Genomic DNA, 115,343 nt, shown 5'->3' with positions numbered 1-115,343 from the left:
CGAGCTGCGCTCGCCGCTGACCAACATCATCGGCTTCACCGATCTTCTGAAGACACCGGGCGTCGGCCCATTGAGCGAGCGTCAGGCCGAATATATCGATCATATCTCGACTTCCTCGTCCGTGCTGCTGACCATCGTCAACGACATTCTGGATCTGGCCACGCTCGATGCCGGGATCATGGAGCTGAACTATTCGGAACTGGCGATCGAGGATTTGCTGGACGACGTCGCGATGCAGGTGGCCGACCGGCTGCAGGAAAACAACATGACGCTGGAGATCGTCGCGCCGACCGGCATGGGCACGATCACCGCCGACCAGCAGCGCCTGAAGCAGATCCTGCTCAAGCTCCTGACCAATGCGACGAATTTCGCGCCGGAAAACTCGACAATCACGCTGAACTGCTGGCGCGATCCGGGCAACGTCTTCTTCTCGGTGCGCGATCGCGGCCCGGGCATTCCGCCCGACATGCTGCGCACCGTCTTCGACCGGTTCAAGGCGCAGGCCAAGGACGGCAAGCGCAGCGGCGCGGGCCTCGGCCTTTCCATCGTCGAGAGCTTCGTTCACCTGCATCACGGCGATGTCAGCATCGACAGCCGCGCCGGTGAAGGCACCACCGTCACCTGCCGCATCCCGGCCCGTTCACCGGCCCATTCGGTCGCGGCCGAATGAGCGATGGCGGCGCGGTCACGCAGACGCTTTCGGGCGAGCGCGACACGATCCTGTTCGGCGAAGACCTTGCACTGGCGCTGAAGCCCGGCGATTGTCTGGCGCTGTCCGGCGATCTCGGCGCCGGCAAATCGACGCTCGCCCGCGCCTTTTTGCGGGCGATTGCGGACGATGACGAGCTGGAGGTCCCGAGCCCGACCTTCACGCTGGTACAGGCCTATGACCTGCGCATCCCCGTAGCGCATTTCGATCTCTACCGGCTGGGCGATGCGTCGGAACTGGACGAGCTCGGCTTCGACGAGGCGCTGGCCTCCGGCATCTGCCTGGTGGAATGGCCGGAAATGGCAGAGGATCTGCTGCCGGCCGATCGCATTCGCCTGACGCTGGAGCATGATGGCCAGGGCCGCAAGGCGACGATCACGGGCCCTGAGGACACGCTTGCCCGCATCCGCCGCGTCATCTCCATTCGCGAATTTCTGCAAAAACACGGCCATGCCGATGCCCGTCGCCGTTTTCTGACGGGTGACGCTTCGATGCGCGCTTACGAGAGCATCACGACGGAAGCCGGCGAAACACTGATCCTGATGGACTGGCCGAAGCGGCCGGGCGGGCCGCCGGTTCTCGACGGCAAGCCTTATCCCAAAGTCGCCCATCTGGCCGAAGATGCCTATCCCTTCGTGGCGATCTCCGACTACCTGCGCGAGATCGGGCTGGTGGCACCGGACGTGTTGGCGGTCGATTACGACCAAGGCATCCTGCTGATCGAAAATCTCGGCACTGACGGCGTACTGACCGAGGACGGACAGCCGATCGAGGATCGCTACCGGGAAAGCGTCGCCTGCCTTGCCGCCCTGCACGCCCATCCCGCCCGGCAGGATCTCGCCATGGCGGAAGGCCATGTGCATCACATCCCGGATTTCGATCCGACCGCGATGAAGATGGAAGCCCGGCTGATTCTCGACTGGTACCTGCCGTGGAAGCGGGGCGAGCAGCCGAGCGACGCGGAGCGGCAGGACTATCTGGCAATCTGGGACGGGCTGATCGGCCAACTGGGCGATGCCGAGAAGAACCTTCTGCTGCGCGACATGCACTCGCCCAATATCATCTGGCGTCCGGAAGAGATCGGTGTCCGTCGCGTCGGCCTGATCGATTTCCAGGATGCGATGATCGGGCCGACAGCCTATGACGTCGCCTCGCTGGTACAGGATGCCCGCGTCGATATTCCGAAGCCGCTCGCTGACCGGATGATGACCGACTATCTGGCGCTTCGCCATGCGCAGGGACATTTCGACGAAGCCGGCTTCCTGAAAGCCTGGGCGATCATGGCAGCGCAGCGCAATTGCAAGCTCGCCGGCCTCTGGGTGCGGCTGAAAGAGCGCGACGGCAAGCCGCAATACATGAAGCACATGCCGCGTACGCTGAGGCATCTCTCGACGGCACTTGCCCATGAGGCGCTCGCCCCCTTGCGCGATTGGTGCCGACGGGCTGGAATAGAACTTCCCGAATCATAAATTAGGCCTGACATGACGACGAAAGCTCCCATCACCCAGGCGATGGTGCTTGCCGCGGGGCTTGGTACCCGTCTCAGGCCCATCACCGACACGATGCCGAAGCCGCTGGTGCCGGTCGCCGGCAAGCCGATGATCGACTATGGGCTGGACGCGCTCGCCGATGCCGGTGTTACTCGCGCGGCCGTCAATGTGCATCATTTTGCCGACCGGATGGAGGCTCATCTTAACGCCTATCCGCGTCTCGACATCATCGTCTCCGACGAGCGCGATCAGCTGATGAATTCCGGCGGTGGGCTGAAGAAAGGCCTCGCCCTGCTTTCTCCCGGCATCGTTTTCGTCATGAATGCCGATCTCTTCTGGATCGGCGAGACATACGGCAAGCCGACCAATCTCGAACGGTTAGCCGGATTCTTCGATCCGGCGACGATGGACATGGCACTGCTCTGCGTGCCGCTGGAGCGCACGACCGGGCATAATGGCAAGAAGGATTTTCAGCTGGATCCGGATGGGCGGCTGTCGCGCTATGTCGATGGCGACAATCCGGTCGTTTATGCCGGCGCGATCGTGATGCAGTCCTCGCTGCTCGACGATGCCCCTGATGACGCGTTCAACCTCAACATCTATTTCGACAAGGCGATCGAGAAAGGCCGGCTCTACGGACTGGTCATGGACGGCGAGTGGATCACCGTCGGCACGCCCGATGCTCTTCCTGCGGCCGAGGCGGTGATCGCCCGCCATAGCGAGAAGGCCTGACCCATGCCGGCCGACCGTTCGAGCCGCCTGTTCACCATCCCGCCCGCAGCGCCATTTCTGAGGACGCTGGCAGCGGCGCTGTGTGACGGCCGGCTGAACGAGACGTTCCAGTATGATCCCAACGATCCGCTTTCCCTTGCCGATGTGACGATCTACGTGCCGACGCGGCGTTCGGCCCGTGTGCTGCGCTCCGAGTTCGTCGACCTGCTCGGCGGACGCGCCGCCATTCTCCCGGTCATCCGGCCGCTCGGCGAGACAGACGACGATAGCGGCTTCTTCGATCTCGTCGCACCCGAGGAGATGGATCTCGCGCTGCCGATCGGCGGCACGGCACGGCTGCTCGAACTCGGCCGGCTGATCCTTGCCTGGCGAAACCAGTTGCCGAAGATCGTGCTCGACCTGCATTCGGAATCGCCGCTCGTCGCACCGGCGAGCCCGGCGGACGCGATCTGGCTTGCCCGGGCGCTTGCCGAGCTGATCGACGCGATCGAGACAGAGGAGCGCGACTGGAGCGACCTGAAGAACCTCCAGACCGGCGAGCATGCGCTCTGGTGGCAGCTGACCGCCGAATTTCTGTCGATTGCCAGCGCCTTCTGGCCGGCGCGGCTGGAGGAACTGAAACGCTCTTCGCCGGCAAAGCATCGCGCCGCCATTCTGCGCGGCGAGGCCGAGCGGATCGGGGAGCGGGAGCATAAAGGGCCTGTCATCGTCGCCGGCTCCACCGGTTCGGTGCCGGCAGCGGCCGAACTCATCGCTGCAATCTCGCGCCTGCCGAACGGCACCGTCGTCCTGCCCGGCCTCGACATGACCATGCCGGACGACCAGTGGGCGATCGTCGGCGAAGATCAGATTGACGGACGCCCGGAGCCGGCAAGCCGCAGCCATCCGCAATTCGGACTATCCCGGCTGTTGAAGAAGATCGGCGCCACGCGACGGGATGTCGAGACGCTGGGCACGATCGGGCCGGATCTGGCATTTCGGGCCGAGGCGATCTCGCAGGCTCTGGTGCCAGCCAAGGCAACCGATCACTGGAGCCGCTGGCGCAACGAGGCGGCACCGGACGAGCTGGCAGCAGCCTTCAAGGACGTGACGCTGGTCGAGGCCGGCAATGAGCGTGAGGAAGCGGTGGCGATCGCCATCGCACTCCGGCTGGCGCTGGAAAAACCCGGCCGCAACGGCGGGCAGGCCGTCGCGGCGCTGATCACCCCCGACCGTGCGCTTGGCCGGCGCGTGACCGCGGAACTTGCCCGGTTCGGCATTCTCGCCGATGATTCCGCCGGTTCGGCGCTGTCCGGCACGCCGCAGGGGACGCTGACGCAATTGCTGCTGGAGGCGACGCTGCGGCCGGGCGATCCGGTGGCGATCGTCGGGCTTATCAAGCATCCGCTGGTCAGGCTCGGCCTGCCGGCTATCGAACTGCGAGCGGCGGTCGATGCGCTGGAGGTGCTCGCCTTGCGAGGTGGTGTCGGCGAGATGGATATTTCGACGCTCGAACCGCTCTTGGAAACGCAGCTTGCGGCGATCATGGACGATCCGCATATGCCGCAATGGCGCGCCTCGCTGCCGGAAGGCGCGGTCGAGCAAGCCCGCGAGATTGCGAAGAAAATCACCATCGCGGTCGAGCCGCTGGTCGGCGCCTTTCTGCGCCGCCGGCCGGATGGGCGGGGACTGACGGCAAAGCTCCTGCTGTCGGACTGGGCGGCCCGCACCGGCCGGGCGCTGGAAGCACTGTGCATCGACGAGCGTGGTGATCTTGCCGCGCTCTGGTCAGGCGAAGCCGGCGAGCAGCTGGCCGACCTTTTGGCCGAAGTAATCGAGACCGATGGGCAGATGGAGGCGGACGGTCCGCAATGGATCGACATCGTCATGGCGCTGACGACCGGCGGCGCGGTGAAGCCGCGCTCGCTCGCCAATCCGCGGGTCTTCATCTTCGGCACGCTGGAAGCGCGGCTGCAGACGGTCGATACGATGATCCTCGGCGGGCTGAACGAAGGCTCGTGGCCCGGCCAGACGGTCAACAACCCGTTCCTTTCCCGCACGATGAAGACCGATATGGGGCTGGAGCCACCGGAACGGCGGATCGGCCAGCTGGCGCATGATTTCCAGATGGCCTGCGGCACGCGCAACCTGATCCTCACCCGCTCGATGCGGCAGGGCTCGACGCCGACGGTCGCCTCGCGCTGGCTGCAACGCCTGCTGGCGCTGGGCGGCAAGGCCTTTGCCGAGGAGCTAAAGGCCCGCGGCGAGGATTTTCGCCACTGGGCAGCGAAGATCGATGAGGGCGAGAACCAGCAGCCGGCCAGGCGCCCTGCCCCGAAACCGCCGGCAGATCTGCAGCCGACGCGTTATTCCTTCAGCGAGGTCGGCCGCCTGCGCCGCGACCCCTATTCCGTCTATGCCCGCCGGGTGCTCAAGCTCGATCCGCTCGATCCATTCAACCAGGATCCCGGCGCTTCCGAGCGGGGCACGCTCTATCACGCGATCATCGACCGCTATACGCGGGAGAGCATCAGGCAGGGCTTCAAGCCGGGAACGCCCGATTCACGTGAAACGATGCGGCAGATCACGGAAGAGCTTTTCGATGCCGAACAGTTGCCGCCGCATATCGACCGGGTCTGGCGGCCGCGCTTCGTCGAGGTCTCCCGCGCCTTCCTCGACTGGGAGGCGGATCGCGCCCATGATCTGCGGTCCACGTTCACCGAAGTGCGGGGCGGCTGGGAGGTCGTCAGCGCCGGCATCCGCGTGACCGGGATCGCCGACCGGATCGACCTCAAAGGCAATGGCCGGATCGACATCGTCGACTACAAGACCGGCCTGTCGCCCTCCACCAAGCAGGCGCGAACTCTGCTCGATCCGCAATTGTCGCTGGAGGCGGCGGCGCTGATCCATGGCGGGTTCAAGGAGATCAGCGGCCAGCCGGACGATCTTCTCTATGTGCGGCTGCGTCCCGGCGACCGGTTCAAGGCCGAGCGGGTGAACAACGAGGCGGGTGGCAAGCCGGATTCCAAATCGGCGATCGATCTTGCCGAGGAATCGCTGGAGCAGCTGACCCGTTTCGTGCTGACGCTGCGCAAGGGCGAAGCCGGGTTTGCGTCGCGGCTGGTGCCGTTCGCCCAGGGTGACTTCGGCGGTGAGTACGACCACCTTGCTCGCGTTGCCGAGTGGTCGACGGCCGATGACGATGGGGAGGCGGAAGCCGATGAGTGACCATCTCGACCTGCCGGAAGGCGACGACCCGATCACATGGATCGACTGGACGACGGTTCAGCAGTCTCGCGCGTCCGATCCGGCAAGTTCCGCCTGGGTCTCGGCCAATGCCGGTTCCGGCAAGACCCATGTGCTGACGCAGCGGGTGATCCGGCTCCTGCTCGCCGGTTGCCGCCCATCGGCCATTCTCTGCCTCACCTATACGAAGGCTGCAGCATCCGAAATGTCGAACCGCGTCTTCCAGCGGCTGGCCGAATGGACGGTGCTTTCCGATGAAGAACTGTCGAAGCGGATCGCCGGGATCGAAGGTTCTGAGCCGGATTCCAACAAGCTGGCCGAAGCGCGACGGCTGTTCGCCAAGGCGCTGGAAACGCCGGGCGGGCTGAAGATCCAGACGATTCACGCCTTCTGCGAGGCGCTGCTGCACCAGTTTCCGCTGGAAGCCAATGTCGCCGGGCATTTTTCCGTGCTCGACGATCGCGCCGCTACCGCGCTACTGGCGGAAGCTCGTCGGTCGCTTTTGACTGCTACGTCAGCCGAGGACGATCCGGATCTCGCCGAGGCTTTTGCGCATGTATTGGATCTCGGTGACGAGTTCGGTCTCGAAGCGCTGCTGTCCGACATCATCGCCAACCGCACGGCGATCCGCCGGTTCACGGCTCACGCGGAGCGGCATGGCGGCATCGGGCCGGCGCTGAAGAAGGCGTTGGGGCTCGATCCGGCCGATACCGAGGCAAGCATAGCAGCCGGCTATTGGCCGCTGCCGGGGCTTTCCGGTATCACGCTCGATCTCTATCTGTCGCTTGCCGACCTAGCTGGTGGCGCCAAGGTGACCGAGGTCGCCTATGGGCTGAGGCTGGCGATGAAGGAGACGGATGTCTTCAAGCGCGCCGAGCTGCTCGACCAGATCTTCATGACCGGCACCGGCAAGCCGAAGGCGGATTCCTCGCTCGTGGCCAAGGCGATGCTGAAGCCGGCGCCGGAACTGGCGGATGCCGTCAACGCCGCCCGCGAGCATGTTGCGACATCCCGCGACCGGTTGCGGCTGATCAGCATGTTTACCGCCACCAGGGCGGCGCTGACGCTGGCGGCGCGGCTGAACGACGATTACGAGGACCTGAAGAAGAAGCGCAGCCTGCTCGACTTCGAGGATCTGATCGCCCGCACGGCAGACCTTCTGACCCGCGACGGCGTCGGCGCCTGGGTGCATTACAAGCTCGATCAAGGTATCGACCACATTCTCGTCGACGAGGCGCAGGATACCAGCCCGATCCAGTGGACGGTGATCAAGTCGCTGGCGGAAGACTTTTATTCCGGTGCGAGTGCTCGTGACACGCTCCGGACGATGTTTGCGGTCGGCGACGAGAAGCAGTCGATCTATTCCTTCCAGGGCGCGCGGCCGGAGCGGTTTGCCGAAGAACGGCTGGCGACGCAGCGCCAGGTGGCCGGCAGCGGCCAGCCGTTCCACGCCATCCGACTGCCGCTGTCCTTCCGCTCCACCGCCGATGTGCTTTCGGCCGTCGACCAGGTGTTTGCGCTGGAAGACAATGCGCGGGGGCTGTCAGCCACCGGCGATCCGGTGCAGCACCGCTCCAACCGCATGGGCCATGCTGGCGAAGTCGATCTCTGGGATGTCGTGGTGCCGGATGTCGCGGTGCAGGAAGAGGACTGGACCGCGCCCTTCGATGCGACGCCGGACAAGGCGCCCTCGGCGATCCTCGCGTCGCGCATAGCCAACCGCATCGGCGAGATGATCGGGCGGGAGACGGTGATCGAGAAGGGACCGAATGGACCTGAAGAACGGCTCATCGAGCCGGGCGACATTCTGGTTCTGGTGCGCAAGCGCGATGCCTTTGTCAACGCGCTGACGAGGGCGCTGAAGCGCCGCGACAATATTCCCGTTGCCGGCGCCGACCGGTTGCGGCTGACGAGCCATATCGCCGTACAGGATCTTCTGGCACTCGGGCGTTTCCTGCTTTTGCCGCAGGACGACCTGTCGCTGGCGGCGCTGTTGAAGAGCCCGCTTTTCGACCTGTCGGAAGAAGACGTGTTCGAGGTGGCGGCGCTGCGGGGCGACAATGAGAGCGCCTGGAGCCAGCTGAAACGGCTTTCGGACGACCAGCCGCTGCGCTTCCGCGACGCGGCCGATCGGCTGGAGCATCTGCTGACGCTGTCGCGGCTGCTCAGCCCGCATGATCTCTTTGCCCGCATTCTCGGCCAGTATGGCGGGCGCAAAAATTTCTCGGGCGGCTGGGCAGCGAGGCGGGCGATATTCTCGACGAGTTTTTGACCTTCGCGCTGGACCACGAAACTTCGGGTCTTCCGGGGCTGCAGGCCTTCGTCTCGACGCTGGAGATCGAAAGCCCCGAGGTGAAGCGCGAGCAGGATGGCGGGCGCAACGAGGTGCGGATCATGACCGTGCATGCCTCCAAGGGTCTGGAAGCGCCGGTCGTGTTTCTCGTCGACAGCAATTCCAAGGCCTTCATTTCCTCCCATGTGCCGAAATTCCGGTTGCTGCAGGTGGGCGCGGAGAGCGTTCCGGTCTGGGTTCCGGGCAAGGGTCTGTCCAATGCCCTGACCACGGCCGACGATGCACGGCTGAAGATGGGTGCGGAAGAAGAGTATCGCCGGCTGCTCTATGTCGGCATGACGCGGGCCGCCGACCGGCTGGTGATCTGCGGCTATCGCGGTGCCCGCGACAATCCCGAAAGCTGGCAAGCGATGATCGGCCGTGCGCTTTCGACCGATGAGGCGCATTGCAGGCCGGCAACGTTCCACGGGCCGGACGGCGAATGGAACGGGCTTTCCTGGCGCCTGCCGCAGGCTGCGGGCAAGCCGGTGCAGAAGGCCGAGCATATGGCGGCGGTTTCTGCCGACAAGGCGCCGTTGCCGGCTTCTCTGCCGCCTGCCCTCTTCCGCCCGCTGCCGCCGCAGAAGGTTCTGCCGCGACCCTTGAGCCCTTCCGGTGCCGGCACGATGATCGATGACGATGCGGACAACCTGATCGTCACATCTCCCCTGTTCGGCGAGAAGGCATCCAGCAGCCTGGCGCTGCAGAAGGGCAAGCTCGTTCACCGCATGCTGCAGATGCTGACGGAGTTTCCAGACAGCGAGCGGGAAGCTGCCGCCCATCGCTATGCCGGGCGTGCTGCCCGCTTCTGGCCCCAAGGCGAGCGCGAAAAGCTGGTTGCGAGCGTGATGTCGGTTCTGGCCCATCGGGATCTGGCGCCGGTGTTTTCCGCCCGCAGCCAGTCGGAAGTGTCGATCATGGGGACGCTGTCGCTGGAGGGGCAGGACTTTGCGATCTCGGGCCGCATCGACCGGCTGGTCGAGACGGAGGATCGCGTCATCATTCTCGACTACAAGACCAATCGCATTCCCCCGGCCGCAGCCGAGGATGTGCCCCTGCCCCATCGGGCGCAGCTTGCCATCTACCGTCAGATCCTCGCGCCGCTTTATCCCGGCAAGCAAGTCGATTGCGTGCTTGCCTATACCGAGACGGCCAAGGTGATTGCGCTTTCCCCGAACTGATGGCCCGTTCGCTTGCGGAGCTCCAGACAAAGTGACATGACGGGTGCTTGAAAAGTGCTGACAACGATCTCACATTTGCAGCAACACGAATCGTGAAGGAGAGCCTCATGGCTACCGTGAAAGTCGACAACAATAATTTCCAGGCCGAAGTGCTGAACTCCGCCGAGCCGGTCGTCGTGGATTTCTGGGCCGAATGGTGCGGTCCCTGCAAGATGATCGCTCCGAGCCTCGAGGAAATCGCCACCGAACTCGCCGGCAAGGTGAAGGTCGCAAAGCTCAACATCGACGAGAATCCGGAACTGGCCGCCCAGTTCGGCGTCCGCTCTATCCCGACACTCGCCATGTTCAAGGGCGGCGAAGTGGCCGATATCAAGGTCGGTGCCGCGCCGAAGACCGCGCTGTCCGCCTGGATTTCCAGCGCCGCCTGATTGATTGTTTCACGTGAATCCAAAAGTCCGGTTGAGCGATCAGCCGGGTTTTTGTTTGTGTGGTGTTGGCGATTTTCGGCGTATCCTGATTGCAAGGCGGAGTCCTCCCTTGGCGATCTTTGGCATTTTCATTTCGGACTTGATCCGAAGTCGGCCGGGGCGCTGAAAGCTGCCTCGCAAGTTTAGTTTAAAGTGACACCTCTCAGCGCCCCGTTCGGCAGTTTTTATCCGTGAACTCCGGTTGCTCTGCGGTGAGCGGGACAGTGGGCACGGGGGCGTGTCTCATTTGCGAGTGTCATGCACGCCCTTTTACGGAACCCGACCCGGGCCATGACGACCTTGGGCCACGTCATCCACCTGCGCCATGGTTTCCGGAGATCCGAAGACATCCGCGAACGCCCCATGGCGCCATCCCGCCATCCTGTAATGCCTCACAGGCACGCCCGACGCGCCATCAGGGAAGTGATGCGGGATGTCGGTCCGACTTTCATCCCGCGCCTCCCGGTCGTCGGAGGGCAACCATTTTCTCACGGACCCCGATGAGGAAGGTTCACGTCGTCCCTTCACCACCAGTGCCGGCCCCGCCTCGCCGGAACGCCTTCCGGTGTATCCGCGACGGGACGGGGGATTGTAGGCAGAGTTCGAAAAGACGGGGATGAAGTTTGTTGTAAGGGATTGAAATTGCTCAAAAGGGGTGCCGGAACGTCCCCGGCCTTTCGCTTGGGCTCAAGGCGTTCGTCCTTCGAAACGATTCACTGGATCGTTTCGTCGGCTTCGCCGACCAGTCCTCACCCCGATGCGGGAGAGGAAGAAAAATCAGCATCTTAGCTGACAAGCTAAGTGCTAGATTTTTCAGGAGAGGGGTGAGGTCACCACCGGCATTTGAAGCGGAATTAAACTATCCGACGTGCCGCATCCGCCAAGCAATCACGTCGGCGGGGTGCCGTTGTCGGAGAGCACGTTGCCGGCGAAATAGAGGGAGCCGCCGATGAGGATGCGGGGGGCGGGCTGCCGGGGACCTGGCGGGCGGCGATTTCTTTCAGCGCTTCCTCGGTCGAGCCCGCCGGTTCGGCCACGAGGCCGGCATCATAGGCGGCGTTGGCGAGGACGACCGGATCGAGCCCCGCCTCGCTGTCGCGGATGCGGACGGTGAAGACGTGTTCGGCGAGATCGGCAAAGGCGCGGAAATAACCTACCGGGTCCTTGGTGTTGATCATGCCGGTGACGAGATAGAGCGGCCGGGGCTGGCGTTCCTCGAAGGCGGCCATGGCCTCGGCTATGACTTCTCCGCCGGCCGGGTTGTGGCCGCCATCGAGCCAGATTTCGGCACCGGCCGGGGCGATATCGACGAGCGCACCCTCGGTCAGCCGCTGCAGGCGCGCCGGCCATTCGACCGTCGCCATCGCGCGCTCCATCATCTGGTCGGTGACGGCAAAACCGGCGGACTTGACGGCGCGGATCGCAGCGGCGGCATTCGCATATTGGTGGCGACCGGGAAGACGCGGAAGCGTCAGATCATGCAGGCCTTCCTCGTCCTGATAGATCAGCCGGCCGAATTCCTCATGGGCGGAGAAATCCTGTCCGTAAACGATATGAGGGCAACCGAGCCGTTCGGCGGTGGAGACGAGCACCTCGCGGGCCGCATCGAATTCCTGCTGGCCGATCACAACCGGGCAGCCGCGTTTCATGATGCCGGCCTTTTCGGCCGCGATCAGTTCCACCTTGTCGCCGAGATAGGCCTGATGGTCGAGCGCGATCGGCATGATGACCGAGACCGCCGGTTTGGCAATGACATTGGTCGCGTCGAAACGCCCACCGAGCCCGACTTCGAGGATCACGGCATCCGCCGGCTGTTCGGCGAAGAGGAGGAAGGTGGCGGCCGTCAGGATCTCGAAGACGGTGATCATCTGGCCGCCATTGGCAGCAGCGACGCGGCGGAGCGCGTCGGCCAGAAGCGCGTCTTCCACAAGCCTGCCACGACCGCCCTTCACGCCGATGCGGAAGCGCTCATGCCACTGGACGAGATGCGGAGACGTGTGAACATGAACCGCATGGCCGCCCGCTTCCATAAGCGCGCGACAGAAGGCGGTGCAGGAGCCCTTGCCGTTGGTGCCGGCCACATGGATGACCGGCGGCAGATTGAGATGCGGATTACCGAGCGTTTCGAGCAGGCGCGAGATGCGATCGAGCGAGAGGTCGAAACCCTTCGGATGAAGGGTCATCAGCTTCTCGATCTCCTGTTCGGCCTCGCTTGCGACGGGCTGGTTTTTCGTGTTCATCCCGCAGCTCCGATCTCTGGCAGTCTGATCAGGCGCTGGCGGCGACCGGTACCGGCGCTGGCGCCGGAAGCGCTTCCTGAACCGACTGCTTCGTCAGGATCTTCAGGATGCGGGCGAGCGTGGCCGGCAAATCATGGCGCTTGACGACCATGTCGACCATGCCGTGTTCCAGGAGGTATTCGGCCGTCTGGAAACCTTCCGGCAGCTTTTCGCGCAGGGTCTGCTCGATAACGCGCTTGCCGGCAAAACCGATTTCAGCGCCCGGCTCGGCGATATGGACGTCGCCCAACATCGCGTAGGAGGCGGTGACACCTCCTGTCGTCGGATTGGTGAGGACGACGATGTAGGGAAGGCCGGCTTCCTTGAGCATGTCTACGGCGACCGTGGCGCGCGGCAGCTGCATCAGGGACAGGATGCCTTCCTGCATGCGGGCGCCACCCGAGGCCGGGAAGATAACCAGCGGGCACTTTTCCTTCAGCGCGCGCTCGCAGGCCTTCACGATCGCCTCGCCGGCGGCCATGCCGAGCGAACCGCCGATGAAGTTGAATTCATGCACGACGGCGACGAGCTTGACACCCTGGACCTTGCCGAGGCCGGCGAGGATCGTGTCCTCCTGCTCGGTCTTCAGACGGCTATCCTTGAGACGGTCAGCATATTTCTTGGAATCGCGGAATTTCAGCGGGTCCTGGGCGACCTTCGGCTGCGGCAGGGATTCAAACTCGCCACCGTCGAACAGGTCCTTCAGGCGGGCCTTGGCCGGCATCTTCATGTGGAAGCCGGAGGCGGGAATGACCCACTTGTTCTCTTCCAGATCCTTGTGGAAGACCATTTCCCCGGTTTCCGGGCACTTGATCCAGAGGTTTTCAGGAACGTCCCTGTCGGGACGGCCGAGCATGGAGTTGATGCGCGGCCGGACGTAGTTGGTGATCCAGTTCACTTTGGCGTACTCCGAGTTTAGCGTTCGGCCCTATCTGGGCTCTTTATTCAGCGGCGACAAGGCGCGCGGCACGCACGCCGGTAGCGAGACCCTTCACGAGCGTCGCAACGGACGCGATCGTATCGGGGCCGGCTGCGCCGTCCTTGGTGAGACTTCCGGCAATCTGGGCGACGATCGCGGTGCCGACGACGACACCATCTGCTGCCGCACCGATTGCCTTGGCGTGATCGGCCGTCTTGACGCCGAAGCCGACGCAGACGGGAAGATCGGTATGGCCCTTGATGCGCGAGACCGCGCCAGAGATCCGCGACGGATCCGGCAGGGCCGAACCGGTGATGCCGTTCATCGAGACGTAGTAGACGAAGCCGGACGTGTTCTTCAAGACGGCAGGCAGGCGCTTGTCGTCAGTGGTCGGCGTCGCCAGGCGGATGAAGTTGATGCCCTTTTCGAGCGCCGGGATGCAGAGTTCGTCATCCATTTCCGGCGGCAGGTCGACGACAATAAGGCCATCGATGCCGCAGGCGATCGCATCGTCGAGGAACCTGTCGACGCCGTAGATGTAGATCGGATTGTAATAGCCCATCATGACGATCGGCGTGTGGGCATCCGTCTCGCGGAATTTCCTTGCCAGTTCCAGCGTCTTTGCCAGCGTCTGGCCGCCCTTCAGGGCGCGCTGACCGGCAAGCTGGATCGTCGGGCCGTCAGCCATCGGATCGGAAAACGGCATGCCGAGCTCGATGATGTCCGCACCGGCATCCGGCAGAGCCTTCATGATGCCGAGCGAGGTGTCGAAATCCGGATCGCCGCCCATGAAATAGGTGACGAGAACCGGACGGCCCTCGGCCTTCACCTTGGCGAAACGTGCATCCATACGCGCAGTCATGTCTTACAGCCCCATTCCGAGAATCTTGCCGACGGTGAAGATGTCCTTGTCGCCGCGGCCGGACAGGTTCATCAGGATGATCTGGTCCTTGCCCATTTTCGGCGCGCGCTTGATCACCTCGGCAATCGCGTGGCTGGGCTCGAGCGCCGGAATGATGCCTTCGAGCTTCGTCAGAAGCTGGAAGGCTTCGAGCGCCTCATTATCCATGATCGGCACGTATTCGGCGCGGCCGATATCGTTCAGCCAGGAATGTTCGGGACCGATGCCCGGATAGTCGAGGCCGGCGGAAATGGAATGGCCTTCGAGGATCTGGCCGTCATTGTCCTGCAGGAGATAGGTGCGGTTGCCATGCAGCACGCCGGGCGAACCGGCGGTGATGGAGGCGCAGTGCTCGACGCCATCGAGGCCGCGGCCGCCGGCTTCGACGCCGACGATCTGGACGCCCTCGTCATCGAGGAAGGGATGGAAGATGCCGATGGCGTTCGAACCACCGCCGACCGCCGCGATGACGACGTCCGGCAGCTTGCCTTCGGCTTCGAGGATCTGTTCGCGGGCTTCCTTGCCGATGACGGCCTGGAAATCACGGACCATTTCCGGATAGGGATGCGGACCGGCGGCCGTGCCGATCAGGTAATAGGTGTCGTCGACATTGGTCACCCAGTCGCGCAGCGCTTCGTTCATCGCGTCCTTCAGCGTGCCCTGCCCGGCCGTTACCGGGATGACCTCGGCGCCGAGGAGCTTCATGCGGAAGACGTTGGGCGCCTGGCGCTCGACATCGGTCGCGCCCATATAGACGACGCAGGGAAGGCCGAAGCGTGCGGCGACGGTGGCGGAAGCCACGCCGTGCTGGCCGGCGCCGGTCTCGGCGATGATGCGGGTCTTGCCCATGCGCTTGGCGAGCAGGATCTGGCCGATGCAATTGTTGATCTTATGCGAGCCGGTATGGTTCAGCTCTTCGCGCTTGAAGTAGATCTTGGCGCCGCCGAGATGCTCGGTCAGGCGCTCGGCGAAATAGAGCGGGCTCGGGCGGCCGATATAGTGGGTGCCGAGATCGGTCAGCTGCTTCTGGAAGTCCGGATCGTCCTTCGCCTTTTCCCATTCGCCCTGAAGATCCAGGATCAGCGGCATCAGGGTTTCCGCGACGAAACGGCCGCCGAAAATACCGAAACGGCCATCCTCATCGGGGCCGGACCGGAACGAATTGGGTTTTGGCGTCTCGTTCACTTTCAAACTCCTTCAGCGTTTCGCGGCCGACTTTATGGCATCGAAGAACGCGTCGATCATGCCAAGGTCCTTGACGCCCGGCTCGCTTTCCACGCCGGACGAGACATCTACGCCCGTGGCCCGCGTCGAGGAAAGCGCGATAGCGACATTCTCCTTGTTCAGGCCTCCGGAAAGCATGTAATCGACGCTTCCGTCAAGCGAGCCCATCAGGTTCCAGTCGAAGGATACCCCGTTGCCGCCGGGCAGTTCCGAACCCTTCGGCGCCTTGGCATCGAAGAGGAAGCGATCGGCAACGCCGATATAGGGATCGACGCGGTCCAGATCGGCCGCCTCGCGCACCGAGAAGACCTTCATGACGGGAAGACCGTAAAGCGCTTTTATGTGCAGAATGCGTTCCGGGCTCTCGTGACCATGCAATTGCAGGATATCCGGCCGCAACAGCGAGACGATGTCGTCGAGATCCTCGTCGTTGGCGTCAACCGTGACCGCGACGATCTTGACCTTGCCGCGCACCGCATCCGCGAGCTCACCGGCCAATGCCGGATCGATATTGCGAGGGCTCTTTTCGAAGAAGATGAAGCCGATATGGGTGGCGCCGCGGGCCACCGCACGTTCGATGGCGTCCGCAGTCTTCAATCCGCAAATCTTGACGTCGGTTTTCATGACGGCGCAGTGACACGAAATGCCTTGTGAGTCGAGGCTCTTTATATAAGTGGATGGAATGGCACCGCAAATATGGCGCTTCGGATCGAATGCTACGACGCGAATCGCGGTCGCTTCACGGTATGTAAATAGCGGATATATGAGAATTTACTCATGAAATATTTTATTGCCCAAAATGAGAAAAGGAATGGAATTTCCATAACTTGAACGCTTGTGAAAGATAATTGATCATATGTGCAAAGTGAGGTAGGTTATTTCCCGCCGAGACGATTTTTGAAATTTTTTGGCGGGGATACAATGGCGACGATCACTGGGGCTGCTTTGCGCGCAGCACTTTGTCTAGCTGCAGGAGGACTGCTCTCCGCATGCACGAGCACGCAGACGACGGCTTCCGTCGATGCGAAGACGAAGCCCACGAAGCTGGCTGCCGCGGAAGCGGCGCCCTCCAAGACAGTCTACAGCTACACGAACAAGGATCGCGAGTGCCTGAAGCGCGCGATGTATTTCGAATCCAGGCGCACGAGCGAGAATGGCTTCCTTGCGGTCGGTAGCGTGGTGATGAACCGCCTGACCTCCGGCATCTACCCGCCCACGATCTGCGGCGTCGTTACCCAGAAGAACCAGTTCGCGCCGGGCGTGATGACCCGCAAGATGGACGAGGACACGGCGCCCGACCTCAACAAGGCTGCCGACGCGGTTCTCAAGGGTGCCCGGCATCCTGACGTGAAGAGCGCCATGTTCTTCCACACCAAGGGACTGACATTCCCCTACAAGAACATGCATTACGTGGCGTCTCGCCGGCGGCAACGTGTTCTACGAGAAGCGCGGCCGCGACGGCGAATTGCAGACGGCGGAACCGCAATCGGCGGATTCCTACGTACTGGCCTTCAACTCGGCCGGTACGGCGCAGAACGCGATCGCTGCCGTTGCACCTTCAACGGCGCCTGCAAGCAATCCGACACAGGCCGTGGCACTGGAATCCGCACCGGTTCCGGTAACGATGCCGGCTTCTGTTGCCGCCACCAAGGGCGCGCGCGACGCGTCGCAGCAGCTGGCCGCCGCCTCCAAGCCTTCCGTCGAACCGATCATTGCGGCCGCCATCAAGCGCGCCAGCATGGAGCAGGCTTTCGATACCGCCTATTCGGTGCCGCAGAACTCGTCGGTCACGCCGGCGCGCGTCTATCCGGCAAGCCTTGCGAGCGACGACAACATCCCGGTTCCGACCATGCGTCCGCAGGTACAGAAGCGTCCGGGCGCCGGCATGGCCATGGCCGACCAGCCCACCGGTCTTTCCCAGCAGGACTGGATGATGCGCACCAGCGACTGGCAGTAAGCCCGGTCGCCGCTTCATAGTTCTGATCAGCTGAAATCGATTGCGTGGAGCTGCGAACCGTGCAGCTTCAGCCAGCGGCGGGCCTCTTCCATCCGCGGGCAGAGTTGTTTGCACAGCGCCCAGAATTTCGGGCCGTGGTTCATTTCCTTCAGATGCGCCACTTCATGTGCCGCCAGATAGTCGATCACGAGCGGCGGCGCCATGACGATGCGCCAGGAAAAACTCAGGTTTCCATCCCAGGAGCATGACCCCCAGCGGCTGCGGGTATCCTTCATCGACACCGAGGTGATCGGCTTGCGGATCGAGGCTGCATGCCGGCGGGCCAAGGCCTCCAGATCGCGGCGGGCCTCCTTCTTGAGGAAGGTAGAGATGCGGCGGCCTATATGGTCTTCAAGCCCGCTGACCTTCAGCACCGGTTCGCCGTCCACGACGATGGCTTCGGTGACGCCGCGCAGCGTTCCGGTGTGATCGATCCGGTGGATGACGCCGCGGATGGAAATCTGGCCGCCCGGCCGGATCGGATTGTCGGTCGAGAATTTCGACAGCTTGGTCCGAAGCCAGCCATCGTGGCGGGCGAGGAAATCGTCGATCTCGTATTTCTTGAGGCCCACCGGAACGGTCAGGTTCAGCGCGCGACCGCCCGGCTCTATCCTAAGCGTGATGCGGGTGGCGCGGCTGTTTTCCTTGATCGTCAGCGGCAAGGCCCGATCGCCGACATTAAGGGTGCGCTTCACCGTTTCGAGCGGTCTCGACGGGCGGCGGACAGGCTTTTTCAGAAGCGCGAACATGGACTATCCTTAGCCGATTCACTCAAAATCTTCCCATGAAAAAGCCGGCGCCCCTTGAGCGCCGGCCTTAACAGCCGAGTTCCTTGCAGCGATGCTACAGGTCGACGACCTGCTGGTCGCCGTTCGGCCGGTTTTTGCGGTCGCGCATGAAGCGGTCGAACTCTTCCTGGTCCTTGGCGCGGCGAAGCTCGCGCGCGTAAGTGTCGAACTCTTCGCGCATTTCGTCGAGCTTGCGGCGTTCTTCTTCCAGACGGTCGAGTTCGGCCTTCCGCCAGTCGTCGAAGGCGACGTTGCCGGTGGAGAAATGCGTGTTGTTGTAGCGACGGCTCGCGCGGCGGCAGCCGGCGAACCACTTGTCGGCGCGATCATTGGCGTCGCGCTTGAAGCCGCGCAGCCGATCCCCGAAAATGATGTAGGCGAGCATGGCAAGGCCAAGCGGCCAGAACACTATGAAACCGAGCACCATGAGAGCAATGGTGGCCGGCGTCCACTCCGGACGGATCAATGCAGACTGGTTCATGGGTCACACCCTTGAGGTTGCAGCGGGTGGCCGCATGCCAGCCCGACGGAATCGATTTGGTGAGCCGCATATCGCCCTTCAAGAAGAGCGAAGATTAAATTGTAGAAGTCTCTGAAATAACGCCGGAAAATCGATCTAGCTTGGCTTCTTGCCGCCTTTGACACCGGAGCGCTTTGGTGCCGCGGAAGGCTTTTCGGCGGCAGCAGCCTTGGCGTGAAGTCGAGTGAAGTCGAGGATGCGCGGCACGATCTCGCGTCTGAAGCGCGAGCCGTTGAAGACGCCATAGTGGCCGACATCCGGCTGCATGTAGTGCAGCCGCATCTCGTCAGGGATATTGGGGCAGATCGTGTGGGCCGCCTGGGTTTGCCCGACGCCGGAAATGTCGTCGTTCTCGCCTTCCACCGTCATCAGCGCGACATGGCGGATCGCCTTGGTATCGACGAGGACGTCGCGATGTTTCATCTCGCCCTTGGGCAGCGAATGGCGGATGAAGACCGTGTCGACGGTCTGGAGATAGAATTCCTCGGTCAGATCCATGACGGCCAGATATTCATCATAGAAGTCGCGGTGCTTCTCCGCCGATTCCCCGTCGTTCTTGACGAGATGCTCGAAGAATTCCCGATGCGCCATGACGTGGCGGTCGAGGTTCATCGACATAAAACCCGAGAGCTGCAGGAAGCCGGGATAGACGGGTCGCATGAAACCGGGCTGTGGGAACGGCACCGTCATGATGACATTGTCGCGGAACCACTCGAGCGGATGTTCCTTGGCGAGATTGTTGACGGCCGTCGGATGAATGCGCGTGTCGATCGGCCCACCCATCAGGATCATCGAGGCCGGAAGCATCGGGTCCTGCCTCGCTTCCATGACGGCGACGGCGGCGAGAACCGGTACGGACGGCTGGCAGACGCCGACGACATGGGCGCCGGCGCCGAGGGCGTGCAGCATCTCGATCACGTAGTCGATATAGTCATCGAGGTCGAAACTGCCTTCGGTGACGGGGACCATGCGGGCGTCCACCCAGTCGGTAATGTAGACCTCGGCATAGGGCAGAAGCGATTCCACTGTGCCGCGAAGCAGCGTCGCGTAATGGCCGGACATCGGTGCGACGAGGAGTATCTTCTGGTCCGGCGCCCGGGACTGGGGAATATCGCGCTTGAAATGCAGAAGATTGCAGAAGGGCTTTGACCAGACCACCTCTTCGGTGACGGCGACCTTCTCCCCTTCCACCGTGGTTTCCGCGATGCCGAATTCAGGTTTGGCGTAACGCCGCGTCGCCCGCTCGAACACTTCGAGGCTGGCGGTGAGCGTGCGGCCCAGCACCGTCTGCGACAGCGGGTTCATCGGATTGGTGGAGACGAAGCGAAGCGCTTCCGCGCCTGCGCGAAACGGCGCAAGGGCAGCGTGGTTCAACTCATACAGTTGGTAGAACATGAATGCGCTGCTTTTCATCGCGGTGCCTCCTCCCCTTATCGAACCTCAATGCGCCCGATAGTCAGGCGTTCCTCTCCCGTCATCATCTATGACCGAAGTGTATCGGCTTGTCACGCAAGCTTCAAACTTCCCGCCGATTGCAATCGGCTGCACTTCCCTTATTTCCATGAAGAGAAACAAGGAGATCATCCATGACCAGCAGCAATACCCGCACGTCCGAATTTCCCATCGACGTCTTCTTTCTCGATCGCTGGTCACCGCGCGCATTCACGGACGAGACGATGGATCGGGAGACGATGCTGACGATCCTGGATGCCGCGCACTGGGCACCCTCCTCCGGCAACAACCAGCCGTGGCGCTTCATCTATGGCCTGCGCGGCACGCCTGCCTTTTCGGCCATCCTCGATCTTCTCGTGCCTGGCAATCAGCGCTGGGCGCAGAACGCGGCGGCATTGATGATCATCGTGTCGAAGACCTACCGCGTCTCCAGCAGTGGTGAGCGCAAGGAGGCCTATACCCATTCCTATGACACCGGCGCCGCATGGTTCTCGGTGATCTGCCAGGCGATGAAGCTCGGCTATCATGCCCATGGCATGGAAGGTTTCGACAAGGAAAAAGCCATCGGCGTGCTCGACCTGCCGGACGGCTTTCGCGTCGAGGCAGCAGCGGCGATCGGCCGAATTGCCGACAAGAGCACGCTGCCGGAGGATCTTCAGGAGCGGGAAGTTCCGAGCAAGCGCAAGCAGGTGTCGGATTTCGCGTTCGAGGGCAAGTTCACCGGCGAGCCGTGAGCTGACCAAAGCTTAAGGAAATGTTTCACGTGAATCCAAAGCCTGTGCAGAAGCGCCGGCCGGATAACAAAACGGGGCCTGATGGGCCCCGCTTCTAATCGATGATCTGCCTCGACCTTAGATGTCGAGGTTGGCGACGCTCAGGGCATTGTCCTGAATGAATTCGCGGCGCGGCTCGACCTCGTCACCCATGAGGCGCGAGAAGAGGCCGTCGGCGTCGGTCGCATCGTTGACCTTGACCTGCAAAAGCGAGCGGACATTCGGATCGAGCGTCGTTTCCCAGAGCTGCTCGGCATTCATTTCACCAAGACCCTTGTAGCGCTGCATCGACAGGCCCTTGCGGCCGGCGGCGAAGATGGCGTCCAGAAGAGCGCGAGGACCGGGAATTTCCTGCTCGCCATCCTTGCGACCAAGGTTCGGCAGCGTGCCGTAGATCTCATGCAGGCGTGTCGACATCTGATCGATATGACGTGCGTCGGCCGAGCCGATCAGGGCAGTGTCGATGAAGGCGACTTCGCGGACGCCACGGACCATGCGCTCGAAGCGAAGGCCGCCCTCGTCCGTTACATGGCCAGTCCAGCCGCGTTCGGTCTCCTCGGCAATGGTATCCAGACGACGCGCGACGTCATTAGCCGTTTGCTGTGCGCGCTCGCGATTGTCCGTCAGTTCCGGGTTAAGAGCGCCGGCGATGGCGGCCTGCTCGACGATGGCGCGATCATAGCGGGAATGCAGACCGTCGATCAGCGAACGGATGCGAAGCGCATCCTGGATGACTTCGCGCAGATCCTGGCCGACGCGGACCTCGCCCGAAGAGAGCGACAGCCTTGCATCCTCGATGCCCATGCCGATCAGGTATTCTTCCAGCGCCTTCTCGTCCTTCAGGTACTGGACCGACTTGCCGCGCGTGACCTTATAGAGCGGCGGCTGGGCGATATAGATATGGCCGCGTTCGATCAGCTCCGGCATTTGACGGAAGAAGAAGGTCAGCAACAGTGTTCTGATGTGGGCGCCGTCGACGTCAGCGTCCGTCATGATGATGATCTTGTGGTAACGCAGCTTGTCGGCATTGAATTCGTCCTTGCCGATCGATGTGCCGAGCGCGGTGATAAGCGTGCCGATTTCCTGGCTGGAGAGCATCTTGTCGAAGCGCGCACGCTCGACGTTGAGGATCTTGCCGCGCAACGGGAGGATCGCCTGGTTTTCACGCGAACGGCCCTGCTTGGCGGAACCACCTGCCGAGTCACCCTCGACGAGGAAGACTTCGGACTTGGACGGATCGCGCTCCGAGCAGTCGGCGAGCTTGCCCGGAAGAGACGCGATGTCGAGTACGCCCTTGCGGCGGGTCAGTTCGCGCGCCTTGCGGGCAGCTTCGCGGGCAACGGCGGCCTCGACGACTTTGCCGACGAGAACCCTTGCTTCCGTCGGATGTTCCTCGAGCCAGGTGCTGAGCGCCTCGTTGACGAGGTTCTCGACGACCGGGCGAACTTCCGATGAAACGAGCTTGTCCTTGGTCTGGGACGAGAATTTCGGATCCGGCACCTTGACCGAAAGAACCGCGGTCAGGCCTTCGCGGCAGTCATCGCCGGTCAGCGAGACCTTTTCCTTCTTCATGATGCCGGACGTATCGGCATAGGAGGTGATCTGCCGGGTCAGCGCGCCGCGGAAACCGGCCATATGCGTGCCGCCATCGCGCTGGGGGATGTTGTTGGTGAAGCAGAGCACGTTTTCGTGGTAGCTGTCGTTCCACCACATCGCCACTTCGACGGTGATGCCGTCCTTCTCGCCCTTGATGGCGACGGGTTTTTCGACAAGCGGCTTCTTGGCGCGATCGAGATAGGCGACGAAGGCTTCGAGGCCGCCGTCATAGACCATCTCCTCTTCCCGGACATCCGGCTTGCGGCGGTCCGTGAGCCGGATTCGAACGCCGGAATTCAGGAAGGCGAGTTCGCGCAGGCGATGTTCGAGCGTGTTGTAATCGAACTCCGTCATGGTGAAGGTTTGCGGGCTGGCGAGGAAGGTGACTTCCGTGCCCGAACGACCTTCGTATTCGCCAATGACCTTGAGCGGTGCGTCGGCAACGCCGTGGGTGAAGCCGATCTCATGGACCTTGCCGTTGCGGCGGATCTTCAGCTTCAGCCAGACGGAGAGCGCGTTGACGACCGAGACGCCGACGCCGTGCAGGCCGCCGGAGACCTTGTAGGAATTCTGGTCGAACTTACCGCCGGCGTGCAGCTGGGTCATGATGACCTCGGCAGCAGAGACACCCTCTTCCTTGTGGATGTCGGTCGGGATGCCGCGGCCGTTATCGGTGACCGAAACGGAACCGTCGGGGTTCAACGTTACGGTGACGATATCGGCATGGCCGGCAAGCGCCTCGTCGATGGCGTTGTCGACGACTTCGTAGACCATGTGGTGAAGACCGGAACCGTCATCGGTATCGCCGATATACATGCCCGGGCGCTTGCGAACCGCATCGAGACCCTTGAGGACCTTGATGGAATCAGCACCATATTCTGCACTCGCACCATTTTCGCTGGCGGGTATATCGGTCATTCAATTTCTTCCAGTTGGTTCGGGACCGGTGATGCGCGAGATCACCGCTGGTTTTAGTGTGAATATAGGAAATCCCGGGCGGCTTCTAAAGGTTGCGCCAAGCCGATGCGGCAGGAAAGCCGTGGATGTTCCCGAGAAAAGCGACCAAAGCGTGTCGCGGCCCTCGCCCTAGGGCTGACGCCTCAGGATTTTGTCTATTTCTTCTACCATATCCGGCGTCAAAGTGCCAATCCGTTTGGCCAGCCGATTGGCCAGCATCGTATAGCTCGCAGGCAATCCGGACGTGTCGACGACGACCTTCGGATCGGACATGTTCGCCAGACCGAACAGGTCCTCCGCCTCATCCCAGATGATGTTGAAGTAGCCGGCAATGCGCTGGAGCAGCTCGAAGGTCGGCTTTCCGCGTCGGCCATGTTCCAGCGCCGACAGATAAGCCGGGGTGACACCGATGGCTCGCGCCAGGTCGCGCTGTGTGACGCCCTTCTTCTGGCGCAGCTTTCGCATCGCTTCGCCGAAGGGCGTCATGGCGCGTGCCGATCGATGCGGGCAAGGCGAACGTAAAGAGCGCCCTCGCCGCCATGATGGCGTGCCGCCCATTCATAGGAAGAAATCAGGAAGCGGAATTCCGGCTTGGAGAACCACATGGGCACGGCACGCCGCAGCGCGCCTTCGCTGCCCATGGAGCTGCCCTTGCCGGTGATCACCAGGACATGGCGAAGACCGCGATCGTGAGCCCGGTAAATGAAATCCAGAAGAAGGTCGTGGGCTTCTGCCTGAAACAAGCCGTGCAGATCGAGCCGCGCTTCGATGGCGAGTTTGCCCTTGGCGAGCTTCTGCTTGGTCGGCTTTTCCAGCGGGTGATGGAAGCCGCTCGGCTTGCGGGCTGTGGCGACGGATTTCGCCGGCCTGTCGGTCACCTCGCTCGGTAATGCGGGCGCCTGCTTTTCGGCTTCTGCGACGCGCTCAGCTTCCTCCGTCACGAAAGCCAGAAGGTCCTGCTCGCGCTCCTTGAAGGCACGGGTGGACTTGGCGACCTTGCCCCATAGGATCCGTTCTTCAGGATCGAGTTTGCGTCCGCCCTTCATGCGCCATACCTGACTGCCGCTGCCTTGGGGATCAGGATATAGAAATCCGCGTCATTCTTCACCGTCCCTGCGATTTCGCCAGCCTCATAGCCGGAACCGGTGAAGATATCACCCCGCGCCGGACCGACGATTGCCGATCCCGTGTCAAGCGCCAGCATGAGGCGGGCGAAGGAATGGCCCTCGTCCAGATGCTTCAATGTCGGTGCGTGGATGAAGAACGGGTAGCCGAAGGTGTGGATCTGGCGATCGACAGCGAGTGAGCGGCCGGCGACCAGCGGCACCTTTGCAGCGGCCACCGGCCCCAGCACATCGTCCGAGACATCGGCATCACGGAAGAAGATGTAGGAGCGATTGTGCCAGAGCACGTCGTCAACCTTAGCCGGATTCCTCGCCAGCCATGCGCGGATGCTCTGCATGGAGATCTGTTCACGCTCGATTTCGCCGCGATCGATTAGGAGCTTGCCGATCGGTGAAAACGGATGCCCGGCCTTTGCCGCATAGGTGATCCGGCGGATGGTGCCATCCGGGAATTTCAGCCGGGCAGCGCCCTGGACATGCGCGAAGAAAACATCGACTTTCGAGCGGGCCCAGGCAATTTCCAGGCCCCTGCCCTCCAGATACCCCTGATCGATCGCCTTGCGGTCAGGATATTCATTGATGCCGCTCGGCGTCATGCGGCCGAACATGTAGCCGGATTCCAGATCTGCCGGCCGGTTGGTGTCATCGAGATCAATCAGATCATTCGGGCGATAGTAGAATGGATAGGCCCAAGTTTCGTCGCGATGCGCAGAGACTTCAACCTCCGGCTCGTAGAAGGCCGTCACCAGACCGGACTGGTCATCGTCTCTAATGATGCGGAAGGGGATGCAGGTCTGTTCGAAGAACCGGCGGGCGTCGTCAGCGGTCCCGGCCACTGCGCCGCCTGCAGCTTCCAACAAGGGCTGAAGATCGTCGGAGGATAGGCCGAGAGAGCCGGTGCGGTAAGGCTTGATGTCGCGGATATGAAAAAGACACCTCGCCATCGCTTCGAAAAGCGGGCGAGGGTCATCCTTGTCCCAATCGGGCAGATCGCCGAAGGATACGGCAGACAGGCGGTATCCCGGCGACGCGTCGGTCATTGTTCGGATTCGGTCGCGATCAGCTTCCAGTTCGGATCGCGGGAACGGATGTCGCGGGCGAAGGTCCAGATATCGGTGACTTCGGCCACGGCTTCCTGATCGCCATCGATCAGCTTGCCATCCTTGTCGAAGGTGGCGGAAATCAGCTGGCTGACGATGCGGATCGTGACCTGGGCTTCGGACTGCTTGAGCGAAGCATTGGTGATGGCAGCCTTGTCGATGCCGACGAAGGTGGACTTGACCACTTCGCCACGGGCTTCGCGATCGCGTATCGCCGCATCGAAGCCGTCGAAGACTTCCTTCGAGAGGAGGCCTTTGAGCGTCTTGCGATCGCCATCGGCAAAGGCCATCACGATCATTTCATAGGCCATCTTGGCACCGTCGAGGAATTCCTTCGGACGGAAGGCCGGATCAGCCTTGATGATGTCCTTCAACGCCCCGTTCAGATCGCTGCCCGGCTGGGCGAGCGCATCCGCATCGGCCACGCGCTGATCGTCGTCGCCCGCTTCCTTGCGGGGCAAGGTCACGACCTTGCCGTCATCCGCCGCGCCCGGGTTCTTCATCACATCACGCGGGCTGTAGGGATCGAATGGCGGCTTCTCGTTTCCTGTCCGCCGGCCCAGAACACTGCGCAATTGCAGAAAAATCAGCACAGCGGCCACAAGGAAAAAGAGTGTTATGAAGTCGTTTGAGCCCATCTTAACCCGCGATGCCGTTTAAAAGTTGAATTCATAGTCTCATATAGTCTGCATCATGCCATCTTCAAATAGCGAAGGCGTGAGACTAAAGCGTGTCGCGATCCTGTGGGTTCGCTCCGTCACGCTTTAGATCTTTTTGTCGCATGTCGTTTACGCAAGACCGCTGCACACTTTTGCGCGACATGCTCTGGTAACCCCTGTCTTTAATCGTTAACTGGATCATGCGCCCACATTACGCTCTTCTTCTCGTTATCGCCTGGCCCCTGGCCGAAATCGCCGGCTTCGTCGTGGTCGGGCGGGCAATCGGACTATGGTGGACCCTAGGTCTCGTCATCGGGACGGGATTGCTCGGTGCCTTCCTTTTGAGGCAGCAGGGACTGCATCTGTTGAGGAAGTTATCGCAGGAAAGCCAGCAGGGCCATATCCCCGCCAGTTCCGTCGTGAACGGCGCGATGATCGTCGTCGCCGGCATTCTGCTGCTGCTGCCGGGCTTTTTGACGGATATCATCGGTATCGCCCTGTTCATTCCGATCGTGCGGCAGTTTCTGTGGTCGCTGGTCGGAAAGCGCGTGGTCGTCGTCAACAGACAGGGTCGTACCGGCGGTAGCACCGGTTTCGGAAGCGGCCCTTCGCAGCCGACGAACAGCTCGTCGCCGGATCGCTCCAAAAGTGTCGGCAAGGTCGTGGACCTCGACGAAGACGAGTTTCGTCGAGACGGCAATCCCAACCCGTCTTCTCCCTGGGCCAAGGACAAGGATCAGGAGCCATAAGGCGGGTTGCAGGCTCTGCCGGGTTGTAAGCGTATTATCTAGATGTTAGACGGCCTCAACGCATCAGTCCTGAGGATATGCCATGGCAGACGAAAACACGCAGTCGGCGAGCCCGTCGATCAACATTCTCGCCCAGTACACGAAGGATCTTTCCTTCGAAAACCCGGGCGCGCCTCGTTCGCTGCAGGCTCGTGACAAGGCTCCGAGCATCAACATCAACGTGAACGTCAACGCCAACCCGTTGTCGGAAAGCGATTTCGATGTCGTGCTGACGCTGAATGCAGAAGCCAAGGACGACGACAAGGTCGTCTTCGCTGCCGAGCTCGTCTATGGCGGCGTCTTCCGCATCACCGGTTTCCCGCAGGAGCACATGCTGCCGGTTCTCTTCATCGAGTGCCCGCGCCTACTCTTCCCGTTCGCGCGCCAGATCATCGCCGATGTAACCCGCAACGGTGGCTTCCCGCCGCTGATGATCGACCCGATCGATTTTGCGCAGATGTTTTCGCAGCGCATGGCCGAGGAACAGGCCCGCGCCAAGGTTCAGCCGCTCAACAGCTGATAGACATGAAAAAGCCCGGGTCTCCCGGGCTTCTTTTTATCCTCAGTTATCTCGATATTTCTGCCAGATCGCCTTGGCTTTCATCGATGCAATCATCGACGCATGCGTTTCCATGTCTTCGGCACTAAGTCGGTTCGGCAGGGCTCTCGGACGAACGCGATCCGTGACGACCACGATCTCGTCCGTCTCGACAACGGATGTCGCCTGTTCGACACTGCCGAGACCAAGCGCGGCCTGACGGCCGCCATTCATCTCGATATAGACTTCCGCCAAGAGTTCGGAGTCGAGCAATGCGCCGTGCTTGGTACGGTGGGCATTGTCGATGCCATAACGACGGCAAAGCGCATCGAGCGAATTTGGGCCCATCGGATGCTTGCGGCGCGCCATGGACAGGGTGTCGATGACCTGGTCGTTCGAAACCGGGGGAATGCCCAGGCGTTCGAACTCGGCGTTGATGAAGCCCATGTCGAAGGTCGCGTTATGGGCGACCCATTTGGCGCCGTCGAAGAAGTCGATGATCTCCTGCACCACGTCGGCGAAAACCGGCTTATCCTTCAGGAATTCATCGGTGATGCCGTGGATCGCCAGGGCGTCCGGATGAACCTTGCGGTCACCCGGGTTTATGAAGATGTGAAGGGTCTTTCCCGTCGGGAAGTGATTGAAGAGCTCGACGCCGCCGATTTCGATGATGCGGTCCTGCTTCGATTCAAGGCCCGTCGTTTCCGTATCGAAGATGATTTCACGCATTGCGTTCGCTCCTCACTCCCGATCTTAGGAGTTCGATGATCTGTCTGACCCGTGTTCTCGCCGCATCCATCCCATCGCTCGTATCGATGATGAAATCGGCGCAGGCTCGCTTTTCCTGATCCGGCACCTGACGATCGAGGATCAGCTTGAATTTTTCCTCCGTCATGCCCGGCCTGGCAAGGACTCGCTGCCTCTGTATCTGTGGATCGCAGGTGATGACCACAACGGAATCGACGCGATTTTCGCCGCCGGTCTCAAAAAGCAGCGGGATATCGAGAAGAACGAGATCCGCACCGGCTGCCTTCTGCATTTCCAGAAACTGCTTCTCCCGTGCCCGCACCAGCGGATGGACGATCGCTTCAAGCCGACGAAAGCCATCGGGTTGCTGCGACAATTGCCGTCCCAGTTCCGCCCGGTCGACAACGCCATCTCTCACAACACCGGGAAAGGCTGTGCCTACAGGTTTGACTGCGTCCGAGCGATAGAGGTCATGCACGACCGCATCGGGATCGTTGACCGGAATTCCTTCCGCCGCGAACATGGCCGCGGTGGTCGATTTTCCCATGCCGATCGATCCGGTGAGGCCGATGACGATCATGGCGCGGCCTGAATATCTTTGACGATCATCGCCCGGAGCGTCTCATCTACGGCTGGACGAATGCCGAACCATTTTTCGAAGCCGGGAGCGGCCTGGTGCAGAAGCATGCCAAGCCCGTCCGCCGTGGCAAATCCCTGCTCGCGCGCCTGTTTCAGGATCGGGGTTTCCAGCGGAACGTAGACGATGTCGGTCACCAGGGCACCTGACCGCAGCGGCGAGAAATCGAAGTCGGCGGATTCCTCACCGTCCATGCCAAGCGAGGTTGTATTGATGAAGAGGCCAGCGCCGGTCATGACCTCCGACAAGGCCGGCAGGGCATGGGCGTGAACCTTCGGACCGAAGCGGTCGGCCAGTTCCTGTGCGCGTGAAGGCGTGCGGTTGACGACATGGATTTCGCCGATGCCGCGATCGCGGACCGCCTGGACGACGGCGCGGCTGGCGCCACCGGCACCGAGAATGACCGCGCGCTCGGTCCTGTCCCAGCCGGCATTAATATCGTCGAGATTGGTCGCGAAGCCATAGCCATCGGTATTCGTCGCATACACCCGGCCTTCTTCCACCCACAAAGTGTTGGCGGCGCCCAGTTCTTTCGCCAGTTCGTCGGGACAGTCGGAGAGGCGGAAGGCGGTTTCCTTGTGGGGGATCGTGACATTGCCGCCACGAAAACCGCTCGTTCCGTCCTTCAGGGACGTGATGAAGGTGGCGAAATCTTTTTCAGCAACAGCCACGGCATCATATGTCCCGGCCAGAGAATGCTGCTTCAGCCAGTAGCGATGGATGATCGGGGAGCGGGAATGCTTGATCGGCCAGCCGGTGACGAAAGCCTTCGGTAGAACCGTTTCACGTGAATCAGCCATCGATTGCTCCCAGCTGGCGAAGTTGTTGCAGAAGCGGGAGCATGGGCAGGCCGAGAATGGTGAAGTAGTCGCCATCGATCTGCGAGAAAAGATGAATGCCCTCCCCTTCAAGCTGATAGGCGCCGACACTGCTCAACGCCTTGTCGCCGACCTTGTCGAGATATCGATCGATGAAACCTTCGCTGAGCTCCCGGACCGTCAGCCGTGCGTGGGAAACGTGATCCCATACGATCTTGCCATCGAGCGAAAGCGCGATGGCGCTGTTCAGCTGATGGGTCTTTCCGGAGAGGGACAGAAGCGTCTGCTTCGCCTCATCCCGGTTCTTCGCCTTGTGATAAACGCGCTCGCCTAAAGACATGGTCTGGTCGGAGCCGATGATCAGTGCTCCCAGGAAATGCGCCGAAACATCCAGCGCCTTTGCCTTTGCCAGCACTCTGGCAACCTCGTCCGGCTCGCCGTGGTCAGCGGAAGCTTCGATCGCGCGCTCATCGATATCTGCCGCACGAGCTTCAAATGCGAGACCTGCATTATCGAGGAGCATTTTTCGGAACGGGCTGGATGACGCAAGAACTAGACGCATGTCGGTATCACCTCCGGGGCAAGCCGGTTCGGCCTTATCTGAGCCGGGGGCGCAGTGCAAGAATCGCGGCCGCCGTCTCCTCGATGGAACGCCGCGTGACGTCTATGATCGGCCAGTTGTTTCGCGCGCAGAGCGCGCGCGCATATTTCAGCTCTTCGTTGATGCTGGCCCGGTCGATGTAGGTATGCCGATCGAAACCGTTGGAACTGCCGAGCTCACGATTTTCGCGGACCTGGGAAATCCTGTCCGTGGTGGCGATGAGGCCGACGATCAGCGGATGGTTCGCGCGGTAGAGTGCATCCGGAAGATCGACGCCGGGCACGATCGGGATGTTGGCCGTCTTGATGCCGCGATTGGCCAGATAGATGCTGGTCGGTGTCTTCGACGTCCGGCTGATGCCGATCAGGATGACATCCGCCTCGTCATAGGTCTCCGGCATCTGGCCATCGTCATGGTCCATGGCGAAGTTGAGTGCTTCTATCCTGGCGAAGTAATCGGCATTCAACGCGTGCTGCGCACCGACACGGCGGCGGGACGGAGCACCGAGATAGGCCTGGAACACATCGATGACCGGTTCCAGAACGTTGACGCAGGGCACCGCCATTTCCCGGCAACGCAGATCGATGACCGAGGCGAGATCCTGGTCGACGATCGTATAGAGGACGATGCCCGGTTCCTTGTCGACTGCTTCCAGCACCGTTGAAAGCTGCTTGCGGTTCCGGATCAGGGGATAGACATGCTCAAGGGCGTAGCTGCCCTGGAATTGCGCGGCTGCAGCCCGCCCCGCCGAGATCAGAGTCTCTCCTGTTGAGTCAGAAACCAGGTGCAGGTGGAAGAAGTTTTTCGGTTCTCCACGTTAGACTTTACCGTTTGTTGATAACCTGGGACAGACGACGGGTGCCGGGTTTCAGGGGATCCGCCCTTGGGAAAACCTGCGAGTTCTCCACAGACAGCGATCGCTTTGACAGCTTCACGGCAGCTCTGTGGGTTGCGTGGATAATTGTCGCATCCCCACTCAATGTCCACAAGCCATCCCCAAGCAGGATGCCGATCAGGTGGTTTCTAGGTCATTGAATCTTATTCGATATTTTTGCCTGTCCACAGAGGCGCTGAAATCAGGCCAGGATTATTCCGAGCGGAACCGGGGCAGGCTCGTTGCAGGGTTAACCTGTGGTTTGACTTTAATCCTTGATACCCACCGACTCTAAGAAATAGAAACCCTTTAGAAATTAGATTTTTTATATGAGGAAAAGAGATTGGCTGCTGCGAAGCGAAAGATCGTCGAGGTGCTGGAAGGCAAGACGATAACGCCACCACCGCTATGGCTTATGAGACAGGCAGGTCGCTATCTGCCCGAGTACCGTGCAACGCGCACGAAGGCCGGTGGGTTCCTTGATCTCTGTTATACGCCTGATCTGGCCGTCGAAGTGACGCTTCAGCCGATCAGGCGATATGGTTTCGATGCAGCCATTCTGTTTTCCGACATTCTGGTCATTCCCGATGCGCTTCACCGGAACGTGCGCTTCACGCCGGGCGAAGGTCCGCAGATGGACCCGATCGACGAGAGCGGCATCTATGCTCTGAAGGCAGAGGGTGCTCTTGGCCACTTGGGCCCGGTCCTGGAGACGGTTCGACGGTTGAGACAGGAACTGCCTGCCGAGACCACCCTGCTCGGCTTCTGCGGCGCTCCCTGGACCGTAGCGACCTATATGATCGCCGGGCACGGGACGCCCGATCAGGCCCCTGCCCGTCTCTTCGGTTACAGAAACCGCAAGGCGCTGGAACATCTCCTGGCATTTCTGGCGGAGATGTCGGCCGAGTATCTGATTTCCCAGATCGATGCCGGCGCCGATGCCGTGCAGATATTCGATTCCTGGGCAGGTGTTCTGGGAGAGACCGAGTTCGAGGATTTTGCCATCAAGCCCGTCGCGCGGATGATCGAGATCATTCGTGCCAAGAGGCCGCAGGCGAAAATCATCGCATTTGCCAAGGGCGCGGGGATGAACCTTCGTCACTACCGCCAAAAGACGGGCGCCGATGCTATCGGTCTCGACTGGAGCGTGCCGCTGTCATTCGCGGCCGAGCTGCAGAAGGAAGGGCCGGTGCAGGGCAATCTCGATCCCATGCGCGTAGTCGCCGGCGGAAGCGCGCTGACGGACGGTATCGACGCCATTCTGCAGACCCTGGGCAACGGTCCGCTGATCTTCAATCTCGGACACGGGATCACGCCGGAAGCGGACCCGGAAAACGTCACGAAGCTGGTCAAGCGCGTGCGGGGACAGGCCTGATGACGCCGGTGAATGGGCCCGGCGGCGAGAATGCCGGCAACAAGGCGAAAGCGCGCGCCTTCATCGCACTCGCCATCTTTCTCCTGATCCTGGCGACGACCTATCTGTTGAAGCCGGACGACCTCTATCTCTACATCAAGGCCTTCCATGTGATTGCGGTGATGTCGTGGATGGCGGGCCTGCTCTATCTGCCGCGACTGTTCATCTACCATTCGGACGCGCCGATCGGTTCGGAACAGTCGGAAACGTTCAAGATGATGGAGCGCCGGCTGCTCAAGGTCATCATGAACCCGGCAATGATGATCACTTGGTTGCTCGGCCTCTATCTGGCCTGGGATATCTTCCAGTTTCAGGGCGGGTGGCTGCATGCCAAGATCGCCATGGTCGTGGCCCTGACCGGCGTTCACATGTTCTTCAGCCGGGCGGTTCGGGATTTCGCGGCCGACAAGCCGCGGCGGTCGACAACATACTGGCGGATCTGGAACGAAGTGCCGACGGTGCTCATGATCGCGATCGTGATTCTCGTGATTATCAAGCCGTTTTAGGGGCGCCAAGCTTTTTCCGCCCAGCCCTCTTGCGGGTTGGGCGGGGAGTCGCTATTTTCCTGACACCTCCATCTCGTGGCATGCGTGTAACCTGACGTTTTCCCCGGATTGTCTTCCGCGGTAGCGAAATTCACCGACACGCCCAATCCCCCAATTATTTCTCAAGTGGTTTCCTCTTCATGGCTGAAATGAAGCTCCAAGAACTCAAAAGCAAATCTCCGACCGATTTGCTGACTTTTGCAGAGTCGCTCGAGGTCGAGAATGCCAGCACCATGCGCAAGCAGGAGTTGATGTTCGCGATCCTGAAGGTTCTTGCCAGCCAGGACGTCGAAATCATCGGTGAAGGCGTGGTCGAAGTGCTGCAGGACGGTTTCGGCTTCCTGCGCTCCGCCAATGCGAATTATCTGCCTGGTCCGGACGATATCTACATTTCGCCCTCGCAGATCCGCCGCTTCTCACTGAAGACCGGCGATACGGTCGAAGGCCCGATCCGTGGCCCGAAGGAAGGCGAGCGTTATTTCGCCCTTCTCAAGGTCAATACGATCAATTTCGACGATCCGGAAAAGATCAGGCACAAGGTTCACTTCGACAACCTGACCCCGCTCTATCCGAACGAGCGGTTCAAGATGGAACTCGACATCCCGACGTCGAAGGACAATTCGGCCCGCGTGATCGATCTCGTCGCGCCGCTCGGCAAGGGCCAGCGCGGTCTGATCGTGGCGCCGCCACGGACCGGTAAGACGGTTCTTTTGCAGAACATCGCTCACTCGATCACTGCCAACCATCCGGAATGCTACCTGATCGTTCTTCTGATCGACGAACGTCCGGAAGAAGTGACGGATATGCAGCGCTCGGTTAAGGGTGAAGTTGTTTCCTCCACCTTCGACGAGCCGGCGATCCGCCACGTTCAGGTGGCCGAAATGGTCATCGAAAAGGCGAAGCGTCTTGTCGAGCATGGTCGTGATGTCGTCATTCTGCTCGATTCCATCACCCGCCTCGGTCGTGCGTACAACACAGTCGTGCCGTCTTCCGGCAAGGTTCTGACCGGTGGTGTGGATGCCAATGCATTGCAGCGCCCGAAGCGCTTCTTCGGTGCCGCCCGTAACATCGAGGAAGGCGGTTCGCTGACGATCATCGCAACGGCGCTGATCGATACCGGCAGCCGTATGGACGAAGTCATCTTCGAAGAATTCAAGGGTACCGGCAACTCGGAAATCGTGCTCGACCGCAAGGTTGCCGACAAGCGCATCTTCCCGGCGATGGACATCCTCAAGTCCGGTACGCGTAAGGAAGACCTGCTGGTACAGCGCCAGGATCTACAGAAGATCTTCGTTCTTCGCCGTATCCTCGCGCCGATGGGAACCACGGACGCGATCGAATTCCTCATCGACAAGCTCAAGCAGACGAAGAACAACGGCGACTTCTTCGACTCGATGAACACATAATCCTTAGCCGGATTCTTGATTGACTTGAGGGCGTCCGATCTTTCGGGCGCCTTTGCCGTTTCAGCACATGGGTGAAGACATGACGCAGGCCACCATCTTCGCGCTCTCGAGCGGTCAGCTTCCGGCAGGTGTGGCCGTTATTCGCATCAGTGGTCCGGCAACGCGCGAGGTGCTGACCGTGATGCTGGGTTCGCTCCCTCGCTACGTCAAGCAAGTCTTAGAACGATCTCGCCGGCGTAACGGTGATGTGCTGGATCAGGGCCTCGTTCTCTTCTTCGCTGGCCCTCAATCCTTCACAGGGGAAGACTGCGCGGAACTGCAGGTCCATGGCAGCCGAGCTGTCGTCAATGCAATCGGTGCTGAACTGACGGAGTTGGGGCTCCGCCAGGCCGAAGCGGGTGAATTTGCGCGACGCGCCTTTGAACATGGCAGGCTGGATCTCGTCGAGGTCGAGGGTCTGTCGGATCTCGTTTCCGCCGAGACCGAAATGCAGCGCAAACTGGCGCTGGAGACTGGTATGGGGGCGCTTTCGGCGACTTATCACGCCTGGGCCGAACGCCTGACCTATGCGCGTGCGATGATCGAGGCGGAGCTGGACTTTGCCGACGAAGAAGATGCGCCGGCTTCTGCTACGTTGCTGATCGAAAAGGATATCGAGAAGCTTCTGGCGGAAATGGCCAATGCTGTGAACTCCGGCAAATCGGCAGAGATCGTTCGCGATGGATTTAAGGTTGCGATTATCGGCGCGCCTAATGCCGGCAAGTCCAGCTTGCTGAATGCAATGGCAAAGCGAGAGGTCGCGATCGTGACCGACATAGCGGGCACCACGCGCGATGTCCTGACCGTCGATCTGGATCTAGATGGATATCTCGTCAAGCTCTATGACACGGCCGGCCTGCGAGATGCGACCGATCTCGTTGAACAGGAAGGCATTCGTCGGGCAAGACAGGCTGCCGGATCTGCAGATCTCGTGCTTCAGCTCACGGATATCGATTCGCATCCGGAACAATATGATTTACCGGGAGCAGCGCTGCAGATAGGGACAAAAGCCGATCTTCGCGGCGTGCGCGATGGTTTCGACATTTGTATTTCCGCCGCGACCGGGCTTGGCCTGGATCAGCTACATCGCGCTATTGTCGAAAGGGCCAAAAGCAGTTGGCAGACGGGCGCTTTCGCGGGCAAGCCTCGGCATATGGAGTTTATCCAAGCATCTTCCAAATTGATCGAGAATGCGATACAGGAACCGCGGCTCGAATTGAAGGCGGATAGCCTGCGAGCGGCCGGCGATATGCTGGGCAGGATCACGGGACGTGTAGACGTCGAGGATCTTCTGGACGTGATCTTCTCGAAATTCTGCATTGGCAAGTGATTCACGTGAAACACATGAGGTTTCCATGGACGAAATGACCTTCGATGTGGTGGTCGTCGGCGGCGGGCATGCCGGTTGCGAAGCCGCGAGTGCGGCTGCGCGTGTTGGCGCCAAGGTCGCTCTCGTCACCCATCGCCGCGACACGATCGGCGTCATGTCCTGCAATCCTGCGATCGGCGGGCTTGGCAAAGGGCATCTGGTTCGCGAGATCGACGCGCTTGATGGATTGATGGGGCGGGTTGCCGATGCGGCCGGTATCCAGTTTCGTCTCCTCAATCGCAAGAAGGGTCCAGCCGTTCGCGGACCGAGAACGCAGGCCGATCGACGCCTCTATCGCGAAGCAATGCAGCGCGAGATCAGCGAGCATCCTAATCTGTCCGTTATCGAAGGCGATGCCTTCGATATAGAACTGGACGATAACTCCTCCGTCGTTGCCCTCCTTCTCGCGGATGGCCGCCGCATCAGCTGCGGCTCCGTGGTGCTGGCGACGGGAACCTTTCTTCGCGGTCTTATCCATATCGGACAGCAGAAGATTCCGGCCGGCCGTACCGGCGAGGCGCCCTCGCTCGGTCTGTCCGAGACGCTGAAGCGCCACGGCCTCGCGCTCGGCCGTCTCAAGACAGGAACGCCGGCACGGCTGGATGGCCGGACGATTGATTGGGCTTCCATCGACAAGCAGGAGGCAGACGACGTCCTGACACCGTTCTCATTCATGACGGATAAGATCAGCAATCCGCAGGTTGCCTGTGGTGTGACGAGGACGACGGCTGAGACGCATAAGATTATTGCTGACAACATCCATCTGTCCGCGATGTATTCCGGCCAGATCGAAGGCGTCGGTCCCCGCTACTGCCCTTCCATCGAGGATAAAATCACACGCTTTGGCGAGCGCGATGGCCATCAAATCTTTCTCGAGCCGGAAGGTCTCGATGACCCGACGGTTTATCCAAACGGCATATCGACTTCGCTGCCCGCCGAAGTCCAGGACACATTTATCCGCACTATCCCTGGTTTGGAGAAGGTGCAGATCCTTCACCCCGGCTATGCGATCGAATACGACCATGTCGATCCGCGAGAGCTCGAGTTGTCGCTGGAGACGAAGGCTATCGGCGGTCTTTTTCTCGTTGGCCAGATCAACGGGACAACGGGTTATGAAGAAGCGGGCGCGCAGGGCCTTGTCGGCGGCTTGAATGCCGCACGCCGGGTTCAGGGGTTGGATGCGCACGTCTTTAGCCGGACCGATTCCTACATCGGTGTGATGGTGGATGACCTGACCAGCCGGGGCGTGACGGAACCCTATCGCATGTTCACGTCGAGGGCGGAATTCCGCCTATCGCTGCGTGCGGACAATGCCGATATGCGACTTACGCAGCTGGGTATCGAATTGGGTCTGGTCGGATCGGCAAGAGCTGAGAAGTTCACTTCTTATCTTGGCGAATTGGATATGGGCCGCAAACAGCTCAAGGCTCTTTCGACGACTCCGAATGAAGCGGCACGCCACGGGCTTCATCTGAACAAGGATGGTCAGCGGCGCAGCGCTTACGAGATCTTGTCCTATCCTGACAGCTCGATCGAGTCACTGCGTTCTATCTGGCCCGATCTTGGCGCCATCTCTCCGCGCATTGCCGAGGCGCTCGAGATCGAGGCAGGTTATGCGGTTTACATGGAGCGCCAGGCGAACGATATTCGCTCTGCCCGGAGGGACGAGGCTCTGGAGATACCAGAGGCTTTCGATTTCCAATCGATTTCAGGCCTCTCAAACGAACTGAAGCAGAAGCTCATCAAGCTGAAGCCGCGGACGATTGCTCAGGCGGCGAAGATCGAAGGAATGACGCCCGCCGCAGTCACGCTGCTTCTCGCGCTTGTCAGAAAATTCGACCTACAGGTAAGGAAAGCTTCGTGAGTGCCAATCTGATTCCCGGTGTTTCACGTGAAACGCGCAGCAAGTTGGACACATTCGCGGAGCTGTTTCTGAAATGGGCCAAGACGATCAACCTCGTTGCGCCTTCCACAAAGGATGATGTCTGGAGCCGACATATCGGTGACAGTGCCCAGATCTTTAATCTGGCTCCAAGGCCCGGCACCTGGGTCGATCTTGGATCGGGAGGTGGATTTCCCGGGATCATCACCGCTATCTTGCTCTCGGAGCATGAAGCCGGCTGGGTCCACTTGGTGGAAAGTAATCAAAAGAAGGCCGCTTTTCTGCGTGTTGCCTTGGCTTCCACGGGCGCGCGCGGCCAGGTTCATGCGGTTCGCATCGAAGAAGCGGCCAAGATAATTCCCGAATGCGATTTTATTTCCGCGCGTGCTTTGGCTGACCTTGACCTGCTGCTCAGCTACGCCTCACCATGGATGCTGGACCGCGAGTCAACCGCTTTCTTTCATAAAGGCCGGGATTATCAGGCCGAAGTGGATAAAGCGCATGGCGGCTGGCAATTTGATTTGGTAAAACACCAGAGTTCAATTCAAGCGGATTCGGTGATCCTGGAGATCAATCATCTTCAGCGAAAGATGCCGTAGAATCGGGTGCAGGATGTTTGACAGACGTCGGATCATCACCATTGCCAATCAAAAGGGCGGCGTTGGCAAGACAACGACCGCCATCAATCTGGCAACAGCATTGGCAGCCATCGGCGAAAGCGTGCTGATTGTGGATCTCGATCCGCAGGGGAACGCGAGCACGGGCCTTGGCATCGACCGCAAGGATCGCAAGGTTTCTTCCTACGATATCCTCGTCGCCGATGTGTCCGTGGCGGACGCAGCGGTTGAGACGGCTGTGCCTAACCTCTCCATCGTGCCATCGACGATGGACCTGCTCGGCTTCGAGATGGAAATCTCGCAAGCGCAGGACAGGGCTTATCGGCTGCGAACGGCTCTTGTGACCGAGGGAGCGGAGAAGTTTTCCTATATTCTTCTGGATTGCCCGCCGTCCTTCAATCTTCTCACGATGAATGCGATGGCTGCAGCGGATCTCGGTGCTTGTCCCGTTGCAATGTGAATTCTTTGCGCTGGAAGGTCTTAGCCAGCTGCTTGAAACGGTTGATCAGGTTCGCCGTACCGTGAATCCTCGGTTGGATATCCAGGGCATTGTGCTGACCATGTTCGATGCCCGCAATAATCTCGCGCAGCAGGTTGTGAGCGACGTCAGGACCTACCTCGGTGAAAAAGTTTATCAAACCCTGATCCCGAGGAATGTTCGCGTTTCGGAAGCGCCGTCATATGGTAAGCCGGCTATCCTTTATGATCTGAAATGCGCTGGCAGCCAGGCCTATCTGCAATTGGCATCCGAAGTCATCCAGCGCGAAAGAATGCGCAAAGTCGCCGCCTAAGAACGTCAGGTAAGTAAAATGAGTGATGATGTATCGAAACGGCGCCTCGGGCGCGGACTGGCTGCGCTGATCGGCGAGATGGATCAGCCGATGCCGAGCGGCGCTGCCCCGGCCAATGTCAGCGCCGATCGCTTGGTGCCGATCGAGAACATCACGCGCAACCCGCGCAACCCGCGCCGCCACTTTGATGATGCCGAGTTGCAGGATCTGGCGAGCTCCATCAGGCAGCATGGGATCGTGCAGCCGATCGTGACCAGAACGCTGGCCGAGGGTCAGTATGAGATCATCGCCGGCGAGCGTCGCTGGCGCGCCTCGCAGCTTGCGGGGTTGATCGAAGTTCCTGTTATCGTCCGCAATGTGGACGACAGGACGGCGCTCGAGATCGCGATCGTGGAAAACGTTCAGCGCTCGGACCTTAATCCTCTCGAAGAGGCGCTCGGCTACGAACAGCTGATCGCCGAACATGGCTATACGCAGAACGATCTGGGCGACATCATCGGTAAGAGCCGAAGCCATGTGGCCAACAGCCTGCGTCTTCTCAAACTCCCTCGCCTGTCCGCGACATGCTTTCTTCCGGGACGCTGTCTGCCGGCCACGCACGTGCGTTGATCCCGACATCCGATCCCACGGCGCTGGCAAAGGCGGTCGTCGCCAAAGGCATGTCTGTGCGCGACGCCGAACGGCTGGCGCAGAACGATATCAAGACGCAGGGCATGCCGCCGCTCGAAACGAAGTCGGCAAACAAGGATTCCGATACGCTGGCGCTGGAGCGCACACTGACGGATTCCTCGGCCTCGACGTGAAGATCAACCACAAGGGCGGTCCCGGTCAGATCAGGATTTCCTACAAGAGCCTTGAGCAGTTGGAAGAGATCTGCCGCCTGCTGGAACGGCGGTAATTACTGCCGTTTGGCCTGCAGGGCTGCGCCGAGCAGTGCATGGAATACGATGCTCGGCTCCAGGCTCTGCCGTTGACGCGACATCAGCACGGCATTCTGGATCCGCTCCGCTTCACGCGTGACCGCCTCAGGGCGCCATGACTTCAGGGCCCGTTCGAATATGGGCTTTCGCTTGAAATGGATATGGCGGCCGAGCGTCATCATGACCTGGCCCGATTGCGCGCGCTTTTCCTCCATCTCGATCTTCATCGAGTCGAGCAGCTGAAACTGTTTCAGGCAGGATTGCAGGATCAGGAAGAGCGGCGTCTTGGAGCTCAGGATCTTCTGGAATGCGCGATGAAAGGCCGGCAGGTCGCCGGTCAGGATCGCATCGACCGCGTCGTCGGCCGAGATGCTGCTCGCATCGCCGATGATCTCATCGACGTGATGTTCCTCGATCTTGCCCATGCCCCGGCAATAGAGCGCGAGCTTGCGGATCTCGTTGCGGGACGCGACGCGGTCTCCCCAAGCTGGTCTATCAGATGGCGTCTAGCCTCGGGTGTGATGGCGAGCCCTTCGGTTGAGAGTTCGGTATCAATGAGAACGTTCAGTGCGCGTGCGTCATCGGCATAGCAAGGCACGACGGCGACGTCCCTGGAAGGCTCGACGATCTTCCTGAGCCCGCTGCCCTTCTTGAGGTCGCCGGCTTCGATGATCAACCTGTTGGCGGGTGCACCCTGCTCCAGGATCGCCTGCACGGCGTCCAGAACGGGTTTCTCATTGTTGACCCCACGCAGCCAGACGAGCTTCTCGCCGCCGAACAGGCCGAGTGCATTCACTTCGTCGATAAGACGGCCGGGATCGCCCTGCAGGTCGGAGACATCGAGCTTCAAAAGCGCGAACGGATCATCGAGCGCGACACCGCTGCGCTTGGCGAGCTGGCCGGCACGTTCCGACACCAGCCCGCGGTCCGGGCCGTAAATCACGTAGAACCGGTAGAGCTCGGCGCCCTTTTCAAGGAAGCGCTCGAACTCATGCGATTTTATTTCTGCCATGTCGGCTGCTGGGGAGGCTCTTTGGCCAGTACGATGGCGATGTCAGCGCGGATGAATTCTGCGAGTTCGCGGGCGGCACGGTTCTCGGCATCGCGGATGGCGCGAACCTTGGCAAAGCTCTGGCGCGAGACGTCGATCAGCGACACGCTAGAATGTTCTCCGCGCTTCAGCACCTGACCGTCACTTGTCCGCGTAACGGTGTAGGCACCGGTAACCTGCACGCGGCCCGGGACCGGGATTCCGGCTTCGGCGAGACCGTCATCATCCAGCACGTTGGAAGACGTGCTGGAGACGTTGAGCGTGACATCGTAGGCCGGGTTCAGCGGTTCCCCTGCCCCGCCGCTGGCGAGGAAAATCAGCTCATTGCGGACGACTTGCTCCACGCGGTTCTTTGCATCGGCGAAGCCCACCGAGGTCAGCTTGGCGCGGGTGCCGCCAGCCTCGGAATAAAGCGGGCGAACCTGGCAGCCGGCAAGGCCTGCGCAGACAACCAGGCCGAGGACGAGAAGACTACGGCGCGGGGAAATGGACGAGCGGTCAGGCAACAATGTTCACGATCCTCTGTGGGACGACGATGATCTTTTTCGGCGCACGGCCTTCAAGCGCTGCCTGCACCACATCCAGTGCCAGAACTGCTTTCTCGACGGCAGTTTGATCCGCGTCGCGCGCGATTGTCAATTCGGCGCGCTTCTTGCCGTTGATCTGCACCGGCAATGTGACATCGTTTTCAACGACAAGCGCCTGATCGAATGCCGGCCAGGCGGTCTCAGAGACCATTCCCTCATTGCCAAGCACGGTCCAGCATTCCTCGGCCAGATGCGGCGTCATCGGCGCAACGATCTGGATCAGGATCTCGGCGGCATCGCGAACGGCTGCGCGGTAGGCTGCATCGCCCCTGCCGGCAGCAACATCCGTCAGCGGGCTCGCAAGCGCGTTGACGAGCTCATAGATGCGCGCCACGGCCTTGTTGAAGGATAGCTTGTCCAGATCGCCCTGCACGGCCTGCAGCGTCTTGTGCGCGAGCTGCGAGATGGCGAGCGCTTCGCCGTCCTTGGCAGGCGCCGGCTGGACGCCGGACAGGTTTTCCGCGGCTTCCGAGATCAGGCGCCACAGGCGCTGGGTGAAGCGGTGGGCGCCTTCGACGCCGGCTTCCGACCAGATCACATCGCGATCGGGCGGGCTGTCGGACAGGACGAAGAAGCGGGCGGTATCGGCGCCGTAGGAGGCGATGATATCGTCCGGGTCAACGACGTTCTTCTTCGACTTCGACATTTTCTCAATCGAGCCGATTGTTACCTCTTCGCCGCTCTTGATGAGGGTCGCCTGGCGCTTGCCATCGATTTCCTCGATCCTGATATCGGCCGGGGAAACCCATTCGCCGTTCTGGCCGGACGAGCCGAGGCGATAGGTCTCGTGTACGACCATGCCCTGGGTGAAGAGGCCCTTGAAGGGCTCCTTGACCGCCACATGGCCGGTTTCGCGCATGGCGCGGGTGAAGAAGCGGGAATAGAGCAGGTGCAGGATCGCGTGCTCGATGCCGCCGATATACTGATCGACCGGCAGCCAGTGGTTGGCGACCTTCGGATCGGTCGGCTGGTTCAGCCACGGTGCAGTGAAGCGGGTGAAATACCAGCTGGAATCGACGAACGTATCCATCGTGTCCGTCTCGCGACGTGCATCGTGGCCGCATTGCGGGCAGGAGACGTGGCGCCAGGTCGGGTGACGGTCGAGGGGTTGCCCGGGAGGTCGAAGGTGACGTCGTCCGGCAGTTGCACCGGCAGGTCCTTCTTCGGCACCGGCACGACGCCGCAGACTTCACAATGGATGACCGGGATCGGGCAACCCCAATAGCGCTGGCGGGAAATGCCCCAGTCGCGCAGGCGGAAATTGACCTTGCGCTCGCCCTGAGGCTCGTTGCCGAGCGTCTGGCCAGACAGCCTTTCGGCAACCATATGGAAGGCTTCGTCGGTGGTCTTGCCATCGAGGAAGCGGGAATTGATCATCACGCCGTCATCGACATAGGCCGTTTCGCCCACCTCGAAGGTTGCTGCATCGCCATCCTTCGGCATGACGACCGGGACGACCGGCAGGTCATACTTGCGGGCGAAATCCAGGTCGCGCTGGTCTCCGGACGGGCAGCCGAAAATGGCGCCCGTGCCGTATTCCATCAGCACGAAGTTCGCGACATAGACCGGCAGTTCCCAGGAAGGATCGAGCGGATGTTTCACGCGGATGCCGGTATCGATGCCCTTTTTCTCGGCCGTTTCCAGCGCCGCCAGCGAAGTACCCTGACGGCGGCATTCCTCGGCGAAAGATCTCGATAGCCGGATTCTTGGCGGCCGCAGCCTTGGCCAGCGGGTGGTCGGCGGCGATTGCCAGGAAGGAGGCGCCGAACAGCGTATCCGGACGGGTCGTGTAGACCGTGACCTCGCGCTCGCCGGCCGGTGCCGTCGAAGCGACGATTTCCCAGCGGACGGCCATGCCCTCGGAGCGGCCGATCCAGTTCTTCTGCATCAGGCGGACCTTTTCCGGCCACTGATCCAGATTATCCAGCTCGTCCAGCAGATCCTGGCTGAAATCGGTGATCTTGAAGAACCACTGAACCAACTCGCGCTGCTCGACCAATGCGCCGGAGCGCCAGCCGCGGCCGTCGATCACCTGCTCGTTGGCCAGAACCGTCTGGTCGACCGGGTCCCAGTTAACCTTGGACTGCTTGCGGTAGACCAGGCCCTTTTCCATCATGTCGAGGAAGAGATGCTGCTGCTGCTGGTAATACTCGACGTCGCAGGTGGCGAATTCACGAGACCAATCCAGCGACAGGCCCATGGCCTTCAGCTGCTTCTTCATGGATTCGATGTTCTGGTAGGTCCAGGACTTCGGATGGGTCTTGTTGTCGCGCGCGGCGTTTTCAGCCGGCATGCCGAAAGCGTCCCAGCCCATCGGGTGCAGGACGTTGAAACCGCGGGCGCGCTTGTAGCGGGCAACCACGTCACCCATCGCATAGTTGCGCACATGGCCCATGTGAATGCGGCCGGACGGATAGGGGAACATCTCTAGGACGTAGTACTTTTCCCGCGGGTCGGCATTGTCGGTTTCGAAAACCTTTGCCTCGTTCCATTTCTGCTGCCAACGGGGCTCGGCATCGCGCGGGTTGTAACGTTCAGTCGCCATTTGGATGATATTCCGGGAAATCAGGATAAAGAGTCGGGCAGACCTTCACCATGAATGGCTGCAAGCGTCAAGTTTTTGAGGCTCGGCGCGTACCAAACTTTGATGCGGAATGCCCTTGGCAGAGGCTCATATGGGCTTTAATCGCTGGTCTCACAAGAATTGCGGAAAGGTGGCGAAGCGATGAGCGTCGAAGAACGGTTGCAGGATGTGCGGGAACGGATCGCCAAGGCGGAGGCCTACGCAAAGCGGCCAACCGGTAGTGCGACGCTCGTGGCTGTCTCCAAGACGTTCGATGTCGACGCGATCCGTCCCGTGATTGCGGCCGGTCAGCGGGTGTTCGGCGAGAACCGGGTGCAGGAAAGCCAGCTGAAGTGGCCGGAACTGAAGGCCGAGACGCCGGGCATCGAACTGCACCTGATCGGACCGCTGCAATCCAACAAGGCCGCCGATGCGGTCGCGCTGTTCGACGTGATCGAGACCGTGGATCGCGAGAAGATCGCCCGGGCACTTGCCGATGAAATGAATAAGCAAGGCAGGACGCCGAAGCTCTATGTGCAGGTTAACACGGGGCTCGAGCCCCAGAAGGCCGGAATTGCGCCGGAAGACACGGCGGCCTTCGTGGAATTCTGCCGTGGCGAACTCGGCCTTTCGATCGAAGGCTTGATGTGCATCCCGCCGGCGGAGGAGAATCCGGGTCCGCATTTCGCGCTGCTCGGCAAGCTCGCCAAGGAATGCGGCGTCGATAAACTGTCGATGGGCATGTCCGGTGATTTCGAGACGGCTGTCGAATTCGGCGCGACCAGCGTGCGTGTGGGCTCGGCGATTTTCGGAAGCCGGTAAGCGTTCCCCTTCGTCGGGGTTTCCGGCACCCGCCTTCCGGCCTAGATTGCCTTCATCAGGCTAGGCTCATGTAACGGGAGGTGCATATGCAAAGCCGCTATTTCGACGTCTATGACGCGTGGGAGAATGATCCGGAAGCATTTTGGGCGGAGGCAGCCGAGGCGATCGACTGGTTCAAGCCGGCGGAAAAGGCCTTCGATCAAAGCCAAGGCGTCTATGGCCGATGGTTCGTCGGCGGTGAGACAAACACCTGCTTCAACTGCCTGGATCGGCATGTAGCCGCAGGACGCGGCGAGCAGCGCGCCTTCATCTTCGACAGCGCCATGACCGGTGAGCGCAAGAGCTTCACCTATGCGAAGGTCCTTGCCGAGGTGCAGGCAATTTCCGCCGTGCTGCAGGATCTCGGCATCGGCAAGGGCGACCGGGTCGTCATCTACATGCCGATGGTGCCGGAAGCGGTGTTTTCGATGCTGGCCTGTGCACGTATCGGCGCCGTGCATTCCGTCGTTTTCGGTGGGTTTGCTGCGCAGGAACTGGCCGCAAGGCTGAACGATTCTGGAAGCGAAACTGATTATCTCGGCAAGCTGTGGGCTGGAGCCAGGGCGCGTTGTTGCCTACAAGCCGCTGATCGACAAGGCGATCGAGCTCGCCAAGGCCAAACCCGACCACTGCCTGATCCTGCAGAGACAAGAGCTCATCGTGCCGCTGAGCGCCGAGCGGGGAGAACTCGATTTCTCCGAGACTGTCACCCAGGCGCGCGGTCGGGAGGTCGAGTGCGTGCCGGTTCAGGCGACCGATCCGCTCTACATTCTCTATACGTCAGGAACCACCGGACAGCCGAAGGGCGTGGTGCGTGACAATGGCGGCTACATGGTGGCGCTCGCCTGGAGCATGCCGAACATCTTTGGCATGGCGCCCGGCGAGGTGTTCTGGACCGCATCCGATATCGGCTGGGTCGTCGGCCATTCCTATATCGTCTATGCGCCGCTTCTTAACGGCAATACGAGCGTGATCTTCGAGGGAAAGCCGGTCGGCACGCCGGATGCCGGCGCGTTCTGGCGGGTTGTGGCCGAGCATGATGTGAAGGTGTTCTTCACCGCACCGACGGCGTTCCGGGCGATCCGCCGCGATGATCCCGAAGGGGAACTGGTCGAGAACCACGATCTTCTCGGGTTGCGGGCACTTTTCCTTGCCGGGGAGCGGGCGGATCCCGAGACGCTGAAATGGGCGGAGCAGAAGCTGAAGGTGCCGGTCATCGATCATTGGTGGCAGACGGAAACGGGCTGGCCGATTGCGGCCAATACGATGGGCCTTGGCCTGATGCCGTTCAAGCACGGGTCGCCGACGCGGCCGATGCCGGGCTATGCGATCGATGTGCTCGACGATAGCGGACAACCGGTGCCGCCCGGCACGCTCGGCAATCTCGCCATCAGGCTGCCCCTGCCTCCGGGCTGCCTGCCGACGTTCTGGAAGGCCGATGCGCGTTTCAGGGAAGCCTGCCTCGACGAGTTTCCCGGTTACTACAAGACGGCGGATGCGGGCATCGTGGACGAGGACGGCTATGTCTTCGTCATGGCGCGCACGGACGATATCATCAACTGTGCCGGCCATCGGTTGTCGACCGGGTCGATGGAGGAGGTCTGCGCCAGCCATCCCGATGTGGCGGAATGTGCCGTCATCGGGGTGAAGGATCGGATCAAGGGGCAGATCCCCTGCGGCTTTCTCGTGCTGAAGAACAATGTTTCACGGGAAACGGAAGAAATCGCGGGCGAAGTTGCTGCCATGGTGCGGAACGAGATCGGTCCGGTCGCCGCGTTCAAGACGGTGATGGTGGTGCCGAAACTGCCGAAAACCCGCTCGGGAAAGATCCTTCGCGGCACGATGCAGAAGATTGCCGACGACCTGCCCTGGACGATGCCGGCGACGATCGAGGATCCGGGGACGCTGGATGTCGTCAGGGACACGCTGCGAAGCCATGGCTTCGCTCACGAGAAAGAACGCGCCTAGCGCTAGTGTATAACGAAAAAAGCCCCGGAGATTTCCGGGTCTTTTCAAATGGATTGGCGAACAACTTAGAAGTTGTCGTCTTCGTCCTCGTCGTTGCGCGTGGACTTGAGCGAGGAAAGCTTGGCGAAGACGGCGTCCGCGTCGATTTCCTTCTCTTCCTCGCGCTCGCTGCGATAATCGCCGAAGCCGAGGTTTTCGGTTTCCGAAGCCGGCTGCAGGGAGGCGCCGAGTTCGGCTGCCGTCGGCAGCGGACGGCCCTTGGAAGCCTTTTCCACTTCGAGGTCGAGGTCGATCTGGCTGCAGAGGCCGAGCGTTACCGGGTCCATCGGCGTGAGGTTGGCGGCGTTCCAGTGGGTGCGCTCGCGGATCTGTTCGATGGTGGACTTGGTCGTGCCGACGAGGCGCGAAACCTGGGCGTCCTTGAGTTCGGGATGGTTGCGAACCAGCCAGAGGATGGCGTTCGGACGGTCCTGGCGCTTGGAGACCGGCGTGTAGCGCGGGCCGCGACGTTTGGATTCCGGAACTCGGACCTTCGGCTCGGAAAGCTTGAGCTTGTAGTTGATGTCCTTTTCGGCGCGCTCGATCTCATCGCGAGAGAGCTGGCCGGTTGCGATCGGATCGAGGCCCTTGATGCCCTGGGCCGCTTCACCATCGGCAATCGCCTTCACCTCGAGCGGGTGCAGTTTGCAGAACTGGGCGATCTGGTCGAAGGAAAGGGCAGTGTTGTCGACGAGCCAGACTGCGGTCGCCTTCGGCATGAGCAATTGTTGAGCCATGGGTATAGTTCCTCTGTCCGTCCGCGCCGGTGTCGCGGGCCGTGGGTATCAACCACTATTTCCGGGAATTGATCGCCGTATAATCGAATTGGGACGGAAATGCAATTCTTTGAAGCAGGGTGATCGGTCAATCATGTTCACGTGCTCATCGCCGTTTGTCTAATTGCCGGTAGCGCCCCAGTTGTTATGAATGCCACGATGCCGCGCCGTTGACGGAGGAAACAGTCGACGGTGCCAATGAGGAGGAATTCCATGTCCGAAAAAATCTATCCGGTCCTCAAGTCCACGAAAGCGAAAGCGCTGATCGACAAGGACAAGTACGAGAAATGGTACGAGGAGAGCATCGAGGATCCGGATAAGTTCTGGGGCAAGCATGGCCGGCGGATCGACTGGTTCAAGCCCTATACGAAGGTGAAGAACACGTCCTTCAAGGGCAAGGTGTCGATCAAGTGGTTCGAGGACGGCCTGACCAACGTCTCCTATAATTGCATCGACCGTCACCTGAAGACCCATGGCGAGCGCACGGCGATCATCTGGGAAGGCGACAACCCCTATATCGACAAGAAGATCACCTATAACCAGCTCTACGATCAGGTCTGCCGCATGGCGAACGTGCTGAAGAAGCACGGGGTCAAGAAGGGCGATCGCGTCACCATCTACATGCCGATGATTCCGGAGGCGGCTTATGCCATGCTCGCTTGCGCGCGCATCGGGGCTGTTCATTCCGTCGTCTTCGGCGGCTTCTCGCCGGAAGCGCTGGCGGGTCGCATCATCGACTGCCAGTCGACCTTCGTGATCACCTGCGACGAGGGCGTGCGCGGCGGCAAGCCGGTGCCGCTCAAGGAGAACACCGATACGGCGATCCGCATCGCGGCCAAGCAGTATGTCACCGTCAACAAGGTGCTTGTCGTGCGCCGCACCGGCGGCAAGACCAACTGGGCGCCGGGCCGGGATCTCTGGTACCACCAGGAAATCGCCACCGTGAAAGGCCATTGCGAGCCTGTGAAGATGAAGGCGGAAGACCCGCTGTTCATCCTCTATACCTCCGGTTCGACGGGCAAGCCGAAGGGCGTGCTGCACACGACGGGCGGTTATCTCGTCTATGCGGCGATGACTCACGAATACACGTTCGACTATCACGATGGTGATATCTACTGGTGCACGGCCGATGTCGGCTGGGTGACCGGGCATTCCTATCTCGTCTACGGGCCGTTGGCGAATTGCGCGACGACGCTGATGTTCGAAGGCGTGCCGAATTTCCCCGACCAGGGGCGGTTCTGGGAGATCGTCGATAAGCACAAGGTCAACATCTTCTACACCGCGCCGACCGCGATCCGCTCTCTCATGGGCGCCGGTGACGAATTCGTGAAGCGATCGTCGCGCGCAAGCCTGCGACTGCTCGGCACTGTCGGCGAGCCGATCAACCCGGAAGCCTGGCAGTGGTATTACGACGTCGTCGGCGACAAGCGCTCGCCGATCGTCGATACGTGGTGGCAGACGGAGACCGGCGGCCACATGATCACGCCGCTACCGGGTGCGACCGACCTCAAGCCGGGTTCTGCGACAAAACCCTTCTTCGGCGTCAAGCCTCAGCTCGTGGACAATGAGGGCAAGGTGCTGGAGGGGGCGGCTGACGGCAATCTCTGCATCATCGACAGCTGGCCGGGCCAGATGCGCAGCGTCTATGGTGACCACGAGCGGTTCATCCAGACCTATTTCGCCACCTACAAGGGCAAGTATTTCACCGGCGACGGCTGCCGGCGCGACGAAGACGGCTATTACTGGATCACCGGCCGCGTCGACGACGTGCTGAACGTCTCCGGTCACCGCCTCGGTACGGCCGAGGTGGAGTCGGCGCTCGTGTCACATAACCTCGTTTCGGAAGCGGCGGTCGTTGGTTATCCGCACAATATCAAGGGCCAGGGCATCTATTGCTACGTGACCCTGATGGCCGGCAACGAGGGTACGGATGCGCTGCGGCAGGAGCTGACCAAGCATGTCCGCAACGAGATCGGCCCGATCGCCGCACCGGACAAGATCCAGTTCGCCCCAGGCCTGCCGAAGACGCGGTCCGGCAAGATCATGCGGCGTATTCTGCGCAAGATCGCCGAGGATGATTTCGGCTCGCTCGGCGATACGTCGACGCTGGCCGATCCTGCCGTGGTGGACGACCTGATCGAAAACCGGCAAAACAAGACGGACGCTTAAGCGGTAAAATCAGCCGCCGCAGGTATCTTTCGGCTTGCGGCCGCCGTCATAGACCCGAACAAGGCCGGCGACCAGGAGGTCGTCGGCCACGTTTTTTCCGTCCGACAGGATGACATCTGCGACGATCCGGCCGAAATATTTGTCGCCGGCAATTCGGATCAGCTGGATATGGTTCGACTGGGCGGCGAGTGCTTCGAGCGCGTGTTGCGCGTCGATGCCGGCCAGGCGGGATGCCTCGCATTTCGATTTCAGTTCCGGAGCATCGATGCCGCGAATGCGGACATAGACTTCCATCTTCTGCTGCGGCCAGGGCTGGGCTTCGACCAGCAGCGTATCGCCATCGATGACGCGAAGGATTTCTGCGGCGACCGGGCCGGCAATTTCCTCGCGCGCCATGGCTTCCGTCGCAAGAACGAAGGCGAAGCAGACAGCGAGTGTGCGGGCCGTAATCATAGAAAGGAATAAATTCCGATCCATGATCCAAGTCAATAGGAATTTTATCTTATATCAGTTGTGCTGCTTCAGAAATCGATGGCGCGGCCGTTGATTTCCCAGTCGCCGAAACGAGCCGGATCGGCTCCGCCGCGGCCGCCGAACTCTTCGGGCAGGTCGGTTTTCGCGGCAGCCTGGCGCCGTTCTTCCGCTTCCTTCAATGCCCGCTCTGCTGCCGGTGACAGCGTTTTTTGGCCGCACCGTCTTCCAGAGTGGCTTCCGTATTGTCGTTATCCGCGCTCTGCATCTTTCGGATCACCGCAAGGTTTATTGAAAAATCAGGTTGAATTGACCACATGATAGGCCGTTCACAACCGCTAGAAAACCCTCAGGCGAAACCTGAGGGATGAAATCGGCAACGGAGAGATGACGATGAATGTGATGCGCACCGCCATGCTTCTGGCCTTCATGACCGCCCTGTTCATGGGCGTCGGGTTTCTGATCGGCGGCAAGGGCGGCATGATGATCGCGCTGGTGATCGCCGCCGGCATGAACCTGTTTTCCTACTGGAATTCCGACAAGATGGTGCTTCGCGCCTATCACGCCCAGGAGGTGGACGCGCGCAGCGCGCCGGAATTCTACAACATGATCCGCGACCTTTCGGCCAATGCCGGCCTGCCGATGCCGAAGGTCTATATCTACGACAATCCGCAGCCGAATGCTTTTGCGACGGGCCGCAATCCTGAAAATTCCGCGGTCGCAGCCTCTACCGGTCTCCTGCAGGCCCTCACCCATGAGGAAGTTGCGGGCGTGATGGCGCATGAGCTTGCCCATGTGCAGAACCGCGACACGCTGACGATGACGATCACGGCGACGCTTGCGGGTGCGATTTCCATGCTCGGCAACTTCGCCTTCTTCTTCGGCGGCAACCGCGAGAACAACAGCAATCCGCTCGGCTTCATCGGTGTTCTCGTCGCCATGATCGTGGCGCCGCTTGCCGCGATGCTGGTGCAGATGGCGATCAGCCGGACGCGGGAATATTCCGCCGACCGCCGTGGCGCGGAAATCTGCGGCAACCCCATGTGGCTTGCCTCGGCGCTTGCCAAGATCGCCGGCTCGGCGCGGGTCATCCACAATGATGATGCAGAGCGCAACCCGGCGACGGCGCATATGTTCATCATCAACCCGTTGTCGGGCGAGCGGATGGACAATCTGTTCTCGACCCACCCGAATACGGACAACCGCATCGCCGCCCTGCAACAGATGGCGGGAGAGTTCCGCTGTGGTGGCTCGACGAGACCGTCTTCGGCTGGTAGACCGCAGCGCACCGCTCGCTCCGTGCCGAATTCCGGCGCCAACAATCCCTGGGGCCGCGGATCGGATGAACCGCGCAAAGGTCCCTGGTCTTGAACGACACGAAAAACAAGAAGCCGCACAGGCCTGTTCGAAAGAATTTGGCGCCCGCCCGTCGGGGTTCGGAGCCCAAAAAGCCCGGGCTTGAAGTCCGGGCGACCGCCGCAAAGCTGCTGGCGGCCGTCGTGGAGCGCAAGATCTCGCTTGACGGGATGCTGGACCTGACCCATGGCAATCCCGCCTACAAGGCGCTCAACGATGCCGATCGTGCCCTGACGCGGGCGATCCTCACCACAGCCCTTCGCCATCTTCCTCGGCTCGAGGCGGCCATCGCCTCGATGATCGATACGCCGCTGCCGGAAGGGGCGCGGGCGCTGCATCATGTTCTCGTTGTGGCCGCGGCGCAGATCCTGCATCTCGACGTGCCTTCTCATGCCGCCGTCGATCTTGCGGTTGAGCAGGCCAATCGCGACCCGCGCAACCGCCGCTTCGCCAAGCTGGTCAATGCCGTGCTTCGCCGGCTGGTGCGGGAGAAGGATGAAATTCTCGCGGCCACAGCCTCGGTATCTCCCGTACCGGACTGGTTCCGTGACCGGCTGGTTGCAGCCTATGGTGAAGCGGATGCAGCGCAGATCGCCGAATCCCAGCTCACCCCGCCTGCGATCGATTTGACGGTGAAGTCCGACGCTGCCGGTTGGGCGGAAAAGCTGGATGGCAAGATGCTGCCGACCGGCAGTATCCGCCTGCCCGAATTCGAGGGATCGGTGACCGGGCTCGAAGGCTTCGATCGCGGAGAATGGTGGGTGCAGGATGCGGCAGCCGCCATCCCGGCAAAGCTTTTCGGCGATCTGAAGGGCAAACGTGTCGCTGATCTTTGTGCTGCGCCTGGCGGCAAGACGGCTCAGTTGATTGCGGCCGGTGCCTACGTCACGGCCGTGGAGCAGTCGTCGAACCGCCTGGATCGGCTGAAGGAAAATCTCGCACGTCTGGGTATGACGGCGGAACTGGTTTCGGGCGATCTGTTCAATTATGCGCCGGAAGAGAAGTTCGACGGCATCCTGCTCGATGCCCCTGCTCTTCCACCGGTACGACGCGCCGGCATCCGGATGTGCTCTGGACCAAGGGCATACAGGATATCGAAAAGCTTGCGGCGCTTCAGGAACGCATGCTCCGCCACGCCGCGACGCTGGTGAAGAGCGGCGGATTGATCGTCTTCTCCAACTGCTCGCTTGATCCGATCGAGGGCGAGGAGCTGATCGAGAAAGTTCTGGCGGATACGCCGACGCTCCAGCGCGTACCGGTCGATCCGGCCAATTGGCCCGGCCTGGAATCGGCTATCACCGCTCGCGGTGATTTCCGCACGACGCCTGCCATGTTGCCTTCGTCGGATGGTTATGCAGGAGGAATGGACGGGTTCTTCGCGAGCGTATTGCAGATCCGGTAAGGAATTTTTCACCCTACCGGCACATAAATCTAATTTATCTAAAGTTGTTTCAGCTGATCGAGCATATACCGATCCCTGCGGAGAATCCCAGAGTGACCAAGCGGCTGACCGATCGCCGAAGGCTTCTGCTCTCCGGCTTAAGGGAAATGCGGCGGCGAACGCGCCTCCGCATTGCGCCCCTGCGCGTCGCCATGTCCATGAAATCGGTGCCGGAACGGCTGATCGTTGCACCCACGGACCTGCGTTCGGTCGATCCATTCGTTGCTCAGGAAATTCTCGACGGCCGGTTTCCCCTGGCTGGCCGGATTCTCGAAACCTATGGCGATTCTCCTTCGCGGTGGAGTTGCCCTCGCGCGCCTTTGCCGAGCGGCTGCATGGTTTTGGCTGGCTGCGCCACATTCGCGCCGACAAGACCGATGAGGCTTGCGCCCATGCCCGCCATATCGTGTCCGACTGGATCGGCGTTCATGGGCGCCGGCGGCGTGGCATTGCCTGGGATCCGAATGTCGTGGCGACCCGCGTGATCGCATGGCTTTCCCATTCGCCGATCATACTTCATGCGGCCGAAGCAGGTTTCTATCGTCGCTTCATGAAGAGCCTTGCCTATCAGCTCGGTTATCTTCGCAAGATCGCGAGCTCATGCCCGGATGCGGAAAGCCGGCTGCGGGTTCGGACGGCGCTCGCCGTCGCATCGCTGGCGCTGCCGATGCGCGTCAATGCCATTCGTCGCGAAAGCCTGGCACTCGACCGCGAGCTCGACCGGCAGATATTGGCCGATGGCGGGCATGTGTCGCGCAATCCGCGGGCGATCCTCGACATTCTCATCGATCTCCTGCCGCTGCGACAGACCTATATCAATCTCGGCTACGACCTGCCGCAGAAGCTCATTCCGACGATCGACCGCATGTACCCGGCGCTCCGCTTCTTCCGTCACCAGGATGGCGATCTCGCGCTCTTCAACGGTGCGAGCTCGACGCCGGCAAGCGAGCTGATGTCCGTCCTGCGTTACGACGAATCCGCCGGTAAGCCGTTCAAGGCTCTGCCCCAGATGAACTATCACCGGATGGCGGCGGGCAATGCCGTCATCATCGTCGATACCGGATGCCCAGATTCGATAGAGGCTTCGCATGGCGCTCATGCGGGTTGCCTGTCCTTCGAGATGTCGTCGGGGCGGCAGCGCTTCATCGTCAACGCCGGATCGCCGAAATTCGCCAACCGCACCTATCGGCATCTGGCGCGTTCGACCGCTGCCCATTCCACGGCGACACTGCAGGAGACCTCGTCCAGCCGGGTGATCAATTCCAGCTTTGCCGGCCAGATCCTTCTGCCGGGTGTCACGGAAACCGAGATCGAGCGGCGGGACGACAAGCACGGCAATGACTGGCTGCGCGCCCGGCATGACGGCTATAAGGACAATTTCGGCTACACCCACGAGCGGGAAATCGGTCTCAGTGCCGCAGGCGACAAGATAAAGGGCTGCGACCGGTTCATTCCCGAAGAGGGGCGGGACAAGAAGCAGAAGCTGGCGGTCGCACTGCGGTTCCACATTCATCCCTCGATCACGCTGTCGCGCCGTGACGGCGAAAGCGTGATGCTGCGGGCGCCCGATGGCGACAGCTGGATTTTTGCAGCTCCCGGCTTGGACCTGATCATCGACGAAGACGTGTTCTTTGCCGATGTTTCCGGCATGCGTCCGAGTCAGCAGCTGGTCATCGAGTCTCCGGTCGAAGGTCTGCGGGAGATCCGCTGGATGCTCAGGCAAGGCGAATAGCGCAGATCGGGCGAATAGGCGTTTCCTCCCGGCGCCAGCTGTGCTAACCGGCCCCATCCCCTTTTACGCCCTTCTGTGGCATGCTCTTTCAGGAGAGACCGATGGCCGTCGTTTCCAAGAAAATCCCCGCTCCCGATCGCGTCAAGATCCGCACCGCCCTTCTGTCGGTATCCGACAAGTCCGGCATCATCGAGCTTGCCAAGGCTCTGTCCGAACAGGGCGTCAAGCTGTTGTCAACCGGCGGCACCCATAAGGCGATTGCCGCTGCCGGTCTCGACGTCACCGACGTCTCCGAAGTCACGGGCTTTCCGGAAATCATGGATGGCCGTGTGAAAACGCTTCACCCGAACGTGCATGGTGGCCTGCTCTCCATCCGTGACGATGAAGACCATGTTACGGCGATGAAGGAACACGGGATTGAGGGTATCGATCTTGCCGTCATCAATCTCTACCCGTTCGAGGAAGTGCGCGCTGCCGGCGGCGACTATCCGACGACGGTGGAGAATATCGATATCGGTGGCCCGGCGATGATCCGCGCCTCGGCGAAGAACCATGCCTATGTGACGATCGTCACCGATCCGGCCGATTATGCAGCGCTGATCGAGGCGCTGAAGGCCAATGGCGGCGAAACGGAATACGCTTTCCGCCAGAAGCTTGCCGCCAAGGCCTATGCCCGCACGGCAGCCTATGACACGGCAATCTCAAACTGGTTCGCCGAAGCGCTCGAGATCGAGACGCCGGCCTATCGCACAATCGGCGGTGTGCTGAAGGAAGCCATGCGTTACGGTGAAAACCCGCATCAGAGCGCCGGTTTCTACGTCACCGGCGAAAACCGTCCGGGCGTTGCGACCGCCAAGCTCTTGCAGGGCAAGCAGCTCTCCTACAACAATATCAACGATACCGACGGCGCCTTCGAGCTGATCGGCGAGTTTGCCGCCAACCAGGGTCCGGCCTGCGCCATCATCAAGCATGCCAACCCGTGCGGCGTCGCGACCGGCTCGACGCTGAAGGACGCCTATCTGCGCGCTCTCGCCTGCGACAGCACTTCGGCCTTCGGCGGCATCATCGCGGTCAACCAGCTGCTCGATGCCGAGACGGCGGAAGAGATCGTCAAGCTGTTCACGGAAGTCATCATCGCGCCGGAAGTATCCGACGAAGCGCAGCAGATCATTGCCGCCAAGAAAAATCTCCGTCTGCTGGTCACCGGCGGCCTGCCTGATCCGCGCTCGCGCGGCATCACCGCAAAGACCGTTGCCGGCGGCCTGCTGGTCCAGAGCCGTGACAGCGGCGTGATTGAGGATGTCGACCTCAAGGTCGTCACCAAGCGCGCACCGACCGCGACGGAACTCGAAGACCTGAAGTTCGCCTACAAGGTTGCCAAGCACGTCAAGTCGAATGCGATCGTCTATGCCAAGGACGGCCAGACGGCAGGTATCGGTGCCGGCCAGATGAGCCGCATCGATTCCGCCCGGATCGCCGGCCTCAAGGCCGAGGATGCGGCCAAGGCAATGGGCTGGGCCGAGCCGATGACCAAGGGATCTGCTGTGGCTTCCGAAGCCTTCTTCCCGTTCGCGGACGGCCTTCTCTCGGCGATCTCGGCAGGTGCCACCGCCGTGATCCAGCCGGGCGGTTCCATGCGTGACGCCGAGGTCATCGCCGCTGCCGACGAGCACAATGTCGCGATGGTCTTCACCGGCATGCGTCACTTCCGGCACTAACGAGACGACTACTTAGCCGGAGTCCTTCTGGCTCTGTCTGCCGGGTAAGGCGTTGCGATGAGCAGTGCCAGCCCGGTGACCAGGAAGATGGCAAGAGTCGTCATGCCCAGCCGCGCGGAGCCGCTGGCATAGGTGACGAGCGAAAACAGGAGAGTGGCGAGGAAACTCGTCGCCCGCCCCGACAGGGCATAGATGCCGAAATAACGGCCCGTTTCCGATAGATCGATCGAGCGGGCGAGATAGGATCGCGACGACGCCTGGACCGGTCCGAAGGCGATGCCGATCAACAGGCCGAAGAGAATGTAAGCCTTTTCCGCGGCGGTGCCGAAGAGGCCGCCGCTGTCTTCCATCGACAGGGGCAATAGGCCGAAGAAGACGAAGCCGGGACCGGTAGATGCGATCCCCAGCGTTGCGATCAGCAGAAGTACGAGGCTGATCAGGACAACGACCTTGGAGCCGAAGGCGCGGTCCAGCCAGCCGGCGGCAATGCAGCCGAAAATCGCGACGACATTCAGGATGATGCCGTAGATGCCGATCTCGATCGTCGCCCATCCGAACATGCCGGCCGCGAAGACGCCGCCCAGAATGAGCAACCCATTGACGCCATCCTGGTAGAGCATGCGGGCAATCAGGAATTTCGCGATGCCTCTGCGCTGCCGCAGTTCGCGCAGCGTGCCTTTCAATTCATACAGGCCGGAGCGAACCGCCGAAGCGAGCGGCAGGCCTTTCTTTGCGTCGGGCGTGAAGAAGAACATCGGCAGGATGAACAGCAGATACCAGATCGCGGCCAGCGGCCCGGTGATGCGTGCATCCTCACCCAGCGCCGGATCGAGCCCGAAAAGCGGCGGGATGCCGATCAGGGTGACGCCGGTCTCCGGACTTGCGGCAAGCAGGGTCACGACGGCGATCAGGACGATCATGCCGCCGAGGTAGCCGAGGCCCCAGGCGATGTTGGAAATCCTGCCGACATCGTCACGCGAGACGAGGCGGGGCATCATTGAATCGTTGAAGACGATCGAGAATTCCGCGGCGATCGAGGCAAGGATCATGAAGGTGATCGGCCAGACGAGCGGCGAACCAGGCGCGGCGAACCAGAGCATCAGCAGGCTGATGATCTTTACGAGGGCGAAGCTCGCGATCCACGGTTTTCGCGCGCCGGACTGATCGGCAATCGAGCCGAGGATCGGCGAGAGGACGGCGATGACGATGGAGGACGCCGTCGCCATGTTGCTCCAGGCCGTCTGCGCGGAGACGGGATCATCCGTCAGCCGCGAGACGAAATAGGGGCCGAAGATGAAGGTGGTGACGACGGTGAAGAAGGGCTGGGCTGCCCAGTCGAACAGCATCCAGCCCCATATCCCACGCCGGCTCACCTTTGCCGGCGCTTCACCGTGATCGGAAACACTCATCTCGGCCTCCGTTTGCCCATTCGAGGCGCAGCTTTAAAGCGCCCGTCCGTGCGCCAGATCGCCCAGCAGGCCGGCGGCGACGGAGATCTTCGGCAGAGTCAGATCGCCGCTTTCGCCGAGCGTCATGAGTTCGGCACCGATGCGGTTGACCCGAACGCGGTCGGCCGCGATCCAGGCAGCGACGGGCTTCTTCTCCTTTCGATGCTCGGTCAGCGCCGCCGTGACGATGTCGCGGCGTGCGGAGGCGAGCTGCTGCAGGCCGCGTGACAGGGCGAGGCTCTCGTAGTGATCCGACGTACCGATCCGCTCGCCGGCCGCGATCAGGCGGTTGACGCGGAAGGTCTCGGTCACGGCGAAATAGCTCTCCGTGGCGCGGGCCATGGTCTCGCCCGTGCGGTCGGCGATCAGCATGATCTCCGGCACGATCACGAGCGCGGACAGCATGCGGATTTCACCGATGAGATCCGTCGGCGCCCCTGTGCCTCCAGTTCGGCTGCCAGAGGCGCTGTCTCGGCAATAACGTCATCCGTGACGGTTGCGCGCAGGCCCTTGATCGCCGCCTTCAGCCGGGCGACGGCTTCGGTCATCGGTGCGGCGCTGATCTGCGTCTGCAGGGCCAGGTAGGTGCCGATGATGATGATCCGGTTGATCTGGGCATAGAGATCGTTCTGCGTGCGCCCCGGAATCTGTGTGTCGAGCGCATCGATTCTGTGCCCAGAGGTCCGGCAGGTCGAACCCGTCGCGGATGAGAAACGCCGCCTTCACGACATTTGCGGCGGTGGCACCGGTCATGTCGCTCATCAGCTGGATGAAGCCGGGGCCGCCGCGGTTGACCGCTTCGTTCGCCAAGGCAGTGGCGACGATTTCGCGGTGCAGGCGGTGGCTCTGGATGTCAGCGGCATAGGGCTTCTGCATCTTGCCGGGGAAGTAAGCCTTCAGGACGGCCGCGAAATAGGGGTCGTCCGGGATTGCGCTTTCAAGCAATGCATCGAAGAGAACGATCTTCGAATAGGAGAGAAGCACGCCGATTTCCGGCCTCGTCAGTGGCCGGCCGGAAGCATAGCGTTCTGCAAGCTCGGCATCATCCGGCAGGGTCTCGACCTTGCGGTTGAGATTGCCCTGGGCTTCCAGCACCGACATGAGGCGGGAAAGCTGCTCGCGATTTGCCGTTCCCCGGCGCTCGACAAGCGAGATGGAAAGCGGCTGGAGGTAATTGTTGCGCAGAACGAGGGCTGCCACCTCGTCCGTCATAGAGGCCAGCAGCTGGTTGCGCTTGGCGCGGCTGAGGCGGCCATCCTGCATGGCGGCGTTGAGCGCGATCTTGATATTGACCTCGACGTCGGAGGAATTGACGCCGGCCGAATTGTCGATCGCGTCGGAATTGCAACGCCCGCCGGCAAGCGCATAGGCGATGCGGCCCTTCTGGGTGACACCGAGATTGGCGCCCTCGCCGATCACCTTGGCGCGTACTTCCGCAGCGGTGATGCAGATCGGGTCGTTGGCGCGGTCGCCGACTTCCGTATCGGTCTCGGAGGCTGCCTTGATATAGGTGCCGATGCCGCCGAACCAGAGAAGATCGGCCTCGCTCTTGAGGATCGCGGTCATAATCTCGAGTGGGGTCGCGGTCGTCTTGTCGATGCCGATCGCCGCTGCCGCCTGCTTCGTCAGCTTCACGGATTTCTCCGCGCGGGAGATGATCATCGCGCCGTCCGACAGGGTGCTGCGGTCATAATCCTGCCAGCTGGAGCGCGGCAGCGCGAACATGCGGTTGCGCTCGGCAAAGGATTTTTCGGTATCCGGATCCGGATCGATGAAGATGTCGCGGTGGTCGAAGGCGGCGATCAGCCTGATCTTCTCGGACAGAAGCATGCCGTTGCCGAAGACGTCGCCCGACATGTCGCCGACGCCGATGACATTGAAGGGCGTCGTCTGGATATCGACATCCATCTCGCGGAAGTGCCGCTTGACGGCTTCCCAGGCACCGCGGGCGGTGATGCCCATTTTCTTGTGGTCGTAACCGGCCGAGCCACCCGAGGCGAAGGCGTCGTCCAGCCAGAAGCCGGCTTCCTGCGCGAGACCATTGGCCGTGTCGGAGAAGGTCGCGGTGCCCTTGTCGGCGGCGACGACGAAATAGGGGTCGTTACCATCGATCCGGATCGTGTTCTTCGGGCCGACGATCTCGCCCTCGACGATATTGTCGGTGATCGAAAGAAGCGTGCGGATATAGGTCTTGTAGGCTTCCCTGCCCGCGTTGAAGATCTCTTCGCGGGTGCCGCCTGCCGGCAGCATCTTGGGGAAGAAGCCGCCCTTGGCGCCGACCGGCACGATGACGGCGTTCTTGACCTGCTGGGCCTTTACCAGACCGAGGATCTCGGTGCGGTAATCCTCGCCGCGATCCGACCAGCGCAGACCGCCGCGGGCGACCTTGCCGAAGCGCAGATGAACGCCTTCCACCTCGGTGCCGTAGACGAACATTTCGCGGAAGGGCCGTGGTTCGGGCAGGCCGTCGAGCTGCTTGGGATCGAACTTGAAGGCGAGCATCCGGTTCGGTGCTCCGGCCTCGTCGCGCTGGAAGTAGTTGGAGCGCAGCGTGGAATCGACGGCGTTGACGAAGCGCCGCAACGTCCGGTCCTCGTCGAGGCTCGGGACGGCACCGAGGCTCTCCTCGATCGTCTCGTGTAGCTGGGTAAGCTTCTTCGTTCTCGCCTTTTCTCCGAGGGCGGGGTCGAAGCCGACCCGGAAGAGTTCGAAGAGCGCCGCCGAGATGTGCGGATATTTGACCAGCGTGTCGGCGATATAGGTCTGGGAATAGACAATGCCCGTCTGCCGCAGATAGCGGGCATAGGCACGCAGAACCGTCGTCTCGCGCGCAGAAAGGCCGGAGAGCAGGACGAGACGGTTGAAGCCGTCATTGTCGATCAGGCCTTCGAAGGCGAGCAGGAAGGCTTCCTCCAGCAGCGGGCCTTCGCGCGACAGATCGATCTCACGATTGTCGCGAAGCTGCAGCTCCATGTCGTGCAGGACGATGAGCTTGGCTTCCGGGCCGGCATGGATCTCAAACGTCTGTTCGCTGACGACGCGGAACCCGAGGTTTTCCAGAAGCGGCACGCGGCGCGAGAGCGACAGGTGATGGTCGCGGTGGAAGATCTTCAGCGACACCGCGTTCGGCTCGTCGGTGGGGCGTCGATAGAATTCGATGCGGATCGTCTCGCCGGCGACGCAGGCCGCGATGTCCGGCAGGTCCACGAAAGTCTCTTCGGGCGTGAAGGCTTCCTGGAAGGCGTTGGTGACCGAAAGGCGCGGGCCATCACCTGCGAGTGCCGCGAACTGCTCGTCCCATGGAAGGGCGATGAGGCGGATTGCCTCTTCAAGCTTTGCCTGCGGGATGCGGGGCGTCTTGCCGCCGCTGCGGCCGATGATGAAGTGGACGCGGGCCACACCGCCCTCGGGGAAGGCCGGATAATAGGCCGATACATGGCCCTCGAAGACCTGCGCGAGATAGGCGCCGACCTTTTCGCGAACCAGCGAATTGTAATCCTCGCGCGGCACGTAGACGATGGTGGAGACGAAGCGGTCGAAATGGTCGATACGCGCGAGCACGCGAACGCGGGGCCGCTCGTTCAATTCCATGATCTGTTCGCAGAATTTCGCGAGCAGCTCGGGCTCGATCTGGAAGAGATCGTCGCGCGGATAGGATTCCAGCGTGTTTTCCAGCATGCGGCCCGAATGGCTATAGGGGTCGAAGCCGAAATGCTCCTCGATGCCGGCAGCCTTCGCCCGCAGCAGCGGAACGTCGCGCACGGACTGGGTATAGGCTGTTGCGGTGAAGAGACCGACGATCCGGAGTTCGCCTACGACGCGGCCATTCTCGTCGAAGCGCTTGACGCCGACATAGTCCATATAGGCGCGGCGATGGACGACGGATTTCACATTGGCCTTGGTGACGATCAGGAATTCCGGGCCGTCGAGGAATTCGAGGATTTCCGGCGTGGTCGTGACCTGATCCTTGCCCTGGCGCAGGACCAGCACGTCCGGGTCCGACAGGATGCCGAGGCCCCTGCCTTTGCCGCGCTCGACCTTCGCCTGCGATCCCTTGCCGGAATAGACATATTCACGCATGCCGAGGAACATGAAATTGTCGTCGCGCAGCCAGTCGATGAAGGCGAGCGCCTCATCGCGATCGGCGCCCTTGCGGGGCTTGGCGTTCATCAGTTGCTTTGCCGCGCTGTCCATCGTGTCCAGCATGGCCGACCAGTCTGTGATCGCCAGATGGACCTGATCGAGGATGAAGCGGATACGCTCGATCAGATGGCTGGTCTGCTCCTCGTTCAGCTGCGCAATATGGACCTGGATCAGGCTGACCTGATGGGCCGGGTCGACGGGTGCCTCATTGCTGCGAAGCACCGGTTCCTTGCCGGGCTCGATTGTCAGGATCGGGTGTACGGCCATCGCGATACCACGATGGTTGGCAGTGACCTCGCCCATGATGGAATCGAACAGGAACGGCATGTTGCGGTCGATGACCGTCAGCACCCATACCGGCACGCCATTAGGCTCCACGCCTGGAATCTGGGTGATGGTGATATCGGCGCGGACGCGGTTCCATTGCTTCAGGCGGGCTCCGGCATGGGCGGCTGCGATGCCGAGCATGTCGGGCGTGTAGGCGACCAAGTCGTCATCGCTGGCGCGTCCGAACAGGATTGAGGGATCGAGGAAGTCCTTGCCGGCCTTGCTTGCGGCAGCGCGCGCGCCCTCCATCTGCTTGTTGCGCTTCGGGCTATGCTTCCAGACCATGACCTCTCCCTTTCTTGGCTGAATGCTCCGAACAGACCTTCGAATCTGTTCTATTCGGAGCAAATCGCATTGTTATGACGACCATTATTGACAGGATGTGGCAAAGCAACTGTCAAAACACAACAAAATCGCGACTTGCGCACAGGTTGGGGATTCTCTGGCCTTGCGGCATGGACCGTTGATCTTCCCATGAAGGCGTAATAATCGTTGCCGTCATGACGCACTTTCCTGACAAACTGCTTGCGGGCTACCGCAATTTCATGAGCGGTCGCTACAGCGACGAACGCGAACGTTACCGGGTACTGGCGGACACCGGCCAGAAGCCGCATACGCTTCTGATTGCCTGTTGTGACTCCCGCGCCGCGCCCGAGACGATTTTCGACTGCGGCCCGGGGAACTTTTCGTCGTGCGCAACGTCGCCAACATGGTGCCGCGCTACGAGCCGGACAGTCAGTTCCACGGCACGTCGGCTGCCGTCGAATATGCGGTTCAGGTGCTTGAGATCCGCAATATCGTGGTGATGGGCCATGGTCGCTGCGGCGGCATCCAGGCAGCACTCGATCCGTCGATGAAGCCGCTCTCCGAAGGGGACTTCATCGGCAAGTGGATGGGCCTCGTTCGTCCCGCCGCGGCACAGATCCAGAGCAATGATCTGATGACCCAGAGCGAGCGTCAGACGGCGCTGGAACGGGTATCGATCCGCAATTCGATCGCCAATCTCCAGACCTTCCCCTTCGTCCGCAAGCTGACGGACAAGGGAGAGCTCGGCGTTCATGGCGCCTGGTTCGATATTTCGAGCGGTGAATTGTGGGTTATGAACGAGAAGGGCGATTTCATGCGCCCCGATCTCGAAGAGGAACAGGGGCCTGCCGAACCGGATCAGGCCCCCGCTTCCTGATTTTTACCGACCGTCGATCTCGGCGCCCATATAGGCGATTGCCCGCTGATACACGCTTGCAGCATTCCAGCCCTGGATGGCGCCGAAATTCGGCTCTCCGGGCTGGTAGCCTGCACCGGCAGACCATCCGTGGCCCTTCAAGAAGTTTGCCGTCGAGGCCAGCGCATCAGCGCGGGAACGAACCATGTCGATATGTCCGTCGCCATCGCCATCCGCACCGTAGCGAATGACGTTGAGCGGCAGGAACTGCGTCTGGCCGATTTCGCCGTGAGCCGCACCCTTTGCGCTCGTGCTCAAGTCGCCACGGGCGACGAGCTGCAGGGCGGCATAGAGCTGTTCGGTGAAATAGGCCGAGCGGCGGCAATCATAGGCGAGGGTGGCGACAGCCGAGAGCGTGTGCTGGTTGCCCATGAAGCCGCCGAAGCCGGTCTCCATGCCCCAGATCGCGATGATCGGGCCGGACGGCACGCCGTAGCGGCGTTCGAGGCGGTCGAAGAGGGCCGCATTGGCAGACTTCATCTTCTTGCCGCGGGCAATGATGGTGGTCGCACCACGCTTCTTCAGGAACTCATCGAAGGAGAGCTTGAAGCTGCGTTGGCCGCGGTCGGCACGGATGGTTTCGCGATTGTAGGAAACGCTCGCGAAGGCCCGCTCGACCACCGAGGCGCTAACGCCGTTCGACGGAGCAACCCGCTTGAAGTCTTCGACCCAGCGATTGAAGCCGGATGAATCGTTGCCGCATTGCTGCGCAGCCGCAGGGCCCGCAACCGCCAATCCGGTGAGGACCAATCCTGCCAATAAAATCTTGTTCATGCGAAAACCCGTGATTGCCAGTCGATTGCTGTACACCTTCTCGCTCACTATTCGTTGTAAAGCGCTTCGCTTGCAAGCAATCAGCAGTGAAACGGCCATGAATAGTTCGTGAAGGCATTGAGCGGAAAAAGAAAATCCCGCCTCTCGACGGGATTTTCTAATTTAAGATGCTTAACAATTCCTATCGATCAGGCGGCAGCCTGACGCGGCTTGATGAGGCCGCGATTGACAAGAAGCTCGGCGATCTGAACCGCGTTGAGTGCTGCACCCTTGCGCAGGTTGTCGGAAACGACCCACAGGTTGAGGCCGTTCTCGACCGTCGCATCCTCGCGGATACGAGAGATGTAGGTCGCATCTTCGCCGGCGGATTCGACCGGGGTGATGTAGCCGCCGTTCTCATGCTTGTCGATGACGAGGCAGCCCGGAGCTTCGCGCAGGATATCGCGGGCCTGATCGGCGGTGATCTCGTTCTCGAATTCGATGTTGACGGATTCCGAATGGCCGATGAAGACCGGCACGCGAACGGCGGTGCAAGTTACCTTGATCTTCGGGTCCAGCATCTTCTTGGTTTCGGCCAGAACCTTCCACTCTTCCTTCGTGTAGCCGTCTTCCATGAAGACGTCGATGTGCGGAATGACGTTGAAGGCGATGCGCTTGGTGAACTTCTTGGATTCGATCGGATCGGCGACGAAGACGGCGCGGGTCTGGGTAAAGAGCTCGTCCATGCCTTCCTTGCCGGCACCGGAGACCGACTGGTAGGTGGAGACGACGACGCGCTTGATCTTGGCGAAATCATGCAGCGGCTTCAGGGCCACGACCAGCTGGGCGGTCGAGCAATTCGGGTTGGCGATGATGTTCTTCTTGGCAAAGCCCGCGATCGCATCCGGATTTACTTCCGGCACGATCAGCGGAACTTCGGAATCGTAGCGCCAGGCGGAGGAGTTGTCGATGACAACGCAGCCCTGCGCGCCGATCTTCGGCGACCACTTCTTGGAGGCATCGCCGCCCGCAGACATCAGGCAGATATCGGTGTCGGAGAAATCATAGTTCTCAAGGTTCGAGACCTTGAGCGTCTTGTCGCCGAAGGAAACCTCGGTGCCCTGCGAACGGGCGGAAGCCAGTGCGACGACTTCGCTCGCCGGAAAACCACGCTCGGCCAGGATGTTCAGCATTTCCCTGCCGACATTGCCGGTCGCGCCGGCGATTGCGATCTTGAAACCCATGTCTATGCTCTCTTTCTGTCTCTCCTCGGGTGGTTGAGGGGAAGCCGCGGCATGCTGCGCGGTGTTCCTTGTCCCCGGACCTGCCGGGGAGAGAGCGGAGGCCAGAGACGTCAGACGATAATTTTCGTCGTCGTTTTGGCCATGGTTTTGGAGAAAGCGGAAAAGCCTACACGCTGTCCGGCATCAGCTGCCGACAGTCTGCATGACGCGATGATGTAGTCGCCAGCGTGCATGGTGGTGTTCCCGTTCGGCAAGGTGTTTAGAAGATTTTGCGCACGAGTCAAGCGTCGCGCCTGCAACTTGGGTGACCCGCGAGCAGCGCTCGCTATTAGACGAAAGTCATAATCCCAAAGCATCGCTCACCGGATGTCTCGAATTCTGGCAATCTTCGACAATCGCGTGGAAGCTGCGTTGGCGGAGGAGGAAAAGCCAAAGTAGCGACACCGTGGGTTTCACCTTGTTGGGAGGACGACAATGGCAAACGTCGCAACGGCGGCCGGTACGAAAGCCGGCCCCATGACACGGGAAGAAAAGAAGGTCATCTTCGCTTCTTCTCTCGGTACCGTGTTCGAATGGTACGACTTCTATCTTTACGGATCGCTGGCCACCTATATCGGCGCCACATTCTTCACGCAGTATCCCGAAGCGACGCGCAACATCTTCACGCTTCTGGCGTTCGCTGCGGGCTTCCTGGTTCGCCCGTTCGGGGCGCTGGTCTTCGGTCGCCTGGGTGATCTCGTCGGCCGCAAATATACGTTTCTCGTCACCATCCTGATCATGGGCTTCTCGACCTTCCTGGTCGGTATCCTGCCGGGGGCGGCGACAATCGGCATCGCTGCTCCGATCATCCTGATCATCCTGCGCCTGCTCCAGGGCCTTGCGCTCGGCGGTGAATATGGTGGTGCCGCGACCTATGTGGCGGAACACGCTCCAAATGGCCGGCGCGGCTATTTCACATCCTGGATCCAGACGACGGCGACGCTCGGTCTGTTCCTGTCGCTGGTCGTCATCGTCACGGTCCAGTCGATCATGGGCAATGCGGCCTTCGCTGCCTGGGGATGGCGCATTCCGTTCCTCGTCTCGGTCGTCCTGCTCGGCGTGTCCGTCTGGATCCGCGTGAAGATGAACGAGTCGCCTGCCTTCCAGAAGATGAAGGCCGAGGGCAAGGGTTCCAAGGCGCCGCTGACGGAAGCCTTCGGTACCTGGAGGAATGCCAAGATCGCCATCATCGCGCTGCTCGGCGCCACGATGGGCCAGGCCGTGGTCTGGTATGGCGGCCAGTTCTATGCGCTGTTCTTCCTGCAGAACGTGCTGAAGGTTGATCTGCAGGCCGCCAATATCATGGTGGCGATCGCGCTGTTCCTGGCTACGCCGTTCTTCGTCATCTTCGGTGCACTGTCCGACAAGATCGGCCGTAAGCCGATCATCATGGCCGGCTTGCTCATTGCAGCCGTCACCTACATGCCGCTGTTCAAGGCGCTGACGCATATGGCAAACCCGGCGCTCGCCGAAGCCCAGGCTTCGATCCGCGCGACGGTGACGTCGGACCCGGCAGACTGCAAATTCCAGTTCAACCCGACCGGTACGTCGAAGTTCACCAGTTCCTGCGATATCGCGACGGCGTTCCTGACCAAGAACTCGGTGCCCTACGAAGTGGTGCCTGGTCCTGCGGGCCAGCCTGCGACAGTCAAGATCGGCGACAATACGGTAACGAGCTATGATGCGATCGCTGCCGGCACCGATGCCAAGGCCAAACAGACGGGGCTCGAAAAGGGCATTAACGTTGCACTTCACGATGCGGGCTATCCGCTGACGCGTGGTGCAGCCAAGGTGCCGGATTCCAAGCTCGACGCCTTTGTTGCCGCCAATCCGGAACTAGGCCTCGATGCCGCTGCCGTCCGTGCCGGTGACAAGGCGACGGTGCCTGCTGCGGACCTCGTGTCACAGAAGCTGCTGACCGCTGATGAGGCCGCTGGCGTGACCGATATGCCGGTCTACACAATCGCTAATGGCGGTACCTTCACGATGACGGCAGATCCGGCGCGGGTGAACTGGGTCGGCACGATCGCGGTCCTCTTCGTTCTCGTGCTCTACGTGACGATGGTCTATGGCCCGATCGCCGCCTTGCTGGTCGAGCTCTTCCCGACCCGCATCCGCTATACCGGCATGTCGCTGCCCTATCACATCGGCAACGGCTGGTTCGGCGGACTTCTGCCGGCAACGGCTTTCGCCATGAGCGCGGCGGCCGGCAACATCTACTACGGTCTCTGGTACCCGATCGTCTTCGCAGCGATATGCCTTGTGATCGGTGTGCTCTTCCTGCCGGAAACCAAGGATCGCGATATCCACGCGGAGTGATGCGCGGACGTATTTAAACCGAAAGCGAAAAGCCCGGCACTTGTGCCGGGCTTTTTCAGCTTCTGGCGAAGCCTAGCCGATAATTTGCAAGTCTCCGGCGATAGTCGGGCTTCTGATTGGTGAGGCCGCGCCGTCTCAGCGAAACCGGAAGCGGATGGCGCAGGACAGGCAGGCCATCAGGGTTCTGCTGGAAGAGGATCTTGTGGCGGGCGAAGACGATGGCCATCGCCAACGAGAACCAGGCGCCGAGCGCGAGCCCGGCAATCACGTCGCTCGGATAATGCGCGCCGACGATGACGCGCGAGAAACCGAGCCAGAGGGCCATGCTGAGGAAGACTAGCCTGTAGGGCGGAGCGATCAGCGCCATCGCCATCATCAGCGCGCCGACCGTTGTGGCGTGGCCAGAGGAAAGCTTTCAAAGCGTGCGCTACCGGCAAAATTGTCGAAGCTCAGGAAGCCAAGTTCGTCGTACATATTAGGGCGCGCGCGGCCGATGATCCGCTTCAATACATTCGCCAGAATGCCGGACAGGCTGACGCAAAGGAAGATGTAGATCGCCATATGGCTGACGAAGGCCGCCTGGAAGCGGCCTTTCAATGTCGGCGAAAGGCGGTAGGCGACCAGTGCCTCGACGAAAATGAACAGGCTGCCGAACAAGATCCAGTCGGACTTGCCCAAATCGGTGATCGTGCTGCCCATCGGCTTCAGGATCTGGGCATGGTTCTGTGCGTAGGAAGCCACAGGGCCATCCAGCAGGAACAGGGCAAGCAAGATCAGGTTGATCGTGATGAAGGCCCAGGTCCAGATGCAACAGAGCGAAAAATTCGATTTCTGGCAGCGTTCGCTGCGGCGGCGCAGGGTCTTGATCGTGTGCTTCATCGGTCCGGTGCTTGGCGCGTCGTGGCTGATTGCGAGGCGACCATAGTCCGGCTTGATGACAGCCGAAAAACAGGACCTGCCCATTTCGAGCAGGTCCTCATTTTTAAGTTCAGGCAGACAGCGTCCGGAATTCCTTCAGGATCGTATCGCCCATTTCGGACGTGCCGACCTGGCGGCAGCCATCGGCCATGATGTCGCCGGTGCGAATGCCCTGATCGAGAACGTTGGCAATCGCCTTTTCCAGGTTGTCGGCGTCCTTGATCATGTTGAACGAATAGCGCAGGCACATGGCGAAGGAAGCGATCATGGCGATCGGGTTCGCGATGCCCTTGCCGGCGATATCCGGTGCCGAACCGTGAACCGGCTCGTAAAGGGCCTTGCGCTTGCCGGTCTTGCCGTCCGGTGCACCGAGCGAAGCCGAAGGCAGCATACCGAGCGATCCGGTCAGCATGGCGGCAACGTCGGACAACATGTCGCCGAACAGGTTGTCGGTGACGATGACGTCGAACTGCTTAGGGGCGCGGACCAGCTGCATGCCGCCGGCATCAGCCAGCATGTGCTCCAGCTTGACGTCGGAATAGGAGCGCTTGTGGGTTTCGGTGACGACCTGGTTCCACAGCACGCCGGACTTCATGACGTTGCGCTTTTCCATCGAGCAGACCGCGTTCTTGCGGGTGCGCGCTAGTTCGAAGGCGACGCCGGCAATGCGCTCGATCTCGTAGGTGTCGTAGACCTGGGTATCGATGCCGCGCTTCTGGCCGTTGCCGAGATCGATGATCTCCTTCGGCTCGCCGAAATAGACGCCGCCGGTCAGTTCGCGGATGATCAGGATATCGAGCCCGTCGACCAGTTCCGGCTTCAGCGACGAGGCGGAGGCCAGCGCCGGATAGCAGATGGCTGGGCGCAGGTTGGCAAAGAGTTCCATGTCCTTGCGCAGGCGCAGAAGACCCGCCTCGGGACGGACTTCGTAGGCGACACCATCCCATTTCGGGCCGCCGACGGCGCCGAAGAGAACCGCGTCGGCCGCCATGGCCTTGGCCATGTCCTCCTCGGAGATCGCGGCGCCATGGGCATCATAGGCGCAACCGCCAACGAGGCCCTCATCGAGAGCGAAGCCCGCGCCCATGGCGTCGTTCATATAGGCGATGATCTTGCGGACTTCGCCCATGGCCTCGGGGCCGATGCCGTCGCCGGGAAGGAGGAAGAGGTTCTTTGCCATGTCGTAAACACCTTGGGTTCGACAGGCTCACCATTTTTCGGCGCGGTTTACAGCGCTTGGCAAAGCCTCGTCCGAGCCTGCCGAAGGACGAGGCTGGAACGGGTCAAGACGTGACGGTATCGATGATAACCGTCACGGCAAAACATGCTTCAAAGGAAATGCGATCGGTCATGAGGGCTTCTCCGCCCTCAGAGCCACGGACGTTCGGTGCGGTTCTTCGCTTCAAAGGTCGAAATGGCCGCATCGCTCTTCAAGGTCGAGGCGATGTCGTCCAGGCCTTCGAGAAGAATGTGGCGGCGGCCGGCGTCGATGTCGAAATGCAGGCGTCCGCCATCGGGGCCGGTGATTTCCTGGGCTTCCAGATCGACCGTCAGGATGGCGTTTGCGCCGCGCTCGGCGTCATCCAGCAGCTTTTCCAGGTCTTCCGGGCTGACCACGATCGGCAGGATGCCGTTCTTGAAACAGTTGTTGTAGAAGATGTCGGCGAAGCTGGTGGAAATGACACAGCGGATGCCGAAATCGAGAAGCGCCCATGGGGCATGTTCGCGCGAAGAACCGCAGCCGAAATTATCACCCGCAACGAGGATCTTGGCGCCGCGATAGGCCGGCTTATTGAGGACGAAATCCGGGTTTTCCGAACCGTCCTCGTTGTAGCGGGCCTCCGCGAACAGGCCTTTGCCAAGACCGGTGCGCTTGATCGTCTTGAGGTAGTCCTTCGGGATGATCATATCCGTGTCGATATTGACGACCGGAAGGGGGCTGCAACGCCCGTCAGCTTATCGAATTTGTCCATGATAGGCCTCCACGAAAGACTTGTTGGAGCCTGCCATAAAGCATTTTCCGGGAGATTTGAAGTCCGTTTCAGTACCAATCGGTACGCCCCGGGTTTTAGGGCGTTTCAGCGATTTTCAAACCATTCCGGCTGAGCTTACATGTCGATGATCGTGCCGCGACCGTCGTTCCAGACGCGCATGTCGCTTTGCTTCGCTTTCGCGCGCACCGGCACCGGCTTCAACCGGCTGGAAAGTGCCTTGCCGAGCGAGAGGACGGCGAGCGTTCCCATGAAGGCAACCGTAAGCGAGGCCGTCAGCAAGGCTGCTGCGGCGAGGGCGGCAATTGCCGTGATGATGAGGAAGAAGGATCGAATGTTCTGCATGTCCAAACCTTTCTGCATCAGGAAATGTGGGACTGGCGATTGCGGCTTGCAAGAGTTTTCCTGCGGGATTTATTGAACCGGCATCAAAAGATTGGCAGAAGACGTGCATGGAATTCTTGAAAGATCATATCCCGACAGTTCGTCGCTCCCTTCTCAGCGTCCCGGCTGCCAACAGGCGTGCGCTGGAAAAGGCGCCCGGTCTCGATTGTGATGGGGTGATCTACGATCTGGAGGATTCCGTTGCGCCGGAAGCGAAGGCGGAGGCGCGGGGCAACCTTGTTCACGCTTTCGAGACGGCCGGATCATCCAGGCAGGAGCGGATCATCCGCATCAATGCGCTGGCAAGCGGTTTCGGGCGACAGGACCTGGACCTGGTCATGACTGTCAGGCCGGATGCCGTGCTCGTTCCCAAGGTCGAGAGCGTCTCCGACATTGTCGAGGTTTCCGAGATCCTTGCAGCGTCCGATCGGGCCGACACGATCGCCATATGGGCGATGATCGAGACGCCGAAAGGCGTCCTCAACGCGGCTTCGATCGCTGCGGACGCCAAGCGCCCGGGCTGTTTTGTTGTCGGGCTGAACGACCTGCGCAAGGAAACCGGGGTTCTGCCGCAGGCAGGCCGCGCCTATCTCGTTCCGTGGCTGATGCAGGTGGTTCTGGCCGGCCGTGCCCATGGCGTCGACGTGATCGACAGCGTGTTCAACGATTTCAGGGACGAGCTAGCGTTCGATGCCGAATGCGCCCAGGCGCGCGCGATGGGCTTTTCCGGCAAGATGCTGATACATCCTTCGCAGATCGAGCCGGCAAACCGGCATTTCGGTCCTGATCCCCAAAGCATCGAAGATGCGCAAGCCATTGTCGCGGCATTCCAAAAGCCCGAAGCAAAAGGGCTCAACGTCATCAGCATTGACGGGAAAATGGTCGAGCGACTTCACCTGGCCGAGGCGGAAAAGCTTCTGGCCCAAGCCAAAATCATAGCAGAAAGAAAGAATGCCTTATGAAACTCTATCGCTTCATCACCGGTCCCGATGATTCCGCCTTCTGCCACAGGGTCACGGCGGCCCTCAACAAGGGCTGGGAGCTTCATGGCGCGCCGGCCTATTCGTTCAATGCGACGACAGGGCAATTGCATTGCGGCCAGGCCGTCACGAAGACCGTCGAAGGCAAGGAATACCATCCCGACATGAAGCTCGGCGAGCAGTAAGACGCCGACAGTTCATATGGGTCAGCGCTGGGTAGCATTCTCCGCGCTGGCCTCGATGCGCTCCATGTCGTCGTCGCTCAGACCAAAATGGTGGCCGATTTCGTGGATCAGCACATGGGTGATAATGTCACCCAGCGTTTCCTCGTTTTCGGCCCAATAATCCAGGATCGGCCGGCGATAGAGCCGGATCCGGTTCGGCAGTTCGCCCGTCTCGACGGTGAAACGCTCCGAAATGCCGCGTCCTTCGAACAGGCCTAGCAGATCGAACGGCGTTTCGAGCGCCATGTCTTCAAAAACGTCGTCGTCCGGGAAATCCTCGATCTCGATGGTGAGATTGGCGGTGAGCGCCCTGAATTCCTGCGGAAGATGACCGTAAGCGTCGATCGCCAGCGATTCAAACGCGCTCAGCGTAGGCGCGTGGCGATCCCGCCAGTCGTCGGTTTGATCAATGCGAGCCATAAGTTCTCCCTCATATCGCTCACATATAAGGCTAGTGGCGGCTTTTTTCGAGATAAGAATCATTGCTATAGCAAATGAGGAAAAGATTCCTGTCAGAGGCTGATTGACTCTACCGGCAAGCTCTGGAATCTATAAGAACATAAAGTGAACATATAGAGATGGAGCTGACGCCATGGCCGGACACGCCACGGCGCAGGACGTGCTTTTTACCCTGCGTGAACAGATCGCCAGACTGGAAGACAAGGCTTTGCCGGCAGTGGCTGCAGCAGAGCAGACGGATCTGGCTATTCGAGGGGGAGGGGCGAGCGGGCACGACTGCCATTCGGCATCCAGGTGCTCGATGAAGCATTGGAGGGCGGTCTCGTGCTCGATGGCATCACCGAAATACGGTCACTCTCCATGTATGATGCAGGGGCGGCCACGGGCTTCGTCCTGTCGCTTGCCTCGTCCGTAGAGGTTCATGAGAGCGGCCCTGTTCTCTGGATCGCGGACAGTCTTCTCGCTTGCGAATCCGGCGTTCCCTATGTCTCAGGCATAGGTCAGTTCGGTATCGATCCGACTGCCGTTTTCCATGCATCGCCGCGCAGGCTGGATGATGCTCTCTGGCTGGCGGAGGCGGCGCTGACAAGCGGGGCTTTCGCCGCGACCATTCTGGAAATTCACGGCAATCCCAAAGCCTTCGGCCTGACGGAAAGCCGCAGGCTCAGCCTACGTGCAAAAGCGGCGGGACGGCCGCTTCTGCTGTTGCGGCATGCGGGCGAGGAGGAGGCGAGCAGCGCCTCCTTCCGCCTGCTCGTCAAACCGGCGCCGGCTCTAAGGCGCCGCCTCCCCGATGGCACGATGCTTGGCGGCAGCATTGGCCATCCCGTCTTCCAGCTTATCCTGGAGAAGAGCCGAAACCCGGCTCCTCTCTCCTTTCTTCTGGAGTGGAACCCCCATGACCGTCAATTTCACCTCGCCGCAGAGCCAGGTCCATCTGCCCTTTCCCGCCGGGGGCAGCGCATCCTGGCACTCAGCTTCCCGCATCTGGCGACCGACAGGATCGCCCGCAAGCTGTGGGGACTGTCGTGGCGTTTGAAAGAGCGTCCTGACCATCCGCCGATCGTCTGTGCGGGGCGGCGTGACAATGCCCTGCGGCTGACCGCACTCGATGAGAAGGCGGAATCCTGTGGGCTGAAGCGCGGGCAGGGGCTTGCCGAGGCACGCGCCATGTTCCCAACCGTCGACGTTTTCGACGAAGACGAGCGAGCCGACCATGCCCTTCTGGAAGCCGTTGCCGACTGGTGCGACCGCTATACGCCTCTCGTGGCGCTGGATGGGAAGGATGGGCTTTTTCTCGACATCACCGGCTGCGCCCATCTCTTCGGCGGGGAGGCGGCCATGCTTCGCGATATCCTGGCAAGGCTCCGCCATATGGGATTTGATGTCCGTGGCGCAATTTCCTCTTCTCCGGGGCTGTCCTGGGCCGTCAGCCGTTTCGGCAAGAGCGGCGTGGTCGCAAGGGAAGAGATGGCGGATGTGCTGAATGCACTCCCCGTTCATGCGCTGCGCATCGACGAGAGCACGATTGCATCCCTCTGCAAGCTTGGCCTGAAGCGGGTCGCGGATCTCATCGCCATGCCGCGGGCGCCGCTTGTTCGGCGTTTCGGGGCGCAGCTGCTCTTGAGGCTCGACCAGGCCCGCGGCATGAACGAAGAGGCGATTTCGCCGCGGCGGCCTGTCGCGGCATTGTCTGCCGAGCGACAGCTTGCCGAACCGATCCAGGCTGAAGAGCATATTCTGAGCATGGCCGGTGATATCGCCGCCTCTCTCAAGCTCAGTCTGGAAGCGCGGGGCTTGGGCGGCCGGGTTTTCGAGCTGGTTCTTTTTCGCGTCGATGGCCGGGTTTTTCGAATTGCGGCTGGCACTTCGAGGCCGGTGCGGGATCCCAAGCGCATCGCGAAGCTTTTTGCCGAGCGGCTCAATGCCGTCCATGACGAGCTCGATGCGGGCTTCGGTTTCGAACTGCTCCGGCTCAATGTCCTGCAGCATGATACGCTGGATGCGCTTCAGAATGATTTCGACGGTGAAGGCACAGATGCAACATCGCTGTCGGATTTCATCGACAAGGTCTCGGCCCGGCTCGGTTCGGACTGTCTGCAGGTTTTCCGGCTGCGCCAGAGCCATATTCCCGAGCGTGCCGAAATGCTGATACCGGCAATCTCGGCCGGGGGTGAAAAGCAGCAGACCAAAGAGGCTCATTCCTTTATCCCACGTTCCGACCGTCCTCTCAGGCTGCTGCGCCATCCAGAGCGGATGGAGTCCTTTGCCGCGACCATTCCCGATGGCCCGCCGCAGCGATTTCGCTGGCGGCATGTCGTGCATGATGTCATCCGCGCAGAAGGGCCGGAACGTATCTCGCCGGAATGGTGGCTCGATGATGATGCTACCGAGGAGCGCGACTATTTCCGTCTCGAAAGCGATACGGGCCGGCTTTTCTGGATCTTCCGGCTTGGCCGCTACAACATCGACCGGCCGGCAATATGGCGCATGCATGGGTTCTTCGCATGATGGACGAACCCGAATTCTACGAGATCGGTGCCAAGACGAACTTCTCGTTTCTGGAAGGGGCGGCCCGACCGGAAGAGATGGTCTTGTCTGCCAGTGTGCTTGGTCTTTCAGGCCTCGGCATTGCCGATCGGAATTCAGTTGCCGGCGTGGTGCGCGCTTATAATCAGGTGCGCGGGATGGAAGAGGTTTTCGTGCGGCAGCAGGAAAACGGGAAGGAGAAGAACGAAGAGGCGGCCATCAGGCCCTGCCGGTTTCATCCCGGTGCGCGTCTGGTGTTTTCCGACGGAACGCCGGATGTTCTAGCCTATCCGCAAAATCGCAAGGGCTGGGCCAATCTTTGCCGCCTGCTCAGCCGCGGCAATCTGAGAACGGAAAAAGGGTCGTGCATTCTGGAGGAATGGGATCTTCTGGAATGGTGCGACGACATGATGCTAGCCGTCGTTCCCGATTTTTCGCGGGCGGAAGATGCGGCCTATCTGGGAAATCTTGCCGAGCGTCTCGACCGTTACAGAGAAAGGTTTCGCAAGTCTGTCCATCTCGCCGTGGCGCCGACCTATGACGGGCGGGATGCCTTCGTTTTCGCCACCTTCGCACAGATTTCCCGGAACAGCCGGGTGCCGCTGATCGCGACGAACCTGCCGCTCTTCAGCCTCCCCTATCGCCGCTCCCTTGCGGATGTCGTCACGGCCATCAAGAACCATGTGACCGTTCAGGAGGCGGGCTTCCGGCTCGCCCCCAATGGAGACAGGTATCTCAAGCATGCCGCGGAAATGGCCCGTCTCTTCCATGCCTATCCGGATGCGATCGACAATACCAAACGGTTCTTTGCCAAGCTGACATTCTCGCTTCGGGAACTTGAGCACAATTATCCGGATGAAAGCGTGCCGGGTGAGACGGTATCGGAAACGCTTGAACGGCTGACATGGGAGGGTGCGAAGAAGCGTTATCCGGGCGAAATCCCTTCAAAGGTCGCTGAGCAGATCCGCTACGAACTCGATCTCATCGAAGAGATGCAATACGAGCCTTATTTCCTGACTGTTCGCCACATCGTCTGGCATGCGCGGGAGGTGTTGAAGGTTCTGTGTCAGGGGCGTGGATCTGCCGCCAACTCGACGGTCTGTTATTGCCTCGAGATCACGGAAGTCGACCCGACATTCACCCTCTTCTCTTCGAGCGCTTCATTTCCACCGAGCGCAACGAGCCGCCGGATATCGATGTCGATTTCGAGCATGAACGGCGGGAAGAGGTCATTCAGTATATCTATGAGCATTACGGCTATCGCCATGCCGGGCTGACGGCCGCCGTGACAAGCTATCGAACCCGCATGGCGGGCCGTGAGGTCGCCAAGGCCTTCGGCATGTCAGAAGATGTGCAGGCGGCATTGTCGAGCACGGTCTGGGGCTGGTCGGAAGACGGGCTTTCGGAACGAGACGCCAAGGTTGCCGGTCTCGACGTGGCCGATCCCATGACGAAAAGGGTGATCGCCCATGCGAAGGAGCTGATGGGTTTTCCCCGGCATCTGACCCAGCATGTCGGCGGCTTTCTGATCACCCGCGACCGGCTCGACGAAGTCGTGCCGATCATGAAGACGGCCATGCCCGGCCGCTACATGATCGAATGGGACAAGGATGATCTCGACACGTTGAAGCTGTTGAAGATCGATGTCCTGGCGCTCGGCATGCTGACCTGCCTGAGAAAGGCTTTCGAGCTTCTGCGGACGCGGTACGACCGCGTGGAGACATTGGACAGTCTTCAGAAGAATAATAACGACCAGAATGTCTACGAGATGATCTGCCGGGCCGACACAATCGGTGTCTTCCAGATCGAAAGCCGGGCGCAGATGAGCATGCTGCCGCGGCTGCGCCCCGAGAATTCTACGATCTCGTCATCGAGGTGGCGATCGTCCGACCGGGACCTATTCAGGGCAATATGGTTCATCCCTATCTCAAACGCCGGGAGATGAGGAACGAGGGCAAGGAAATTCCTTACGAAAGGCCTGCATTGAAAGAGGTCTTGAAGCGAACGCTTGGCGTGCCGCTGTTCCAGGAGCAGGCGATGCAAATTGCGATCACCGCTGCCGGGTTTGCTCCGGAGAAAGCAGATCGGTTACGTCGGTCGATGGCAACCTTCAAGCGATCCGGCCGGGTGAAGGAGTTTGAACGGGATTTCATCGCAGGGATGCGCAAGAACGATTATTCGGAAGAGTTTGCCAGACAGTGTTTCAGCCAGATCGAGGGGTTTGCCGAATATGGCTTTCCGGAAAGCCACGCAGCCTCATTCGCATTGCTCGTCTTCGCCTCTTCCTGGATCAAGACCTATTATCCCGATGTCTTCTGTGCTGCACTCCTGAACGCGCAACCCATGGGCTTTTACGCGCCGGCGCAGCTTATCCGGGATGCACGCGAGCATGGCGTGACCGTCCTTCCGGTCGATATCAACCGGTCGCAGTGGGATTGTACCCTTGAGGAGGTCGATTTTGAGGCATCAGCGATCGACCGGCGGCATGAGAGCATGCGCGGCGTGATCAGGACCCGCTATGGCGTAAGGCTCGGCTTCCGGCAGGTGAAGGGGCTGAATCAGAAGGACATGGTAGAGAAACTCATTGCCAATCGCGAAGAGGATTATCGAAGTGTCCATGACCTGTGGTCGCGATCGGGTCTTGACCGGTCCAGTCTGGAGAGGCTGGCGGATGCCGACGGGTTTGGCTCGATCCGTCTTGGCCGTCGGCAGGCGCTCTGGGCCGTCAGGGGGCTGGAAACAAAAGGTGCATCCGAGAGGGCGCCCTTGTTCGAGACAGTCGGATCCACGGATCTCAGGCCTGAGCCGCAAGCTCAATTGCCTTTGATGCTCCCGGGCGAAGAGGTGATCGAGGACTATCGCCATCTTTCGCTTTCCTCAAAGCGCACCCGATCTCCTTCCTCCGCGAGGAATTCCGGTCGATGGGGATAACCCGCAGCGTCGATCTTCTGAATGTTCGCAACGGCCAAAGGGTTACGATCGGAGGCGTTGTGCTGGTGAGGCAAAGGCCCGGATCGGCGAAAGGGGTGATTTTCATCACTCTGGAAGATGAGACCGGGGTGGCCAATGCCATTGTCTGGCCGAAGCTCTTCGAGAAGTATCGCCCCGTGGTAATGGGCGCGCGCGTTGTGAAGATACGGGGAAGGCTGCAAAGCCAGAACGGCGTCATCCATACGGTCGTCGAGCATATCGAGGATATGACGTCGATGCTGGGGCTCCTGCAGCGGGAGGCCAGGCGGTTCGGATCACCGAGATCCGACGAGGCGCTCAAATCCGGTGGCGGATCCTGGAGGCCCAAGCCGCATCCGCGGGTTCAGCAACCGATCGAACATGATGGGGCACGGCCTGTTGCGGGCCGCCGGGAGGATATCAGCGCCGGTGATGTCATGCCCAAGGGGCGCAACTTTCACTGAGGGTGAGGAGCGAGGCAGGGCCTATGTCCTGGCATATTGCATGGATATCATAGAGATGATCAGCCTTTGGCGATGCGGTTCGAGGCGCCTTGCGATACCGACGCATGCCTGAGCTCAGGACTCTGTGATCCGCCTGTCATGAATTTTTCTTGACATCCAGGGTCTTCTTTCCCAAAAGGGGATAGCTTTCGTCATGTTTTGACAGGTCTACCGGGAATGCTCGTCTGCAGCTGCAATTACATCACCGACAGGGAAATCCGGGACGTCATCGTCCAACTCCTTGACGAAGACTGTTGGCAGCTCATCGTTCCCGCCAAGGTCTATCATGCGATGAGCAAACGAGGCCGCTGTTGCGGCTGTTTCCCGAACGTCGTGGATCTGATCATCCGCACGACGGAAGAATATCATGCCCGCCGTCACTCGACGGAGGACGAAGTCGTTGTATATATGTCCCGCTTAAGACAGTTCCATGAGGACAACAGGAGAGCGGACATTGAAAGGCGACAAAAGAGTCATCGAGCGGCTTAACGAGGCACTGTTCCTCGAGCTCGGAGCCGTAAACCAGTATTGGCTGCACTACCGTCTTCTGGACGATTGGGGTTTTACCAAGCTCGCCAAGAAGGAACGCGCCGAATCTATCGAAGAAATGCAGCATGCCGATCGCCTGATCGACCGCATCATCTTCCTCGAAGGCCATCCGAACCTGCAGACCGTGGCACCGCTGCGTATCGGCCAGAATGTCAAGGAAGTGCTGGAAGCCGATCTTGCCGGCGAATACGACGCCCGGACGGCCTACAAGGCATCCCGCGATCTCTGTCATGAGGCTGGCGACTACGTCTCCATGAAGCTTTTCGAAGAGCTGCTGATGGATGAGGAAGGCCATATCGACTTCCTCGAGACCCAGCTTGAGCTTCTGGGCAAGATCGGCGAGGAGCGGTACGGCCAGCTCAACGCGGAATCCGCCGACGCGGCAGAATAATCGACAAAAAAGACCCGGCCGCAAAGCCGGGTCTTTTTATTGTGGTAGTCGTAGGCCCCATGCCTCATGGGCAATTCGTGGCTTTCTTGTTTAAGCTGCCGCTCAAGCCGCGGGCTTTGCGAGATGCGCGAACTCAGCCACGACCTGATCATATACGCCGCGCTTGAAGGGTACTATCAGCTCGGGCAATTCCGTCATCGGCTTCCATTCCCAGGCATCGAATTCCGGCTCGTGACCGCCCGGCGGCGGATTGATGGCAATCTCGCTTTCGTCTCCTTCGAAACGGAAAGCGAACCAGCGCTGGGTCTGGCCACGGTATTTGCCCTTGAGCCCGATGCCGATCAGATGTTCGGGAAGATCGTAATTGATCCAGCCGCCGGACTGGGCCAGCAGGGTTACGGTCTTCATGCCGGTCTCTTCGTAGAGTTCACGATAGGCAGCGGGAAGCGGGTCTTCGCCCTTGTCTATGCCGCCCTGGGGCATCTGCCAGAGCTGCGGCGAGCCGTCATACTCGCTGTTTCCTTCCGCGATGCGTCGGCCGGCCCAGACCAACCCTTCGCGATTGAGGACCATGATCCCGACGCAGGGGCGATAGGGCAGGTCCTCGGCCTTAACCGGGGTCTTGTGTTTACTCATCCTGGCATTCCTTTATGGCTGGCTCTTGTCGCGTACGATGGCCGAAACGCCGACAATTTCGATGCCCCGCTGCGTCGCTTCCTCGCTCCACTGTCTTATCGCTTCGATGCTTTCATCGAAAGCGGCCGCAACACCGATCGCGGTGCCCTGCCGATCCGCGATGCGTTCAAGGTCGTCGAGCTTGCGTAAGATGGCCTGTGTCTGCAGCTGTCCATCGAGAGCCAAGTCCGCAAAAGCATAGGGAAGGTCGATGGCGCTGGAGACCGCCTCGGTCTTGGACAGGGACGAAGTGCTATCATCGAGGAAAAGCAGGCCTCGCTTGGCTACATCCTGCAGGATCGGCTGAAGCGCCTTTTCGTCGGACAGGTAACGACCGCCCTGATAGTTCATGATGCCCGTATAGTTCGTCAGCTGCGCCATGGCATCATGAAGGCGTGCAAGGTTCTGCTTGGAAGAACTACCCGTGAGAAGCGTGCCGGGTCCTGGATCATTGGCCGGGTAATCAAAAGGCTCGAGTGGAATCTGAAGCAGGATTTCATGGCCCTTGCGACGCGCCTCCTGCATCCATCGCTGCAGGCTGTTGCCGCTGGCAGCAAAGGCAAGGGTTACGCCGGCCGGCAGCTGTTGCACGGCTTTCTGGCTACCCGTCTGGCTCAGTCCCAGGCCACTGACAACGATTGCGATGCGGGTTCCGCGGGCTCCCGACCAGGGTCGGGCATACTGGTCCATCGGCCGAAGCCCGTCCGGACCCGTCACGGGAAGCCTACCGGCCTCCGTTTCCTCCAGGAGGTCCGGATTTGGCTGGCCGGCCATTCGAGAATCCTGGCCGATGCGCTGGGCATTTATGACCTGCGGTCCATCGCGGTCACGAGGCGTATATTTGGTGACATAGCCGCCATCTCCGGTCGGCGTACGCTCGATGTTGGCGCCGGTATTCGTGCGCTCCAGCGGCTCGGACTGTCGCACCGGGGAACTCGCCGAAGCTGCTTCAGTGGTCGTCTGGGATGGGGGTTGAGTGGACGCTGTCTGTTTCAGGCCGTCACCCTGGAAGGAGACATAAACCGAAATGCCGACCAGAAGCATCACCGTAGCAACGCCAGCAAGCGCTACAGGGATCCTTTTGTGCGAGGGTTTCCGCTTTGGCGGACGTCCCTGTCCCAAAGGGGCATGGAGATCAGTACCCACGCAAATTTCCGTGCTGTCCCGTTGGCCTGTGAGCGAAAGGGGTCTCACGCGAGACCCCTTTGTTCATTCCTTAGTTCTTGACGGCAGCTGCTGCCTTGTCCGGACTGGCCGGGAAGGAAGGATCAGTCTTCGTTCCGTGAAGAAGATCCAGCGCATAGTTGAGCTGGATGTCGTCCTTGGTTTCCGGCGGCACATAGGCTGCGGAACCGGAACCTTCGTCGGTTTCAGCAGCGCCCTGGATATGGCCCTTCAGGCTCGATTCGCCTTCAGCCTGCAGCTTGCCCTGAAGTTCAGGCGGCAGGGGCTGCTCAACCTTGATATCCGGGTTGATACCGGTGCCCTGGATCGATTTGCCCGATGGTGTGTAGTAGAGCGCGGTCGTCAGACGAAGAGCTCCGGCGTCGCCGAGCGGAATGATCGTCTGGACAGAGCCCTTGCCGAAGGAGCGGGTGCCCACGACCGTGGCGCGCTTCAGATCCTGCAAGGCGCCAGCAACGATCTCGGAGGCCGAGGCGGAACCGCCGTTGACGAGGACAACAACCGGCTTGCCGTCGGTCAGATCGCCGGGGCCCGCATTGAAGCGGCGGGTCTCATCCGCATTGCGGCCACGGGTGGATACGACTTCACCACGCTCAAGGAAGGCGTCGGAGACGTTGATCGCCTGATCGAGAAGGCCGCCCGGGTTCAGGCGAAGGTCAAGGACATAGCCCTTCAGCTTGTCGGCCGGGACGTCCGCCTTGATCTTCTTGATCGCCTTTTCCAGGTCGTCATAGGTCTTCTCGGTAAAGGAGATGACGCGTACGTAACCGACATCGCCACCCTCGACGCGCGACTTGACGGCGCGGACGGCGACAATGTCACGCACAACCGTAATCTCCAGTGGCTTGTCGGCGCCCTGACGAATAATAGTCAGCTTGATCGGCGTGTTGATGGCGCCACGCATCTTCTCGACGGCTTCCTCGAGCTTGAGGCCACGAACCGGTGTTCCATCGATTTCGGAAATAAAGTCGCCTGCGAGAATTCCGGCCTTTGAGGCAGGGGTGTCGTCAATCGGGGCAATGACCTTGACGAGCTCGTTTTCCATCGTCACCTCAATGCCGAGGCCGCCGAATTCGCCGCGGGTCTGCGTGCGCATGTCGTCGGCATCCTTGGCATTCATGAAGCTGGAATGCGGATCAAGCGAGGTCAGCATGCCGTTGATGGCGTTCTCGACCAGCTTTTCTTCATCAGGCGGGGTCACATATTGTGCGCGCACACGCTCGAACACGTCTCCGAAAATGGAGAGTTCCTTGTAAGTGGACGGTCCGGCCGCCTGGGCCGGAACCCCTGCCGAATAGATCACACTCATGGCCGTCGCACCCATGAGCGCGCCGACGATGACAAGAGAAGCCCTACGAGATCATTTCGTGCCCTTCCGGTTTCCTTCGCGGTCCACCATGGTTTGGAATCAACCGGCGTCCCGTCGTTTCTGAATTCAATGTAAAGCGTTGGGCGATCCGTTTCCAGCGCCAACGCAGTCGCACTCGCCACTCTTTTGTTACCCATCATGGCGATAGGCTCACCGCCGAAGACGAAGCGCCCCTGGCGTACGTTCACTTCCTCCATGCCGGTCATCACGACATAGTATCCATCCCCTGCATTGAGGATGATCGTCTGGCCATAGCTGCGGAAAGCGCCGGCAAACACCACCAGCCCGTCCGCCGGTGCGGTCACGATCGCGCCGGCATTGGATGCGATTGTCATGCCTCTCGCCGTGTGCCCCGTCCCGTCAGGGTCGCCGAACCAACGCACGACATCGCCAGCGACCGGAAAGTCCAGCTTCTGCCTGAGACTGGAAAATGCATATGCTGGCGCAATGCGGTTTTTGTCGGGCACACCGCTTTCAGCCAATTGTCTCGCTTTCTCGCGATCGGCTTCGGACATTTGGCGTTGTCGTTCTTCTTCCGCGCGGGCGCGATCGATCGCTTCACGAACCGAGGCAATCTCGTTCTCCAGCGAATTGACAAGGCCATCCAGTGAGTTCGCTTGCCCGGCAAGCTCCTCGGACCGACGGCGCTCCGCCTCGAGTTCCGCCGTATTGCGGGTGTTCAGCTTCTCGTTTTCGGCCAGAAGCAAGTCCATACGCTTGTCTTCTTCGAGGCTGGCGGCAACTGCGTCGGTTACCGTCTGTTTTTCACTCGCCGCGGCAGTGCGTGTTTCGCTGAGCGCCTTCAGATCGCTCAAAAGGCGATCCGCCTCAGCCCGCATGCCGGGTACGACCGCACCGAGTAGAATCGCGCTGCGCACCGAGGCCAGTGCATCCTCCGGCTTTACAAGCAGTGCAGGCGGGGGATTTCGCCCCATGCGCTCCAGGGCCGCAAGAACTTCGGCCAGAACGCCACGCCGGCTGCGCAGGGAGTTACGGATTCCATCTTCCTGTAGGCTCAAGGCGGCGATCTTCTTCTCGCCATCAAGGATCTTCTTTTCGAGATCCTTTCGCTTGGCGGCGGAATCGATCAAGGCCTGGCGAATGTCGGCGCTGTCCTTCTTGGTCTGCTCGATGCTCTGCTCGATTTCGGCGACCTTGTCGGCCGAAAGCTGCATCGTTCTGCCAAGGGCTTCCAGCTCCTTGCGCGTCTCATCGCGCTTCCGTTGCAATTCGAGTGTCGCATCGGGTGCCGCGTTCTGTGCGGCATTGGCGCCGTCCTCATTGTAAGAGGTTCGCAACTCAGCAGCCGGATCCTGCGCATAGCCGCCGGAGGGAGATGACACAAGCAGAACGGCCGTGGCCAAAGCGCTGGCCAAACCTGGTCTTGCTTTACCAGATCCTTTCCCGCTTCCGTCCATTTCCGCTCCGATTGATTTACTTAAAGCGTAGGGTGATTTGCCCGCTAATACCACAAACAACATCGTGTTTGAGGCTGAACGAAAGGTTAAACGCGGTGATAGGGATGGCCGGAAAGGATGGTCACGGCGCGATAGAGCTGTTCGGCGATCAGGATGCGGACCAGCTGGTGTGGCCAGGTCATGGTGCCAAGATTGAGGACCAGATCGGCGCGGCTGCGAAGATCAGGATCTAGCCCGTCGGCGCCGCCGATTGCCAGCATCATGTCCCGCTTGCCGTTGTCGCGGTAACGGCCGATCACATCGGAAAAGGCCTGGCTGTCGAGCGCCTTGCCGCGCTCGTCGAGCAGGATCAGGGCCGCGCCCTCTGGCAGGGCCTTTTCGAGCGCTGCCGCCTCTTCCCGCTTACGTGTCTCCGGGTTCGATGCACGGCTTTCCTGTACCTCGACCAGCTTGGCGAGTTCCAGCCCTATGGCTGGCCCTGCCTTGGCAAACCTGTCGAGGTATCGAGACGCAAGATCCTTCTCCGGTCCGGCCTTGAGCCGTCCCACGGCAAAAAGGGTGATACGCATGTCCTGATCCGTTTCAAATTCACACAGCTGCCTTCCACGACGCCAGCGCGACGCTCCGGCGTTGCTTTAGCGGCTTGCGACGGTTCAGGCCAAGCCCAAACCGCTCAATGCAGAAGCGGTCCTTCGTCTACGTCCGGAGCCGCCCACATCTTTTCGATGTTGTAGAACTCGCGGATTTCTGGGCGGAACACGTGGATGATGACGTCACCGGTATCGATGAGCACCCAGTCGCCACTATCCTGTCCCTCGACCCGGGGCGATCCAAGACCTTCGTCCTTGAGGTCGGTGACGAGGTGTTCGCAAATCGCCACGACATGGCGGTTCGATCGCCCGGTGACCACAACCATGTAGTCGCCCAGCGCGGACTTGCCGGCAATGTCGATGGTGACGATGTCTTCTGCTTTTGAGTCCTCGAGGCTTGCGAGGATCAGTTCTAGAGCCCGGGCAGCGGCATCGGCGCCACGTTCAGAACTCTGCGGGAGAATGGAAGCCATCCTGCCCTTGGCGTGTACTGTTGTCAGGGTTTTTCCTTTCGTCCAGGTAACAGCAACATGCACTTTCAGCGAATCCGATAGAGAGTCGTTCGCTTCGTTGAAGGTGGCACCGAACGGTTAATCTTTCAAGTGAGAACCATGAAAGGTGATCGCGGCGCGCGCATTCTTCATCTGCATGTCATTTCGAAGTATTCAGCCAGTTTTCCGACCATTCGTTGCTCGGATTGCAGTCGAACTCAATGTGGAGCGGGGGCCGTGAATGAATGTCCAGGCCGGTGCCTGGCGCTTCCAGAGACTGCCTGCGTCGTCCTCGTCGATGCGGGCGTAGTCGAAGGTTCGCGCCATTTTCGAGGAGAGAAGCGAAAGTGTCGAACCGGGCCGGTCGATGACCGCAATCGGGAATGTGGAGGCGATTTCGCGCCATTTCTGCCAGTTGTGAAATGTTTTCAGGCTGTCTGCGCCCATAACCCAAACAAAATGCACCTGCGGGTTCTTCGCTTTCACGAAGGCGAGCGTGTCGGCCGTATAAGACCCGCCGAGCGTCTTTTCGAAGGCCGTAACCTTGATGCGCGGATCGTGAATGAGGCGGTTGCTCATCGCAATCCGATCGGCAAGCGAGGCCAGTTCCGAGCGGCTCTTCAACGGGTTGCCAGGCGTCACCATCCACCAGAGTTGGTCCAAGCCGAGGCGGCGAAGCGCGATCTCGGCGACAAGCAGATGGCCCTCATGGGGCGGGTTGAATGAGCCGCCGAACAGACCGATCGCCATGCCCCGCTCCACATGCGGCATTGTCAGGTATCGGCGATCGACCTTTTGCTCCTCCACGTCGAACCGGCGCCTTAAGGACGTATCTGCCCGGTGCCGTGCACGCGGTATTTGAAGGACGTGAGCTGCTCTACGCCGACAGGTCCACGGGCATGCATCTTGCCCGTCGAGATGCCGATCTCACCCCCATGCCGAATTCACCACCATCGGCAAACTGCGTCGAGGCGTTGTGCAGGAGGATGGCGGAATCGATCTCGTTGAAGAAGCGCGCGACGACGGCCGGGTCTTCGGCGATGACCGCTTCGGTGTGGTTGGACGAATAGGTGTTGATATGGCGGATGGCGCCGTCGATGCCATCGACGACCGCCACCGAGATCACGGCGTCCAGGTACTCCGTGCGCCAGTCTTCTTCGGTGGCCGCGATTGCTGCGGGCGAAGCGAGCAACACTTCGGCCGAGCCGCGGATCGCGCAGCCAGCCTCGGTCAGTGCCGTGAGCAGCGGGACGAGATGTGTTTTGGCCGCAGCCTTGTCCACCAGCAGTGTCTCGGCCGCACCGCAGACGCCGGTGCGCCGCATCTTGGCATTGACGACGATTTTCCTCGCCATGTCGAGATCAGCCGACGCGTCGACATAGATGTGGCAGAGCCCCTCGAGATGAGCGAAGACCGGCACACGGGCCTCATTCTGGACCCGTGCGACAAGGCTCTTGCCGCCGCGCGGCACGATGACGTCGATGGCGCCGTTCAGGCCGGACAGCATGGCGCCGACAGCGGCCCGATCCGTGGTCGGAACGATCTGGATGGCATGTTCCGGAAGACCCGCAGTTTTCAGGCCGGCGACGAGGCATTCATGGATCGCCTGCGATGAAAGCGCCGAATCCGAGCCGCCGCGCAGGATCACGGCATTGCCGGCCTTGAGGCAAAGCGCTCCGGCATCTGCCGTCACATTGGGCCGGCTTTCATAGATCACGCCGATGACGCCAAGCGGCGTCCGCACGCGCTCGATCTTCAGCCCGTTCGGCCGGTCCCAGGCGGCAATCACCTCACCGACCGGGTCCTTGAAATCGGCGATCTCGCGAAGCGCCTGCGCCATTCCGGCAATGCTCTTTTCGGTCAGCGTCAGGCGATCGATGAATGACGGGAGCAGCTCCTTGCCTTCGACCTGTTTCAGGTCTTCGGCATTGGCGGCAAGGATCTTGTCAGTGGCGGCAAGGATGGCATCCGCCATGGCGCGAAGCGCCTTGTTCTTTGCATCGCTCGACGCGATCGACAGTTGGCGGGCGGCAGTTTTGGCGTTGCGGCCGATCTCGGCCATGACGGCTTCTACATCCGTCGATGAGACCTTATCCAGCATGGGCAACATCCTCCTTGCTGTTTATCCTGCGCCGAACCGCAGCGGTCATCACGAGGTCGTCGCGATGAATCATGGCCGCCCGGCCGGCATAGCCGAGAATTGCCTCGATCTCCGCGGATTTCCGCCCGGTGATCTGGCGTGCTTCCTCGGCATCGTAGCTTGCGAGCCCGCGGGCGATTTCACGCCCGTCGCTGCCGATGATCGCCACGGTGTCACCGCGATGGAAGTGGCCTTCGATGCGGCGGACGCCTGCCGGCAGCAGGCTCTTGCCGGAACCCAGCGCCCTCTCGGCGCCCTCATCGACGAAAAGTTCACCCGCCGGCTGCAATTGCCCGGCAATCCATGTCTTTCGCGCCGTGACCGGCGTTCCGGATGGGGCGAACCAGGAAGAGCGCGTTCCCTGCTCGATCGCCTGCATAGGATGATCCGTCTTGCCGGACGCGATGATCATGGCGCATCCGGCGCCGGTCGCAATCTTGCCGGCATCGATCTTGGTACGCATGCCGCCACGGGAGAGTTCGGAGGCCGCACCGCCTGCCATGGCCTCGATTTCCGGGGTAATGGCTGGGATCGTTTCGAGGAATTTCGCTTCCGGATCGAGATGCGGGGGAGCGGTGTAGAGGCCGTCGATATCCGACAGAAGCACCAGCAGATCCGCGCCCGTCATGGTGGCGACGCGCGCCGCCAGTCGGTCATTGTCACCATAGCGGATTTCCGAGGTGGCGACCGTGTCGTTCTCATTGATGATCGGTACCGCGCCGATCTTCAGCAATTGGTTGATCGTGGCGCGCGCGTTGAGATAGCGGCGACGCTCCTCGGTATCGCCAAGCGTCAACAGAATCTGGCCCGCGACGATCTGATCGCGAGACAGGCTTTCCGACCATGCACGCGCCAGCGCGATCTGGCCGACTGCGGCCGCGGCCTGGCTCTCTTCCAGCTTCAATGCACCGGTCGGCAGATCGAGCACTGTCCGGCCGAGCGCGATTGCACCGGAGGATACGACGAGAACATCGACGCCCGCGGCTTTCAAAGCCGCGATATCGCTGCAGACGGAGTCGAGCCACGCGGACTTCAATCCCGCCTTGCGATCGACCAATAGCGCAGAGCCGATCTTGATGACGACGCGGCGGTAGCTTGCAAGCGGTTTGCGAGCGCTGGTCTCAATATCGGTCATCTTCGTCGTCCTGATCGAAGTCCTGCTCGGGAGCCGAGCGATCGGGCAGGGCCGTATCTGCGCCTTCGCTGGCCTCGATGATGACATCGCGCAGTGCACGCAGCACTTCCGTCATGCCCTTGCCGGTCGCGGCCGAGATGAGGAATGGTGTCTGGCCGCAGGCCTTTTCCAACTCCTTGGCCTTCTTCTTCAGTTCCTTCTCGTCCAGGATATCGATCTGCGACAGCGCGACGATTTCCTGCTTGTCGGTCAGGCCGCCGCCATAGGCTTCGAGTTCGGCCTTTACGGTCTTGTAGGACTGGCCGACCTTCTCCTCCATCGAGGAGACGAGATGCAGCAGAACGCGGGTGCGCTCGACATGGCCGAGGAATCGATCGCCGAGGCCGATGCCCTCATGGGCGCCTTCGATCAGGCCCGGAATATCGGCCAGCACGAATTCGCGCCCGTCGATCGCCGCGACACCAAGGTTAGGGTGAAGGGTGGTGAACGGATAGTTGGCGATCTTTGGTCGCGCGCGGGTCACGGACGCGAGGAAAGTCGACTTGCCGGCATTCGGCAGGCCGACAAGGCCTGCATCGGCGATCAGCTTCAGCCGCAGCCAGACGGTCTTTTCTTCGCCTTCCAGACCAGGATTTGCCCAATTCGGGGCCTGGTTGGTGGGGGACTTGAAATGGGTGTTGCCGAAGCCGCCATTGCCGCCCTTGGCGAGCCGGAACTTCTGGCCTTCCTTGATCATGTCGACGATCAGCGTCTCGTTGTCTTCCTCGAAGATCTGGGTACCGACAGGCACCTTGAGCGTCACGCTGTCGCCATTGGCGCCGGTCCGGTTGCGGCCCATGCCATGGATGCCGATGCTTGCCTTGAAGTGCTGCTGGAAGCGGAAGTCGATAAGCGTGTTGAGCCCGTTCACGGCTTCCACCCACACATCGCCGCCACGGCCGCCGTCACCGCCGTCCGGCCCGCCGAACTCGACGAATTTTTCGCGGCGGAACGAGACTGCGCCCGCGCCACCATCGCCGGAGCGAATATAGACTTTTGCTTCGTCGAGAAATTTCATCTTATGCCGTCTCGGTCTTGTTCATCTTGGCCCGTAACTCTCGGGCATTTCAGGTTTCGATACCGTTGCTTGCGCCATAGGTCAAAGACTATCGCCAGGCTGAAAACTCCGCCGGGCTCGAAAAACGGACGGTATCGGGAATTGGAGCCGGCGGAATTGCTCCCGCCGGCTCGGCTTGTAGGATGTTCTTACGCCCTCGGCAGACGCCGAAAATCCTCAGAAGAGAGCTCCGTCCTGATATGCGGCGCCATCCGGTTGCGTGCCAGCGAGAAGATCTCACCCGCATCGACGATCCTGAAGCCGAGCTTCCTCTGGATGTTGAGCGAGGCCAGGTTGTCGGCAAAGGCGCCGGAGCGGATCGTTACCTCCGGCATCCGCCGGAAGAACCGCTCCAGGACCGCTGACGTCGCCTCGGTCATGTAACCGCGATCCCAGTAATACCGGTTCAGCCAGTAATTCAGGTGCCAGCCATCACGCTGCAATTCAATAGCGACCACGCCGATATGGACGTCGTCGCCGGTGGTTATGGCGAGGTTCCAGTCCGGCAGCAGGCCGGAGGTCTGGCGTATCAGCCAGTCGAGCGCATCCTGCCGGTCAAAGGGTTGCGGCACGCGCGCCAGCATCCGGCTTACCTTGAAATCGGCAAGCGAGCTTGCGATCGCATCCGCATCGGAAAGCCGATGCGGCCGCAACGTGAGCCGCTGGGACTGGATGACAGGGCAGGGCCCGGGCGAAAGCTGGCGTTCGACGGTTCTTTCTACGACTGCGGCGTTCATCTCAGCTCTCCCCAGCTTCTTAATGATATCCAAGTCTTGCGGTCGAGGCGGAACCATTCGACCGGCACCATGGCTCCCTCCGCCAGGCAATCGATCATGCCTGTTCCCTGGAACTGGAAGCCGCATTTCTGGATCACCCGCTTCGACGGAATATTGGCAACCCGGCAGCGCGCATCAATCTGATCGATCTCGCTGCGGGTTCGAAACGCCATGTCGATCAGGGCGTGGGCGGCCTCCGTCGCATAACCCTTGTTCCAATGGGGTTCGCCGAGCCAATAGCCGATCTCGAGCGTATGCCCGTCCTTTTGCGGCTCGAGCGCGCAGCAGCCCAGGAAGGCGCCGTCATTTCCTCGGGTAATGGCATAGACGCATTTGCCAATCTCGCCGGCATTCGTGCGTCGCACGAAATCGGCTGCGTCTTTCGCCGTGTAGGGATGCGGCATGCGCGACACCATGGTCGCGATCGCCGCATTGTTGGCGAGATGGGCAAGTGCGTCGATGTCTTCTGCGTGGGGCGTGCGCAGAACCAGTCTCTGCGACAGTAAGACGGGGCACTCGCTTCTCGACCGATCCTCGGACCGGTCCGGCCGCAGCCGTTCTTCCGGCGGCCGGGATTGGCTCGCCCTCAACAATTCGACTTGCATGGTTCAGTCTCCTCTAGGGGTAAAGAAAAAGGGAAGGTGGGTGGCGACCCATCTTCCCTTTTCTTTGACTGAACCTTGAACGTTCAACCGGGTCGATGAGACGCCGGTTGCATAACGCTTGCCGGCTTTATTCTGCGGCTTCCGCTTTCGGCATAACGGACACGTATACGCGGCCGTTAGCCTTCGTACGGTAATTCACGTTGCCGGCGGTAAGTGCAAAAATGGTGTGGTCCTTGCCGAGGCCAACGTTGGCGCCCGGATGCCACTGCGTGCCGCGCTGGCGCACGATAATGTTGCCCGGAATGACGACTTCGCCACCGAACTTCTTCACGCCAAGGCGCTTGGACTGAGAATCGCGACCGTTACGCGACGAGCCGCCAGCTTTTTTATGTGCCATTGGTGTTCTCCTTTACCTTCGAAACCTGATTAGCCGAGAATGTCGGTGATGCGGACAACCGTGTGGTGCTGGCGATGGCCGCGAATACGCTTGGAATTCTGGCGACGACGCTTCTTGAAGGAGAGAACCTTCTTGCCACGGTTATGCTCGACAACTTCGGCCTTGACCGTCGCGCCCGAAACGAAGGGAGCGCCGATCTTGGCATCGGCGCCTACGCCGACAACCAGGACTTCGTTGAATTCTACAACTGCACCAGCTTCGGCTTCCAGCTTTTCGATGGTCAGCACGTCGTTGGCGGCCACGCGGTACTGCTTACCGCCGGTCTTGATGACTGCGAACATTTTATATCCTTTCATGTTCGTTCCGGCTCTCTTCTCAGCGAGAAGGGCCGTCTTTTTGTCAGTCGGGCTCTAGCAGGGGGTTACGAAAGATAAATCTTCTGAAACGGATCTGCCGGTGAAATCGCGTGGAAATCCGATAAGCTCCCCGCGATCTGACAGGTATGGACAGCTTTCCACAACCTGAACGCACGCGGGCATACGCGAGCGACAAAAAACTGTCAAGACGAAAGGATATGAAGACTTCCATTTCGCCCCTTGCCAGCCCGATTTTTCGCCGCTATGAGACAGCCCGCGCAACACATGCGCCGACCAGCAAAGCGGAGAGGTGGCTGAGTGGTCGAAAGCACCGCACTCGAAATGCGGCGTGCCTGCGAGGGCACCGTGGGTTCGAATCCCACCCTCTCCGCCATTTTCTAGAAAATCCGAAACTTGCCAGGTTTTCGATCAGGAACTTCGAGTTCCTTTGGCTATCTGCTTTACAACCGTGCTACACGGCGCGGCATGGACTAAAGGCGAAAAGCTTTCCGGCTTTTGTTGGCAGATCTAATCGTTTGACTAATTTCGAGCGCGGTTACCAAAGGATCTGCATCGATTTATAGCGGACGGAGAAGCGGGTTTGTCTTAAAAATAGAAGGCCAGGCCGAGCGACGGCAGGATATTATCTTATCATTGTTGCAAGGCTTCGCAGGTATGCGTCTATCTCGCTGAGGCATATTCATCCGTTGTCAAACGGCTTCAATCGTAGCCTGCTCAGGTGATCGCTCGGTCCCGGAATGTCTGACGGTCCGACACCCCTGAAGTATCGCTTTTGCCATTTGTCCCGGCTTGCATCGGAGGCCGGTTCGTTCAGCGCCGTGTTGAATGCTGTTCGGCTCTGGGACCATTTCAGGTAATCGGCTTCAAGATCTCGGTTATCGGAAAGGGGCGGCGCAACGGCTCGATTTTTCCAGGCTGCCGCGCTGAACCGGAAAGACGTGGCAGAATGGCTCGTCGAGGTCGAAATGCACCCGCTGGGACGGACGGGTGAATTTCCAGTTCATGGTGAACGTGTAGGGAGACCAGTCGGTCTCGATGATACCCGACAGGGGGCGATGGCATCTTTGGGCCGATTAAGCGGGCCGGTTACCATCATGTCGACGCCCGGTTCGGTGCGGAACAGGCATGGGACGTCGAAGGTCAGGACGCCGTTGCCGAAATGGCTGAGTGCCGGTCCGCCCGTCTCGCGCCTGGGCTTGATACGGATTGCATCCTTTCCCCGCGTTCCATCCCATATTGCCGAAAAAGCGGAGGTGCAGAGTATCTCCCAGCCATGGGCATTCGCGATATTCAGGGGCAGGCAGCGATAGGCGAAGCGCTGGTCCGAATGGTCCATCCAATCGCGCTCGACGGGAGCAGGCCGGATGCGGACATCGTGACCATCGATCACATAGGCGGTGAGGCTGGTCATGCCGGTGCCCGATTGTCGGAAGATGGAGACGGGTGCAGGGCATCGGCCTGGTGACGGCAGGCATAGCGCTTTACCATTTGAACCTCACCCCGATCTGGCCCGCGATCATGTTGTGCTTCGGGCCGTCCAGATCGAAGGAATAGCTTATATCGGCAAAGGCAGAGATGTTTTCGCTGAGCTGGTAGGCGCCGCCGACGTTCATCTCCAACCATGTGCCGCCGACCTCTGTGACCAGGGGGATGTTGTTGAAACGGACCGTGGAATCGGCCGAAAAGCCGTGCCAGAGATTGACCCCGAGATGGGCATAGCCGGACCCGGCGCTGTATTGCAGGCGCGCACCCAGTCGCCCGGTCACGGCATCGAAAGGCTCGCTAGATATGGTTGCGAAACTGTCGCGGCTGTCATCGAAATCGACGCGCTGCCAGATCAATTGCGCCTGGGGCTCAATCTTCCAGCTATCTGAAAGCGCAATCGGCAGGCCTGTCTCCACGGAGGCGGCAATGCTTGATCCGTCAAGATCCGACGAGATGCCGCGATTGGACGTGCTGTCGCCATTCAGCCAGCCATATTTCCCGACGACGTCCAGATACCAGCTCTCGTTGTACATCATCGTCCAATAGGCGGCGATGCTGTCTTCGTTGAGGTTCAGCCGACCGGCGGCGACATTCCGTCTACCGAGCACATTGGCGCTGATGTCGCCGGAAGCCTCCGCATGGGTGTAGAACAGGCCGAAGCGGTGGATAAAACCGTTATCGGACTCGATCTCGGCGATATCGCTGCCGAGCTGAAGGCCCCAGTAATTGCCGTCGAACTGCGGCCCGATCTCATAGCCGGCGATGTCCAGCCGGGCATTGGCACCAAGGTCGCCGTTGAAGCCGAAGACGCGCCCCCATATCCCCGGTCCATAGCCTTCGTCACCGGGACCGTCTCCCTGGGCGCCCGGGCCTCGATAGATCGGCGCTCCGAGCCCCGATAGCAGCGATTGATCCCCACGCCGCTGATGAAAGTTGCCCATCGTCATGAGGCCCATCCGCTGGGCCACCAGAGGCCCGATCAATCGGCCGGGCACCTCTGGCCGGACGTTGGGGATCGGGGGCGGCGGAGGCGCGGGAGGTGACGGTGGTCCAGGCGGTGGTGGCGCCGGCGGCGAAGGCGGGGCCGGAGGGGAAGGCGGTGATGGTGGAGCGGGCGGAGACGGCGGCGAGGGTGGGCTCGGCGGCGATGGTGGAGAAGGAGGAGCGGGTGGAGATGGAGGCGAAGGTGGCCCAGGTGGAGACGGAGGCGAGGGCGGCCCCGGCGGGGATGGCGGAGACGGCGCTATCGTATTGCGCAGGAACCAGTCGTCGTCGGTATCGGCCGAAGGCACCATGCCGCCGCGATAGAGAAAGTATTCGAACGGACCGGCCGCTACCGGGCCGGCCAGATCGAAGGCGCCCACGGCCGTCGTTCCTCCGTTGATTGCATCGACCACCCGTATGCCATTGCCTTGCGTCAGAGCGCCCGGCCCGTCGACATTGGTAATGCGGATGCCGGTCGAGCCGGATGCCTGGCCGGTGTCGATGATCAGCTGGTCTGATGGAGAATTGTCGGTATCGAGATAGGAATGAAGCCAAAGCTCGCCATCTTGGCCGACGTAATTGCCCTTGATGCTGAACGTGTCGTGCAGGGATGATCCGGAACCCGGCTGGTCGTTGGTGAGGTTGATGATGCCGGCATTGTTGACGGTCACCAGGCGCGACGAAGAGGCCGGCGTGATGCCGAAACCGTAGGAATTGCCGGCATCGATGCGGCTGGTGGCGTCGATTGAGATCGTTCCGGTACCGGTCGTGCTGTCCCCGAGCGTCAGGACGCCGGTGGTGTAGATGAACACCATTTGCGAGTTGTTGGTGAGATTGATCCGCTCCCAGTTGATGAGGTTGGTCGGATGGTCACCGCTGCCGGAGCCGTCATCATTGGATGTCCTGCTCCAATTCAAGGTGTCGTTGCCCTGTCCTCCATCGACGATCTTGCCGGCCGTGAGATTTGCATTGGTCAACCGGGAGAAATTCGCCGTGTCGTCCCCCTCTCCCATCTGCACGGTCGCCGCGATATTGCCGACGACCCAGGTGAACCGGTCATTACCGGCACCCATGTCGACGGATGTCTGGACCGTACCGTCGAGCAGCCCCAACGTGTCGTCGCCGGCCCAGAGACTGATTGAACCGGCGAAAAAGCCGTTGTTCAGCACGATGTCGTTGGAACTACCGGTACCCGTGACGCCGTTCTGCACAGTCCCGTCACTGTAGTTGATGATCAGGTTCGACCCCGTACCCTGGAGCATGATATTGCCGTCTATCAGGCCGTGGTTGTTCAGGGTGAAGCTGTCATTGCTCGTCGCAACGAGCCCATTGGTCAGGGTCCCGTCATTGTTCAGTGTGCTGGTGCCCGGTCCGGTGACGGATACGTCGCTGGTAAAGCTTGCCGTCTCATCGGCATTGATCGTTACGGACTGACCGACGAAGCTGGGCCCCGGATCGCTGCCCGAGCATTCGTAGGTTCCCGACCCGGCCGGTGTCTCGACACAGGCAGCATTGGCGCGTGTACCGAAAACAGAGATGAGCGCCATTGCCGCGACCGAAGACCACAGGGAAAGTTCGCGCGCAGAACCCGACATGCCGGCATTGCGACATCTCCAGATAGGCTGCTTGCGGCGGGTGTCGGTCGGCAGGTGGCGCACGCTCTCAGTCCTCGGTCACCACCCATTTGTCACTCGGATTGAACTGCCTGATGTCAGGTGCGATCTTCTGCGTGTCTGCGCCGAGATCTGCCTGATAGACGATGCCGTTGCGATTGACGACGAAGGTGTTGACGCCCGTCTCTCCATATTTCACCGGCCATGCGACGAGGCCGAAGCCTGCGATCATGTTGCCGTTGATGACGTAATCGAACGCACCTCCGGCGATGTTGTCGCCCTGACGGGAAATCACCTTGTAGCGGTAGCCGAAATAGCCTTTCTCTTCCCGCTCGTTATATTGCTCGAAATCGATGAGCGGGCCGGCCGGGCTCGGCCCCAGTCCTTCCGAAAGCGGCCAGTAGAGGCCGTCCGCCTGGCCTTCGGTGCTGACCAGCTTCTGGGCATATTCCAGCACGCCGTCGCCGTCATGATCGTCGAGGGCGTAATCTTCCTGGGCGTCGACATAGCCGCGAAGCGTCTCGATTGCCTGGATTTCGTTCTCGCCGATGCGGCGATTGATGATCTCCTCGATGCCCGTCACGGGATCGAAGGCGAATTTCCCGTTCTCCTTCTTAATGATTGGAAAGGGGAAGGGCCACATGATGAAGCCGACATCGATGATGCTCTGGTCATCCTGCGTCTCGAGCCCGATCCGTCTCGCCACACCTTCCTTGATGAGCGCCAGCGTGTCCTCCACACCTTCAGTCGCCTTCAGGCGATCGGCATTGACGCCGAGAAGCGCGGCGAGCTTGTCGAGATCGGATGCGGATACGACAGCCTTGAACTCCGCCATGGCGTCCTCGGGCGAGCCGAATTCGGACGGCGGGTTGGGTGAGACGATGTCCACCAGATCCGGTCGCGGCCCCTGCGCCTGAACCGGGCCTGCCATGAGGCAGCAGCCGAGCAACAGGGCGATCACGCGACGGGATGACTGGGCGTGGAAATGAGAACGCATGGCGATGCTCCCTGTTGATCTCTATCTATGGCGGCCGCCATGCGGCCTGCGCATGTGGCCACCACCGCCTCCGCCGCGATGGCCGCTGAATTCACGGTGACCACCGCCATGGGCGGCCGCGAAATGCCCGCCGCCCATGGCTCTCCCGCCCCGTTGAGAGTGAAGATTTGCGGCACCGCGCGAGCGGACTTCGCCGAGCCCTGACGGACGGTTGGGGCGCATGTCGTGCTTGCCCGCCATCGCGGGTTTGTGGATCTGCCGGTCTGGGCGGTTGCCGATCTCGCCACGACGGGCGCCGGCGGGGCGATTGGCGATGCGGTCGCCAGGGCGCAGACCGTCGTTCGGACGGGCGTGATTGGCCCTGACATCTTTGATCTTGGCGGGCGTCACCCGCGCCTGACCGGCATCCCTCGCCTTCGTGCGGGCGGTCTTTGCCCTCTCGCGTATGTCGTTGTTGCCGCCTGCCTCGAGACGGTTCCTGATGTTCGACCGGTCGATATTGGCAAACTGGTTATGGTCGAACTTCAGCTTGCTGCGATCGACATTCTTCCAATCCACATCGTTGAAATTGACCTTGCCGTTGCGGTCGATGCCGTTGAAGCAGTGGTCGCAGTCGATATCGATGTCGTTGCCGTCGTAGTGGCCGCCCCAGACGCCCCAGCGGTCCCAGTCGACGGCGGCACCGAAGACCGCGCCGGTGACGAAGCCGGCGAAGAAAGTCGCGGTCGGATAGAAGTAATTGGGGTAAGGATCAGGATAATAGCTGATCGGGGCCGGCGCATATCCTTCTTCATAGAGCATCTGCGGCTGGTACTGGGGAACGTAGATCTTCTCCGGATCGGCGGCCTGGATGATGACATTGTCGTTCTGCTGCACGACCTTCACCTTGTCGTCGCTCTTGATGATACCGTCGGCGACGGCCTTGTCGCGCAGGGTCTGGATGGCGATCAGCATGTCCTTCTGCTGGCTGGCCACGGCATCGCCAAGCTGCTGGGTCCAGTCCAGATCCTCGCTCATCATCTTGACGACGTCGGGATAGTTCAGCAGCGATACGATACTGCCGTCCCAGTCGTCCTTGGGCTTGAGGTCCTTGTTGGTCTTCAATTGATCGAGAAAGCGGGACGCCTCGACGATCTGCAGCGGGTAGAGCGAGGCCGACGTGATCAGCGCGACGAGTTCGTCGGGGTAGAGCGCGATACGCGCGACGAGAACCTGCATCTCTTCGTCGGTGATCTCCGTCGATTGCTGCGTATCGGCGGGGGCTGCCGTCTGTGCTGCCTGCTGTTGTGCGTAAAGCGGAACGTCTGCGGAGATCGCATAGGCGGCGAGACATGCGGCGGCGAAATTCCGCCAGAGCTCGGTGCTATAAAATGCCATGGACAAATCTCCCTGAACCGATCTTTCGCTGACCGGACCCGGCACGGTTAAGCCGGTCCGCGCTATCCGGAAGGGCACCAGAATTTGTCCCGTGGCGTAAGTACGTTACGGTAAATCAGAGCGTTAATGCCTAATGCCTGTCGGTTGCGGAGTCGGCCGGCGAGATGCCGGCGCCGCCTCCATTTACGCCTTGACCCTCGATGATTTACCGTAACGTACTTCCTGACGTCCCTGCGCGATGCAAGATCCTCCTCCGTTGCCACCGAAGGCCAAGCGGACAGAGGAGACGTGTGATGAGCAACCTCGAAGTTGGAACGCAGGACGAAACAACGCAGGATGAAAGCCTGGCATCCGTCAGCCGCCGCAACCTTCTTCTTGGCGGAACGTCGCTCGCGATCGCCGGCGTTGCGGTCGCTTCCGGCGGAAGCAAGGTCGCCGCCCAGACGCAGCCGGCCACCCCTGCGCCGAGCGGCAGCGCAGACCGGCCTCCGAACATTCTCGTCATCTTCGGCGATGACATCGGCATCCCCCAGATCAGTGCCTACACGATGGGCCTGATGGGCTATCGGACGCCGAATATCGACCGTATCGCCAGAGAGGGGCGATCTTCACGGATTCCTACGGCCAGCAGAGCTGCACGGCCGGCCGGGCCTCCTTCATTCTCGGCCAAGAGCCGTTCCGCACGGGGTTGCTCACCATCGGCATGCCGGGCGATCCCCATGGCATCCAGGACTGGATGCCGACAATCGCCGACGTGATGAAGGCGAGGGGCTATGCGACGGGCCAGTTCGGCAAAAACCACCTCGGCGACCAGGACCAGCATCTGCCGACCAAGCATGGTTTCGACGAGTTCTTCGGCAATCTCTATCACCTGAATGCCGAGGAAGAGCCTGAAGGCTATTTCTATCCGAAGGACCCGGCCTTCCGCCGTCAGTTCGGCCCCCGCGGCGTCATCAAGTCCACCGCCGACGGCAAGATCGAGGATACCGGAGCGCTCAACACCAAGCGCATGGAGACCGTTGACTCGGAGTTTCTGGCAGCTGCCAAGGATTTCATCGACCGCCAGGCCAAGGCCGACAAGCCGTTTTTCTGCTGGTTCAACTCGACCCGCATGCATGTCTTCACCCATCTCGCGCCGGATGCGATGGGCAAGACCGGCAAAGGCCTCCATGCTGATGGTATGGTCGAGCATGACGGCCATGTCGGCCAGTTGCTCGACCAGTTGGACGAGCTTGGCATCACCGACAACACGATCGTTCTCTACACGACGGACAACGGCGCCGAGATCGCCCTTTGGCCGGATGGTGCCATGACGATGTTCCATGGCGAAAAGGGCACGACATGGGAAGGCGGCTTCCGCATACCCATGATGGTCCGCTGGCCGGGTGTCGTCGAGCCCGGACGGGAGATCAACGATCCCGTCACGCTGATGGACTGGATGCCGACTTTTGCCAGCGCGTCGGGCCTAACCGACTTGAAGGAACAGATGAAGGCGGGCTTCACCTCCGGTTCCAAGACATTCAAGGTCCATCTCGACGGCTATGATCTCATGCCGCTCCTCAAAGGTGAGGTCGATACCGGCCCGCGGGATTCTGTCTATTACTTCGATCAGGGCGGCAACCTGAATGCCATCCGCTGGAACGATTGGAAACTTGCCTTCGCGACCGCCAGCCATGGCAATATCGCGACGGCGACACGCGAGGTTCCGAGCTGGGCGATGATCTCGAACCTGCGTATGGACCCCTATGAGCGCGGCATGGAGGACGGTGGCGGTGCCATTGAATTCCTGGCTAGGAACATGTGGCTGCTCGTGCCGATCCAGCAGAAGATCAAGGAGTTCTTCTCGGATTTCGAACAATACCCTTATCAGGAAGGCAGCACACTGAATGCCAGCGGTATCAACTATGGTCTGCTCCGACAGCAGGCGGCCTTGAAACGTCTGAACGAGCTGGAAGGGCTGGCGCCGCGCTAAACATCTTGCCGCCGCCGCGGATGCCCGACGGCTTCTGCGGCGGCAGCATCTTCCTATTGCGAAAGCCGACAGAAGGAGCGGGTGGACCGCATACCCTGCCGAATTCCGGGGTCTTCAATGAAACGGTTCACGACTTGGATCTATCTGCTCATCACGCTGGCAACGCCCGTGATGGCGCAGACGGCTGCCGAAGTGACTTCAGCGCCGCAACTCATCGAGAAGCATGTCATCGATCTCGATGTCATGAAGGAGCGCCGCATCGTGCGGGTGCTCGTCCCTTTCAGCAAGACGATCTATTTCGTCGACAAAGGCCGCCAGTTCGGCACGGCCGTCGAGTTCGGGCTGGAACTGGAAAAGTACCTCAACAGGGGCCGCAAGAAGCAGCTCGACCATATCCACTTCGTGTTCGTTCCGACGCCGCGCGACAAGCTGCTGTCGGCACTCAACGATGGGTTCGGCGATATCGTCATGGCCAACCTGACGATCACGGAGGAGCGGCTGAAGCTGGTCGATTTCACCGCGCCGCTCTATGACAAGGCCGATGAAGTCCTTGTCGCGTCAGCCGACAGTCCACCGGTCGCTGACATCGACGACCTTTCTGGCAAGAGCATCGCTGTCCGCGCGTCGAGCAGTTTTCACGAACATCTGGCGGCCATGAACAAACAATTTGCGGCGGCGGGAAAGCCCGAGATCGTCATCAATCTCATCGATGAGAACCTCGAAGACGAGGATCTTATGGAAATGGTCAATGCGGAGCTTTTGCCCTTCACCGTCGTCGATGCCTATATGGGCGATATCTGGTCGCATGTGTTTCCCGACATGAAGGTGCGGCACGACATCGTGATTTCCCCGCAGGGCCAGATCGCCTGGGCGATCCGCAAGGACAGCCCGCAGTTGAAGGCGGAGCTCGACCCGTTCATCGCCAGTCACCGGATCGGCACGACCTTCGGCAACATCCTGAAGAAGCGATATTTCATCCAGGACAAGATCGTGAAACGGGCCTATTCGCCGGATGACGTCGAACGGTTTCGCACGCTTGTCGGCATCTTCCGGGAATACGGCCGGACATATTCGTTCGACTATCTGATGCTGATGGCGCAGGGCTATCAGGAATCGCAGCTGGACCAGTCGCGGCGCTCGCCGCGCGGTGCCGTCGGCATCATGCAGATGCTGCCTTCGACGGCGAAGGACAAGGCGATCGGCATCAGCGGGATCGACAAGGATGCCGCCCGCAATGTCGAGGCGGGTACGAAATATCTGCGCCACCTGATCGACACCTATATCGATGATGACGGATTGCAGCCGCGCGACCGGCAGCTTTTCGCCTTTGCCGCCTATAATGCCGGACCCGGCAATCTGCGGAAATTCCGCGACAAGGCGAGATCGATGGGGCTCGATCCGAATGTCTGGTTCGGAAACGTGGAGAACGCGGCAGCAGAGATCATCGGCCGCGAAACCGTCCAATATGTCAGCAACATCTACAAATATTACGTCGCCTATTCGCTGCTGGTCGATCGGATGGACGAACGCAATGCCGCCGCCCCATCCGGTGGGCAATAGGCCGCTTCACTTCGGAAACAGCAGCGTCACGCCGGCACGAAGGCCCCAGCCCTCCGGCCCGTTATCCGGCGCCGCAGCCCAGTAGCGCGCACCGAGCTGGAAGCTGACGGGCTGCTTGCCGAACTTCACCAGCTTCGCCACGGAGAAATTGATCGGGACGGACCACTCATCACCCTTCCAGTCATAGGTGCTTTCGGTGTTGAGGGTGAAGGTCCAGGCGTTTGGCGTCGTGTAGGACACGAACGGCTGCAGGAATGTCGAGCTGATATCATCGCGATCGCTGTCGCCGGCAACCGACCAGATGTGGTTCGCCAGCGCGCCATAGGTAAAACCGTGATCCTGTTTCAGAAGCACGATGGTCGGACCGAGGCCGAACTTCTCTCCGCCGAGCAGCGGTTCTGTGGCGGTGGGCAGAAGGAAAGCCGGTCCGGCGCCCCAGATCAATCCGCCGGCCGTCGGTTGCTTGGGCGAGAAAGAAGCTCTGCAGCACGTCACCGAGACCGAACTGGCTGCCGCTCGGGCCTGCAATGTCGTCCTGCCCGACCACCGGAATGATCGTGCGTGAAATCACGTTCCAGTCGTCATTGATCGAGATCGGGATGACGGGCTGGATGTTCAGCACGGATTTGTGCCCATCGAGCGGGCCATAGCCGCTGTCGTAGTTGAATTGAAATGGCACGCTGATCAGCGATGCCACGGGGTTGGAGAGCTGCTTCGCCAGATCGGCATCCTGTGCAAGAGCGCAGGACATGCCGGTCATCAGGAACATGGCTGCCGTTGAGGGAACTGTGGTTGGCTTCATGCGGACTTGCCTCCCGATGAGATCTATCGCAGGCTAGAACTTGATGTTCATGCCGATGATCGGACCGTGCTGGATCATGTCGTAGGTGAACCCGTCATCGCTGAAATCGACGCCCTGGGCGCGGTAGCCTGCGATGGCCGAAAACGTGTCGTTGAACTGGTAGCCGAGGCCGGCGAGCACATCCCAGTCGATATCCGCCCCGCCGCCGCCGACCATTCCCCAGCCGGTCACGAAGATCTTGTCGGTGAAGGAATAGTTGCCCTTGAAGCCGACGAGCCCGTCGACCCAGCTGGCGCTGTCTTTGTCCGACAGGCTGCCGATCAGTCCGCCGCTCAGGGTTATACGCGTTTCGACATTCCAGTAGCGCACGCCGGCCAGCACATCGAGGTGAGCTTTTTCATCCTCGTAGATTGTGTAGGCACCGGCCAGCAATGCGGTGAAAGTTTCGGACCGCACTGTGATGTCATCGGCAATGATGCCGCGCGGCGTGGCGGACTCAGTCGTCACCTTGACGTAGCTCATGTCGGTAAAGAGGCTGAACCGGCCATAGCGCGCTTCGCCCGCTGCCATCAGGCCGAAATCGAGATCCGGCAGGATGTCGCTGAAATCCTGGCTGACATGAACCTCGCCGAGACCGAAGACCTGGCTGTCTCCATCGAGCCCGGCCATCCAGAAATAGGGGGCGAAGGAGAACTGCCACCTGTCCGGCTCCGATGGCGCAGGTTGCTGCAGCGGCACGGGCAGGACATCGGCCGCGAAAGCGGGCGATGTCAGAACGAACAATGGTACCAGTCCTGCTGCATATCTGATCTTGCCTGGCATGGTTTTGCCCCTTCGAGTTTGCCCGCAGCTACGGCGCGACGGCTGCAGTCTTCAATTGCTGTGTCCTCAGATTTGCGGCGGTCGCAGCAGCGGCGCCGCCGGCCTTTTCCTCGGCGTCGACCTGTACGCTCGGCATGGCGAACTCGATGCCGTTGGCGAGGAATGCCTCGCGCAGCAGGAGGTTGGCCCGCCGGCGGATGAAGGATTGCATCGGTGATGGCCGCAGCGTCATTCCGAAGCTCAGCACCATCCCGTAATCGGCAAATTCCTCGATCCCCTTCATCTTCAGCGGCTCGATGAAGAGCGGGCCGAGTTCCGGATCCTCCAGCATCGAAGCCCCGATCTTCTTGGTGAGCTTGCGGACCGTCTCGACATCGGCGGCACGGCTGACGGAGATGCGGAACTTCACCACGCCCCAGTCGCGGCTCATGTTCTGGACCGCGCCGAGTTCGCCGAAGGGGACGGTGAAGACCGGGCCGCGATGATGACGCAGCCGGACGGATCGCAAGCTGAAGCCTTCGACAGTGCCCTTGTAGTTCTTGGCCTGAATGTATTCGCCGACGCGGAAGGCGTCGTCGAGCATGTAGAACACGCCGCTGATGATGTCCTTCACCAGCGTCTGGGAGCCGAAGCCGAGGGCGACGCCGAAAACGCCGGCGCCGGCGATCAGCGGCGCAACCTCGACGCCCATCTGGGCCAGCACGATCAGCACGGTCATCACGGCGATCATCACCGCCAGCGCATTACGCAGGATCGGCAGCAGCGTGCGGTAGCGGGCTCGTCTTGCCACCTCGGCGGGCGTAACGGTCGCCGCGTCCGGCGTTGCATTCAAGGTGCCGTCGATCCAGGCCCTGGCGAGGTGCCAGCAGAGGTCGGCGGCCAGTACGACGACGACGCTCTTCAACAGGCCGTAGAAGAGGGCGGTCACGATCGGATCGCTGTGGCCCAGGCCCTCAGGCGTCATTCTCCAGACGATTGCAAGCCACGCGGCTGCGAGCACGATAACGATTGCGCGCGCGCCGCGGGCAATCAGGACATTGCGCAGGCTTAGAGGCTCGGCGGAGGAGAATGACGTGGCGATCCTTCCAGCAGCACGCAATATGCTTGGAAGAAGAAGCGCATAGAGACCGAGCCAGAACAGTCCGCTGAGCTGCAGGCACCAGAGCAGCCAGACCGCGACGATGAAGAGCGTGAGCGCGACCTTCTGCAGGCGTGGCCGCTCGCTTGTCGACCACAGCGCCTCGATGGCAAGTGCCAGGATGACCACGGAAAACAGATAGGCCAGAGCGTCGGCCACTGCTGGGGTGACCCCGAGAGGTCGTGCGAGCGCGGTGGTCGCGATAGCGAAGACCGTTGCCGCCAGAAGAAGCCGCGCCCGTCTCTGCAATTCTGTCGGTGCGACGAGTGCGATCGCGACCGAGCCAAGTCGGTAGCCGATGAAGGCGAGGAGATAGGCGAGCAGCGTTATGCGCGCCAGTGGCGGCCAGTCGATGGCAAAGAAGACGATCGCCGCGACCAGCGTAAAGACCCCGATGGAGACGACGGCCTTCGCGGCGCCTCCGGACTGCTGCTGACGCTTGCGATAGATCCACTCGGCGGCCAGGCCGATGCCGACCAGTACGGCGAAGATGAGAAAAAGAGGGCCATAGCCATGGGACGCCGAATCCTGCCGAACTCTTGCGGAAGCTTCCGACAGTCCCGCGGGTATTTGGGGAACCGCGGTAATCAGGGCCCTGAGGCGCGCTCGAAGCCCGGCTTCCCACGCCTCTATGCCTGGCCGTGCTTCGGGAGCCGCTTCGACTGGCGGAGCCTCGGCTTTGCGGCTTTCGAGCCAGGCCCGGACATCCGTATCCTGCAGCAGATCAACAAGGCGCTCGATCTTCTGCCCGTCGGGCGGCGGCGATTGTGCAATGGCGCCATTCACCAGACTTAGGCATGCAAAGAGGGCCGCCAGGGCAATCGTTTGGAAAAGCCTAGCGGCCGCATAGGATGAGCCCGGTCCGATATCAGCCGGCCAACCGTCCGCGTGTCGTTCATTCTCTGGCTGCATCAGGAATGTTGATGCGGCATTCCCAAGCGACATGCTTACGCTCCCTCTTACAGGAGTGCATCTACTCATTGTCCGTGCCGTGGGCGGAAGTACGTTACTGTAAATGCGGGAGTAAATGACGGCCGGCAGGCAGGTGGGTAACGCATTTACAGTAACGTACTTCCCGAGACCGCCGCCATGCGGATAATCCGCCGATCATCTGCCGCATCGAAACCGGGACCGGATGCGATTTCCGAACGGGTGATGTGCAGGTTCGAAATGCTTTCGCATCCATGGGTATCACTAAATACGGTACCGCAACGGGAGCACGCAGGTCGATGGAAAAGCACGGGGACACCGCCGGTGGCGGCTCTGATACTGCACAGAGAGGCCTTTGGCGGCTGATGCTGAAGCTTCCCGCCATGCGCGGACGGCTGCAGATTCTGGCCGCGAAATCGACCATGCTGAAGGATCTTTGTGAAGCCTATGAGGAGGCGAGCCTGGCTGCGGAGCGGCTGTTGAAGGAAAGCTCGAAAGCCAATGCCTCCCGGCTTCTGGAATACGAAACCATCTGTAGCGAGATCGAGACCGACATCGTTCGGCTTGTCCTCCAACAATCCAGAAACGTCCCGGATTGAAGCGTGCTGTTTGCGCGAGGGACACAAGTTCTCACCATCCCGGTGCAACTTACTTGCAACCATCGGCTTAATAGGCGATACATGATCATGTTCTAATCAATTTCTGCCAGCGTATGGGGGCAGTCATGATTGCCGAACTGCGTGATTTGAAGGCCTGCGAAGTTTCCAGGGACGAAGCGCGGCAAGAGCTCGAGCGACTGCTCGCGGACGCGCGCTTTCGGGTGACGGAACGGCAGAAGGATATTCTCAGATATCTGGCCGAATGCCGTTTCAACGGCAGCGAGGATGGCGTCAAGGCCTATGCGATTGCACTCGACGTGCTGGGCAGGTCCAGCGACTTCGACGCCTCGACCGACCCAATCGTGCGCATTGAGATCAGCCGGCTGAGATCCGCAATCGACGCCTATTATGAGGCTTTCGGGGCGGTCGATAATGCCACCGTCTACATTCCCAAAGGCATGTATATCGCGCTCTTCCCGGCAACCTTCGTATCTCATCGCCCCGAAGAGGACGTCGCAGGCAATTCGGATACGGCAGCCTTGGAGCAACCGGTCGATCTGGCGCCCGACGTCGTCACCGAGGGCAAGCAGCAGCGCTCTGCTTCCCTATGGCTCGGTGCAGCCGCGGTGGCGGCACTTGTTTTCGCTGCGGGTGTAACCTCGGGCGTCACCTGGTTTGCGCACGCCCCGCCCTTCATCGAAAAACCGGTCGTCTACGTGCTGATGGAGGCGAGCGACGGCAGAATGGAGGGCGAGGCGAGCCAGATACGCGACACGCTGATGACGGCACTCACCCAGTTTACGACGCTGACCGTGGCCAAGGCGGGTTATCCCGTCGCCGGTGCCGGCAAGAAGCTCGGAAGAAGCTACGAACTTCACATGAAGTATTATGGCAATGGGGATGATCGCAGCGTCTGGTGGCAGGTTGCCGACAGCGAAACCAATGTCGTGCTCAAATCGGGCCTCGAAACGGTCGACGCCAGCGGCAGGAGCTTGGCTTCAATACGAGAGGAGATTGCCGGCCAGCTCGCATCCCGCTTCGCCTCAACCCGTGGCGTCATCAATTCGATCGAGGTCCAGGAAGATCCGGATGGCGTTCTCGGCAATAGCTGTGTCCTGCGGGCGGAGCATGTTCTGGAGGATGGCGGCCAGGCGCGCCTTGCCAGGGTTCGGGATTGCCTGGAAAGAAGCCTGGCTATCAAACCGGATGATCCCGACGCGACGGCCGTGCTGGCGCGGGTCCTGCTTGCCGGAAAGAATGCGGCGCACGATGCCGGGGTGCGGCGGAAATCGCTCGAACTGGCCAAAGGCGCGGTATCGGTTACGCCTTTGTCCGACCGGGCGCAGGTCGCGCTCATGGCGGCCCAGTTCGCGGGCGGCAACATGGATGCGGCCCTCCAGGCGGGAAATCGTGCCATGGAGCTCAATCCGTATAATGGAGACGCTGCAGCAAAGCTCGCCTTCCTTCTCTATCTCGGCGGCTATAGGGATGCGGGCGTGGCGATGGCCCATGGCGCGGGACGCACGATGGAGGCAATGCCCTCCGATGCCATGCTGGTTCTGGCGCTCGATGCCTACAGGGCCGGCCGTTATTCGGAAGCCTCGTTGTATGCCGAGCAGATCAACGGGACGGATCAGCTTGTGGCGACGCTGAGGACAGCCGCTCTCGGACAATTAAGCTCGCCCATCGCCGGTGAACGGCTTTCCGAGCTGAAGAGCAAGGCCTCGGATAACAATGAAGGTTTCCGCAACGGGATATCCTGGTGGCGCCTGCAGCAAGCTATCACGACGGAACTTGAAGGCGGGCTGATAAAGGCCGGCGCGAGTGCGAGCGACGGCATCAACGCGGAAACCATCCAGCGCTAGAGCCCGTCGAACCGCTCCGGATCAGCTGATGCCGTCCTCCTGGAAGAACAGGCCGGCGGCCAGAAGAGCACTCAGGAATGCGCTCTTCGCCATTTCCGGTGTCTCGCCTTCCTCGTAGACAGCGAGACAAAGCCGCAAGGCATCGTCCCGCTCGGCGCTGAAATCACGGTCCGGCCATTTGTCGATCAGACAATCGGCCGCCTCCCGCGTCGTTCGCACGGTTTCACGGCCATGGGGCTTTGGCAGATCGACAGTAACCGAACCCTTCCATGGTGCGTCGTACATCTCATCCTCTCCCAACTGAAAGGATAAACGACGGCACGTTGTAGTTGGATCACTACTTAAGTCGGAATCGCAGCTGAAGATTGGATATTCCAAGCAGCTCTAAGTATGCTTGAAGCATGGCGATCGCGTTAATCTATTGCTCGAAGGAGAAGATCTTTTTCCAGTCCTTCTTCATGTCGACGAGGAGCCAGTTTCTCCTTTCGGCTTCGTCGAGCGCCTTGTCCAGTTTTCCGAACGGTGATTGCCGATCGTAGGCGTATTCCCGGTCGGCATCGGTGTGATGCACGATCATGGCGAAGCCCGGTCCCTTGGCGGCTGTCGTCCAGCGCGCCATCTCGTAATCCCCGTCCGAATTGCCGGCAACGAAGATCGGCTTGCGGCCGATGAATTTGTTGATGCCCGCCGGCTTGCCCGGGCCGTCATCGACGAAATCGATCTCCGGCAGTCGTCTCAGGACCGGCACGTCGCCGACTATGGCGTACTCGGTCTTTATCGTGCTGCCGACCACCTGCTGTGGCGGAATTCCGTAAAGCGTCTCGGTGATCGGCCGCATGAATTCCACGCCGCCGCCGGACACGATATAGGTGGTGAAGCCATTGGCGCGCAGATAGTCCAGAAGCTCGCGCATCGGCAGATAGGTCATGTCGGTATAGGGCTTGCCGGTCTTCGGATGGGTCGCGGTCTCGAACCACTTGCTGACAATCTCGTTGAACTGATCCGTGCTCATGCCGCCATGGGTTGCCATGACGACCTCGATAATGCCCTTTTCTCCACCCTTTGCGGCCTCTTTCAGATTGCCTTCGAGAATGCTCTTGAACGGTTCCTTGGCCTTCCATTCGGGATGCTGCGGGGCAAGCGTCTTCACCCGATCCAGGGCAAAGCCGAGCTGGATGTAGTAGGGCTGTTCCGACCACAGCGTGCCGTCATTGTCGAAAACGGCGATGCGATCGTCTGGTGCAACATATCCGTCGCCACCCTCCTTCACCGTCTCCTCGACGAATTTCATGATGCGCGCCTTGGCGTCGGTATCGTTCCATGACGGCAAGGGCTGTTGGGCAAATGCGGGCGCAAGGCCGAACAGCATAAGGATGAAGCCGGTGATCAGCGAGGCGAGAATGGCATCGATGACGTGAAGCGGTCTGTTCATCGGGTCTCTCCTTCGACGCGAACTCTCTTGATGCAGCGAAAGCCGACATGGCTGGTGGACGTGTCTTCCGGTTCGGCATGGCGTGCCGCCGGCCGGTAGCGCCGGCAATAGTTCGGCGCGCAGAGATGCGACCCGCCCTTCAGCACGCGCCGTGCGATGCGGATCTCCGGCAGGTTCGGATCGTAGCTCGCCTCGGCATTGCCATTACGCGGATTGTCCGGGATGCAGCAGGCCTTGGCGGCGGGCTCGGTATGGTGCATGCTCCAGTAATCGCTGGTCCACTCCCAGACGTTGCCGATCATGTCGTAGGCCCCGTAGCCGTTGGACGGGAATGATTTCACCGGCGTGGTTCGTTCTTGGCCTTTCGGCTTGGTCGATTGCGTCGGGAAGACACCCTGCCAGGTATTGGCCATGATCCTTCCTTGAGGCGCCAAATCATCGCCCCATGCGAACTCGGCATCCGACAGGCCGCCACGGGCGGCAAATTCCCACTCGGCCTCCGTCGGCAGGTCGAGGCCGGCCCAGTCTGCATAGGCTCTGGCGTCGGACCAGGCGACATGCACGACGGGATGATCGAGCTTGCCGCGCAGGTCGCTGAGACCGCCGAGAGGCCGGCGCCAGCTGGCGCCGAACTTGAATGTCCACCACTGGGAAATGTCCGGTCCGCTGACGCTTTTCGGCTGGACAAAAAGCAGGGAGCCCGCGCGCAGCATCTCCGGCAGCGCGCCCGGATAATCCCTAGCATCGGGCACTTTCTCGGCCATGGTCACATGCCCGGTGGCTTCGACAAAGGCCATGAACCGGCGGTTCGTCACCGGTATCTCGTCCAGCCAGAACCCGTCCACCGTGACGGGATGGGCAGGGGCCTCCTCCGGATAGTGACGGTCCGACCCCATGATGAACCGGCCACCGGGGATCCACACCATGCCGGTCGGCGCCTCGCGTGGTTCGGTATTGTTGTCGAATGCCAAAGCCATCGCTGCCTCCGCGTTCATGTCCAGCCATAGTCGCGGGCAGGCGGGCGCGGGATAAGTACGCAACGGTAAATGGTGTCGGCATTTACGGCAGGCCTGCGTAAATGCCGTCAGCCCGGAGGGCGCGGCCTTCAATCAATGTGTCGGGTTGAGTTCGGGCAGGGCCGGCCGGACCCGCCGCGAGGTCGCCGCCTGATCCTCGCCGACGAGACGGGCCATGCGTGCCCGGTCGAAATCGCCATGGCGGCCTGAATAGAGTAGTTGCTCCAGACCACGAAGATCCCGGGCAAGGTCCGGATGCCTGCCCGTCACCCAGTCTTCCAGCGTGCGAAAACCTTCTATCTGGCTCCATGAGTGGAGCGCGCCATAGACCTTTGCCGGGTTGTCGCGCAGCACTGATTTTCGCAGCAGCCGGAGACGATTGCGCCGGGAGGTGATGATGCGATCCCGGAAGAGGACGAGGCGCCTGTAGGCGACCTTTGCGAAACGCCAAAGAAGCCAGGCGAAGGCGACTGCGGTCAGAAACACGGCGATCCACATCATGATCTGCCGCCGCCTCTCGAAGGCCGGAACCACGCGCGGCGGCGCAGCCTCCGGTGCGATGCCCGTTGCTGCGGGTGCTGGTGCGACAGTGACAGCCGTCGCCGGAAGGCGCGCGAGTGCCATTGCGTGCCGATCAAGATCGAACCAGGGATAGTCGATTGCCGGGATCGAGAAAGTCCCTTCGCTGACGGTTGTGTAGACCAGCGTCTCTGTCCGCCGGCTGATTGTCCTGCGATCGATCGCGATCCCATCCTCCGTCTTCGCAGTCCTGGCATACTGGGTCAGCCCCGTGGCTGTTCCCGGATCGCTGGGCGGAATGATGATCGCCTGGGTGTCTTCGGCACTGATGGTGATCGTCCGCACCACCGCATCCCCCGCCTTCAAATCATCTGGTGGTCTGTCGAAAGCCTGTTCGATCGTCACATTGCGCGCAGCGAAGGCTGCCGGCACTGTTGCGTCACCCCCGACCGGGAAGGATAGCGGCGCGGTTCTGGCGGTACCGTGGACTGCCGTACCATCGACGGAATAGCCAAGTTCGATGTCGATAGCTGGCACCTGATAGTCCCCGGGGATCTGCGGAACCACCGCATAACGCCGGCGGATGCCGGAATACTCGACCCCGTCCGTCGTCTCGTTCAAATTCATGGTCCGCTCCTCGGGAAGCGTCACAAGCGCGTTGGGCAGTTCGAACAGGGGAAACTGCGGCGGAGAGGTGAAGAAGTTCGGGGCGAAGACATCCACGGTTACATAGACCTGCTGGCCGGCGACGATGGTGCCCTTATCATCGAGGAAGCCCTCGCATAAGGCTCGGCCGCAAATGCCTGCAGCGGAACGAGGAACATCAGCATCGACCAGAAGATTCTCACGGCGCCCCCTCCTTCACCTCGATCGCGAATTTCCGCGCCATCAGGTCGGTCGGGCTGACCTCGATATTCTTCATCCACATTTCCGAGGTCTGTTCGGCGACCGCCACCGTGCCGGCTTTCCCCTGCTTGCCCTTGTCGTCGAACTGCACGCTGTCGGGCTTCTGGTTTGGGTCCTGCTGCTGTTCGCTTTCCTCGTCCTTCTGCTGCTGGAGCAGGCGTTGAGCGACGGCGAGATCGGCTGTCGCCTCTGGCCAGCCCGGACGTTTTTCGAGCGCCTTCTGATAGGCGGCCACGGCCTCGTCGAGCTTGCCGAGATGGAAAAGGCTGTTTGCCTGGTCGAACCAGCTTTCCGCCGTATCGACCGCCGCAAGACTGTCGATCGCGTCCTGGAAGCGGCTTGCGCGATAGAGTGCGACGCCTTTCCACATTGGATCCCGGAAATGCGCCGCCGCAGCTTCGAAATCACCACGCTCGAAGGCGCGGCGGCCCTGCTGGTCCGGCGTCAGCCACATATCGGCCAGGTCCGCGGCATCTGCCGGCGTCGGTATGGCCGGCTGGAGGCAGAAGCACAGCATGGCGACCTTCACCACGAAGCCGCGCCGGAACGAGAATGCGAGCAGAAGCGCGATGGGAAACAGCAGCCACCAGCCGGCATCGTGCCAGCGATCACCCTTCTTGGCGGTCTGCTGGGTGAAATTGGTGCTGACATGCCGGATGATCCAGCGGATGTCCGTATCGTCGCCTGTCAGCGTCGCGACGGGAAAGCCATTCGCGCTGGCAAAGCCTTTCAATGCGTCGAGATCGAGCTTGGCCACGTTTCGTGAGCCACCTGCGCCTGTCAGGAAGCTGCCGTCGGCCTGCTTCACCAGACCGCCCTCGGCGGTGCCGATGCCGAGAACAACGACACCGCTATCGATCTGCAAAGCATGGCCAGCCGCCGTGTTCTCGATACCGTCGGTCATCAGCAGAATGGTGCCGGAGCCGCCATCCGCTTCGAGCAGCTTGTTCGCGAGGCTTAGCGCCGCGGCCGTGTCCTTGCCGGGCTTCGGCATGATGCGGGTGGCGAGCGCATCCGTATAGGTCTTGATCAGCGCATCGTCTTCGGTGAGCGGCACGACGAGATGCGCCGTGCCGGCATAGGCGATGACCGCGGTGCGCGCGCCTTGTCGTACGGCCAGCATGTCGTCGATCTTCAGCTTGGCGCGTTCCAGCCGGCTCGGGCTGATGTCGATCGCATCCATGGTCGGCGACAGATCCACCGCAATGACCAGCGATGCGGCATCCGAGACGAAGGGCGGTGCCTCGCGCTCCCAGGTAGGTCCCGCTCCGGCGACAACCGCCAGGGCCATAACCGCAGCGATGATCCAGGCCGGTCGCATGTGGCGATGGCGATCCGGCGCGATGACCAGATGATCGAGCAGATGCGGCGCGATCATGCCCCGCCAGCGGTCCCGGTAATCGCCGGCGCGCGATGCCAGCCAGATGAGGATAGGGGAAGGAGAAGTGCCAGAAGCCACCAAGGCCGCAAGAAATGGAAATCGGCGATCATGCGGAGATCCTCCGCCTGATGAGCCCGCTGCCGCCCGCAATCAGGTAGTAGAGACCGAGCAGGGTCAGCGCACCGGCAAGCGGCCAGTGGAAGAGTTCGATCCGCGGCCGCCATGTCAGAAGCTTCTGCTCGACGGGTGTGATGCGGTCCAGCGTCGCGTAGATGGATTGAAGCTGCTCCTGGTCGCCACCGAAGAAATACCGGCCGCCGGTGTCGCCCGCGATCTTCTCCAGCGTCGCGGTATCGAGCTTGTCTTCTCCCGTCGCGGCAGGATCGCCGATGCCGATCGCATGGATCGTGATCTTCTTCGTGGCCGCGACATCGGCGGCCTTCAGCGGCGGCATCTTGCTTGCCGTGTCGTTGCCGTCAGTCAAAAGGATCAGCACCTTGTCGGGCGCGGTCGTCTTGTCGAACATGCGGATGGCGAGGCCGAGGAATCGCCCAACGAGGTTCGTGGTCCCGCAATGCCGGGCAGCAGGCTCTCGACCATGGTATGCACCAGCGCATGGTCCATGGTGAAGGGCGCAAGCGGGTAGGGCGCATCGCCGAAGGCGATCAGGCCGATCCTGTCGTCGGTCCGCCTGTCGATGAAGCCGGCAACCACCTGCCGCACGGCATCGATCCGCGCCGTGAGCATCCCGTCCGGCGCGCGGAAATCCTTCGTTTCCATCGATTGCGAAAGGTCGAGTGCGAGCAGGATATCCCGCTGCGGCTCCTTCTTTTCGAGCGGCGGTTCGACATATTGCGGGCGAGCGAGGGCAAGTACGATCAGGCACCAGGAGAGCGCGAGAACGACGGACTGCAGCCATGAACGTCGTGCGACGACCGAACCTTCGCTGGGCTTGATGCCGGCTGCCTCGGCGATCTGATCAAAGAAGGGAACGCGCACGGAAGCGGATGTCTCGCGCTTCGGCGGCAGGAGAAGCCAGACCAGAAGCGGCAACGGCAAGGCAAGCAGCAACCAGGGAAATTCAAGCTGATACATGATGCTCCTCGATCCATTGGCGGGCTGCGCGCAGGGTGTGCTTCATCTGCTCTTCGGACAGGGAGGCGAAGGTGGCATCCTC

The 115,343-nt window shown here is 60.9% G+C and carries 79 protein-coding genes, 1 tRNA gene and 22 pseudogenes (2 of these 102 only partly in view); 39 read left to right on the top strand and 63 right to left on the bottom strand.

Features of this window, described 5'->3' with window-relative positions; genetic code table 11:
* From N7E02_RS15285 to trxA, 6 genes and pseudogenes are all read left to right on the top strand, one after another.
* Window positions 1-670, top strand: a pseudogene (locus tag N7E02_RS15285) (ATP-binding protein); it begins 1,789 nt to the left of the window's first position.
* On the top strand, window positions 667-2,178 hold the full coding sequence (tsaE, locus tag N7E02_RS15280; RefSeq protein ID WP_286582947.1) for a tRNA (adenosine(37)-N6)-threonylcarbamoyltransferase complex ATPase subunit type 1 TsaE: 1,512 nt from the start codon (window positions 667-669) through the stop codon (window positions 2,176-2,178). The pseudogene N7E02_RS15285 and the gene tsaE overlap by 4 nt, the downstream one beginning before the upstream one ends.
* 12 nt (window positions 2,179-2,190) lie before the next feature.
* Complete coding sequence (locus N7E02_RS15275) at window positions 2,191-2,931, top strand: nucleotidyltransferase family protein (RefSeq protein WP_286582946.1); 741 nt, start codon at window positions 2,191-2,193, stop codon at window positions 2,929-2,931.
* Window positions 2,932-2,934: 3 nt separating this feature from the next.
* Window positions 2,935-6,138 carry a double-strand break repair protein AddB gene (gene addB / locus N7E02_RS15270; RefSeq protein WP_286582944.1) on the top strand — a complete coding sequence of 1,068 codons (3,204 nt, stop codon included), beginning with the start codon at window positions 2,935-2,937 and terminating at the stop codon, window positions 6,136-6,138.
* A pseudogene (gene addA, locus N7E02_RS15265) lies at window positions 6,131-9,704 on the top strand (double-strand break repair helicase AddA). Before addB ends, addA begins: the two are co-directional and overlap by 8 nt.
* Before the next feature lie 72 nt (window positions 9,705-9,776).
* Entirely contained in the window at window positions 9,777-10,097 is a 321-nt protein-coding gene (gene trxA, locus N7E02_RS15260; protein WP_093001855.1) for a thioredoxin, read from the top strand.
* A 927-nt stretch (window positions 10,098-11,024) separates the two neighbouring features.
* On the opposite strand, the pseudogene N7E02_RS15255 reads toward trxA, so the two are convergent.
* The 5 genes and pseudogenes from N7E02_RS15255 to N7E02_RS15235 form a co-directional block, all read right to left on the bottom strand.
* Window positions 11,025-12,376: pseudogene (locus tag N7E02_RS15255) on the bottom strand (bifunctional folylpolyglutamate synthase/dihydrofolate synthase).
* A gap of 28 nt (window positions 12,377-12,404) precedes the next feature.
* On the bottom strand, window positions 12,405-13,313 hold the full coding sequence (gene accD, locus N7E02_RS15250; protein WP_286582943.1) for an acetyl-CoA carboxylase, carboxyltransferase subunit beta: 909 nt from the start codon (window positions 13,311-13,313) through the stop codon (window positions 12,405-12,407).
* A gap of 43 nt (window positions 13,314-13,356) precedes the next feature.
* Window positions 13,357-14,196 (bottom strand): tryptophan synthase subunit alpha, encoded by an 840-nt coding sequence (gene trpA / locus N7E02_RS15245; RefSeq protein ID WP_286582942.1) that lies wholly within the window; start codon window positions 14,194-14,196, stop codon window positions 13,357-13,359.
* A gap of 3 nt (window positions 14,197-14,199) precedes the next feature.
* Complete coding sequence (gene trpB / locus N7E02_RS15240; protein WP_286582940.1) at window positions 14,200-15,420, bottom strand: tryptophan synthase subunit beta; 1,221 nt, start codon at window positions 15,418-15,420, stop codon at window positions 14,200-14,202.
* Between the two features lie 12 nt (window positions 15,421-15,432).
* Entirely contained in the window at window positions 15,433-16,083 is a 651-nt protein-coding gene (locus N7E02_RS15235) for a phosphoribosylanthranilate isomerase (RefSeq protein WP_286582939.1), read from the bottom strand.
* Between the two features lie 297 nt (window positions 16,084-16,380).
* On the opposite strand from N7E02_RS15235, the pseudogene N7E02_RS15230 reads away from it, so the two are divergent.
* Window positions 16,381-16,946: pseudogene (locus N7E02_RS15230) on the top strand (cell wall hydrolase); the annotation flags it as partial.
* A 496-nt stretch (window positions 16,947-17,442) separates the two neighbouring features.
* Here N7E02_RS15230 and N7E02_RS15225 read toward each other — a convergent pair.
* The 3 genes from N7E02_RS15225 to N7E02_RS15215 all read right to left on the bottom strand — a co-directional run bounded on the left by N7E02_RS15225 (window position 17,443) and on the right by N7E02_RS15215 (window position 20,158).
* Window positions 17,443-18,204 (bottom strand): M48 family metallopeptidase, encoded by a 762-nt coding sequence (locus tag N7E02_RS15225; RefSeq protein WP_286582937.1) that lies wholly within the window; start codon window positions 18,202-18,204, stop codon window positions 17,443-17,445.
* A 94-nt stretch (window positions 18,205-18,298) separates the two neighbouring features.
* Window positions 18,299-18,724: a DUF2852 domain-containing protein gene (locus N7E02_RS15220; RefSeq protein ID WP_286582936.1), complete on the bottom strand. Its 426-nt coding sequence runs from the start codon at window positions 18,722-18,724 to the stop codon at window positions 18,299-18,301.
* A 135-nt stretch (window positions 18,725-18,859) separates the two neighbouring features.
* Window positions 18,860-20,158, bottom strand: a complete 1,299-nt coding sequence (locus N7E02_RS15215) for a polyhydroxyalkanoate depolymerase (RefSeq protein ID WP_286583850.1) — start codon at window positions 20,156-20,158, stop codon at window positions 18,860-18,862.
* A gap of 191 nt (window positions 20,159-20,349) precedes the next feature.
* Here N7E02_RS15215 and N7E02_RS15210 point away from each other — a divergent pair, with 191 nt between their 5' ends.
* The gene (locus N7E02_RS15210; protein ID WP_286582935.1) at window positions 20,350-20,949 is read left to right on the top strand and encodes a nitroreductase family protein; all 600 of its coding nucleotides are present in this window, start codon (window positions 20,350-20,352) and stop codon (window positions 20,947-20,949) included.
* Between the two features lie 117 nt (window positions 20,950-21,066).
* Here the strand turns inward: N7E02_RS15210 and gyrB are convergent, their stop codons facing one another.
* The 5 genes from gyrB to N7E02_RS15185 form a co-directional block, all read right to left on the bottom strand.
* Window positions 21,067-23,502, bottom strand: coding sequence for a DNA topoisomerase (ATP-hydrolyzing) subunit B (gyrB, locus tag N7E02_RS15205; protein ID WP_286582934.1), 2,436 nt, complete (start codon window positions 23,500-23,502; stop codon window positions 21,067-21,069).
* Window positions 23,503-23,670: 168 nt separating this feature from the next.
* Window positions 23,671-24,027, bottom strand: coding sequence for a helix-turn-helix domain-containing protein (locus N7E02_RS15200; RefSeq protein ID WP_286582933.1), 357 nt, complete (start codon window positions 24,025-24,027; stop codon window positions 23,671-23,673).
* Window positions 24,024-24,587, bottom strand: coding sequence for a Smr/MutS family protein (locus tag N7E02_RS15195; protein WP_286582932.1), 564 nt, complete (start codon window positions 24,585-24,587; stop codon window positions 24,024-24,026). The genes N7E02_RS15200 and N7E02_RS15195 overlap by 4 nt, the downstream gene beginning before the upstream one ends.
* The gene (gene mltA / locus N7E02_RS15190) at window positions 24,584-25,705 is read right to left on the bottom strand and encodes a murein transglycosylase A (protein WP_286582930.1); all 1,122 of its coding nucleotides are present in this window, start codon (window positions 25,703-25,705) and stop codon (window positions 24,584-24,586) included. The genes N7E02_RS15195 and mltA overlap by 4 nt, the downstream gene beginning before the upstream one ends.
* Window positions 25,702-26,403, bottom strand: coding sequence for a Tim44/TimA family putative adaptor protein (locus N7E02_RS15185; protein WP_286582929.1), 702 nt, complete (start codon window positions 26,401-26,403; stop codon window positions 25,702-25,704). The genes mltA and N7E02_RS15185 overlap by 4 nt, the downstream gene beginning before the upstream one ends.
* Before the next feature lie 221 nt (window positions 26,404-26,624).
* On the opposite strand from N7E02_RS15185, the gene N7E02_RS15180 reads away from it, so the two are divergent.
* Together N7E02_RS15180 and secB are read left to right on the top strand one after the other, a co-directional pair.
* Window positions 26,625-27,173 (top strand): FxsA family protein, encoded by a 549-nt coding sequence (locus N7E02_RS15180; RefSeq protein ID WP_286582926.1) that lies wholly within the window; start codon window positions 26,625-26,627, stop codon window positions 27,171-27,173.
* 82 nt (window positions 27,174-27,255) lie between these two features.
* On the top strand, window positions 27,256-27,732 hold the full coding sequence (secB, locus tag N7E02_RS15175) for a protein-export chaperone SecB (protein WP_286582925.1): 477 nt from the start codon (window positions 27,256-27,258) through the stop codon (window positions 27,730-27,732).
* Window positions 27,733-27,774: 42 nt separating this feature from the next.
* Here secB and dnaQ read toward each other — a convergent pair whose 3' ends face one another.
* From dnaQ to N7E02_RS15150, 5 genes are read right to left on the bottom strand one after another with little or no spacing between them, the layout of a single operon-like run.
* Window positions 27,775-28,479 (bottom strand): DNA polymerase III subunit epsilon, encoded by a 705-nt coding sequence (gene dnaQ, locus N7E02_RS15170; RefSeq protein ID WP_286582923.1) that lies wholly within the window; start codon window positions 28,477-28,479, stop codon window positions 27,775-27,777.
* A complete protein-coding gene (gene coaE / locus N7E02_RS15165; RefSeq protein ID WP_286582922.1) occupies window positions 28,472-29,077 on the bottom strand; it encodes a dephospho-CoA kinase in 606 nt (201 codons plus the stop codon). The genes dnaQ and coaE overlap by 8 nt, the downstream gene beginning before the upstream one ends.
* Entirely contained in the window at window positions 29,074-29,934 is an 861-nt protein-coding gene (locus tag N7E02_RS15160) for a shikimate dehydrogenase (RefSeq protein ID WP_286582920.1), read from the bottom strand. Before N7E02_RS15160 ends, coaE begins: the two co-directional genes overlap by 4 nt.
* A complete protein-coding gene (locus tag N7E02_RS15155) occupies window positions 29,927-30,514 on the bottom strand; it encodes a Maf-like protein (RefSeq protein ID WP_286582919.1) in 588 nt (195 codons plus the stop codon). The genes N7E02_RS15160 and N7E02_RS15155 overlap by 8 nt, the downstream gene beginning before the upstream one ends.
* A gap of 34 nt (window positions 30,515-30,548) precedes the next feature.
* Window positions 30,549-31,343, bottom strand: coding sequence for a pyruvate, water dikinase regulatory protein (locus N7E02_RS15150; RefSeq protein ID WP_286583848.1), 795 nt, complete (start codon window positions 31,341-31,343; stop codon window positions 30,549-30,551).
* A 499-nt stretch (window positions 31,344-31,842) separates the two neighbouring features.
* Here N7E02_RS15150 and hemE point away from each other — a divergent pair, with 499 nt between their 5' ends.
* From hemE to N7E02_RS15110, 8 genes and pseudogenes are all read left to right on the top strand, one after another.
* On the top strand, window positions 31,843-32,802 hold the full coding sequence (gene hemE / locus N7E02_RS15145; RefSeq protein ID WP_374730726.1) for a uroporphyrinogen decarboxylase: 960 nt from the start codon (window positions 31,843-31,845) through the stop codon (window positions 32,800-32,802).
* Window positions 32,802-33,347, top strand: coding sequence for a protoporphyrinogen oxidase HemJ (hemJ, locus tag N7E02_RS15140; RefSeq protein ID WP_286582914.1), 546 nt, complete (start codon window positions 32,802-32,804; stop codon window positions 33,345-33,347). Before hemE ends, hemJ begins: the two co-directional genes overlap by 1 nt.
* 179 nt (window positions 33,348-33,526) lie before the next feature.
* On the top strand, window positions 33,527-34,792 hold the full coding sequence (gene rho, locus N7E02_RS15135) for a transcription termination factor Rho (RefSeq protein WP_093001833.1): 1,266 nt from the start codon (window positions 33,527-33,529) through the stop codon (window positions 34,790-34,792).
* A gap of 67 nt (window positions 34,793-34,859) precedes the next feature.
* Entirely contained in the window at window positions 34,860-36,161 is a 1,302-nt protein-coding gene (mnmE, locus tag N7E02_RS15130) for a tRNA uridine-5-carboxymethylaminomethyl(34) synthesis GTPase MnmE (RefSeq protein ID WP_353622891.1), read from the top strand.
* Between the two features lie 25 nt (window positions 36,162-36,186).
* Window positions 36,187-38,064 (top strand): tRNA uridine-5-carboxymethylaminomethyl(34) synthesis enzyme MnmG, encoded by a 1,878-nt coding sequence (gene mnmG, locus N7E02_RS15125; RefSeq protein WP_286582911.1) that lies wholly within the window; start codon window positions 36,187-36,189, stop codon window positions 38,062-38,064.
* Window positions 38,061-38,681: a 16S rRNA (guanine(527)-N(7))-methyltransferase RsmG gene (rsmG, locus tag N7E02_RS15120; protein WP_286582908.1), complete on the top strand. Its 621-nt coding sequence runs from the start codon at window positions 38,061-38,063 to the stop codon at window positions 38,679-38,681. Before mnmG ends, rsmG begins: the two co-directional genes overlap by 4 nt.
* 13 nt (window positions 38,682-38,694) lie before the next feature.
* Window positions 38,695-39,490 (top strand): annotated as a pseudogene (locus tag N7E02_RS15115) (ParA family protein).
* 18 nt (window positions 39,491-39,508) lie between these two features.
* Window positions 39,509-40,388 (top strand): annotated as a pseudogene (locus N7E02_RS15110) (ParB/RepB/Spo0J family partition protein).
* Here the strand turns inward: N7E02_RS15110 and holA are convergent.
* From holA to leuS, 3 genes and pseudogenes are all read right to left on the bottom strand, one after another.
* Window positions 40,389-41,422: pseudogene (holA, locus tag N7E02_RS15105) on the bottom strand (DNA polymerase III subunit delta).
* On the bottom strand, window positions 41,410-41,970 hold the full coding sequence (locus tag N7E02_RS15100) for a hypothetical protein (protein ID WP_286582907.1): 561 nt from the start codon (window positions 41,968-41,970) through the stop codon (window positions 41,410-41,412). Before N7E02_RS15100 ends, holA begins: the two are co-directional and overlap by 13 nt.
* Window positions 41,960-44,593 (bottom strand): annotated as a pseudogene (leuS, locus tag N7E02_RS15095) (leucine--tRNA ligase). The gene N7E02_RS15100 and the pseudogene leuS overlap by 11 nt, the downstream one beginning before the upstream one ends.
* 180 nt (window positions 44,594-44,773) lie before the next feature.
* Between leuS and N7E02_RS15090 the strand changes: the two are divergent.
* A complete protein-coding gene (locus N7E02_RS15090) occupies window positions 44,774-45,433 on the top strand; it encodes a YggS family pyridoxal phosphate-dependent enzyme (RefSeq protein ID WP_286582906.1) in 660 nt (219 codons plus the stop codon).
* 86 nt (window positions 45,434-45,519) lie between these two features.
* Window positions 45,520-47,440, top strand: a pseudogene (locus N7E02_RS15085) (AMP-binding protein).
* Between the two features lie 65 nt (window positions 47,441-47,505).
* Here N7E02_RS15085 and N7E02_RS15080 read toward each other — a convergent pair.
* Window positions 47,506-48,216 carry a DUF1013 domain-containing protein gene (locus N7E02_RS15080; RefSeq protein WP_286582905.1) on the bottom strand — a complete coding sequence of 237 codons (711 nt, stop codon included), beginning with the start codon at window positions 48,214-48,216 and terminating at the stop codon, window positions 47,506-47,508.
* Between the two features lie 252 nt (window positions 48,217-48,468).
* Here N7E02_RS15080 and acs point away from each other — a divergent pair, with 252 nt between their 5' ends.
* The gene (acs, locus tag N7E02_RS15075; RefSeq protein ID WP_286582904.1) at window positions 48,469-50,424 is read left to right on the top strand and encodes an acetate--CoA ligase; all 1,956 of its coding nucleotides are present in this window, start codon (window positions 48,469-48,471) and stop codon (window positions 50,422-50,424) included.
* 9 nt (window positions 50,425-50,433) lie between these two features.
* Here the strand turns inward: acs and N7E02_RS15070 are convergent, their stop codons facing one another.
* Window positions 50,434-50,877, bottom strand: coding sequence for a thermonuclease family protein (locus N7E02_RS15070; protein ID WP_286582901.1), 444 nt, complete (start codon window positions 50,875-50,877; stop codon window positions 50,434-50,436).
* Between the two features lie 68 nt (window positions 50,878-50,945).
* Window positions 50,946-51,077, bottom strand: a complete 132-nt coding sequence (locus N7E02_RS30060) for a DUF1674 domain-containing protein (RefSeq protein ID WP_374730698.1) — start codon at window positions 51,075-51,077, stop codon at window positions 50,946-50,948.
* Between the two features lie 211 nt (window positions 51,078-51,288).
* On the opposite strand from N7E02_RS30060, the gene htpX reads away from it, so the two are divergent.
* From htpX to purH, 4 genes and pseudogenes are all read left to right on the top strand, one after another.
* Complete coding sequence (gene htpX, locus N7E02_RS15060; RefSeq protein ID WP_286582900.1) at window positions 51,289-52,266, top strand: zinc metalloprotease HtpX; 978 nt, start codon at window positions 51,289-51,291, stop codon at window positions 52,264-52,266.
* Window positions 52,257-53,653 (top strand): annotated as a pseudogene (locus N7E02_RS15055) (RsmB/NOP family class I SAM-dependent RNA methyltransferase). The gene htpX and the pseudogene N7E02_RS15055 overlap by 10 nt, the downstream one beginning before the upstream one ends.
* A gap of 146 nt (window positions 53,654-53,799) precedes the next feature.
* Window positions 53,800-55,424, top strand: a pseudogene (locus N7E02_RS15050) (heparinase II/III family protein).
* 101 nt (window positions 55,425-55,525) lie between these two features.
* Entirely contained in the window at window positions 55,526-57,142 is a 1,617-nt protein-coding gene (gene purH / locus N7E02_RS15045; protein WP_286582899.1) for a bifunctional phosphoribosylaminoimidazolecarboxamide formyltransferase/IMP cyclohydrolase, read from the top strand.
* A gap of 8 nt (window positions 57,143-57,150) precedes the next feature.
* Here purH and N7E02_RS15040 read toward each other — a convergent pair whose 3' ends face one another.
* Together N7E02_RS15040 and N7E02_RS15035 are read right to left on the bottom strand one after the other, a co-directional pair.
* A complete protein-coding gene (locus N7E02_RS15040; RefSeq protein ID WP_286582898.1) occupies window positions 57,151-58,551 on the bottom strand; it encodes an MFS transporter in 1,401 nt (466 codons plus the stop codon).
* Window positions 58,552-58,584: 33 nt separating this feature from the next.
* A pseudogene (locus N7E02_RS15035) lies at window positions 58,585-63,345 on the bottom strand (NAD-glutamate dehydrogenase).
* 215 nt (window positions 63,346-63,560) lie between these two features.
* Between N7E02_RS15035 and N7E02_RS15030 the strand changes: the two are divergent.
* Window positions 63,561-64,243: pseudogene (locus tag N7E02_RS15030) on the top strand (carbonic anhydrase).
* Between the two features lie 3 nt (window positions 64,244-64,246).
* Here the strand turns inward: N7E02_RS15030 and N7E02_RS15025 are convergent.
* Together N7E02_RS15025 and N7E02_RS15020 are read right to left on the bottom strand one after the other, a co-directional pair.
* The gene (locus tag N7E02_RS15025; protein ID WP_286582896.1) at window positions 64,247-65,056 is read right to left on the bottom strand and encodes a lytic murein transglycosylase; all 810 of its coding nucleotides are present in this window, start codon (window positions 65,054-65,056) and stop codon (window positions 64,247-64,249) included.
* A 188-nt stretch (window positions 65,057-65,244) separates the two neighbouring features.
* Window positions 65,245-66,279, bottom strand: coding sequence for an aspartate-semialdehyde dehydrogenase (locus tag N7E02_RS15020; RefSeq protein ID WP_286582895.1), 1,035 nt, complete (start codon window positions 66,277-66,279; stop codon window positions 65,245-65,247).
* A 474-nt stretch (window positions 66,280-66,753) separates the two neighbouring features.
* On the opposite strand from N7E02_RS15020, the gene N7E02_RS15015 reads away from it, so the two are divergent.
* Window positions 66,754-68,637: an MFS transporter gene (locus tag N7E02_RS15015; protein ID WP_286582892.1), complete on the top strand. Its 1,884-nt coding sequence runs from the start codon at window positions 66,754-66,756 to the stop codon at window positions 68,635-68,637.
* Between the two features lie 55 nt (window positions 68,638-68,692).
* Here the strand turns inward: N7E02_RS15015 and N7E02_RS15010 are convergent, their stop codons facing one another.
* From N7E02_RS15010 to N7E02_RS14990, 5 genes and pseudogenes are all read right to left on the bottom strand, one after another.
* Complete coding sequence (locus N7E02_RS15010) at window positions 68,693-69,013, bottom strand: phosphatase PAP2 family protein (RefSeq protein ID WP_286582890.1); 321 nt, start codon at window positions 69,011-69,013, stop codon at window positions 68,693-68,695.
* Window positions 69,013-69,600 (bottom strand): phosphatase PAP2 family protein, encoded by a 588-nt coding sequence (locus N7E02_RS15005; protein ID WP_286582888.1) that lies wholly within the window; start codon window positions 69,598-69,600, stop codon window positions 69,013-69,015. Before N7E02_RS15005 ends, N7E02_RS15010 begins: the two co-directional genes overlap by 1 nt.
* Before the next feature lie 25 nt (window positions 69,601-69,625).
* The gene (gene leuB / locus N7E02_RS15000; RefSeq protein ID WP_286582886.1) at window positions 69,626-70,735 is read right to left on the bottom strand and encodes a 3-isopropylmalate dehydrogenase; all 1,110 of its coding nucleotides are present in this window, start codon (window positions 70,733-70,735) and stop codon (window positions 69,626-69,628) included.
* A 188-nt stretch (window positions 70,736-70,923) separates the two neighbouring features.
* Window positions 70,924-71,528, bottom strand: a pseudogene (leuD, locus tag N7E02_RS14995) (3-isopropylmalate dehydratase small subunit).
* Window positions 71,529-71,663: 135 nt separating this feature from the next.
* Window positions 71,664-71,891, bottom strand: coding sequence for a hypothetical protein (locus N7E02_RS14990; protein ID WP_286582885.1), 228 nt, complete (start codon window positions 71,889-71,891; stop codon window positions 71,664-71,666).
* A 107-nt stretch (window positions 71,892-71,998) separates the two neighbouring features.
* Here N7E02_RS14990 and N7E02_RS14985 point away from each other — a divergent pair, with 107 nt between their 5' ends.
* Both N7E02_RS14985 and N7E02_RS14980 read left to right on the top strand, forming a co-directional pair.
* Window positions 71,999-72,892, top strand: a complete 894-nt coding sequence (locus tag N7E02_RS14985) for an HpcH/HpaI aldolase/citrate lyase family protein (protein ID WP_286582882.1) — start codon at window positions 71,999-72,001, stop codon at window positions 72,890-72,892.
* Window positions 72,889-73,095, top strand: coding sequence for a DUF1737 domain-containing protein (locus N7E02_RS14980; protein ID WP_093001808.1), 207 nt, complete (start codon window positions 72,889-72,891; stop codon window positions 73,093-73,095). Before N7E02_RS14985 ends, N7E02_RS14980 begins: the two co-directional genes overlap by 4 nt.
* Window positions 73,096-73,116: 21 nt before the next feature.
* Here the strand turns inward: N7E02_RS14980 and N7E02_RS14975 are convergent, their stop codons facing one another.
* On the bottom strand, window positions 73,117-73,554 hold the full coding sequence (locus N7E02_RS14975) for a metallopeptidase family protein (protein ID WP_286582879.1): 438 nt from the start codon (window positions 73,552-73,554) through the stop codon (window positions 73,117-73,119).
* Window positions 73,555-73,726: 172 nt separating this feature from the next.
* Here N7E02_RS14975 and N7E02_RS29740 point away from each other — a divergent pair.
* The 5 genes and pseudogenes from N7E02_RS29740 to bfr all read left to right on the top strand — a co-directional run bounded on the left by N7E02_RS29740 (window position 73,727) and on the right by bfr (window position 80,514).
* Window positions 73,727-74,645 (top strand): annotated as a pseudogene (locus tag N7E02_RS29740) (ImuA family protein).
* A 40-nt stretch (window positions 74,646-74,685) separates the two neighbouring features.
* Complete coding sequence (locus tag N7E02_RS14970) at window positions 74,686-76,104, top strand: Y-family DNA polymerase (RefSeq protein WP_286583846.1); 1,419 nt, start codon at window positions 74,686-74,688, stop codon at window positions 76,102-76,104.
* Window positions 76,101-79,535: pseudogene (locus N7E02_RS14965) on the top strand (error-prone DNA polymerase). Before N7E02_RS14970 ends, N7E02_RS14965 begins: the two are co-directional and overlap by 4 nt.
* 216 nt (window positions 79,536-79,751) lie before the next feature.
* Window positions 79,752-80,063: a (2Fe-2S)-binding protein gene (locus N7E02_RS29735; RefSeq protein WP_353622890.1), complete on the top strand. Its 312-nt coding sequence runs from the start codon at window positions 79,752-79,754 to the stop codon at window positions 80,061-80,063.
* On the top strand, window positions 80,029-80,514 hold the full coding sequence (gene bfr, locus N7E02_RS14960) for a bacterioferritin (RefSeq protein ID WP_286582878.1): 486 nt from the start codon (window positions 80,029-80,031) through the stop codon (window positions 80,512-80,514). Before N7E02_RS29735 ends, bfr begins: the two co-directional genes overlap by 35 nt.
* Before the next feature lie 102 nt (window positions 80,515-80,616).
* On the opposite strand, the gene N7E02_RS14955 is transcribed toward bfr, so the two are convergent.
* The 14 genes and pseudogenes from N7E02_RS14955 to rplU all read right to left on the bottom strand — a co-directional run bounded on the left by N7E02_RS14955 (window position 80,617) and on the right by rplU (window position 92,732).
* Window positions 80,617-81,150 carry an RNA pyrophosphohydrolase gene (locus tag N7E02_RS14955; protein WP_286582877.1) on the bottom strand — a complete coding sequence of 178 codons (534 nt, stop codon included), beginning with the start codon at window positions 81,148-81,150 and terminating at the stop codon, window positions 80,617-80,619.
* Window positions 81,151-81,162: 12 nt separating this feature from the next.
* Window positions 81,163-82,335, bottom strand: coding sequence for a divergent polysaccharide deacetylase family protein (locus N7E02_RS14950; RefSeq protein ID WP_286582876.1), 1,173 nt, complete (start codon window positions 82,333-82,335; stop codon window positions 81,163-81,165).
* Window positions 82,336-82,405: 70 nt separating this feature from the next.
* Window positions 82,406-83,683 (bottom strand): S41 family peptidase, encoded by a 1,278-nt coding sequence (locus N7E02_RS14945; RefSeq protein ID WP_510185308.1) that lies wholly within the window; start codon window positions 83,681-83,683, stop codon window positions 82,406-82,408.
* A complete protein-coding gene (locus tag N7E02_RS14940) occupies window positions 83,680-85,161 on the bottom strand; it encodes a murein hydrolase activator EnvC family protein (protein ID WP_286583844.1) in 1,482 nt (493 codons plus the stop codon). Before N7E02_RS14940 ends, N7E02_RS14945 begins: the two co-directional genes overlap by 4 nt.
* 86 nt (window positions 85,162-85,247) lie before the next feature.
* The gene (gene rlmH / locus N7E02_RS14935; protein WP_286582871.1) at window positions 85,248-85,730 is read right to left on the bottom strand and encodes a 23S rRNA (pseudouridine(1915)-N(3))-methyltransferase RlmH; all 483 of its coding nucleotides are present in this window, start codon (window positions 85,728-85,730) and stop codon (window positions 85,248-85,250) included.
* Between the two features lie 104 nt (window positions 85,731-85,834).
* Window positions 85,835-86,224 (bottom strand): ribosome silencing factor, encoded by a 390-nt coding sequence (rsfS, locus tag N7E02_RS14930; RefSeq protein ID WP_286583843.1) that lies wholly within the window; start codon window positions 86,222-86,224, stop codon window positions 85,835-85,837.
* A gap of 192 nt (window positions 86,225-86,416) precedes the next feature.
* The gene (locus N7E02_RS14925; RefSeq protein WP_286583840.1) at window positions 86,417-87,013 is read right to left on the bottom strand and encodes a nicotinate-nucleotide adenylyltransferase; all 597 of its coding nucleotides are present in this window, start codon (window positions 87,011-87,013) and stop codon (window positions 86,417-86,419) included.
* Between the two features lie 50 nt (window positions 87,014-87,063).
* Window positions 87,064-88,343: pseudogene (locus N7E02_RS14920) on the bottom strand (glutamate-5-semialdehyde dehydrogenase).
* Window positions 88,333-89,517, bottom strand: coding sequence for a glutamate 5-kinase (gene proB / locus N7E02_RS14915; RefSeq protein ID WP_286582870.1), 1,185 nt, complete (start codon window positions 89,515-89,517; stop codon window positions 88,333-88,335). Before proB ends, N7E02_RS14920 begins: the two are co-directional and overlap by 11 nt.
* Window positions 89,504-90,574 carry a GTPase ObgE gene (gene obgE / locus N7E02_RS14910; RefSeq protein WP_286582868.1) on the bottom strand — a complete coding sequence of 357 codons (1,071 nt, stop codon included), beginning with the start codon at window positions 90,572-90,574 and terminating at the stop codon, window positions 89,504-89,506. The genes proB and obgE overlap by 14 nt, the downstream gene beginning before the upstream one ends.
* 188 nt (window positions 90,575-90,762) lie before the next feature.
* Window positions 90,763-91,350, bottom strand: a complete 588-nt coding sequence (locus tag N7E02_RS14905) for a GNAT family N-acetyltransferase (RefSeq protein ID WP_286582866.1) — start codon at window positions 91,348-91,350, stop codon at window positions 90,763-90,765.
* Window positions 91,347-91,994: a GNAT family N-acetyltransferase gene (locus N7E02_RS14900; RefSeq protein ID WP_286582864.1), complete on the bottom strand. Its 648-nt coding sequence runs from the start codon at window positions 91,992-91,994 to the stop codon at window positions 91,347-91,349. Before N7E02_RS14900 ends, N7E02_RS14905 begins: the two co-directional genes overlap by 4 nt.
* A 127-nt stretch (window positions 91,995-92,121) precedes the next feature.
* Complete coding sequence (gene rpmA / locus N7E02_RS14895) at window positions 92,122-92,391, bottom strand: 50S ribosomal protein L27 (RefSeq protein ID WP_093001793.1); 270 nt, start codon at window positions 92,389-92,391, stop codon at window positions 92,122-92,124.
* A 29-nt stretch (window positions 92,392-92,420) separates the two neighbouring features.
* On the bottom strand, window positions 92,421-92,732 hold the full coding sequence (gene rplU, locus N7E02_RS14890; RefSeq protein WP_093001792.1) for a 50S ribosomal protein L21: 312 nt from the start codon (window positions 92,730-92,732) through the stop codon (window positions 92,421-92,423).
* A gap of 319 nt (window positions 92,733-93,051) precedes the next feature.
* Between rplU and N7E02_RS14885 the strand changes: the two genes are divergently transcribed.
* Window positions 93,052-93,141, top strand: a tRNA-Ser gene (locus N7E02_RS14885).
* 306 nt (window positions 93,142-93,447) lie between these two features.
* On the opposite strand, the gene N7E02_RS14880 is transcribed toward N7E02_RS14885, so the two are convergent.
* From N7E02_RS14880 to N7E02_RS14860, 5 genes and pseudogenes are all read right to left on the bottom strand, one after another.
* Entirely contained in the window at window positions 93,448-93,621 is a 174-nt protein-coding gene (locus tag N7E02_RS14880; RefSeq protein WP_286583838.1) for a DUF6065 family protein, read from the bottom strand.
* A gap of 22 nt (window positions 93,622-93,643) precedes the next feature.
* A pseudogene (locus N7E02_RS14875) lies at window positions 93,644-94,179 on the bottom strand (DUF6065 family protein).
* A gap of 70 nt (window positions 94,180-94,249) precedes the next feature.
* Window positions 94,250-96,895: an autotransporter family protein gene (locus N7E02_RS14870; RefSeq protein WP_286582862.1), complete on the bottom strand. Its 2,646-nt coding sequence runs from the start codon at window positions 96,893-96,895 to the stop codon at window positions 94,250-94,252.
* A gap of 4 nt (window positions 96,896-96,899) precedes the next feature.
* Window positions 96,900-97,847: a DUF2950 family protein gene (locus tag N7E02_RS14865; protein ID WP_286582860.1), complete on the bottom strand. Its 948-nt coding sequence runs from the start codon at window positions 97,845-97,847 to the stop codon at window positions 96,900-96,902.
* 21 nt (window positions 97,848-97,868) lie between these two features.
* Entirely contained in the window at window positions 97,869-99,224 is a 1,356-nt protein-coding gene (locus N7E02_RS14860; RefSeq protein ID WP_286582858.1) for a DUF3300 domain-containing protein, read from the bottom strand.
* A 293-nt stretch (window positions 99,225-99,517) separates the two neighbouring features.
* On the opposite strand from N7E02_RS14860, the pseudogene N7E02_RS14855 reads away from it, so the two are divergent.
* Together N7E02_RS14855 and N7E02_RS14850 are read left to right on the top strand one after the other, a co-directional pair.
* Window positions 99,518-101,196 (top strand): annotated as a pseudogene (locus tag N7E02_RS14855) (arylsulfatase).
* Between the two features lie 117 nt (window positions 101,197-101,313).
* On the top strand, window positions 101,314-102,756 hold the full coding sequence (locus N7E02_RS14850; protein WP_286582856.1) for an MltF family protein: 1,443 nt from the start codon (window positions 101,314-101,316) through the stop codon (window positions 102,754-102,756).
* 6 nt (window positions 102,757-102,762) lie between these two features.
* Here N7E02_RS14850 and N7E02_RS14845 read toward each other — a convergent pair.
* The 3 genes and pseudogenes from N7E02_RS14845 to N7E02_RS14835 form a co-directional block, all read right to left on the bottom strand.
* Window positions 102,763-103,525: pseudogene (locus N7E02_RS14845) on the bottom strand (transporter).
* A 66-nt stretch (window positions 103,526-103,591) separates the two neighbouring features.
* Entirely contained in the window at window positions 103,592-104,380 is a 789-nt protein-coding gene (locus tag N7E02_RS14840; protein ID WP_374730697.1) for a porin family protein, read from the bottom strand.
* Between the two features lie 28 nt (window positions 104,381-104,408).
* The gene (locus N7E02_RS14835; RefSeq protein ID WP_286582852.1) at window positions 104,409-106,304 is read right to left on the bottom strand and encodes a mechanosensitive ion channel family protein; all 1,896 of its coding nucleotides are present in this window, start codon (window positions 106,302-106,304) and stop codon (window positions 104,409-104,411) included.
* A gap of 443 nt (window positions 106,305-106,747) precedes the next feature.
* On the opposite strand from N7E02_RS14835, the gene N7E02_RS14830 reads away from it, so the two are divergent.
* Window positions 106,748-107,047: a hypothetical protein gene (locus N7E02_RS14830; protein ID WP_286582850.1), complete on the top strand. Its 300-nt coding sequence runs from the start codon at window positions 106,748-106,750 to the stop codon at window positions 107,045-107,047.
* A 125-nt stretch (window positions 107,048-107,172) separates the two neighbouring features.
* Window positions 107,173-108,912, top strand: a complete 1,740-nt coding sequence (locus N7E02_RS14825) for a tetratricopeptide repeat protein (protein ID WP_286582847.1) — start codon at window positions 107,173-107,175, stop codon at window positions 108,910-108,912.
* 21 nt (window positions 108,913-108,933) lie between these two features.
* On the opposite strand, the gene N7E02_RS14820 is transcribed toward N7E02_RS14825, so the two are convergent.
* The 7 genes and pseudogenes from N7E02_RS14820 to N7E02_RS14790 form a co-directional block, all read right to left on the bottom strand.
* Entirely contained in the window at window positions 108,934-109,197 is a 264-nt protein-coding gene (locus N7E02_RS14820; protein WP_286582844.1) for a DUF982 domain-containing protein, read from the bottom strand.
* Between the two features lie 133 nt (window positions 109,198-109,330).
* Complete coding sequence (locus N7E02_RS14815; protein WP_286582841.1) at window positions 109,331-110,344, bottom strand: HAD family hydrolase; 1,014 nt, start codon at window positions 110,342-110,344, stop codon at window positions 109,331-109,333.
* On the bottom strand, window positions 110,341-111,321 hold the full coding sequence (locus N7E02_RS14810; RefSeq protein WP_286582840.1) for a formylglycine-generating enzyme family protein: 981 nt from the start codon (window positions 111,319-111,321) through the stop codon (window positions 110,341-110,343). Before N7E02_RS14810 ends, N7E02_RS14815 begins: the two co-directional genes overlap by 4 nt.
* 132 nt (window positions 111,322-111,453) lie before the next feature.
* Window positions 111,454-112,602: a hypothetical protein gene (locus N7E02_RS14805; protein ID WP_286582838.1), complete on the bottom strand. Its 1,149-nt coding sequence runs from the start codon at window positions 112,600-112,602 to the stop codon at window positions 111,454-111,456.
* A gap of 121 nt (window positions 112,603-112,723) precedes the next feature.
* Window positions 112,724-114,276 (bottom strand): annotated as a pseudogene (locus tag N7E02_RS14800) (VWA domain-containing protein).
* Window positions 114,273-115,261 (bottom strand): annotated as a pseudogene (locus N7E02_RS14795) (vWA domain-containing protein). Before N7E02_RS14795 ends, N7E02_RS14800 begins: the two co-directional pseudogenes overlap by 4 nt.
* Window positions 115,248-115,343 carry the end of a DUF4381 domain-containing protein gene (locus tag N7E02_RS14790; RefSeq protein WP_286582837.1) on the bottom strand. The gene runs 420 nt beyond the window's last position, so only the last 96 of its 516 coding nucleotides appear in the window; its start codon lies off the right edge, out of view; its stop codon occupies window positions 115,248-115,250. Before N7E02_RS14790 ends, N7E02_RS14795 begins: the two are co-directional and overlap by 14 nt.

It is taken from the genome of Terrirhizobium terrae (assembly GCF_030323265.1).
Taxonomy (GTDB): domain Bacteria; phylum Pseudomonadota; class Alphaproteobacteria; order Rhizobiales; family Rhizobiaceae; genus Neorhizobium.
The sequence above is the reverse complement of the archived record's forward strand: the minus strand, read 5'-3'. Positions and strand labels throughout refer to the sequence as shown.

Bases quoted from the DNA above. Each gene is read 5' to 3' on its own strand.
- N7E02_RS15155 (WP_286582919.1), bottom strand. From the start codon at position 30,514: ATGCGTCTAGTTCTTGCGTCATCCAGCCCGTTCCGAAAAATGCTCCTC.
- N7E02_RS14945 (WP_510185308.1), bottom strand. From the start codon at position 83,683: ATGAGTGTGATCTATTCGGCAGGGGTTCCGGCCCAGGCGGCCGGACCG.
- N7E02_RS14850 (WP_286582856.1), top strand. From the start codon at position 101,314: ATGAAACGGTTCACGACTTGGATCTATCTGCTCATCACGCTGGCAACG.
- N7E02_RS14825 (WP_286582847.1), top strand. From the start codon at position 107,173: ATGATTGCCGAACTGCGTGATTTGAAGGCCTGCGAAGTTTCCAGGGAC.
- rlmH (WP_286582871.1), bottom strand. From the start codon at position 85,730: ATGCGTATCACCCTTTTTGCCGTGGGACGGCTCAAGGCCGGACCGGAG.
- coaE (WP_286582922.1), bottom strand. From the start codon at position 29,077: ATGATCGTCATCGGCCTCACCGGATCGATCGGCATGGGAAAATCGACC.
- N7E02_RS15200 (WP_286582933.1), bottom strand. From the start codon at position 24,027: ATGACGCCCTTCGGCGAAGCGATGCGAAAGCTGCGCCAGAAGAAGGGC.
- gyrB (WP_286582934.1), bottom strand. From the start codon at position 23,502: ATGACCGATATACCCGCCAGCGAAAATGGTGCGAGTGCAGAATATGGT.
- N7E02_RS14990 (WP_286582885.1), bottom strand. From the start codon at position 71,891: ATGCAGAACATTCGATCCTTCTTCCTCATCATCACGGCAATTGCCGCC.
- mltA (WP_286582930.1), bottom strand. From the start codon at position 25,705: ATGACCGACGCGTCGCCGGGATACCGCCTGTCTGCCGTATCCTTCGGC.
- N7E02_RS14955 (WP_286582877.1), bottom strand. From the start codon at position 81,150: ATGAGTAAACACAAGACCCCGGTTAAGGCCGAGGACCTGCCCTATCGC.
- N7E02_RS14830 (WP_286582850.1), top strand. From the start codon at position 106,748: ATGGAAAAGCACGGGGACACCGCCGGTGGCGGCTCTGATACTGCACAG.
- N7E02_RS14925 (WP_286583840.1), bottom strand. From the start codon at position 87,013: ATGCCGCATGTGGAGCGGGGCATGGCGATCGGTCTGTTCGGCGGCTCA.
- rho (WP_093001833.1), top strand. From the start codon at position 33,527: ATGGCTGAAATGAAGCTCCAAGAACTCAAAAGCAAATCTCCGACCGAT.
- N7E02_RS15160 (WP_286582920.1), bottom strand. From the start codon at position 29,934: ATGGCTGATTCACGTGAAACGGTTCTACCGAAGGCTTTCGTCACCGGC.
- trpA (WP_286582942.1), bottom strand. From the start codon at position 14,196: ATGACTGCGCGTATGGATGCACGTTTCGCCAAGGTGAAGGCCGAGGGC.
- N7E02_RS15010 (WP_286582890.1), bottom strand. From the start codon at position 69,013: ATGATGGCGATGGCGCTGATCGCTCCGCCCTACAGGCTAGTCTTCCTC.
- N7E02_RS15040 (WP_286582898.1), bottom strand. From the start codon at position 58,551: ATGAGTGTTTCCGATCACGGTGAAGCGCCGGCAAAGGTGAGCCGGCGT.
- N7E02_RS15220 (WP_286582936.1), bottom strand. From the start codon at position 18,724: ATGAACCAGTCTGCATTGATCCGTCCGGAGTGGACGCCGGCCACCATT.
- N7E02_RS15235 (WP_286582939.1), bottom strand. From the start codon at position 16,083: ATGAAAACCGACGTCAAGATTTGCGGATTGAAGACTGCGGACGCCATC.
- N7E02_RS14860 (WP_286582858.1), bottom strand. From the start codon at position 99,224: ATGGCATTTTATAGCACCGAGCTCTGGCGGAATTTCGCCGCCGCATGT.
- N7E02_RS29735 (WP_353622890.1), top strand. From the start codon at position 79,752: ATGCTCGTCTGCAGCTGCAATTACATCACCGACAGGGAAATCCGGGAC.
- N7E02_RS14865 (WP_286582860.1), bottom strand. From the start codon at position 97,847: ATGCGTTCTCATTTCCACGCCCAGTCATCCCGTCGCGTGATCGCCCTG.
- mnmG (WP_286582911.1), top strand. From the start codon at position 36,187: ATGGACGAAATGACCTTCGATGTGGTGGTCGTCGGCGGCGGGCATGCC.
- trxA (WP_093001855.1), top strand. From the start codon at position 9,777: ATGGCTACCGTGAAAGTCGACAACAATAATTTCCAGGCCGAAGTGCTG.
- htpX (WP_286582900.1), top strand. From the start codon at position 51,289: ATGAATGTGATGCGCACCGCCATGCTTCTGGCCTTCATGACCGCCCTG.
- N7E02_RS15020 (WP_286582895.1), bottom strand. From the start codon at position 66,279: ATGGGTTTCAAGATCGCAATCGCCGGCGCGACCGGCAATGTCGGCAGG.
- N7E02_RS15080 (WP_286582905.1), bottom strand. From the start codon at position 48,216: ATGGCTCAACAATTGCTCATGCCGAAGGCGACCGCAGTCTGGCTCGTC.
- N7E02_RS15090 (WP_286582906.1), top strand. From the start codon at position 44,774: ATGAGCGTCGAAGAACGGTTGCAGGATGTGCGGGAACGGATCGCCAAG.
- N7E02_RS15185 (WP_286582929.1), bottom strand. From the start codon at position 26,403: ATGGGCTCAAACGACTTCATAACACTCTTTTTCCTTGTGGCCGCTGTG.
- N7E02_RS15005 (WP_286582888.1), bottom strand. From the start codon at position 69,600: ATGGGCAGGTCCTGTTTTTCGGCTGTCATCAAGCCGGACTATGGTCGC.
- N7E02_RS14820 (WP_286582844.1), bottom strand. From the start codon at position 109,197: ATGTACGACGCACCATGGAAGGGTTCGGTTACTGTCGATCTGCCAAAG.
- N7E02_RS14905 (WP_286582866.1), bottom strand. From the start codon at position 91,350: ATGAACGCCGCAGTCGTAGAAAGAACCGTCGAACGCCAGCTTTCGCCC.
- N7E02_RS15210 (WP_286582935.1), top strand. From the start codon at position 20,350: ATGACCAGCAGCAATACCCGCACGTCCGAATTTCCCATCGACGTCTTC.
- obgE (WP_286582868.1), bottom strand. From the start codon at position 90,574: ATGAAATTTCTCGACGAAGCAAAAGTCTATATTCGCTCCGGCGATGGT.
- hemJ (WP_286582914.1), top strand. From the start codon at position 32,802: ATGACGCCGGTGAATGGGCCCGGCGGCGAGAATGCCGGCAACAAGGCG.
- N7E02_RS14840 (WP_374730697.1), bottom strand. From the start codon at position 104,380: ATGCCAGGCAAGATCAGATATGCAGCAGGACTGGTACCATTGTTCGTT.
- hemE (WP_374730726.1), top strand. From the start codon at position 31,843: ATGAGACAGGCAGGTCGCTATCTGCCCGAGTACCGTGCAACGCGCACG.
- acs (WP_286582904.1), top strand. From the start codon at position 48,469: ATGTCCGAAAAAATCTATCCGGTCCTCAAGTCCACGAAAGCGAAAGCG.
- leuB (WP_286582886.1), bottom strand. From the start codon at position 70,735: ATGGCAAAGAACCTCTTCCTCCTTCCCGGCGACGGCATCGGCCCCGAG.
- N7E02_RS15070 (WP_286582901.1), bottom strand. From the start codon at position 50,877: ATGATTACGGCCCGCACACTCGCTGTCTGCTTCGCCTTCGTTCTTGCG.
- N7E02_RS15025 (WP_286582896.1), bottom strand. From the start codon at position 65,056: ATGAACAAGATTTTATTGGCAGGATTGGTCCTCACCGGATTGGCGGTT.
- N7E02_RS14985 (WP_286582882.1), top strand. From the start codon at position 71,999: ATGGAATTCTTGAAAGATCATATCCCGACAGTTCGTCGCTCCCTTCTC.
- N7E02_RS15225 (WP_286582937.1), bottom strand. From the start codon at position 18,204: ATGTTCGCGCTTCTGAAAAAGCCTGTCCGCCGCCCGTCGAGACCGCTC.
- tsaE (WP_286582947.1), top strand. From the start codon at position 667: ATGAGCGATGGCGGCGCGGTCACGCAGACGCTTTCGGGCGAGCGCGAC.
- N7E02_RS15015 (WP_286582892.1), top strand. From the start codon at position 66,754: ATGGCAAACGTCGCAACGGCGGCCGGTACGAAAGCCGGCCCCATGACA.
- N7E02_RS14940 (WP_286583844.1), bottom strand. From the start codon at position 85,161: ATGGACGGAAGCGGGAAAGGATCTGGTAAAGCAAGACCAGGTTTGGCC.
- N7E02_RS14975 (WP_286582879.1), bottom strand. From the start codon at position 73,554: ATGGCTCGCATTGATCAAACCGACGACTGGCGGGATCGCCACGCGCCT.
- N7E02_RS14980 (WP_093001808.1), top strand. From the start codon at position 72,889: ATGAAACTCTATCGCTTCATCACCGGTCCCGATGATTCCGCCTTCTGC.
- N7E02_RS14815 (WP_286582841.1), bottom strand. From the start codon at position 110,344: ATGAACAGACCGCTTCACGTCATCGATGCCATTCTCGCCTCGCTGATC.
- dnaQ (WP_286582923.1), bottom strand. From the start codon at position 28,479: ATGCGTGAAATCATCTTCGATACGGAAACGACGGGCCTTGAATCGAAG.
- N7E02_RS15195 (WP_286582932.1), bottom strand. From the start codon at position 24,587: ATGAAGGGCGGACGCAAACTCGATCCTGAAGAACGGATCCTATGGGGC.
- N7E02_RS15275 (WP_286582946.1), top strand. From the start codon at position 2,191: ATGACGACGAAAGCTCCCATCACCCAGGCGATGGTGCTTGCCGCGGGG.
- rplU (WP_093001792.1), bottom strand. From the start codon at position 92,732: ATGTTCGCAGTCATCAAGACCGGCGGTAAGCAGTACCGCGTGGCCGCC.
- N7E02_RS14900 (WP_286582864.1), bottom strand. From the start codon at position 91,994: ATGCAAGTCGAATTGTTGAGGGCGAGCCAATCCCGGCCGCCGGAAGAA.
- addB (WP_286582944.1), top strand. From the start codon at position 2,935: ATGCCGGCCGACCGTTCGAGCCGCCTGTTCACCATCCCGCCCGCAGCG.
- mnmE (WP_353622891.1), top strand. From the start codon at position 34,860: ATGGGTGAAGACATGACGCAGGCCACCATCTTCGCGCTCTCGAGCGGT.
- rsfS (WP_286583843.1), bottom strand. From the start codon at position 86,224: ATGGCTTCCATTCTCCCGCAGAGTTCTGAACGTGGCGCCGATGCCGCT.
- N7E02_RS15180 (WP_286582926.1), top strand. From the start codon at position 26,625: ATGCGCCCACATTACGCTCTTCTTCTCGTTATCGCCTGGCCCCTGGCC.
- purH (WP_286582899.1), top strand. From the start codon at position 55,526: ATGGCCGTCGTTTCCAAGAAAATCCCCGCTCCCGATCGCGTCAAGATC.
- proB (WP_286582870.1), bottom strand. From the start codon at position 89,517: ATGACCGATATTGAGACCAGCGCTCGCAAACCGCTTGCAAGCTACCGC.
- rpmA (WP_093001793.1), bottom strand. From the start codon at position 92,391: ATGGCACATAAAAAAGCTGGCGGCTCGTCGCGTAACGGTCGCGATTCT.
- secB (WP_286582925.1), top strand. From the start codon at position 27,256: ATGGCAGACGAAAACACGCAGTCGGCGAGCCCGTCGATCAACATTCTC.
- N7E02_RS15215 (WP_286583850.1), bottom strand. From the start codon at position 20,158: ATGTTCTACCAACTGTATGAGTTGAACCACGCTGCCCTTGCGCCGTTT.
- N7E02_RS14810 (WP_286582840.1), bottom strand. From the start codon at position 111,321: ATGGCTTTGGCATTCGACAACAATACCGAACCACGCGAGGCGCCGACC.